102 protein-coding genes, 4 tRNA genes, 2 pseudogenes and 1 riboswitch (1 of these 109 only partly in view) are annotated in these 112,584 nt (G+C 70.5%); of the genes and pseudogenes, 35 read left to right on the top strand and 73 right to left on the bottom strand.

The window, feature by feature from the left end:
• The 10 genes from ACWC91_RS26535 to ACWC91_RS26490 all read right to left on the bottom strand — a co-directional run.
• Positions 1–3,013 carry the 5' portion of a DNA-directed RNA polymerase subunit beta' gene (locus tag ACWC91_RS26535; RefSeq protein WP_225078004.1) on the bottom strand. Its footprint begins 887 nt before the window's first position, so the window shows 3,013 of its 3,900 coding nt (coding positions 1–3,013); the start codon lies at positions 3,011–3,013; its stop codon lies off the left edge, out of view.
• Positions 3,014–3,109: 96 nt separating this feature from the next.
• Positions 3,110–6,595, bottom strand: a complete 3,486-nt coding sequence (gene rpoB / locus ACWC91_RS26530) for a DNA-directed RNA polymerase subunit beta (protein WP_225078005.1) — start codon at positions 6,593–6,595, stop codon at positions 3,110–3,112.
• A 608-nt stretch (positions 6,596–7,203) separates the two neighbouring features.
• On the bottom strand, positions 7,204–7,587 hold the full coding sequence (rplL, locus tag ACWC91_RS26525; RefSeq protein ID WP_141359391.1) for a 50S ribosomal protein L7/L12: 384 nt from the start codon (positions 7,585–7,587) through the stop codon (positions 7,204–7,206).
• A 117-nt stretch (positions 7,588–7,704) separates the two neighbouring features.
• Positions 7,705–8,235: a 50S ribosomal protein L10 gene (gene rplJ / locus ACWC91_RS26520; protein WP_100569727.1), complete on the bottom strand. Its 531-nt coding sequence runs from the start codon at positions 8,233–8,235 to the stop codon at positions 7,705–7,707.
• A 294-nt stretch (positions 8,236–8,529) separates the two neighbouring features.
• Positions 8,530–9,465 (bottom strand): LolA-like protein, encoded by a 936-nt coding sequence (locus tag ACWC91_RS26515; protein WP_376500850.1) that lies wholly within the window; start codon positions 9,463–9,465, stop codon positions 8,530–8,532.
• Between the two features lie 217 nt (positions 9,466–9,682).
• Positions 9,683–10,408 carry a 50S ribosomal protein L1 gene (gene rplA / locus ACWC91_RS26510; protein ID WP_141359393.1) on the bottom strand — a complete coding sequence of 242 codons (726 nt, stop codon included), beginning with the start codon at positions 10,406–10,408 and terminating at the stop codon, positions 9,683–9,685.
• A 95-nt stretch (positions 10,409–10,503) separates the two neighbouring features.
• Positions 10,504–10,938 carry a 50S ribosomal protein L11 gene (gene rplK / locus ACWC91_RS26505; RefSeq protein ID WP_009190100.1) on the bottom strand — a complete coding sequence of 145 codons (435 nt, stop codon included), beginning with the start codon at positions 10,936–10,938 and terminating at the stop codon, positions 10,504–10,506.
• A gap of 179 nt (positions 10,939–11,117) precedes the next feature.
• A complete protein-coding gene (gene nusG, locus ACWC91_RS26500; protein ID WP_225078007.1) occupies positions 11,118–11,936 on the bottom strand; it encodes a transcription termination/antitermination protein NusG in 819 nt (272 codons plus the stop codon).
• A gap of 81 nt (positions 11,937–12,017) precedes the next feature.
• Positions 12,018–12,302 (bottom strand): preprotein translocase subunit SecE, encoded by a 285-nt coding sequence (gene secE, locus ACWC91_RS26495; RefSeq protein WP_141359395.1) that lies wholly within the window; start codon positions 12,300–12,302, stop codon positions 12,018–12,020.
• 107 nt (positions 12,303–12,409) lie between these two features.
• A tRNA-Trp gene (locus ACWC91_RS26490) sits at positions 12,410–12,482 on the bottom strand.
• A 261-nt stretch (positions 12,483–12,743) separates the two neighbouring features.
• Here ACWC91_RS26490 and ACWC91_RS26485 point away from each other — a divergent pair.
• Together ACWC91_RS26485 and ACWC91_RS26480 are read left to right on the top strand one after the other, a co-directional pair.
• Complete coding sequence (locus ACWC91_RS26485; protein ID WP_225078008.1) at positions 12,744–13,970, top strand: pyridoxal phosphate-dependent aminotransferase; 1,227 nt, start codon at positions 12,744–12,746, stop codon at positions 13,968–13,970.
• Positions 13,971–14,104: 134 nt separating this feature from the next.
• Positions 14,105–15,136 (top strand): adenosine deaminase, encoded by a 1,032-nt coding sequence (locus ACWC91_RS26480; protein ID WP_281157541.1) that lies wholly within the window; start codon positions 14,105–14,107, stop codon positions 15,134–15,136.
• 25 nt (positions 15,137–15,161) lie between these two features.
• On the opposite strand, the gene ACWC91_RS26475 is transcribed toward ACWC91_RS26480, so the two are convergent.
• The 7 genes from ACWC91_RS26475 to ACWC91_RS26445 all read right to left on the bottom strand — a co-directional run bounded on the left by ACWC91_RS26475 (position 15,162) and on the right by ACWC91_RS26445 (position 18,582).
• Entirely contained in the window at positions 15,162–15,884 is a 723-nt protein-coding gene (locus ACWC91_RS26475) for a DsbA family protein (protein WP_225078010.1), read from the bottom strand.
• A gap of 86 nt (positions 15,885–15,970) precedes the next feature.
• On the bottom strand, positions 15,971–17,026 hold the full coding sequence (locus tag ACWC91_RS26470) for a UDP-N-acetylmuramate dehydrogenase (protein WP_376500854.1): 1,056 nt from the start codon (positions 17,024–17,026) through the stop codon (positions 15,971–15,973).
• A gap of 66 nt (positions 17,027–17,092) precedes the next feature.
• The gene (locus tag ACWC91_RS26465; protein WP_225078012.1) at positions 17,093–17,521 is read right to left on the bottom strand and encodes a MaoC family dehydratase; all 429 of its coding nucleotides are present in this window, start codon (positions 17,519–17,521) and stop codon (positions 17,093–17,095) included.
• Between the two features lie 8 nt (positions 17,522–17,529).
• On the bottom strand, positions 17,530–17,982 hold the full coding sequence (locus ACWC91_RS26460; protein ID WP_225078013.1) for a MaoC family dehydratase N-terminal domain-containing protein: 453 nt from the start codon (positions 17,980–17,982) through the stop codon (positions 17,530–17,532).
• Positions 17,983–18,136: 154 nt separating this feature from the next.
• Entirely contained in the window at positions 18,137–18,301 is a 165-nt protein-coding gene (gene rpmG / locus ACWC91_RS26455; RefSeq protein ID WP_003948671.1) for a 50S ribosomal protein L33, read from the bottom strand.
• 89 nt (positions 18,302–18,390) lie between these two features.
• A tRNA-Met gene (locus tag ACWC91_RS26450) sits at positions 18,391–18,463 on the bottom strand.
• Between the two features lie 46 nt (positions 18,464–18,509).
• Positions 18,510–18,582: transfer RNA gene (locus ACWC91_RS26445), tRNA-Thr, on the bottom strand.
• A 230-nt stretch (positions 18,583–18,812) separates the two neighbouring features.
• On the opposite strand from ACWC91_RS26445, the gene ACWC91_RS26440 reads away from it, so the two are divergent.
• Both ACWC91_RS26440 and ACWC91_RS26435 read left to right on the top strand, forming a co-directional pair.
• Positions 18,813–20,075, top strand: coding sequence for an amidohydrolase family protein (locus ACWC91_RS26440; protein WP_450726069.1), 1,263 nt, complete (start codon positions 18,813–18,815; stop codon positions 20,073–20,075).
• A gap of 121 nt (positions 20,076–20,196) precedes the next feature.
• Positions 20,197–20,853, top strand: coding sequence for an SDR family oxidoreductase (locus ACWC91_RS26435; RefSeq protein WP_281157422.1), 657 nt, complete (start codon positions 20,197–20,199; stop codon positions 20,851–20,853).
• A gap of 34 nt (positions 20,854–20,887) precedes the next feature.
• Here the strand turns inward: ACWC91_RS26435 and ACWC91_RS26430 are convergent, their stop codons facing one another.
• Entirely contained in the window at positions 20,888–21,100 is a 213-nt protein-coding gene (locus tag ACWC91_RS26430; RefSeq protein WP_225078016.1) for a hypothetical protein, read from the bottom strand.
• A 625-nt stretch (positions 21,101–21,725) separates the two neighbouring features.
• Between ACWC91_RS26430 and ACWC91_RS26425 the strand changes: the two genes are divergently transcribed.
• The 4 genes from ACWC91_RS26425 (at position 21,726) to ACWC91_RS26410 (ending at position 25,928) form a co-directional block, all read left to right on the top strand.
• The gene (locus ACWC91_RS26425; protein WP_450641741.1) at positions 21,726–22,925 is read left to right on the top strand and encodes a PP2C family protein-serine/threonine phosphatase; all 1,200 of its coding nucleotides are present in this window, start codon (positions 21,726–21,728) and stop codon (positions 22,923–22,925) included.
• A 193-nt stretch (positions 22,926–23,118) separates the two neighbouring features.
• On the top strand, positions 23,119–24,297 hold the full coding sequence (locus ACWC91_RS26420) for a PP2C family protein-serine/threonine phosphatase (RefSeq protein WP_225078018.1): 1,179 nt from the start codon (positions 23,119–23,121) through the stop codon (positions 24,295–24,297).
• 653 nt (positions 24,298–24,950) lie between these two features.
• Positions 24,951–25,256 carry an SCO4225 family membrane protein gene (locus ACWC91_RS26415; protein ID WP_450641743.1) on the top strand — a complete coding sequence of 102 codons (306 nt, stop codon included), beginning with the start codon at positions 24,951–24,953 and terminating at the stop codon, positions 25,254–25,256.
• Positions 25,257–25,352: 96 nt separating this feature from the next.
• Positions 25,353–25,928, top strand: coding sequence for a DUF1990 family protein (locus ACWC91_RS26410; protein WP_450641740.1), 576 nt, complete (start codon positions 25,353–25,355; stop codon positions 25,926–25,928).
• A 246-nt stretch (positions 25,929–26,174) separates the two neighbouring features.
• Here ACWC91_RS26410 and ACWC91_RS26405 read toward each other — a convergent pair whose 3' ends face one another.
• A complete protein-coding gene (locus ACWC91_RS26405; RefSeq protein ID WP_225078021.1) occupies positions 26,175–27,065 on the bottom strand; it encodes a hypothetical protein in 891 nt (296 codons plus the stop codon).
• A 211-nt stretch (positions 27,066–27,276) separates the two neighbouring features.
• Here ACWC91_RS26405 and ACWC91_RS26400 point away from each other — a divergent pair.
• Positions 27,277–27,516 (top strand): annotated as a pseudogene (locus tag ACWC91_RS26400) (site-specific integrase); the annotation flags it as partial.
• 173 nt (positions 27,517–27,689) lie between these two features.
• Here the strand turns inward: ACWC91_RS26400 and ACWC91_RS26395 are convergent.
• Positions 27,690–27,771 (bottom strand) — tRNA-Tyr (locus ACWC91_RS26395).
• Between the two features lie 229 nt (positions 27,772–28,000).
• Between ACWC91_RS26395 and ACWC91_RS26390 the strand changes: the two genes are divergently transcribed.
• Positions 28,001–28,489 (top strand): YajQ family cyclic di-GMP-binding protein, encoded by a 489-nt coding sequence (locus ACWC91_RS26390; RefSeq protein WP_225078022.1) that lies wholly within the window; start codon positions 28,001–28,003, stop codon positions 28,487–28,489.
• A 106-nt stretch (positions 28,490–28,595) separates the two neighbouring features.
• Here the strand turns inward: ACWC91_RS26390 and ACWC91_RS26385 are convergent, their stop codons facing one another.
• The gene (locus ACWC91_RS26385) at positions 28,596–28,862 is read right to left on the bottom strand and encodes a GlsB/YeaQ/YmgE family stress response membrane protein (RefSeq protein ID WP_141359418.1); all 267 of its coding nucleotides are present in this window, start codon (positions 28,860–28,862) and stop codon (positions 28,596–28,598) included.
• A gap of 234 nt (positions 28,863–29,096) precedes the next feature.
• Here ACWC91_RS26385 and ACWC91_RS26380 point away from each other — a divergent pair, with 234 nt between their 5' ends.
• Together ACWC91_RS26380 and ACWC91_RS26375 are read left to right on the top strand one after the other, a co-directional pair.
• Complete coding sequence (locus tag ACWC91_RS26380; RefSeq protein ID WP_450641738.1) at positions 29,097–30,356, top strand: APC family permease; 1,260 nt, start codon at positions 29,097–29,099, stop codon at positions 30,354–30,356.
• A gap of 153 nt (positions 30,357–30,509) precedes the next feature.
• Entirely contained in the window at positions 30,510–30,911 is a 402-nt protein-coding gene (locus ACWC91_RS26375) for a YccF domain-containing protein (protein ID WP_225078024.1), read from the top strand.
• A gap of 84 nt (positions 30,912–30,995) precedes the next feature.
• On the opposite strand, the gene htpX is transcribed toward ACWC91_RS26375, so the two are convergent.
• The 11 genes from htpX to ACWC91_RS26320 all read right to left on the bottom strand — a co-directional run bounded on the left by htpX (position 30,996) and on the right by ACWC91_RS26320 (position 42,730).
• Positions 30,996–31,859, bottom strand: a complete 864-nt coding sequence (gene htpX, locus ACWC91_RS26370; protein WP_141359421.1) for a zinc metalloprotease HtpX — start codon at positions 31,857–31,859, stop codon at positions 30,996–30,998.
• Between the two features lie 232 nt (positions 31,860–32,091).
• The gene (locus ACWC91_RS26365; protein ID WP_281157221.1) at positions 32,092–33,615 is read right to left on the bottom strand and encodes an NADH-quinone oxidoreductase subunit N; all 1,524 of its coding nucleotides are present in this window, start codon (positions 33,613–33,615) and stop codon (positions 32,092–32,094) included.
• A complete protein-coding gene (locus ACWC91_RS26360; protein WP_225078026.1) occupies positions 33,612–35,186 on the bottom strand; it encodes a complex I subunit 4 family protein in 1,575 nt (524 codons plus the stop codon). The genes ACWC91_RS26365 and ACWC91_RS26360 overlap by 4 nt, the downstream gene beginning before the upstream one ends.
• Positions 35,187–35,192: 6 nt before the next feature.
• Positions 35,193–37,187 (bottom strand): NADH-quinone oxidoreductase subunit 5 family protein, encoded by a 1,995-nt coding sequence (locus tag ACWC91_RS26355; protein ID WP_225078027.1) that lies wholly within the window; start codon positions 37,185–37,187, stop codon positions 35,193–35,195.
• The gene (gene nuoK, locus ACWC91_RS26350; RefSeq protein WP_141359425.1) at positions 37,184–37,579 is read right to left on the bottom strand and encodes an NADH-quinone oxidoreductase subunit NuoK; all 396 of its coding nucleotides are present in this window, start codon (positions 37,577–37,579) and stop codon (positions 37,184–37,186) included. Before nuoK (ACWC91_RS26350) ends, ACWC91_RS26355 begins: the two co-directional genes overlap by 4 nt.
• The gene (locus ACWC91_RS26345) at positions 37,579–38,199 is read right to left on the bottom strand and encodes an NADH-quinone oxidoreductase subunit J family protein (protein WP_225078028.1); all 621 of its coding nucleotides are present in this window, start codon (positions 38,197–38,199) and stop codon (positions 37,579–37,581) included. The genes nuoK (ACWC91_RS26350) and ACWC91_RS26345 overlap by 1 nt, the downstream gene beginning before the upstream one ends.
• Entirely contained in the window at positions 38,196–38,747 is a 552-nt protein-coding gene (locus tag ACWC91_RS26340) for a NuoI/complex I 23 kDa subunit family protein (RefSeq protein ID WP_225078029.1), read from the bottom strand. The genes ACWC91_RS26345 and ACWC91_RS26340 overlap by 4 nt, the downstream gene beginning before the upstream one ends.
• A gap of 2 nt (positions 38,748–38,749) precedes the next feature.
• Positions 38,750–39,718 carry a complex I subunit 1/NuoH family protein gene (locus ACWC91_RS26335; RefSeq protein WP_450641736.1) on the bottom strand — a complete coding sequence of 323 codons (969 nt, stop codon included), beginning with the start codon at positions 39,716–39,718 and terminating at the stop codon, positions 38,750–38,752.
• Positions 39,715–41,718, bottom strand: coding sequence for an NADH-quinone oxidoreductase subunit C (locus ACWC91_RS26330; protein WP_450726067.1), 2,004 nt, complete (start codon positions 41,716–41,718; stop codon positions 39,715–39,717). Before ACWC91_RS26330 ends, ACWC91_RS26335 begins: the two co-directional genes overlap by 4 nt.
• Positions 41,715–42,332, bottom strand: a complete 618-nt coding sequence (locus ACWC91_RS26325; RefSeq protein ID WP_225078032.1) for an NADH-quinone oxidoreductase subunit B — start codon at positions 42,330–42,332, stop codon at positions 41,715–41,717. Before ACWC91_RS26325 ends, ACWC91_RS26330 begins: the two co-directional genes overlap by 4 nt.
• A complete protein-coding gene (locus ACWC91_RS26320; RefSeq protein WP_141359431.1) occupies positions 42,323–42,730 on the bottom strand; it encodes an NADH-quinone oxidoreductase subunit A in 408 nt (135 codons plus the stop codon). The genes ACWC91_RS26325 and ACWC91_RS26320 overlap by 10 nt, the downstream gene beginning before the upstream one ends.
• Before the next feature lie 215 nt (positions 42,731–42,945).
• Between ACWC91_RS26320 and ACWC91_RS26315 the strand changes: the two genes are divergently transcribed.
• The 5 genes from ACWC91_RS26315 to ACWC91_RS26295 all read left to right on the top strand — a co-directional run bounded on the left by ACWC91_RS26315 (position 42,946) and on the right by ACWC91_RS26295 (position 49,701).
• Positions 42,946–44,199, top strand: a complete 1,254-nt coding sequence (locus tag ACWC91_RS26315) for a sensor histidine kinase (protein WP_450641732.1) — start codon at positions 42,946–42,948, stop codon at positions 44,197–44,199.
• Between the two features lie 120 nt (positions 44,200–44,319).
• Positions 44,320–45,687: a sensor histidine kinase gene (locus ACWC91_RS26310; protein WP_225078034.1), complete on the top strand. Its 1,368-nt coding sequence runs from the start codon at positions 44,320–44,322 to the stop codon at positions 45,685–45,687.
• Between the two features lie 196 nt (positions 45,688–45,883).
• Entirely contained in the window at positions 45,884–46,543 is a 660-nt protein-coding gene (locus ACWC91_RS26305) for a response regulator transcription factor (RefSeq protein ID WP_301184424.1), read from the top strand.
• Positions 46,544–46,700: 157 nt separating this feature from the next.
• Positions 46,701–48,629, top strand: a complete 1,929-nt coding sequence (locus ACWC91_RS26300; protein WP_281157476.1) for a 2-oxoacid:acceptor oxidoreductase subunit alpha — start codon at positions 46,701–46,703, stop codon at positions 48,627–48,629.
• Positions 48,622–49,701 (top strand): 2-oxoacid:ferredoxin oxidoreductase subunit beta, encoded by a 1,080-nt coding sequence (locus tag ACWC91_RS26295; protein WP_225078036.1) that lies wholly within the window; start codon positions 48,622–48,624, stop codon positions 49,699–49,701. The genes ACWC91_RS26300 and ACWC91_RS26295 overlap by 8 nt, the downstream gene beginning before the upstream one ends.
• Positions 49,702–49,716: 15 nt before the next feature.
• On the opposite strand, the gene ACWC91_RS26290 is transcribed toward ACWC91_RS26295, so the two are convergent.
• Positions 49,717–50,178: a winged helix-turn-helix transcriptional regulator gene (locus ACWC91_RS26290; protein ID WP_225078037.1), complete on the bottom strand. Its 462-nt coding sequence runs from the start codon at positions 50,176–50,178 to the stop codon at positions 49,717–49,719.
• Between the two features lie 90 nt (positions 50,179–50,268).
• On the opposite strand from ACWC91_RS26290, the gene ACWC91_RS26285 reads away from it, so the two are divergent.
• Complete coding sequence (locus ACWC91_RS26285) at positions 50,269–51,123, top strand: SDR family oxidoreductase (RefSeq protein WP_225078038.1); 855 nt, start codon at positions 50,269–50,271, stop codon at positions 51,121–51,123.
• Between the two features lie 88 nt (positions 51,124–51,211).
• On the top strand, positions 51,212–52,216 hold the full coding sequence (gene rarD / locus ACWC91_RS26280) for an EamA family transporter RarD (protein WP_263638231.1): 1,005 nt from the start codon (positions 51,212–51,214) through the stop codon (positions 52,214–52,216).
• A 35-nt stretch (positions 52,217–52,251) separates the two neighbouring features.
• Here the strand turns inward: rarD and ACWC91_RS26275 are convergent, their stop codons facing one another.
• Complete coding sequence (locus tag ACWC91_RS26275) at positions 52,252–52,890, bottom strand: CGNR zinc finger domain-containing protein (protein WP_450641729.1); 639 nt, start codon at positions 52,888–52,890, stop codon at positions 52,252–52,254.
• 21 nt (positions 52,891–52,911) lie between these two features.
• Between ACWC91_RS26275 and ACWC91_RS26270 the strand changes: the two genes are divergently transcribed.
• A complete protein-coding gene (locus tag ACWC91_RS26270; RefSeq protein WP_225078041.1) occupies positions 52,912–53,391 on the top strand; it encodes a VOC family protein in 480 nt (159 codons plus the stop codon).
• Between the two features lie 9 nt (positions 53,392–53,400).
• Here the strand turns inward: ACWC91_RS26270 and ACWC91_RS26265 are convergent, their stop codons facing one another.
• Complete coding sequence (locus tag ACWC91_RS26265) at positions 53,401–54,936, bottom strand: tetratricopeptide repeat protein (protein WP_450641727.1); 1,536 nt, start codon at positions 54,934–54,936, stop codon at positions 53,401–53,403.
• A 178-nt stretch (positions 54,937–55,114) separates the two neighbouring features.
• Here ACWC91_RS26265 and ACWC91_RS26260 point away from each other — a divergent pair, with 178 nt between their 5' ends.
• Positions 55,115–55,663 carry a DUF6668 family protein gene (locus ACWC91_RS26260; RefSeq protein WP_225078043.1) on the top strand — a complete coding sequence of 183 codons (549 nt, stop codon included), beginning with the start codon at positions 55,115–55,117 and terminating at the stop codon, positions 55,661–55,663.
• Here ACWC91_RS26260 and ACWC91_RS26255 read toward each other — a convergent pair.
• From ACWC91_RS26255 to ACWC91_RS26240, 4 genes are all read right to left on the bottom strand, one after another.
• Complete coding sequence (locus tag ACWC91_RS26255; RefSeq protein ID WP_225078044.1) at positions 55,653–56,549, bottom strand: ABC transporter permease; 897 nt, start codon at positions 56,547–56,549, stop codon at positions 55,653–55,655. The genes ACWC91_RS26260 and ACWC91_RS26255 overlap by 11 nt on opposite strands.
• Complete coding sequence (locus tag ACWC91_RS26250) at positions 56,536–57,480, bottom strand: ABC transporter ATP-binding protein (RefSeq protein WP_281156877.1); 945 nt, start codon at positions 57,478–57,480, stop codon at positions 56,536–56,538. The genes ACWC91_RS26255 and ACWC91_RS26250 overlap by 14 nt, the downstream gene beginning before the upstream one ends.
• Positions 57,481–57,513: 33 nt before the next feature.
• A complete protein-coding gene (locus ACWC91_RS26245) occupies positions 57,514–58,728 on the bottom strand; it encodes a LolA family protein (RefSeq protein WP_225078046.1) in 1,215 nt (404 codons plus the stop codon).
• A 285-nt stretch (positions 58,729–59,013) separates the two neighbouring features.
• The gene (locus ACWC91_RS26240) at positions 59,014–60,024 is read right to left on the bottom strand and encodes a polyprenyl synthetase family protein (RefSeq protein ID WP_225078047.1); all 1,011 of its coding nucleotides are present in this window, start codon (positions 60,022–60,024) and stop codon (positions 59,014–59,016) included.
• Positions 60,025–60,508: 484 nt separating this feature from the next.
• A riboswitch (cyclic di-AMP (ydaO/yuaA leader) is annotated at positions 60,509–60,694 on the top strand.
• A 5-nt stretch (positions 60,695–60,699) separates the two neighbouring features.
• On the opposite strand from ACWC91_RS26240, the gene ACWC91_RS26235 reads away from it, so the two are divergent.
• Complete coding sequence (locus ACWC91_RS26235; RefSeq protein WP_225078048.1) at positions 60,700–61,185, top strand: transglycosylase SLT domain-containing protein; 486 nt, start codon at positions 60,700–60,702, stop codon at positions 61,183–61,185.
• Between the two features lie 27 nt (positions 61,186–61,212).
• Here the strand turns inward: ACWC91_RS26235 and ACWC91_RS26230 are convergent, their stop codons facing one another.
• The 3 genes from ACWC91_RS26230 to ACWC91_RS26220 form a co-directional block, all read right to left on the bottom strand.
• The gene (locus ACWC91_RS26230) at positions 61,213–62,016 is read right to left on the bottom strand and encodes an HAD family hydrolase (protein WP_263638232.1); all 804 of its coding nucleotides are present in this window, start codon (positions 62,014–62,016) and stop codon (positions 61,213–61,215) included.
• A gap of 135 nt (positions 62,017–62,151) precedes the next feature.
• On the bottom strand, positions 62,152–63,354 hold the full coding sequence (locus ACWC91_RS26225) for an FAD-dependent oxidoreductase (protein WP_281156878.1): 1,203 nt from the start codon (positions 63,352–63,354) through the stop codon (positions 62,152–62,154).
• Positions 63,355–63,441: 87 nt separating this feature from the next.
• Complete coding sequence (locus ACWC91_RS26220; protein WP_225078050.1) at positions 63,442–64,680, bottom strand: carboxylate--amine ligase; 1,239 nt, start codon at positions 64,678–64,680, stop codon at positions 63,442–63,444.
• A 214-nt stretch (positions 64,681–64,894) separates the two neighbouring features.
• On the opposite strand from ACWC91_RS26220, the gene fahA reads away from it, so the two are divergent.
• Positions 64,895–66,106 carry a fumarylacetoacetase gene (gene fahA / locus ACWC91_RS26215; protein WP_450641724.1) on the top strand — a complete coding sequence of 404 codons (1,212 nt, stop codon included), beginning with the start codon at positions 64,895–64,897 and terminating at the stop codon, positions 66,104–66,106.
• Positions 66,107–66,291: 185 nt separating this feature from the next.
• Entirely contained in the window at positions 66,292–67,230 is a 939-nt protein-coding gene (locus ACWC91_RS26210; RefSeq protein ID WP_225078052.1) for a M56 family metallopeptidase, read from the top strand.
• 40 nt (positions 67,231–67,270) lie between these two features.
• On the opposite strand, the gene recQ is transcribed toward ACWC91_RS26210, so the two are convergent.
• Complete coding sequence (recQ, locus tag ACWC91_RS26205) at positions 67,271–69,256, bottom strand: DNA helicase RecQ (protein WP_450641742.1); 1,986 nt, start codon at positions 69,254–69,256, stop codon at positions 67,271–67,273.
• Positions 69,257–69,456: 200 nt separating this feature from the next.
• On the opposite strand from recQ, the gene ACWC91_RS26200 reads away from it, so the two are divergent.
• Positions 69,457–70,062, top strand: a complete 606-nt coding sequence (locus ACWC91_RS26200) for a Uma2 family endonuclease (protein WP_225078053.1) — start codon at positions 69,457–69,459, stop codon at positions 70,060–70,062.
• Positions 70,063–70,131: 69 nt separating this feature from the next.
• Here the strand turns inward: ACWC91_RS26200 and nuoN are convergent, their stop codons facing one another.
• Genes nuoN through ACWC91_RS26130 form a run of 14 tightly spaced genes read right to left on the bottom strand, consistent with a single transcriptional unit; the run spans position 70,132 to position 86,154 of the window.
• Positions 70,132–71,781 carry an NADH-quinone oxidoreductase subunit NuoN gene (gene nuoN, locus ACWC91_RS26195; RefSeq protein ID WP_376505322.1) on the bottom strand — a complete coding sequence of 550 codons (1,650 nt, stop codon included), beginning with the start codon at positions 71,779–71,781 and terminating at the stop codon, positions 70,132–70,134.
• Positions 71,778–73,349, bottom strand: coding sequence for an NADH-quinone oxidoreductase subunit M (locus tag ACWC91_RS26190; RefSeq protein WP_450644548.1), 1,572 nt, complete (start codon positions 73,347–73,349; stop codon positions 71,778–71,780). Before ACWC91_RS26190 ends, nuoN begins: the two co-directional genes overlap by 4 nt.
• 5 nt (positions 73,350–73,354) lie before the next feature.
• Positions 73,355–75,268: an NADH-quinone oxidoreductase subunit L gene (nuoL, locus tag ACWC91_RS26185; RefSeq protein WP_281156881.1), complete on the bottom strand. Its 1,914-nt coding sequence runs from the start codon at positions 75,266–75,268 to the stop codon at positions 73,355–73,357.
• A 15-nt stretch (positions 75,269–75,283) separates the two neighbouring features.
• Positions 75,284–75,583 carry an NADH-quinone oxidoreductase subunit NuoK gene (nuoK, locus tag ACWC91_RS26180; RefSeq protein ID WP_100569676.1) on the bottom strand — a complete coding sequence of 100 codons (300 nt, stop codon included), beginning with the start codon at positions 75,581–75,583 and terminating at the stop codon, positions 75,284–75,286.
• Positions 75,580–76,422 (bottom strand): NADH-quinone oxidoreductase subunit J, encoded by an 843-nt coding sequence (locus ACWC91_RS26175; protein ID WP_225078057.1) that lies wholly within the window; start codon positions 76,420–76,422, stop codon positions 75,580–75,582. The genes nuoK (ACWC91_RS26180) and ACWC91_RS26175 overlap by 4 nt, the downstream gene beginning before the upstream one ends.
• On the bottom strand, positions 76,419–77,048 hold the full coding sequence (gene nuoI, locus ACWC91_RS26170; protein WP_225078058.1) for an NADH-quinone oxidoreductase subunit NuoI: 630 nt from the start codon (positions 77,046–77,048) through the stop codon (positions 76,419–76,421). The genes ACWC91_RS26175 and nuoI overlap by 4 nt, the downstream gene beginning before the upstream one ends.
• Positions 77,041–78,405 (bottom strand): NADH-quinone oxidoreductase subunit NuoH, encoded by a 1,365-nt coding sequence (gene nuoH, locus ACWC91_RS26165; RefSeq protein WP_225078059.1) that lies wholly within the window; start codon positions 78,403–78,405, stop codon positions 77,041–77,043. Before nuoH ends, nuoI begins: the two co-directional genes overlap by 8 nt.
• A complete protein-coding gene (locus tag ACWC91_RS26160) occupies positions 78,402–80,906 on the bottom strand; it encodes an NADH-quinone oxidoreductase subunit G (protein ID WP_225078060.1) in 2,505 nt (834 codons plus the stop codon). Before ACWC91_RS26160 ends, nuoH begins: the two co-directional genes overlap by 4 nt.
• Complete coding sequence (gene nuoF, locus ACWC91_RS26155) at positions 80,903–82,249, bottom strand: NADH-quinone oxidoreductase subunit NuoF (RefSeq protein WP_225078061.1); 1,347 nt, start codon at positions 82,247–82,249, stop codon at positions 80,903–80,905. Before nuoF ends, ACWC91_RS26160 begins: the two co-directional genes overlap by 4 nt.
• Positions 82,246–83,133, bottom strand: coding sequence for an NADH-quinone oxidoreductase subunit NuoE (nuoE, locus tag ACWC91_RS26150; RefSeq protein WP_281157365.1), 888 nt, complete (start codon positions 83,131–83,133; stop codon positions 82,246–82,248). Before nuoE ends, nuoF begins: the two co-directional genes overlap by 4 nt.
• The gene (locus ACWC91_RS26145; protein WP_225078063.1) at positions 83,130–84,461 is read right to left on the bottom strand and encodes an NADH-quinone oxidoreductase subunit D; all 1,332 of its coding nucleotides are present in this window, start codon (positions 84,459–84,461) and stop codon (positions 83,130–83,132) included. The genes nuoE and ACWC91_RS26145 overlap by 4 nt, the downstream gene beginning before the upstream one ends.
• Positions 84,458–85,228, bottom strand: a complete 771-nt coding sequence (locus ACWC91_RS26140) for an NADH-quinone oxidoreductase subunit C (protein WP_225078064.1) — start codon at positions 85,226–85,228, stop codon at positions 84,458–84,460. Before ACWC91_RS26140 ends, ACWC91_RS26145 begins: the two co-directional genes overlap by 4 nt.
• Complete coding sequence (locus ACWC91_RS26135; RefSeq protein ID WP_009190037.1) at positions 85,225–85,779, bottom strand: NuoB/complex I 20 kDa subunit family protein; 555 nt, start codon at positions 85,777–85,779, stop codon at positions 85,225–85,227. Before ACWC91_RS26135 ends, ACWC91_RS26140 begins: the two co-directional genes overlap by 4 nt.
• A 15-nt stretch (positions 85,780–85,794) precedes the next feature.
• Positions 85,795–86,154, bottom strand: a complete 360-nt coding sequence (locus ACWC91_RS26130) for an NADH-quinone oxidoreductase subunit A (protein WP_100569667.1) — start codon at positions 86,152–86,154, stop codon at positions 85,795–85,797.
• Between the two features lie 802 nt (positions 86,155–86,956).
• Here ACWC91_RS26130 and ACWC91_RS26125 point away from each other — a divergent pair.
• Complete coding sequence (locus ACWC91_RS26125) at positions 86,957–87,781, top strand: C40 family peptidase (protein ID WP_450644112.1); 825 nt, start codon at positions 86,957–86,959, stop codon at positions 87,779–87,781.
• 153 nt (positions 87,782–87,934) lie between these two features.
• Here the strand turns inward: ACWC91_RS26125 and ACWC91_RS26120 are convergent, their stop codons facing one another.
• Positions 87,935–89,275: a geranylgeranyl reductase family protein gene (locus ACWC91_RS26120; protein WP_225078066.1), complete on the bottom strand. Its 1,341-nt coding sequence runs from the start codon at positions 89,273–89,275 to the stop codon at positions 87,935–87,937.
• A gap of 47 nt (positions 89,276–89,322) precedes the next feature.
• Between ACWC91_RS26120 and ACWC91_RS26115 the strand changes: the two genes are divergently transcribed.
• Both ACWC91_RS26115 and ACWC91_RS26110 read left to right on the top strand, forming a co-directional pair.
• Entirely contained in the window at positions 89,323–89,829 is a 507-nt protein-coding gene (locus ACWC91_RS26115) for a GNAT family N-acetyltransferase (RefSeq protein ID WP_225078067.1), read from the top strand.
• Between the two features lie 112 nt (positions 89,830–89,941).
• The gene (locus tag ACWC91_RS26110; RefSeq protein ID WP_225078068.1) at positions 89,942–90,271 is read left to right on the top strand and encodes a PASTA domain-containing protein; all 330 of its coding nucleotides are present in this window, start codon (positions 89,942–89,944) and stop codon (positions 90,269–90,271) included.
• 15 nt (positions 90,272–90,286) lie between these two features.
• Here ACWC91_RS26110 and ACWC91_RS26105 read toward each other — a convergent pair whose 3' ends face one another.
• Complete coding sequence (locus ACWC91_RS26105) at positions 90,287–90,979, bottom strand: demethylmenaquinone methyltransferase (RefSeq protein ID WP_281157361.1); 693 nt, start codon at positions 90,977–90,979, stop codon at positions 90,287–90,289.
• A gap of 170 nt (positions 90,980–91,149) precedes the next feature.
• Here ACWC91_RS26105 and ACWC91_RS26100 point away from each other — a divergent pair, with 170 nt between their 5' ends.
• Positions 91,150–92,145 (top strand): chitinase, encoded by a 996-nt coding sequence (locus ACWC91_RS26100; RefSeq protein ID WP_450644115.1) that lies wholly within the window; start codon positions 91,150–91,152, stop codon positions 92,143–92,145.
• A gap of 535 nt (positions 92,146–92,680) precedes the next feature.
• Here ACWC91_RS26100 and ACWC91_RS26095 read toward each other — a convergent pair.
• The 4 genes from ACWC91_RS26095 to ACWC91_RS26080 all read right to left on the bottom strand — a co-directional run bounded on the left by ACWC91_RS26095 (position 92,681) and on the right by ACWC91_RS26080 (position 98,374).
• Complete coding sequence (locus tag ACWC91_RS26095) at positions 92,681–93,127, bottom strand: imidazolonepropionase-like domain-containing protein (RefSeq protein WP_450726064.1); 447 nt, start codon at positions 93,125–93,127, stop codon at positions 92,681–92,683.
• A 7-nt stretch (positions 93,128–93,134) separates the two neighbouring features.
• Positions 93,135–94,349, bottom strand: a complete 1,215-nt coding sequence (mqnC, locus tag ACWC91_RS26090; RefSeq protein ID WP_225078072.1) for a cyclic dehypoxanthinyl futalosine synthase — start codon at positions 94,347–94,349, stop codon at positions 93,135–93,137.
• A 78-nt stretch (positions 94,350–94,427) separates the two neighbouring features.
• Positions 94,428–95,393 (bottom strand): prepilin peptidase, encoded by a 966-nt coding sequence (locus ACWC91_RS26085; protein ID WP_450726062.1) that lies wholly within the window; start codon positions 95,391–95,393, stop codon positions 94,428–94,430.
• Positions 95,390–98,374 (bottom strand): BTAD domain-containing putative transcriptional regulator, encoded by a 2,985-nt coding sequence (locus ACWC91_RS26080; RefSeq protein ID WP_450643847.1) that lies wholly within the window; start codon positions 98,372–98,374, stop codon positions 95,390–95,392. Before ACWC91_RS26080 ends, ACWC91_RS26085 begins: the two co-directional genes overlap by 4 nt.
• Before the next feature lie 729 nt (positions 98,375–99,103).
• Between ACWC91_RS26080 and ACWC91_RS26075 the strand changes: the two genes are divergently transcribed.
• The 3 genes and pseudogenes from ACWC91_RS26075 to ACWC91_RS26065 form a co-directional block, all read left to right on the top strand.
• Positions 99,104–99,277: a hypothetical protein gene (locus ACWC91_RS26075; protein WP_450643846.1), complete on the top strand. Its 174-nt coding sequence runs from the start codon at positions 99,104–99,106 to the stop codon at positions 99,275–99,277.
• A gap of 1 nt (position 99,278) precedes the next feature.
• Positions 99,279–100,337, top strand: coding sequence for a hypothetical protein (locus ACWC91_RS26070; RefSeq protein WP_450643845.1), 1,059 nt, complete (start codon positions 99,279–99,281; stop codon positions 100,335–100,337).
• A 95-nt stretch (positions 100,338–100,432) separates the two neighbouring features.
• Positions 100,433–100,573: pseudogene (locus ACWC91_RS26065) on the top strand (DUF397 domain-containing protein); the annotation flags it as partial.
• Positions 100,574–100,599: 26 nt separating this feature from the next.
• Here the strand turns inward: ACWC91_RS26065 and ACWC91_RS26060 are convergent.
• From ACWC91_RS26060 to ACWC91_RS26015, 10 genes are all read right to left on the bottom strand, one after another.
• Entirely contained in the window at positions 100,600–101,190 is a 591-nt protein-coding gene (locus ACWC91_RS26060; RefSeq protein WP_281156993.1) for a hypothetical protein, read from the bottom strand.
• Positions 101,191–101,256: 66 nt separating this feature from the next.
• Positions 101,257–101,730 (bottom strand): pilus assembly protein TadG-related protein, encoded by a 474-nt coding sequence (locus ACWC91_RS26055; protein WP_225078171.1) that lies wholly within the window; start codon positions 101,728–101,730, stop codon positions 101,257–101,259.
• Positions 101,731–101,735: 5 nt separating this feature from the next.
• Entirely contained in the window at positions 101,736–102,164 is a 429-nt protein-coding gene (locus ACWC91_RS26050) for a TadE/TadG family type IV pilus assembly protein (RefSeq protein WP_225078077.1), read from the bottom strand.
• Positions 102,165–102,614, bottom strand: coding sequence for a TadE family protein (locus ACWC91_RS26045; RefSeq protein WP_225078078.1), 450 nt, complete (start codon positions 102,612–102,614; stop codon positions 102,165–102,167).
• A 45-nt stretch (positions 102,615–102,659) separates the two neighbouring features.
• Positions 102,660–102,911 (bottom strand): hypothetical protein, encoded by a 252-nt coding sequence (locus ACWC91_RS26040; RefSeq protein WP_225078079.1) that lies wholly within the window; start codon positions 102,909–102,911, stop codon positions 102,660–102,662.
• Positions 102,912–102,967: 56 nt separating this feature from the next.
• Positions 102,968–103,891, bottom strand: a complete 924-nt coding sequence (locus tag ACWC91_RS26035; RefSeq protein WP_172632887.1) for a type II secretion system F family protein — start codon at positions 103,889–103,891, stop codon at positions 102,968–102,970.
• Entirely contained in the window at positions 103,888–104,817 is a 930-nt protein-coding gene (locus ACWC91_RS26030) for a type II secretion system F family protein (RefSeq protein ID WP_450643848.1), read from the bottom strand. Before ACWC91_RS26030 ends, ACWC91_RS26035 begins: the two co-directional genes overlap by 4 nt.
• Before the next feature lie 35 nt (positions 104,818–104,852).
• On the bottom strand, positions 104,853–106,160 hold the full coding sequence (locus ACWC91_RS26025; RefSeq protein WP_141359479.1) for a CpaF family protein: 1,308 nt from the start codon (positions 106,158–106,160) through the stop codon (positions 104,853–104,855).
• Positions 106,157–107,167 (bottom strand): hypothetical protein, encoded by a 1,011-nt coding sequence (locus ACWC91_RS26020; protein WP_376505345.1) that lies wholly within the window; start codon positions 107,165–107,167, stop codon positions 106,157–106,159. The genes ACWC91_RS26025 and ACWC91_RS26020 overlap by 4 nt, the downstream gene beginning before the upstream one ends.
• A 16-nt stretch (positions 107,168–107,183) precedes the next feature.
• Positions 107,184–107,900: an SAF domain-containing protein gene (locus tag ACWC91_RS26015; RefSeq protein WP_281156991.1), complete on the bottom strand. Its 717-nt coding sequence runs from the start codon at positions 107,898–107,900 to the stop codon at positions 107,184–107,186.
• A gap of 680 nt (positions 107,901–108,580) precedes the next feature.
• On the opposite strand from ACWC91_RS26015, the gene ACWC91_RS26010 reads away from it, so the two are divergent.
• The 3 genes from ACWC91_RS26010 to ACWC91_RS26000 form a co-directional block, all read left to right on the top strand.
• Positions 108,581–109,237 carry a hypothetical protein gene (locus ACWC91_RS26010; RefSeq protein ID WP_225078082.1) on the top strand — a complete coding sequence of 219 codons (657 nt, stop codon included), beginning with the start codon at positions 108,581–108,583 and terminating at the stop codon, positions 109,235–109,237.
• Entirely contained in the window at positions 109,225–110,268 is a 1,044-nt protein-coding gene (locus ACWC91_RS26005; protein ID WP_450643844.1) for a hypothetical protein, read from the top strand. The genes ACWC91_RS26010 and ACWC91_RS26005 overlap by 13 nt, the downstream gene beginning before the upstream one ends.
• A 1,048-nt stretch (positions 110,269–111,316) precedes the next feature.
• The coding region (locus ACWC91_RS26000; RefSeq protein ID WP_450643843.1) for a PE-PGRS family protein at positions 111,317–112,584 on the top strand (1,268 nt) is incomplete at its 3' end.

Raw genomic sequence — 112,584 nt, 5'->3', positions numbered from 1 at the left:
TCAGCTGGGTGCCGGGCTCACCGATGGACTGGGCGGCGATGATGCCGACCGCCTCACCGATGTCGACCAGCTTGCCGGTGGCGAGCGAGCGGCCGTAGCACATGGCGCAGGTGCCCACCGCGGACTCGCAGGTCAGGACCGAGCGGGTCTTGACCTCGGAGACACCGCGGGAGACGAGCTCCTCGATGAGCACGTCGCCCAGGTCGGTGCCGGCCGGGGCCAGCACCTGGCCGTCGACCACGATGTCCTCGGCGAGGCAGCGCGCGTACACGGACGTCTCGACGTTGTCCGCCTTGCGCAGCACGCCGTCCGCACCGCGCTCCGCGATGTGCAGCTTGAGGCCGCGCTCGGTGCCGCAGTCCTCCTCGCGGATGATGACGTCCTGGGAGACGTCGACCAGACGACGGGTGAGGTAACCCGAGTCGGCGGTACGCAGGGCGGTGTCGGCCAGACCCTTACGGGCACCGTGCGTGGAGATGAAGTACTCCAGCACGGACAGACCCTCACGGAACGACGCCTTGATGGGCCGCGGGATGGTCTCGTTCTTGGCGTTCGACACCAGACCGCGCATACCGGCGATCTGACGCATCTGCATCATGTTTCCTCGGGCGCCCGAGGAAACCATCATGAAGATCGGGTTGGTCTTCGGGAAGTTGTCGTTCATCGCCTCGGCGACCTCGTTGGTCGCCTTGGTCCAGATCGCGATGAGCTCCTGGGTGCGCTCGTCCTTGGTGATCAGACCGCGCTCGTACTGCTTCTGGACCTTCTCGTCCTGCGCCTCGTAGCCCTTGACGATCTCCTTCTTCGCCTCGGGAACGACGACGTCGGAGATGGCGACGGTGACACCGGAACGGGTGGCCCAGTAGAAGCCGGACGACTTCAGGTTGTCGAGCGTGGCCGCCACGATGACCTTCGGGTAGCGCTCGGCGAGGTCGTTGACGATCTCGGAGAGCTGCTTCTTGCCCACCTCGAAGTCGACGAACGGGTAGTCCTCGGGCAGCAGCTCGTTGAAGAGCGCGCGGCCCAGGGTCGTCTTCAGACGGAAGGAGTCACCCTGCTGCCACTCCGGCTCACCCTCCTCGCGGGCCGGCGGGGTCCAGCCGCGCGGCGGGATGGTGCCCACCGGGAAGCGGACGTCCACCCGCGACTGGAGCGAGAGCTCGCCGGCGTCGAACGCCATGATCGCCTCGGCGACCGACGCGAAGGAGCGGTCCTCGCCCTTGGCCTCGCGGCCCTCGGCGTCGGTGGTGAGGAAGTACAGACCGAGGACCATGTCCTGGGTCGGCATCGTCACCGGACGACCGTCGGCCGGCTTGAGGATGTTGTTCGAGGACAGCATCAGGATGCGGGCCTCGGCCTGCGCCTCCGCGGACAGCGGCAGGTGCACGGCCATCTGGTCACCGTCGAAGTCCGCGTTGAACGCGGTGCAGACGAGCGGGTGGATCTGAATGGCCTTGCCCTCGACCAGCTGCGGCTCGAAGGCCTGGATGCCGAGGCGGTGCAGCGTGGGCGCACGGTTCAGCAGAACCGGGTGCTCCGCGATGACCTCTTCCAGCACGTCGTACACGACCGTGCGGCCGCGCTCGACCATGCGCTTGGCCGACTTGATGTTCTGCGCGTGGTTCAGGTCGACCAGGCGCTTCATCACGAACGGCTTGAACAGCTCCAGCGCCATCGCCTTCGGCAGACCGCACTGGTGCAGCTTCAGCTGCGGACCGACGACGATCACGGAACGGGCCGAGTAGTCGACGCGCTTGCCGAGCAGGTTCTGACGGAAGCGGCCCTGCTTGCCCTTGAGCATGTCGGACAGCGACTTCAGCGGACGGTTGCCGGGGCCCGTGACCGGGCGGCCGCGGCGGCCGTTGTCGAAGAGCGCGTCGACGGCCTCCTGGAGCATGCGCTTCTCGTTGTTCACGATGATCTCGGGCGCACCGAGGTCGAGAAGCCGCTTCAGGCGGTTGTTGCGGTTGATGACACGGCGGTACAGGTCGTTCAGGTCGGAGGTCGCGAAGCGGCCACCGTCCAGCTGCACCATCGGACGCAGGTCCGGCGGGATGACCGGCACGCAGTCCAGGACCATGCCCTTGGGGCTGTTGGACGTCTGCAGGAACGCGGAGACGACCTTCAGCCGCTTGAGGGCGCGGGTCTTCTTCTGGCCCTTGCCGGTGCGGATGATCTCGCGGAGCTTCTCGGCCTCCTCCTCGAGGTCGAAGGACTCCAGGCGCTTCTGCAGCGCCGCGGCACCCATCGAGCCGTCGAAGTACGTGCCGAACCGGTCGCGCAGCTCGCGGTAGAGCAGCTCGTCGCCCTCGAGGTCCTGGACCTTGAGGTTCTTGAACCGGGTCCACACCTCGTCGAGGCGGTCGATCTCGCGCTGCGCGCGGTCGCGCAGCTGCTTCATCTCACGTTCGGCACCCTCGCGCACCTTGCGGCGCACGTCGGCCTTGGCACCCTCGGCCTCCAGCTCGGCGAGGTCCGCCTCGAGCTTCTTGGCGCGGGCCTCCAGGTCGGCGTCGCGGCGCTGCTCGATCTGCTGGCGCTCGACGGAGACGTGGGCCTCCAGCGACGGCAGGTCGCGGGTGCGACGCTCGTCGTCGACGTACGTGATCATGTACGCCGCGAAGTAGATGACCTTCTCCAGGTCCTTCGGGGCCAGGTCGAGCAGGTAGCCCAGACGCGACGGGACGCCCTTGAAGTACCAGATGTGGGTGACGGGCGCGGCCAGTTCGATGTGGCCCATCCGCTCACGGCGCACCTTGGCACGGGTGACCTCGACGCCGCAGCGCTCGCAGATGATGCCCTTGAAGCGGACACGCTTGTACTTGCCGCAGTAGCACTCCCAGTCCCGGGTGGGGCCGAAGATCTTCTCGCAGAAGAGCCCGTCCTTTTCCGGCTTGAGGGTGCGGTAGTTGATGGTCTCGGGCTTCTTGACCTCGCCGTGGCTCCACTGACGGATGTCGTCAGCGGTGGCCAGGCCGATCCGGAGCTCGTCGAAGAAGTTGACGTCGAGCACTATGCGTCAATCCCTCTCAGGGTCGTAAGTCTGTGGTCTGAAACGGGGGCCTGGGGGTCGGCGGGCTTCCTGGTCAGGAGGCCCGCCGGACTCCCGTCAGACCTCTTCGACGCTGCTCGGCTCGCGCCGGGACAGGTCGATGCCGAGCTCCTCCGCAGCGCGGAAGACATCCTCGTCGGTGTCGCGCATCTCGATGGACATACCGTCGCTGGACAGCACCTCCACGTTCAGGCACAGGGACTGCATCTCCTTGATGAGCACCTTGAAGGACTCGGGGATGCCGGGCTCGGGGATGTTCTCGCCCTTGACGATGGCCTCGTAGACCTTCACGCGGCCGGTGACGTCGTCGGACTTGATGGTCAGCAGCTCCTGGAGGGCGTAGGCGGCGCCGTAGGCCTCGAGGGCCCACACCTCCATCTCGCCGAAGCGCTGGCCACCGAACTGGGCCTTACCACCCAGCGGCTGCTGGGTGATCATCGAGTACGGACCGGTCGAGCGGGCGTGCAGCTTGTCGTCGACCAGGTGGTGCAGCTTCAGGATGTACATGTAGCCGACCGAGATCGGGTCCGGGAACGGCTCACCGCTACGGCCGTCGAACAGCTGCGCCTTGCCGGACGGGAGGACCATGCGGTCGCCGTCACGGTTCGGGATGGTGTGCTGGAGCAGACCCGCCAGCTCGTCCTCACGGGCACCGTCGAAGACCGGGGTGGCCACGTTGGTGCCGGGGGCGACCTGGTCGGCGCCGATGGCCTGGAGGCGCTCCGCCCACTCGTCCGCGAGGCCGGAGACGTCCCAGCCGCGGCTGGCGAGCCAGCCGAGGTGGATCTCCAGGACCTGTCCCGGGTTCATTCGGGACGGCACACCCAGCGGGTTGAGGATGATGTCGACCGGGGTGCCGTCCTCCAGGAACGGCATGTCCTCGATCGGCAGGATCTTGGAGATGACGCCCTTGTTGCCGTGGCGGCCGGCGAGCTTGTCACCGTCGGTGATCTTGCGCTTCTGCGCGACGTAGACGCGGACCAGCTGGTTCACGCCCGGCGGCAGCTCGTCGCCCTCCTCGCGGTCGAAGACGCGCACGCCGATGACCTTGCCGGTCTCGCCGTGCGGCACCTTCAGCGAGGTGTCACGGACCTCACGCGCCTTCTCACCGAAGATCGCGCGCAGCAGGCGCTCCTCGGGGGTCAGCTCGGTCTCGCCCTTCGGGGTCACCTTGCCGACGAGGATGTCGCCGGCGATGACCTCGGCGCCGATGCGGATGATGCCGCGCTCGTCGAGGTCGGCGAGGACCTCCTCGGAGACGTTCGGGATGTCCCGGGTGATCTCCTCGGGGCCGAGCTTGGTGTCACGGGCGTCGACCTCGTGCTCCTCGATGTGGATCGAGGAGAGGACGTCGTCCTGGACGAGGCGCTGCGACAGGATGATCGCGTCCTCGTAGTTGTGACCCTCCCACGGCATGAACGCGACCAGCAGGTTCTTGCCGAGCGCCATCTCGCCGTTCTGGGTGGCCGGGCCGTCGGCGAGGACCTGGCCCTCGACGACGCGGTCGCCCTCGTTGACGATGACCTTCTGGTTGACCGAGGTGCCCTGGTTGGAGCGGGCGAACTTGGCCAGGCGGTACGTGATGTACGTGCCGTCGTCGTTGGTCGTGGTGATGTAGTCGGCGGAGATCTCCTGGACCACACCGGCCTTCTCGGCCTTGACGACGTCGCCGGCGTCGACGGCGGAGCGGTACTCCATGCCGGTGCCGACGAGCGGGGACTCCGACTTGATGAGCGGAACGGCCTGGCGCATCATGTTCGCGCCCATGAGGGCACGGTTGGCGTCGTCGTGCTCGAGGAACGGGATCATGGCGGTCGCGACCGACACCATCTGGCGCGGCGAGACGTCCATGTAGTCGACGTCCTCGGGGCTGACGTAGTCGACCTCGCCGCCACGGCGGCGGACCAGCACGCGGGCCTCGGCGAAGCGCAGGTCGTCCGCCAGGGTGGCGTTGGCCTGGGCGATGACGAAGCGGTCCTCCTCGTCGGCGGTCAGGTAGTCGACCTCGTCGGTGACCTGGCCGTCGATGACCTTGCGGTACGGGGTCTCGACGAACCCGAACGCGTTGACCCGGCCGTAGGAGGCGAGCGAGCCGATCAGACCGATGTTCGGGCCTTCCGGCGTCTCGATCGGGCACATGCGGCCGTAGTGCGAGGGGTGCACGTCACGGACCTCGAAGCCGGCCCGCTCACGGGAGAGACCACCCGGGCCAAGGGCCGACAGGCGGCGCTTGTGGGTGAGACCCGACAGCGGGTTGTTCTGGTCCATGAACTGCGACAGCTGGCTGGTGCCGAAGAACTCCTTGATGGAGGCGACGACCGGCCGGATGTTGATCAGGGTCTGCGGCGTGATCGCCTCGACGTCCTGCGTGGTCATGCGCTCGCGGACGACGCGCTCCATACGGGCCAGACCGGTGCGGACCTGGTTCTGGATGAGCTCGCCCACGCTGCGCAGACGGCGGTTGCCGAAGTGGTCGATGTCGTCGGTCTCGACGACGATCGTCTGACCGCTGTCGCCGACCGTCTCGATCTCGCCCGCGTGCAGCTTCACCAGGTACTTGATCGTCGAGATGACGTCCTCGACGGTCAGGACGCCGGCGTCCAGCGGAGCGTCCGCACCCAGCTTCTTGTTGACCTTGTAGCGGCCGACCTTGGCGAGGTCGTAGCGCTTGGGGTTGAAGTACAGGTTCTCGAGCAGCGTCTGCGCGGCCTCACGCGTGGGGGGCTCGCCCGGGCGCAGCTTGCGGTAGATGTCCAGCAGCGCGTCGTCCTGGCCCTGGGTGTGGTCCTTCTCCAGGGTGGCGCGCATCGACTCGTAGTCGCCGAACTCCTCGAGGATCTGCTCGTTGGTCCAGCCGAGCGCCTTCAGCAGGACGGTGACCGACTGCTTGCGCTTGCGGTCGATGCGGACACCGACCATGTCGCGCTTGTCGATCTCCATCTCCAGCCAGGCACCCCGGGAGGGGATGATCTTGGCGGAGAAGATGTCCTTGTCGGACGTCTTGTCGATGGAGGAGTCGAAGTAGACACCGGGGGAACGGACCAGCTGGGACACCACGACACGCTCGGTGCCGTTGATGACGAAAGTGCCCTTGTTCGTCATGAGCGGGAAGTCGCCCATGAAGACGGTCTGGGACTTGATCTCGCCGGTCTCGTTGTTGGTGAACTCGGCCGTGACGAAGAGCGGGGCCGCGTACGTGAAGTCGCGCTCCTTGCACTCGTCGATCGAGTTCTTGGGCGGCTCGAAGCGGTGGTCGCGGAACGTCAGCGACATCGACCCGGAGAAGTCCTCGATCGGGGAGATCTCCTCGAAGATCTCCTCGAGGCCGGACTTGGTGGGGACGTCCTGACCGGACTCCAGAGCGTCCTCGACGCGAGCCTTCCACGCGTCGTTGCCGAGCAGCCAGTCGAAGCTCTCGGTTTGCAGCGCGAGAAGGTTCGGAACCTCGAGGGGCTCCTTGATCTTTGCAAAGGAGATGCGCAGCGGGGCGGTGCTGGCGCCGTTGTTCGTATTCGCGGTCGAGGCGTTGCGCGAGGCGGCCAAGAGGGGGTCCTTCCGAGGGCTCGGACTCACTACGCGCGTACCGGCCCCCCGCCGCCGCTTGAGGACAGGTCGTCCTGATCGGGCCGAAAGGCCAGGTCAAGGATGATCTGGTCGTCGTTGCTGAGGCGAGGGCATGCCCCTGGTGACGGGCAGGGGACAGCTAACAGGCAGCGCAAAGGGTCAGTGTAGCCACATGGCACACTGATGTCCAGTGCGGGTTTTTTGAGACCCTCGTAGTTGTCAACGTCTGCGGCCTACCTGCCCTCAACGCACCCTGATACTGCCCTCTTCGTCGCCGATCCATGCCTCGGATTCGGATCCTTGTTGGCGACGCGTCCTGAGAATTGCGTGCTGCGTGCGGTTCGTCAAGGCCTCCCATGGCCAAACCGGATGCTGCCATCGTCACTTGCAGCCCGCCGCCGGAGCTCTGGAGGCACGACGAAGATCACCATACCCCTCCCTGCCGCGGGCGCAAGGCAGCCGGCACCGGCCCCCTCGAACGCCGAAGAGCGACCACCCGGATGGATGATCGCTCCTCGGTGCGTTCGCGTTACAGCCCCAGGGGGCCGTGTTCAGCGCGCGGGAGTCCTTGGCGGACCCGCGAGGTCTTACTTGACCTCGACGGAGGCGCCGGCGCCCTTGAGGGCCTCGGCGGCCTTGTCCGCGGCCTCCTTGTTGACCTTCTCGAGGACGGGCTTCGGGGCACCGTCGACCAGGTCCTTGGCCTCCTTCAGGCCCAGGGAGGTCAGCTCGCGCACGACCTTGATGACCTGGATCTTCTTGTCGCCGGCGCCGGCGAGGATGACGTCGAACTCGTCCTTCTCCTCAGCGGCCTCGGCAACCGGGGCGCCCGGGCCGGCCATCATGACCGGGGCGGCCGCGGCGGCGGTGACGTCGAACTTCTCCTCGAACGCCTTCACGAACTCGGAGAGCTCGATGAGGGTCATCTCCTCGAACTGCGCGAGCAGGTCTTCCTGGCTGAGCTTCGCCATGATGGCGGTCCTTCCACTCAAATCGGCGGGTGCCGGATGTACTGGGTAAGGCGGGCGTACGTCGGCCCGCTGCGACCCTTGCCGCGTCAAACGGCTCGGATCAGAAAGCGAGCCGAGTTACTCGGCACCGCCCTGCTCGTCCTGCTTGGCGCGCAGCGCGTCCACGGTGCGGACGAGCTTCGACGGCAGCGCCTGGAAGACGGAGGCAGCCTGGGACTGCTTCCCCTTGAAGGCACCGGCCAGCTTGGAGAGCAGAACCTCGCGGGACTCGAGGTCCGCAAGCTTCTTGATCTCGTCGGCGGACAGCGCCTTGCCGTCAAGGACACCGCCCTTGATGACGAGATTCGGGTTGTCCTTGGCGAAGTCACGGAGACCCTTCGCCGACTCCACCGGGTCACCGGTGACGAAGGCGACGGCCGTCGGACCAGCGAAGAGCTGGTCGTCCAGCGTGATCCCGGCCTCGTTGGCCGCAATCTTGGTCAGCGTGTTCTTCACCACGGCGTACTGGGCGTTCTCACCGAGCGACCGGCGCAGCGTCTTGAGCTGCGCCACGGTGAGACCGCGGTACTCGGTCAGCACGGCGGCGTTGGAACTGCGGAACTTGTCCGTCAGCTCCGCAACCGCGGCAGCCTTGTCGGGCCTCGCCATAGAGCCTCGGCCTCCTTCCGGGTGATTCGGACCGCGCGGACCCGAAGGAGGACTGGGGAAAACGAAACGCCCCGGCGCAGGCGCACGGGGCGGACTCGACCGGGTGCACACACGGGGATCGACGCGTGCTCCGGGAGTTCTTCCACAGTCACCTGCGCGGGTCGTCCGCAGTTCAGCGGATCCTTCGGCCACCGCACCCTCGTACGAGTGCACGGCAACGACCAGCGGTCTTTGGCTTCTGTGGGAGCGTACGGGAAGCGGTCACCGCAAAGCAAATCGCCTCGGGAGCGCGGCTCAGGAGCCGATGCCGGTGCCGCCCGCGGTGGCGCCCTGGGACTTCATCAGGTCCTTGAAGTCCCTGGTGTCGCCGGCCGGGGGCGCCTGGACGGAGGTCTTCACGCCGTAGTCGCTGTAGTAGGCGGTGTTGGTCATGGTGCCGGTCGCCATGTCCGCCTTCTCGACCTTCTTGACCAGGAGGTTCCGGTCGTTGACCCAGATGTCGATCGACTCCGTGGTGACGCCCGCCTCGCTGAGCTGCTTCTTCAGCTCGTCCATCTGGCGCTTGGGCAGGTTCGAGCTCTTCTCGGCGAAGTCGGCGACGTTCACCGTGCCCGCGTAGTGCGTGGTGTGCTCGCCGCGCACCGTCGCCTCGCCGGCCTTCCGGACGTCGCCGGAGGCCAGCAGCAGCTTCACCGACTGGTTCGGCGTGGCGTTCTTCAGCTGCTCCCGCATGTACTCGCCGGAGCCGCCGACGAGGTCCCCGAGGTCCTCGTAGCGGTAGGCGATCCAGTGCTTGCCGCCCGTCTGCCGCGCGTAGGCATCGCCCATGTGGGCGTAGTAGGCGTCGGGCAGGTACCGCGCCTCCATCGTCGTGGCCCCGATGCGGCGCATCGTCTCGGCGACCGTGCCGCCGGTGTAGGTGAGCTTGAGCGTGCCGGTCAGGCCGTCACCCCAGTCGAGGGTGCCGTCGCCCTTCATCGACATCAGCGTGCCGATGCTGGTCGTCATCGACACCCTGGCGGAGTCGGCCTCGGCGGTGGAGGTGTCGGCGGAACGCAGGGCCGCGACGGGACTCACGTGCGCGAGCCCCCGGCCGGCCGCGCCGTCGCCCTTGCCCGAGCCGCCGGAGGAACCGGAGGAGCCGCCGGAGGAGCCGCAGGCGGCCACTGCCGTCAGTGAGGTCAGCGCCACGACGGAGAGCGTGATACGGCGCGCGGTCGTGCTCTTCATTCGTCCCACCCCTATGCGGTTGCTGTGATCTTCACGCTAACGCAGGCCTGTGACAGGCGTACGGGAGTCGTGCAGACGTCGCGCACGGACGTACGGAAGACGTCGTACAGGAGTCCCACAGAAAAGGGACGAGCCCCGCACCCGAAAAGGTTGCGGGACTCGTCCCTCAGCTGTGCGAGCCGTGAGGCTCGGACCGGCCGGACCGGACCGGAGCGGCTCAGACCGCGGCCGGGTCCTCCTCGACGAGGAGGTTGCGGGTGCGGTTCGGGTCGACCGGGATGCCGGGGCCCATCGTGGTGGTGATGGCGGCCTTCTTGATGTAGCGACCCTTGGCGGCGGACGGCTTCAGACGGAGGATCTCGTCCAGCGCCGCGGCGTAGTTCTCCACCAGCTTGCTGTCGTCGAACGACGTCTTGCCGATGATGAAGTGCAGGTTCGAGTGCTTGTCGACGCGGAACTCGATCTTGCCGCCCTTGATGTCCGTGACGGCCTTGGTCACGTCGGGGGTGACGGTGCCGGTCTTCGGGTTCGGCATCAGACCACGCGGGCCGAGGACGCGGCCGAGGCGGCCGACCTTGCCCATGAGGTCCGGGGTGGCGACGACGGCGTCGAAGTCCAGACGGCCCTTCGACACCTCGTCGATCAGCTCGTCCGCGCCGACGATGTCGGCGCCGGCGGCACGTGCGGCCTCGGCACGGTCACCGGTCGCGAAGACCAGGACCCGGGCGGTCTTACCGGTGCCGTGCGGAAGGTTCACGGTGCCACGGACCATCTGGTCGGCCTTGCGCGGGTCGACACCCAGACGGAAGGCGACCTCGACGGTGCCGTCGAACTTGGTCGTGGAGGTCTCCTTGGCGAGACGGACGGCCTCGAGCGGGGCGTACTGCTTCTCCCGGTCGATCTTGGCGTCCGCAGCGCGGAGAGCCTTGCTGCGCTTGCTCACAACTGCTCCTGTGTGTTCTGAAAGGAGTCGTGGTACGGGCCGAGCGGGCCCTGCCACGTGCGGCCATCGGCCGCATGGTGCTACGAAGGTGGGGTTCAGCCCTCGACCGTGACGCCCATGGAACGCGCGGTGCCGGCGATGATCTTCGCGGCGGCGTCCAGGTCGTTGGCGTTGAGGTCGGGCATCTTGGTCTGGGCGATCTCGCGGACCTGCGCCTGGGTGATCTTGGCGACCTTGGTCTTGTGCGGCTCGCCGGAGCCCTTCTCCACGCCCGCGGCCTTGAGGATCATCTTCGCGGCCGGCGGGGTCTTGGTGATGAAGGTGAAGGAACGGTCCTCGTAGACCGTGATCTCCACCGGGATGACCCAACCGCGCTGCGACTCGGTCGCGGCGTTGTAGGCCTTGCAGAACTCCATGATGTTGACGCCGTGCTGACCCAGCGCCGGGCCGACCGGCGGAGCCGGGTTGGCGGCGCCGGCCTGGATCTGGAGCTTGATGAGCCCCGTGACCTTCTTCTTCTTGGGAGGCATTGCTCTCCGGGTCCTTTCGATTCGGGTCCTGCCGGCGCTCGGGTACCACCCGGACGCAGGCATACCGCACAACGATAACGGGTATGGCTGCGCGGCTGAAAACCGGGCAGGTCAGGCGACCGCTGGAGCGATTGCCTGACCTGCGCGGAAGCGGTACGTCCAGAAAGAACCGCGGTGAGCTAGTTCTTCTGGATCTGGTCGAAGCTCAGCTCGACCGGGGTCTCGCGGCCGAAGATCTCGACGAGGCCCTTGACCTTCTTGGAGTCCGGGTTGATCTCGTTGATCGTGGCCTGGAGCGTGGCGAACGGGCCGTCGGTGACGGTGACCGAGTCGCCGACCTCGAAGTCCAGCACCTGGACCTCGACCTTGCGCTGCGGAGCCGGCTTGCCCTCGGCCTCGGCGGCCTCGCGGGCGGCCTTCTCCTCCGCCTCGGGGGCGAGCATCTTCACGATCTCGTCCAGGGACAGCGGGTACGGGTCGTAGGCGTTGCCCACGAACCCGGTGACGCCCGGGGTGTTGCGGACGACGCCCCAGGACTCGTTCGTCAGGTCCATGCGGACGAGGACGTAGCCGGGCAGCTTGTTCTGCCGGACGGTCTTGCGCTCGCCGTTCTTGATCTGGACGATCTCTTCCTCGGGCACCTCGGCCTGGTAGATGAAGTCCTCGACGTTCAGCGAGACGGCACGCTGCTCCAGGTTCGCCTTCACGCGCTTCTCGTAGCCGGCGTAGGTGTGGATGACGTACCACTCGCCGGGCAGCGTGCGCAGTTCCTCGCGGAGCTTGGTGACCGGGTCGACCTCGGCCTCCGGCTCCTCCTCCTCGGCCTCACCCCCGGGCGCCTCGTCCACGACGTGGACGGCGGCCTCCTCGGCCGGCTCGCCCGCGGCGGCCTCGGCAGCCTCGGCCTCGTCGACCTCGTCCGCACCCTCGACGATGTCGAGCTCGTCATCCACGGACTCGGTCGGCTCGATGGCGTCGTTCAGGTTCGGGTCAGACACGGTGGCTGCTTCTTCCTGGATACATAGGGGTGGAACATGCGAAAAGGGGCGCCGGTAACCGCGGCGCCCTTCGCTCTTGGCTCAGCCGAAAACGTACTTGGCCGCGTGGTTGAGCCCATAGTCAATCACGGTCACCAGGCCGATCATGATGACGACGAAGACAATCACCACGGTGGTGTACGTCGTCAGCTGATTGCGGGTCGGCCAGACGACCTTGCGGAGTTCCGCGATGATCTGACGGTAGAAGAGAGCAAGGCGCTTGAGCGGGCCCTTCTTGCCACGCTTGCCACCCTTGCGGGCCTTCTTGGATTCCGTCACCTCGTCCTGGGCATCAGGCGTGTCGAGGGAGCCCACGGCGTCCGTCATTCGTCCTCACCTGATTCCGGGTCGTGGCCGTGCCGCGCCCGGTCGAGCCGCACGGCGGTGCATTGCTGTACGTACATGCGCACACATCCTGGCGAAGGTGTGTGTAGCAGGGCCGGAGGGACTCGAACCCCCAACCGCTGGTTTTGGAGACCAGTGCTCTACCAATTGAGCTACGACCCTTTGTGTGCCCCCCAACGTACCGCATACGACCGGGTGCTCGGTGTGCACCAGGTGCGACAGCGGCTGCTGAAGGCCAACGAGGTGAGAGTGTACGTGTTCCGGCGCCGGTCGTCGAACAGAAAGTGTCCAACCGGCTCCGGTCGATGGAAGATCGCCTGGCAGAAGACGGGATCCGGACGGGTGTCCAGAGGGTCCACCGGCCTTGTTCACCCTGTGAAACCCGCGTGCCCCGGGCGTTTCCGGTCTGAAACGATGGACGGTATGAGCGCTGCAACCCCTCCCACCGAGCGCCGGGTCTCCGCCCGCATCGGCGCGATCTCCGAGTCCGCCACCCTCGCCGTGGACGCCAAGGCCAAGGCCCTCAAGGCCGCCGGGCGTCCCGTGATCGGCTTCGGCGCCGGCGAGCCGGACTTCCCGACCCCGGACTACATCGTCGAGGCCGCCGTCGAGGCCTGCCGGAACCCCAAGTACCACCGCTACACGCCGGCCGGCGGCCTGCCCGAGCTGAAGGCCGCGATCGCCGCGAAGACGCTGCGCGACTCCGGCTGGGAGCCGGACGTCTCGCAGATCCTGGTCACCAACGGCGGCAAGCAGGCCATCTACGAGGCGTTCGCCGCGATGCTCGACCCGGGCGACGAGGTCATCGTGCCGGCGCCGTACTGGACGACGTACCCGGAGTCGATCCGTCTGGCCGGCGGCGTCCCGGTCGAGGTCGTCGCGGACGAGACCACCGGCTACCGCGTGTCGGTCGAGCAACTGGAGGCCGCCCGCACGGAGAGGACCAAGGTCGTCCTCTTCGTCTCCCCGTCCAACCCGACCGGCGCGGTCTACTCCGAGGCCGAGACCGAGGCGATCGGCCGCTGGGCCCTCGAACACGGCCTGTGGGTGCTGACCGACGAGATCTACGAGCACCTGGTCTACGGCGACGCCGTCTCGGTGTCGCTGCCGGCGCTCCTGCCCGAGCTGCGCGACAAGTGCGTCGTCGTCAACGGCGTGGCGAAGACGTACGCCATGACCGGCTGGCGCGTGGGCTGGGTCATCGGCCCGAAGGACGTGGTCAAGGCCGCGACCAACCTCCAGTCGCACGCCACGTCGAACGTGTCGAACGTCTCCCAGGCCGCGGCCCTCGCCGCCGTCTCCGGCGACCTGGAGGCGGTCGCGAAGATGCGCGAGGCCTTCGACCGGCGGCGGAAGACCATCGTGCGGATGCTCAACGAGATCGACGGTGTGCTCTGCCCGGAGCCGGAGGGCGCGTTCTACGCCTATCCGTCGGTGAAGGCGCTGATCGGCAAGGAGATCCGCGGCAAGCGCCCGCAGACCTCGGTGGAGCTGGCCGCGCTGATCCTGGAGGAGGCCGAGGTCGCGGTCGTCCCGGGCGAGGCCTTCGGCACGCCGGGCTACCTGCGCCTGTCCTACGCCCTCGGTGACGAGGACCTGGTGGAGGGCGTGAGCCGGATCCAGAAGCTGCTGGCGGAGGCGCGGGACTGAGGTCCGCTTCCGTTTGCGGGCGCTCGCAGGCCACTCACGTGAGTGGCCTGCGAGCGCCCCTTCGTTTGTGCGAGCAAGACCACGAATGGGGAAACGACTACCGGGGCACGGGGAACGTGCGGCACGATCCAGGGATGGAGCGTGTACGTGATCTCTCTGAGCTGCCGAAAGCCCATCTGCACCTGCACTTCACCGGGTCGATGCGGCCCACCACCCTGCTGGAACTGGCCGACAAGCACGGCGTACGGCTGCCGGACGCGCTGACGGGGGCCCTGGTCAGCGGGGAGCCGCCGCGGCTGCGGGCGACGGACGAGCGGGGCTGGTTCCGCTTCCAGCGGCTGTACGACGCGGCGCGCTCCTGTCTGCGGGAGCCGGAGGACATCCGGCGGCTGGTGCGGGAGGCCGCCGAGGAGGATGTCAGGGACGGCTCGGGGTGGCTGGAGATCCAGGTCGACCCGACCTCGTACGCGCCGCGCCTGGGCGGGCTGATTCCGGCGCTGGAGATCATCCTGGACGCGGTGGAGACGGCGTCGCGCGAGACGGGTCTCGGGATGCGGGTCGTGGTCGCCGCGAACCGTATGAAGCACCCCCTGGACGCCCGCACGCTGGCCCGCCTCGCGGTGCGCTACCGGGACCGCGGCGTGGTCGGCTTCGGCCTGTCGAACGACGAACGCCGGGGCATGGCACGGGACTTCGACCGGGCCTTCGCGATCGCCCGGGACGGCGGCCTGTTCGCGGCCCCGCACGGCGGCGAGCTGACCGGCCCCGCCTCGGTCCGCGACTGCCTGGACGACCTCCGGGCCCACCGGGTGGGCCACGGGGTACGCGCGGCCGAGGACCCGCGGCTGCTGAGCCGCCTGGCCGACCGGGGCGTGACCTGCGAGGTGTGCCCGGCCTCGAACGTGGCCCTCGGCGTGTACGACAAGCCCGAGGACGTCCCCCTGCGCCGGCTATACGAGGCGGGTGTCCCGATGGCCCTGGGCGCCGACGACCCGCTGCTCTTCGGCTCCCGGCTGGCGGCGCAGTACGAGATCGCCCGCCGCCACCACTCCTTCACGGACGCCGAACTGGCGGAACTGGCCCGCCAGTCGATCCGCGCGTCGGCGGCCCCCGAGGACGTGCGCGCCAAGCTGCTGTCCGGGGTGGACGACTGGCTGGCGAACTGACGGACGGCCGCGGAGGGTGTGCCGGTCAGGAGCGGGCCATGGCGCCGATCACCATGGGCAGCGTCTCCTTGTCGAAGATGCCGCCGGCCAGGGACCCGCCGACGGTCCTGCCGTCCACCTTCATGGTGGGCGTGCCGGTCACGCCGGACGCGTCGAAGGCCTTCTCGGAGGCGGTCACGAAGTCGCGGTGCTTCATGCCCTTCACCGCCGCGTCGAACTCCGCGCCGCGCAGGCCCGGGACCTCGGAGGCCATGTCCAGCAGGAAGGCGTCGGTGTAGCCGTCGACCTCCTCCTCGGGCTGGTGCGCGAAGAGCATCTCGTGGTACTCGGCGAACTTGCCCGCGTCCAGGGCGGCCCGCAGGGCGTTGGCGGCCTTCTTCGAGCCCTCGCCGCCGAGCCTGTCGTCGAGGAACGAGGCCAGCGTGTACTCGGCCCGGACCTCGCCGGACAGGACCAGCTCGCGCAGGCCCTCGCCGCCGCCCCGGGTCTCGAACTCCGCGCAGACCGGGCAGCGCAGGTCCTCGTACAGGTGGACGACGGTCTGTGCGCGAGGGGATCCCACACGGACGGTGGTGCCGTCCGGTGCGAGCGTCTCGTCGATCTCCCCCACGCTCGTGTATGACGCCGCCGCGTCCTGCTCCCCGCCTCCGGTCGGCGCGGCGCCCTTGCCGCATCCCGTGGCGAGCACACCCGCCAGGACGGCGGCGGCGACGGCCGCCACGGCACGTCGGCCGCGTCGTTCCCACATGGTCTTCCCCTCCCCTTGTGCCCCGTGAAGGACGAGGAACGACCCTATGTGATCTTCGTACGGCGCCCCAGCCGGTTTCCGGGTGGCTACAGGCTCACGCCGACCGTCACCGGCTCGTTGACCAGCGTGATGCCGAAGGCCTCGCGGACCCCGGCCACCACCTCGCGGGCCAGCGCGAGCAGGTCCTCCGTGGTCGCGGCGCCGCGGTTGGTGAGGGCGAGGGTGTGCTTGGTGGAGATGCGGGCCGGTCCGGTGCCGTAGCCCTTGGTGAAGCCCGCCTTGTCGATCAGCCAGGCCGCGGAGGTCTTGGTGTGCCCCTGCCCCGCCGGATAGGCGGGCGGCTCGGCGCCGTCGCCGAGCCGCTTCCGCACGCGCGTACGGAACACGGCGAAGTCGGCGTCCGTGAGGATCGGGTTGGTGAAGAAGGAGCCGGCGGACCAGGTGTCGTGGTCCTCGGGGTCCAGCACCATGCCCTTCCCGGCCCGCAGCTTCAGCACGGTCTCGCGGGCGGTGGCGAGCGGTACCCGGTCGCCCGCCTCCACGCCGAGGACGCGGGCGGTCTCGGCGTACTTGACCGGCGCCGACAGCCCGTCCGCGTCCTCCAGCCCGAAGCGGACGCGCAGGACGACGTACCGCTCGGGGTCGGCCTTGAAGCGGCTGTGCCGGTAGGAGAACGCGCACTCCTCGTTGGCCAGCGTCACCGTGCGGCCCGCCCGGCGGTCGTAGGCGACGACCTCGGTGATCGTCGAGGACACCTCCTGGCCGTACGCCCCGACGTTCTGGATCGGGGTGGCGCCCGCGGAGCCGGGGATGCCGGACAGGCACTCGATGCCGGCGAGCCCGGCCTCGACGGTGCGCGCGACCGCGTCCGTCCACACCTCTCCGGCGGCCAGCTCCAGCGTCGTACCGCCGAGTTCGAAGCCGCGGGTGGCGATGCGCAGCGCGGTGCCGTCGAAGCCCTTGTCGCCGATGACCAGGTTGGAGCCGCCGCCGATGACCAGCAGCGGTGTGCCGTGGGCGTCGGCGTCGCGGACGGCGTCGATCACCTCGGCGTCGGTGGTCGCGGTGATCAGCCGGGTCGCGGGGCCGCCCAGCCGGAAGGTGGTCAGCGGGGCGAGGGGCGCGTCGTGGAGTTCCTGCACGCGCCCAAGACTACGAGACCCCGCTGACGGTCCCGCACCTCGGCGAGTGCGGGACCGCGGTGGCCGTCAGGCCAGGCGTACGACGGCCCGGGACATCCCGAGGACCTTCTGCCCGTTGCTCATGGCGGTCAGGTCGACCCGCACGGTGTTGTCGTCGAGCTTGGCCGCGACCTTGCCGGAGACCTCGATCACGGCCCCCTCGTCGTCGTTCGGGACGACGACGGGCTTGGTGAAGCGGACGCCGTACTCGACGACGGCGCCGGGGTCGCCCGTCCAGTCGGTGACCACGCGGATCGCCTCGGCCATGGTGAACATGCCGTGCGCGATCACGTCCGGGAGCCCGACCTCCTTGGCGAACTTCTCGTTCCAGTGGATGGGGTTGAAGTCCCCGGAGGCGCCCGCGTACTGGACGAGGGTGGCCCGGGTCACGGGGAAGGTCTGCGCCGTCAGCTCGGTGCCGACCTCGACGTCGTCGTAGGCGATCTTCGCCGTCATCGGTTTCCTCACGCCTCCTCGGCCGCGCGGGCCACGAGCTTGGTCCAGGCGGTCACGACGTGCTCGCCCATCTCGTCGTGCACCTCGCCGCGGATGTCCAGGACGTCGTTGCCGGCCAGGGACTTGATCGACTCGATGGTGGAGGTGACGGTGAGCCGGTCGCCGGCGCGCACGGGCCGGGTGTAGGCGAACTTCTGGTCGCCGTGCACCACGCGGCTGTAGTCCAGGCCTAGCTGCGGGTCCTGGACGACCTGTCCGGCGGCCTTGAAGGTGATCGCGAAGACGAAGGTCGGCGGGGCGATCACATCGGGGTGGCCGAGTTCCTTGGCGGCTTCCGGGTCCGTGTACGCCGGGTTGGCGTCGCCCACCGCCTCCGCGAACTCACGGATCTTCTCCCGGCCCACCTCGTAGGGGTCGGTGGGCGGGTAGGACCGCCCCACGAAGGACTGGTCGAGCGCCATGGCTCGGCACCTCCTGGTGTCGCTGGGGTTTCACGCAGCCCGGCGGGCGGTCCGGCTCTCACCGGGCTCCCGCTGGACTTTCGCTGGGCTTTCGCACATGAAACAACATGAGGCCGCCCCCGTGGTGCGGGGGCGGCCTCATGTCTGAATCTGATCAGCGCGTCTCGCGGTGCGCGGTGTGCGCGTTGCAACGCGGGCAGTGCTTCTTCATCTCGAGCCGGTCGGGGTTGTTCCGCCGGTTCTTCTTGGTGATGTAGTTCCGCTCCTTGCACTCCACGCAGGCCAGCGTGATCTTCGGGCGGACGTCGGTGGCAGCCACGTGAGTGCTCCTTGACGAACGGGTAGGCTAGTTCAACGCAAGAAAGAGTAGCCGATCGAAGGACCGACCCCGCAATCGGCTACTGTGAGTAGCGGTGACCGGACTTGAACCGGTGACACAGCGATTATGAGCCGCTTGCTCTACCGACTGAGCTACACCGCTGCGATGCGATCGGACCCCGCCTTGCGGCGGGAACCTCTCACACCAGAGCCCCAAAACGGAATCGAACCGTTGACCTTCTCCTTACCATGGAGACGCTCTGCCGACTGAGCTATTGGGGCGAGCGAGGAAGACATTACACGCTCTGCGGCCGTTCACCCAAATCCGTTTCCCGGCACCGCCCCAGGTCCCGCGGCCACACCGGTACGACTATTGCGCTCCTCCCTCGCCAGGCCCGGTGGCCGCCCTAGGCTCGACTCACTCTGCGTGATCTTGCGTGGCCCGCGCGGCCTCGCGGTCCGCGCCCCGAACGTGTCCCGAACCCCCTGTCGCCCTGCGTACCTGGAGTGCGATGCCCCCCGGACAGCCGCCACCCCCCTCGTCCTCCTCGCCGGGTCCGTCCGGACGGACGGACCCGGACGGGCTGCTGCTGTGCGGAGCCCGGCTGACCGACGGGCGGACCGTGGACGTACGGCTGGCCGGTGAGCGCATCGAGGCGGTCGGCACCGCCGGCAGCCTCGGCGCGGGCGGCCCGCGGGGCGGCGCGCCCCGGGTCGACCTCAGCGGCTACCTGCTCCTGCCGGCCCCGGCCGAGCCCCACGCCCACGCCGACACGGCCCTGACCGCCGACAGCGGCGGACCGGTGTCGTACGAACCGGAGGACGTCCAGCGCCGCACCACCGAGGCCGCGCTGCTGCAACTGGGGCACGGCGCGACGACCGTACGCGCACACGTACGCGTGGGCGACGTCCAGGGGCTCGGCGGCCTGACGGCGGTCCTGCGGGCCCGGCGGTCGCTGCGCGGGCTCACCGAACTGACGACGGTGGCGGTGCCGCGCGTGCTGACCGGGGCGGCCGGCGCGGACGGCCTGGCGATACTGCGGGACTCGCTCAAGATGGGCGCCTGCGTCGTGGGCGGCTGCCCCGACGTGGACCCCGACCCGACGGGCTACGTCGAGGCGGTCCTCGAAGTCGCCTCCGAACACGGCTGCCCCGTCGACCTGCACACCGACGGCGACGACCCGGCCCGCCTGGCGCGCATCGCGGCGATGGCGGGCGGGCTGCGCCCGGGAGTGACGCTGGGCCCGTGCGGCGGCCTCGCCCGGCTGCCCGCCGGGGCGGCCGAGCGGGCCGCGGACCGGCTGGCCGCGGCCGGGGTGAGGGTGGTGTGCCTGCCGCAGGGCTGCTGCGGCGGCGCCGAGGGACACGGGACGGCGCCGGTGCGGCTGCTGCGGGCGGCCGGGGTCCGGGTGGCCGCGGGCAGCGGCGCCCTGCGGGACGTGTCCAACCCGGTGGGGCGCGGCGACCCGCTGGAGGCCGCCTACCTGCTGGCCTCACGGCACGGGCTGCGCCCCGAGGAGGCCTACGACGCGGTGAGCGCGTCCGCCCGCGCGGTGCTCGGTCTGCCCGAGGTGCGGGTGGAGGCGGGTTTCCCCGCCGAGCTGCTCGCGGTGCGCGGCGACCGGCTCGCGGGGGCGCTGTCGCTCGCGTACAGCCGGATCGTGGTGCACCGAGGGCGCGTGGTGGCACGCACCAGCGCGGTGCGGGAGTTCTGCGACTCCGCCGCCACGGTGGAGCTGGGGCTGCCGCGGCAGGGGCGGGGGGAGTTGTCCTGACGGCCCGTGCGGCAGGGCCGCGGCAGTGCCGCCGGGGGCGTGCGGGACACGGTGGAGCGCGCCCCGGGGCCTGGCCGAAGTCGTGCGGCGGATACGGCCGTCCGGGCGTACGGTCGGAAGCATGCGCATTGTCATCGCTGGTGGTCATGGTCAGATCGCGCTGCGGCTGGAGCGGCTGCTCGCCGCGCGCGGGGACGAGGTGGCGGGCATCATCCGCCGTGCCGAGCAGAGCGAGGACCTGCGGGAGGCCGGCGCCGAACCGGTCGTGCTCGACCTGGAGTCGGCGTCGGTCGAGGAGGTCGCGCGGCTGCTGCGGGGCGCCGACGCGGCGGTGTTCGCGGCGGGCGCGGGCCCGGGCAGCGGCGCGGCGCGCAAGGACACGGTGGACAAGGGCGCGGCGGTGCTGTTCGCGGACGCGGCGGTACGCGCGGGCGTGCGCCGCCATCTGGTCGTGTCGTCGATGGGCGCGGACGCCGCGCACAAGGGCGACGAGGTCTTCGACGTCTATCTGCGCGCCAAGGGCGAGGCGGACGACCACGTCCGCCGTCAGGAGGCTCTGGACTGGACGATCCTGCGCCCCGGTTCGCTGACCGACGACGCCGGCACCGGCCAGGTGCGCCTGGAGGCCCACACCGGCCGCGGCATGATCCCGCGCGACGACGTGGCCGCCGTACTGGCCGAACTGGTGGAGACCCCGGCCACGGCCGGCCTGACCCTGGAACTCGTCAGCGGCTCGGCACCGGTGTCGGTGGCGGTGAAGTCGGTGGCGGGCAACTGAGTACGTCCGCGCCCCTTCCGGCACCGACAACCGCTCAGAACAAGGGCATCTGCCCGGGACACTCCGGAACGGCATAGCCGTCCAACGACGGCTGCACTGCGCCGAGTTGCGCCATCCGGCGCGATCCGGCACAGGAGGTCAGCCCGCCGCTGGCCCGCGTCCCGGGTGGATCGTGCCGCGCGAACCGCCCGGCGACCACGGCGATCTCCCGACGGCACACGGGACAGAGTCTGCGACGCGAGGACATGGCCCCAGTGTGCACGGCACCACCGACACCGGCCCCGCGCCCACCCACGAAACCCCCTCCGGCCTGCCGCACAGGCCGATCAGAGGGGGCCTTTCCCGGAGTGGCGGCGCCAGGATTCGAACCTGGGAAGGCTGAGCCGGCGGATTCACCGGCCGCGCTGCCCGGATTCAGGACGTCGTCATCGCCCTGTGGTGTCACTCCGAGTGTGTGCCGGCGCGCTCGCGTGCCGGCCCCGGCCCCGGTTCGGCGTGTCGAGGCGTCGGGTCGCCACGAGCAGCACTCCGACAAGGACCGCCCACAGGACGATCACTCCGACAGGGCCGGTCCACATACCGAACAGCCCGGCGGGAACGGCGCAGAACACGGCACCGATTATCTGCACCCCGTGCTTTCCGAGGCGTGTCGGCAGCCCCGTCGCGGCGTAGCGGGGCGCGCACGCGACCGCGTGTCCCCCCAGGCGGCGAAGAGGCCGGTGGCGAGCAGGGCCAGGGCGATGGCCGTGGACCACAGAGATTGAGCCACACCCGTCCCTCCGTCGCCATACCCGCCCCCCGGGGGCGATCGTGCCTGACGCGAGAGAGGTCGGGATTGGTGTGAAACTGAGCGCGGAGGGTGGTGATCCCCCGTGTCGGACCCACCGCACGCGTCCGCCGGTCCTGACGCCGCGGTCGACGAGAGTCGGCTGGAAGAGCTGATCATCGAGGCGCAGACGGCCCTGCCGTACGAGCTGTCCGCCCTGGCGAACCGGTGCGCCTCGGCCCTCGGCCTGGGCACCGCGCTGATCTGCCTCGTCGACCTGCAACAGCGGCTGCTCATCCCACTCGACGAGACGTTGGAGCCGCTGCCGGTGGCGGACTCGTTGGCCGGCTGGGCGTACCGCACCGTCTCCCCACAGGTGGCCGACGCCGACGACGGCGTGATCGTGTGGATGCCTCTGGTCGACGGTGCGGAGCGGCTGGGCGTGCTGGCGGTGCGGCCCGCCGCGCTCGACGGGGTGCGTATGCGCCGCAGCCGGATGCTGGCCCATCTGTTCGCCATGTTGATCACCTCCAAGCGCGCCTACAGCGACTGGCTCGTCGCCCGCACCCGCACCGCGACCATGCGGTTGCCCACCGAGATGCTGCGGGCCTTCCTGCCACCCCGCACCATCGGCAGCAACAGGTGCGTCTCCACCGCGGTCCTGGAACCGGCGTACGACGTCGCCGGCGACGCCTTCGACCACTCGGTGGTCAAGGACGTGCTGCACACCCTGATCCTCGACTCCATGGGGCACGATCTGACCTCCGGCCTGACCGCGTCGGTCGCCATGGCCGCGGCGCGGAACGCCCGCCGCGGCGGTGGCGACCTGGCCGACGTCGTCGGCGCCGTCGACCAGGCGCTCGCCCAGTGGCTGCCCGACCAGTTCTGCACCGGCGTGCTGTGCCGGCTCGACGCGCAGACCGGGGTGCTGCGCTGGGTCAACTGCGGTCACCCGCCGCCGCTGCTGATACGTGCCGACCGGGTGGTGGACGGGGCCCTGGACAGCCCCCCGCAGCCCCCGCTCGGCCTGGCCGGCGAACTCGCCCCGACAGCCCGGCAGGTCCACCAGACGACACTGGAACCGGGCGACCACGTCCTGCTCTACACCGACGGCGTCGTGGAGGCACGCGAAACGGATGGAGTGGAGTTCGGCCTCGACCGGTTCACCGACTTCATCATCCGCTCCTCCGCCGCCGGCCAGCGCCCGGCCGAGGTACTTCGGCTGCTCATCCACGCCATCCTCGACCACCAGCGCAACCAACTGCGGGACGACGCGACCATCCTGCTGTTCGAATGGCGCCCGTAGCACCGGTAACGGATCTCCGTCCGGAACTCGGCTGAGCGCTCGACCTCGGCCGACTGTTCCTCTCTCCCGCCACGCTGGTCCACAGAAGGCCGGCCACTCCGACGGTCCACCCCTGAGGCCACGCCCGCGTGCTCACTGCTGTCATCGTCTCCTGCAGTCGCGGGGCGATCCGTGGCGGAGCAGTCTGGAAGGCATGGGCTCCAGGCAGGGACATGTGGGTCTCGGGCAGCCGTGGCAGCCGAGCCACCTGCTGCTGCTGATCCCTGTCGCGCTCATCGTCGTGATCACTGCCGCGGACATCGCGACTGGGCCGAACATCATTCTCAGCCCCCTGCTGGTGGTCGCGCCCACGCTCACCGCGTGGTTCGCGGGCCCCTGGACGACGGCCGGCATCGGGGCCCTGGCCATGGCGGGCGAGGCGATCAGCAGCTGGCGCACCGGAATGCAGTCTTCACGGAACGCGATAGTGGAGGTGATCGCCATCGCGGTGATCACCTCGTTGATCGTGTTCCTGTGTGCGGTGCGCGACCGGCACGCACGCCAGATGGCCCGGGTCCGGTCGGTCGCCGAGGCCGCCCAGCAGGTGCTGATGTGGCCGCTGCCGAGCCGGCTCGGCCCGCTGCGGCTCGCCTGTGTCTATCTGGCTTCCGAGGAGGAGGCCGAGATCGGCGGCGACCTCTATGCCGCCGCCCGCACCGGCAGCGCGGTCCGCGTGATGATCGGCGACGTGCGGGGCAAGGGCCTGCCCGCCCTGGGCGAGGCCGCCCTCCTGCTCGGCGCCTTCCGCGAGGCCGCCCACCAGCAGGCCTCCCTGCCCGACCTGGCCGCTTCCCTGGAACGGAGCATGACCCGCTACCTCGCCGACTTCGAACCGGAGGGCGAGGCGGGAGAACGCTTCGTGACCGCTCTTCTGGTCGAGATCGCCGACGCCGAGCCCCTGGTCCGCATGACCAGCTGCGGTCACCCGGCACCCCTGCTGCTCGGCCCGGACAGCACCGTCCACGTGCCCCGCCTCCACCCCGGGCCCCCACTTGGCGTCGGCGTCACGGATCCCGACAACCACGTCGTCGATGTCCTGCCCTTCGGCCCTGAGGACACGCTGGTCCTGTACACCGACGGTGTCATCGAAGCCCGTGACCACAACGGCGTCTTCTACCCGTTCGCGGAACGCGCGGCCCAGTGGACCACCCACCCTCCCGAGGCGCTGCTCCACCACATCGAACGCGACCTGCTCACGCACACCGGCGGACGCCTCGGCGACGACGTCGCCCTCCTCGCCATCCGCCGGGCCCACATCCCGCACCCGGACCACCAACTCCAGCGCGTACAGCGCTACACCCCGGCGCCGGCGACGGGCAGCTGCGGGACATAGCCGCCGAGCGCCTGGGCGAGGTCTCCTGGTCCCCACTGGGAAGGCCGCCGGAGCAGGCTCGGCAGGCCTTCGGCGGCGCTGATGACCGCTCAGTGGGCCAGGCCCGACTTCGGGTTGGCGCTGTACTCGTCAGCCCTCGATTGCCCTCGATGGCGTAGAAGACAACGATCACCGCAGACCTGCGTGTCTGTGCCACGCGTGTTCCCGTCCGAGCGGGCAACCACGGTGAGTGGCTGAAAGTCTGCGAAACAAACGCAAGTGGCCCCTGATCTACGTTCCCGCAGATCAGAGGCCACTCGTTCCCGCATGGCGGCGCCAGGATTCGAACCTGGGAAGGCTGAGCCGGCAGATTTACAGACCGCGCGATCACTCCGCGCTGAGCTGACCGTTCCCGCAGTGCGCCGCTCCGTGCCCCACACGTGCCCACGATGCCCCCGGAAGCGTCGCCCTCGCGTTCGGGCGGAACCTTGTTGCTGCGTGGACTCCCTCGACCTGCCACGCGTCAACCGGCCTCAGACCGAGGCCGGGATCGGGTGGCGTCCAGGGCGTGTCCGACGGGTCGGCACAGTCCCTGCGACTCTCCCGGCTACGCTCGCGCGGGAGCGCCCCGCGGCGCGTGGCTGCGGGACGGCTTGTGAGGTTCAGTCGACCGACTGCCCGTCGTACCTACCGCCCACGCAGGGGTTGCCCGGCAAGTCGATCCGGGGCGTTCCGCCGCCGTCCTCGCACTGGTGAGGGCCGACGACGGGGGCACAGGGATCTGGCCGCTCATGACCACGGCACCGCTCAGCATCGTCGCCCTCCTGGTGGCGGCACCCGCCGAGTGGGCCTCCTCGCTCGACTGGCTGAGCCCGCTGATCTTCACCGCCGGTGCGACCCTGTCCGGGCTGTTCAACGCTGCGCTGCTCGGCCTGCTGACACGCAGGCTGCGGGCGCAGGATGCGCACCCGACCGCTTGAAGGTGGCGCGGACGACCTTCCGGCCGACCGTCGACCGTGCGGAGGAGCACCGCCGCGTTACGATCACGGCCCGCCCGCACGCCCCACAGGAGCGTCATGCCCCACAGCCGTAAGAGACGCGGCCCGTCAGCCGGCGCACTCACCTACGGCCCGGCCGGGGCGACCCGACCCGCCGACGAGCCATGGCCGTCGGGGAACACAGATCTGCGCCCCGATGCCCGTACCGTCGTCATCGGCCGCGGGGAGGCGGACTGGCAAGCCGCGGCGGACGCGGTGCTGCGATGGGGCGTCAAGCGGCGCAGCGGCTTCACAGTCAGTGGCCGCGACGGTGCAGGGGAGCGGGTCGTCGAGGGGGCGGAGTACCAGGTCACCGCTGCATTCGGTCCATGCGTGGTGCGGGAGCCGGTCCGGGTCGTCGCCGTCGTCGACACCCCGGACCGCTGCGGATTCGCCTACGGCACCCTGCCCGGTCATCCCGTCAGCGGTGAGGAGGCCTTCATCGTCCACCGGTCCCCCGACGGCACGGTCGCGCTGACGATCCGCTCCCTGACCGGTGCCGCCCCACACGGGTGGTGGCGCCCGGTGTTCCCGGTGCTGCTGGTCGCGCAGCAGGTCTTCCGGCGACGTTATCTGCGCGCCCTGCTGCCCGGTGGGGGAGCGGACGTGGAGTGACCCGCCGTCCTGCACCCGGCGCGGGACGGCGGGCCGAGGCCGCCCCGGTCAGCGGATGGGCCGGCCGTCCAGGTGGCGGTGGAGGGTGACGGTGGGCCGCTCGTCACCCTTGGGGACGTCGGCGACGGTGCCAGTGCGTCCAGGAGGTGTGTCATCTGGGCTTTCACCGTAGCGCTGGCCGTTGCCCTTGAGGCCGCAGGCCGCATGTGCGGTCCGATGGGTTGCCGCATCGATCGATGAGTCCCCCTACGACCGCTCGTACGGCACCGGCCGGCCGGTGAACGCGTCCAGGAGGACACGGTCGCCGAGTGGCCGGTTCAGCTTCACCGTCACCATCTCCAGCAGCAGGTCCGCGGTGCAGGGACCCTCCTTCGTCCCGACGACGGAAGCCGACAGCACCACGCTCCCGCCCGTCTCCAGCACGTCCACGACAGGACCGTCGTCGCAGGCCCCGTGGCCGGAGAGCACCGTGACGGACCGGCCGTCCCTCCCGGTCCTGACCAGCTGCAACGCGTCGCCGGACCCCTCCGCGACCGGCTTGACCGGCGACGTGAGAGGCTTCGAGGGACGGACGGCGGCCAGCTTGAGCGGAGTGTCGTAGCCGTCCAGAGTGAAAAGCCAGGCCGGGACGGTCGCCGGGCCGCGGCTGGTGGCCAGGGCCATCTCACCCAGCTTCGCCCCGGTCACGGTCAAGTGTGGTCCGTCGTTGCCGCCGCGGGCCACTGCCCCATACGCCTGCCGCGCCTCCACCAGCGGCAACGTGAGCGAGCCCCCGCTCTCCCACTTCACCCGGCCGTTCTTCCCCGGCGCGACGGGGAGTTGGCCGCGCAGGACGAAGTTCTGGGCCTCGTAGGCCTGCTTGTCGGATATGTCGTGGAAGGCGTCCTCGGGCAGGTCGACAGCCTCTCCGGTCGGGTGGTAGCCCTTCCGCCAAGCCCGGGCGGCCTCGGAGCCGTCCCAGGCATCGGCGACCTGACGAGCGCGGGCGTCGGCGACCTGACGAGCGCGGACCTCCGCCACCCGGCCGCAGCCAGTGAGGGTCCCGCCCGCTGCGGCGAACAGGGCGAGGACGACGAGCAGTTGGGCGGTGCGGGCCAGGGCGCCGGAGACGGCGGCCACAGTGGCTCGTATACGCATGCGTTCCCCAGGTGGAGAAAGGGGCCGGGCGCCGGTCGTTCCTCGCAGCCCGTCTCGGCGCAAAGCCCAATGATCGTGGAGTCTGTTTGACTCACGTGATCAGATCCCTCACCGGTGGGGGCGGTTGTACGGGAATTTGAAGTTCTGGAAGCGGCCTGTCAGTCGCCGTGGCGGCGGCCACCTTGGCTTCCTGTCGACCAACCCGAAAGCGCAAAACGTGCTGACCGAGTCGGAGGCCGCTTCCCTGCTGGCCCGACGCCCCTATGATCTTCGTCATGCCGGGGTGTCCTTCTGGCTCAGTTCGGAAGTGGACGCGATGGAGTGCGCCCGCAGCGCCGGCCACATCATCGCGGTACTGCGCAGGGTGTACGCCAAGGTCCTGGACCAGACCCGCGAACGGGCCAACAGCCGGATTGAAGCGGCGCTGCGCGAGTGGAACGAGCCCGAGTGATCGCGTGTCCCCCGGGGGACACCTGGGGGACACGCCCTGATCAGAGGTGGGATTCGGGCGGCACAGGCTGAGACACGCCGTCCGCATCCGATGTTGAATCGAACAGAGGCAGGGAACGAAGAAACCCCCTCCGACCTGCCATAAAGGCTGATCAGAGGGGGTCTTTCCCAGAGTGGCGGCGCCAGGATTCGAACCTGGGAAGGCTGAGCCGGCAGATTTACAGTCTGCTCCCTTTGGCCGCTCGGGCACACCGCCTTGGGATGCCGCCGGTCCGACCGCTTTTCGGCGGTGCTCTCCGGCAACGACGTAAACAATACCCGATGCTGAGGGGTGCTCCGCCACCCCTTTGATCGGCGGCCGGCACGCCCTGGGATGGCTAGGCTGGTGCGGATGCGACCCGCGACCCGCAGGCCGGGATCGGCGGCCTCCCCCACGCCCGCCGGCACGCATCCGATACGCACCCCGATACAAGGAGCCACAGGACATGGCCGACTCCAGTTTCGACATCGTCTCGAAGGTCGAGCGGCAGGAGGTCGACAACGCCCTCAACCAGACCGCCAAGGAGATCTCGCAGCGCTACGACTTCAAGGGCGTCGGTGCCTCGATCTCGTGGTCCGGTGAAAAGATCCTCCTGGAGGCGAACTCCGAGGACCGGGTGAAGGCAGTCCTCGACGTCTTCCAGTCCAAGCTGATCAAGCGCGGCATCTCGCTGAAGGCCCTGGACGCGGGCGAGCCGCAGCTGTCCGGCAAGGAGTACAAGCTCTTCGCGTCGATCAAGGAGGGCATCTCCCAGGAGAACGCGAAGAAGGTCGCGAAGCTCATCCGCGACGAGGGGCCCAAGGGCGTGAAGGCCCAGGTCCAGGGCGAGGAACTGCGCGTCAGCTCCAAGAGCCGCGACGACCTCCAGACCGTGATCGCGCTGCTGAAGGGCCAGGACTTCGACTTCGCGCTCCAGTTCGTGAACTACCGGTAGGACAGAACAGGGTGGGCACCCGGTCGGCGCCCACCCCTTTCCCGCCTGCCGGCCCCGGCCCGGCGCGGCCCCTCCCGGCCCTCCCGGCCCGGCCCGGCCCGCGGGCTCAGTCGCGCGAGTTGCCGAAGAAGATGCGGTAGGCGATCAGCAGCACCAGCGAGCCGCCGATCGCGGCGGCCCAGGTGGCGCCGTCGTAGAGTTGCCGGCTGATCGGGTGGTGCAGCCAGCGGGCGGAGATCCAGCCGCCGAGGAACGCTCCGGCGACGCCGATGAGAGTCGTGACGATGAAGCCGCCCGGGTCACGCCCGGGCAGCAGGAGCTTCGCGATGGCGCCGGCCAGGAGCCCCAGGATGATCCAGCTGATGATGCCCATGCTCTGAACCTGCCCTTCCACGCCGTGCCTGCACTGTCCCGGTGCTTCGACTTCGGTTCGGACAGGCTGTGCTGCTGCGCCCGCAGGCCGCGTCGTGCTTGTCGTACTTGTCGTGCTTCTCACGTGCTGTGATCGTGCTTACCACAGGCGTGTTCGTCCCGCGCCGGGAGCACGTCGTGGAGAGGGACGCCCTGGCCGCGTCCCGCGGTTGCAGCGGTCAGTAGGGTTCGGACCATGAGTCGGTCCGCTGCCCCGTCCTCGGCGTCCGAGCTGCGGCGCACCCTCGGGGTCACGGACGCCGTGGTCATCGGGCTCGGCTCGATGGTCGGGGCCGGCATCTTCGCCGCCCTGGGGCCTGCGGCGCGCGCGGCGGGCTCCGGGCTGCTCCTCGGGCTCGCGGTCGCCGCCGTGGTGGCCTACTGCAACGCCACTTCCTCGGCACGGCTGGCCGCCCGGTATCCCGCCTCCGGCGGCACGTACGTGTACGGGCGTGAACGGCTCGGCATGTTCTGGGGCCATCTGGCGGGCTGGGCGTTCGTCGTCGGCAAGACGGCCTCCTGTGCGGCGATGGCGCTCACCGTGGGCGCGTACGTCTGGCCGGGTCAGGCGCACGCGGTGGCGGTCGCGGCCGTGGTGGCGCTGACCGCGGTGAACTACGGCGGCGTCCAGAAGTCCGCCTGGCTGACGCGGGTGATCGTGGCGGTCGTGCTGGCCGTCCTCGCCGCCGTGGTCGTGGTGTGTCTGGGGTCCGGCGCCTCCGCCGCCGACCGGGCGGCCGTCGGCGGCTCGGCCGGCGCTGCCGGTGTCCTTCAGGCGGCCGGGCTGCTGTTCTTCGCCTTCGCCGGGTACGCGCGGATCGCGACCCTCGGCGAGGAGGTAAGGGATCCCGCGCGCACCATTCCGCGCGCGATCCCGATCGCCCTGGGCATCACGCTGGCCGTGTACGTGTGCGTGGCGGTGGCCGCGCTCTCCGTGCTGGGGCCGGACGGGCTGGGCCGCGCGACGGCACCGCTGGCCGACGCGGTGCGGGCGGCCAGCGTGCCCGGGCTGGTCCCGGTGGTGCGCGCCGGGGCCGCCGTGGCCGCGCTGGGGTCGCTGCTCGCCCTGGTCCTGGGCGTCTCGCGGACCACGCTGGCCATGGCCCGGGACCGGCATCTGCCCGCTGTGCTGGCCGCCGTGCACCCCCGTTTCCAGGTGCCGCACCGGGCGGAGCTGGCCGTGGGCGCGGTGGTCGCGGTGCTGGCCGCGACGGTCGACGTCCGGGGCGCGATCGGCTTCTCCTCCTTCGGCGTCCTGGCGTACTACGCGGTCGCCAACGCCGCAGCCTGGACCCTCGATCCCGCCCCCGCCCGGCGCGCGGTCCCGGCGCTGGGCCTCGTCGGATGCGTGACGCTGGCGTTCGCCCTGCCGTGGATCTCGGTGGCCGTGGGCAGCGGGGTGCTGGCGGCGGGCATGGCCTCGTACGGCGTACGGCGGTGGTGGGCGGCGCGGTAGGGCCCGGCGTACGGCGGCGGCGCACCGCGGGATCGTCTCCGAACGTTCCCGATCACGCTACAAGGGAGCCGCGGCTGCCCTCACATCCCCTGATCGCGCCGATACTTGAGTCAGCGGGCAGTGCCGACGGAACGATCTTGGAGGATGCCGATCATGAAGGTGATCAACCTGCTGCTCAACCTCGTGTGGCTGGTCTGCTGCGGCATCTGGATGGCGATCGGCTACCTGATCGCCGCGCTCATCTGCTTCGTCCTGATCATCACCATCCCGTTCGGCATCGCGTCGCTGCGCCTCGCGGGATTCGTCCTGTGGCCGTTCGGCCGCAATGCCGTGGAGCGTCCGGGGGCCGGGGCGGGGTCGTTCATCGGCAACGTGATCTGGCTGGTCTTCGCGGGCTGGTGGCTGGCGCTGGGGCACCTGATCACCAGCATCCCGCTGTTCCTGTCGATCATCGGCATCCCGTTCGGGTGGGCCAACCTGAAGCTCATCCCGGCCTCGCTGATGCCCCTGGGGCGTGAAGTGGTGCGGACGGACGACGGATTCGCCGGGCGCTGAGCGCCCCGCCCGGACGGGTGGGGCCGGGCGCCGTCGCCGCCGGCCCGGACGGCTCTCCCCGGCCGGGCCCCGTCCCCGGCCGTCTCAGAGCCGGCGGCCGGCCATCTGCTCGAGCCGGGCGATGCGCTCCGCCATCGGCGGGTGCGTGGAGAACATCTTCGACAGTCCCTGACCGGGGCGGAACGGGTTGGCGATCATCATGTGACTCGCCGTCTCGATACGCGGCTCGGGGGGCAGCGGGAGTTGCTGGGTGCCCATCTCCAGCTTGCGCAGGGCGCTGGCGAGCGCGAGCGGGTCGCCGGTGAGCCGGGCGCCGGACGCGTCCGCCTCGTACTCCCTGGAACGGCTGATGGCCAGTTGGATGAGGGAGGCGGCGAGCGGGCCGAGGAGCATGATCAGGAGCATGCCGATCAGGCCGGGGCCCTCGTCGTCGTCGGAGCGGCCGATCGGGATCAGCCAGGCGAAGTTGACCAGGAACATGATCACGGAGGCCAGGGCGCCGGCGACGGAGGAGATGAGGATGTCGCGGTTGTAGACGTGGCTGAGCTCGTGGCCGATGACGCCGCGCAGTTCACGCTCGTCCAGGATGCGAAGGATGCCTTCCGTGCAGCACACCGCGGCGTTGCGCGGGTTGCGGCCGGTCGCGAAGGCGTTGGGTGCCTCGGTCGGGGAGATGTAGAGGCGGGGCATGGGCTGGCGGGCCTGGGTGGAGAGGTCGCGGACCATGCGGTACAGGGCCGGGGCCTCGAACTCGCTGACCGGGCGGGCCCGCATGGCGCGCAGCGCCAGCTTGTCGCTGTTCCAGTACGCGTACGCGTTGGTGCCGAGGGCGACGAGGACCGCGACGATCAGGCCCGTGCGGCCGAACAGACTGCCGATGAGGATGATGAGTGCGGACAGTCCCCCGAGGAGGACTGCGGTCCTGAGCCCGTTGTGCCGGCGGTGCACGGTACGCCCTCCAAGTGGTGCGGCAGGGGAACCCTTCGCTTGCTGCGCTTCGACTCCACCGGTGCCGTGTGGTGTCACGTCCAGTGGACCCTTCCGAACTGGTCAACGCCAGGCGAGGGCCACGGGTTCCCTGGTGCGCGCGACGGCGCGCGAGCCGTCCGGGTGAGCGGGGCGCCGGGCGGCACGCGCGCGTGAGGGCCGGTGCCCCACGCGCGCGTGGCGGGCCCAGGGCTCAGAACAGGCCGGTGCCGGCGAAGCGGAGCACCAGCTGGGGGGCGCCGGAGAGGGCTGCGCCGAGGACGCCCGTCAGGGCGAGGGCGGCGGTGAGGGGGGCCGGGACGCGGTGCCGGACGGGTTCGCCCTCGGGGGCGCGGAACAGCAGGGTCGTCCACTGGAGGTAGTAGAACAACGCGATGACGACGTTGACGGCCATGACGACGGCGAGCCAGCCGAGTCCGGCGTCGACGGCCGCGGAGAACACGGTGACCTTGGCGAACAGCCCGATGACACCCGGCGGGAGGCCGGCCAGGCAGAGCAGGAAGAAGGCCAGCAGCAGCGCGGTCAGCGGGTTCGTGGCGTACAGGCCGCGGTAGTCGCTGACGCGGTTGCGTTCCTTCGTACGGCCCACGAGCGCGGCCACGGCGAAGGCGCCGATGTTCACGGCGGCGTACATCAGGGCGTAGGCGACCGTGGAGCCGATCGACTTCTGCGGGTCCTTGGAGTAGCCGGCGGCGGCGATCGGCACCAGGAGGTAGCCGGCCTGGCCGACGGAGGACCAGGCGAGCAGCCGTACCGCGCTGTACGCGCGCGTGGCCTGCTGGCGCAGGGCGCCGACGTTGCCGACGGTCATGGTGAGCGCGGCGAGCACGGCCAGCGCGGGACCCCAGGCGCCGGAGTACGACGGGAAGGCGACGACGGTGACGAGGATCAGTCCGGTGAAGCCGACGGCCTTGCCGACGACCGACAGGTAGGCGGCGACCGGCAGGGGGGCGCCCACGTAGGTGTCGGGCACCCAGAAGTGGAAGGGGACGGCCGCCGTCTTGAAGGCGAAGCCGACCAGGGTGAGGACGACGCCGGTCTGGGCGAGCGGGTGGAGCTGACCGTCGACGTGCTGGATGCGTTCGGCGATCCGGGTGAGGTACAGGGTGCCGGTGGTGGCGTAGACGAAGCTGACGCCGAGCAGGCTGACGGCGGTGGCGGTGACCGACGACAGGAAGAACTTCAGGGCCGCGTCGGAGGACCTGCGGTCGCCGTGCCGGAGGCCGACGAGGGCGAAGGCGGGCAGGGAGGCGACCTCCAGGGCGACGACGAGGGTCGCCAGGTCGCGTGCGGCGGGCAGGAGCGCGGCGCCGGCGGCGGAGGCCAGCAGCAGGAACCAGAACTCCCCTTCGGGCAGTGCCCTGCGCGCGTCCTTCAGCGCGGTGACCGACAGCAGGGCGGTCAGGAGGGCGCCGCCGAGGACGAGGAACTGGATGACGAGGGTGAAGCGGTCGGCGGTGTAGCTGCAGACGCCGGGCTGGCCGGTCTGGCAGAACGTGGCGCGGTCGCCGTCGAGGAGGGGCAGGAGCAGCAGCGCGGCTGCGGCGAGTCCGGCGACGGAGAACCAGCCGAGGAGGGGCTTGCGCGCGTCCGGCACGAAGAGGTCGGCGACGAGGACCACGAGGGCGATCACCGCCGTGAGGGTGGGCGGCGCGACGGCGAGCCAGTCGACGGACTGGACCACCGACGGGGCCGCCGTCTGGGCCAGGGCGCTCATCGGGTGCCTCCTGCGAGGAGCTGCTGCACGGCCGGGTCGGTGAGCCCGAGCAGGGCCTTCGGCCAGAGTCCGGCGAGGACGGTGAGGGCGACGAGCGGGGTCCAGGCCGCGAACTCGTAGCCCCGGACGTCGGCGAGCTGTGGCGCCTGCCGCGGTACGGCGCCCATGCAGACGCGGCGGACCACGACGAGCATGTACGCGGCGGTCAGCAGGGTGCCGAAGGCGCCGATCGCCATGAAGGTGAGGAAGGCGGGCCGGCTGAGGTCGGCGGCGGGCCGGAACGAGCCGAACAGGGCGAGCATCTCGCCCCAGAACCCGGCCAGGCCCGGCAGGCCGAGCGAGGCGACGGCGCCGAAGGCGAGCAGTGCGCCGAGGCGCGGGGCCTTTCCGTACAGCGCGGCGCCGGACTTCTCGGCGAGGGCGTCGAGGTCGGTGGTGCCGGTGCGGTCCTTGAGCGCGCCGACGAGGAAGAACAGCAGTCCGGTGATGAGGCCGTGGGCGATGTTGGCGAACAGGGCGCCGTTCACGCCGGTGGGGGTCATGGTGGCGATGCCGAGCAGGACGAAGCCCATGTGGCCGACCGAGGAGTAGGCGATGAGCCGCTTGAGGTCGCCCTTCGCGCCCTGCCTGGCGAGGGCGAGGCAGGCCAGGGACCCGTAGATGATCCCGACCACGGCCAGGGCGGCGAGGTAGGGCGCGAAGGTGCGGAAGCCGTCGGGTGCGATCGGCAGCAGGATGCGGACGAAGCCGTACGTTCCCATCTTCAGCAGGACACCGGCCAGCAGCACCGAGCCGACGGTCGGGGCGGCGGTGTGCGCGTCCGGCAGCCAGCTGTGCAGCGGCCACATCGGCGTTTTGACGGCGAGCCCGAGACCGATCGCCAGCACGGCGATGACCTGCACGGACGCGGTCAGTGACCGGCCGTTGTCAGTGGCGAGTGCCACCATGTCGAAGGTGCCGGCCTTGAGCCCGATGAGGAGCAGGCCGAGCAGCATGACGACCGAGCCGAGCAGGGTGTAGAGGATGAACCGCCAGGCGGCGGCCTGACGGCCCTCGCCGCCCCAGCGGGCGATGAGGAAGTACATCGGGATGAGGACCATCTCGAACGCGAGGAAGAACAGCAGCAGATCGAGGACGGCGAAGGTCGCGAGGGTGCCGGACTCGAGGAGGAGCAGCAGCGCGACGAAGGCCTTCGGAGTGGGACCCGTGGGCGGCTTGAAGTACGAGTACAGCGCACAGAGGAAGGTCAGCAGCGCGGTCAGTACGACGAGGGGGAGGGAAATGCCGTCGACGCCGAGGTGGATGCGCACGTGGAGTGCGGGGATCCAGCTGATGTCGGTCGTGGCCTGCATCTTCGACGGGTGGCCGTGGTCGAAGCCGAGCGCGAGGACGATCGCGGCGGCGAGGATCGCGCCGGTGACGGTCACGCCGTGCCGGAGCACGGCCTGCTCGGGTGACTTCCCCTTCAGTCCGGGCGGTGCGGGCAGGAGGGCGGCGAGCGCGCCGAGGAGCGGGCCGGCGACGAGGAACGCCAGAAGGAACTGCATCACGGACTCGTTGATATCGATCACGCCTGCTCACGCTCCCGTGGCCAGAAGGACGGCGGCGACCGCCAGGACGACGGTGCCGGCGAGCAGCGCGCTCACATAGGTCTGCACATTGCCGGTCTGGGCCCGCCGAACGGCGGCCCCGAGCAGTCGGGGTACGGCTCCGGCGCCGCGTACGTAGGTCTCGACGACCTCCCGGTCGAGGAACCGGACGAGGCTCGCTCCGGCCAGCACCGGGCGGACGAAGAGGGCCGCGTAGACGGCGTCGAGGTGGAAGCCGACGGCCGCGTGCCGGTGCAGCGGTCCGAGCAGCAGCCGTCCGGGGTCGGCGAGGTCGGGCGCGTGGGCGATGTCTCCGTACGCGGGCCGGTGGGTGGCGATGGCCTCGGCCTCGACGAGTCCGGCGCCGCCCTCGGGGTGGGCGGCGACGGCGCCGAGGGGGGCCCGGGCGGCGAGCACGGTGGTGTGCTGCCAGGCGCCGTAGATGACGATGCCGCCGACCAGGGCCACGCCGGTGCCGAGGACGGAGGTGATGAGCGTGGGGGTCAGGTCCCGGCCGTCGAACCATCCGGGCAGGACGCGGAAGGCGAGGCCGCCGAAGGCGAGGGACGGGAGGGCGAGCACCCAGAGCACGGCGTTCATGACGAGGGGCTGCCTGCCGTGGTCGGGGGCCTCGGCGCCCCGGCCGCGGAAGGCCAGGAGCCACAGGCGCATGGCGTAGGCGCCGGTGAGCAGGGCCGTGAGGAGTCCGGCCACGAGGACCGTCCAGCCCGCCGCCGCGGGGACGTGGCCGGTGTGGCCGGTGGCCGCGTGCTCGGCGGCGCCGAGGACGGACTCCTTGGAGAAGAAGCCGCTGAAGGGAGGGATCGCGGCGAGTGCGAGGAGCGCCACGGTCATCGTCCAGTAGGCGTCCGGGACGCGGTCCCGCAGGTTGCTCATGCGGGACATGGCGGCCAGCGAGTTGGTGCCGGCGGCGTGGATGATCACGCCGGCCGCGAGGAACAGCAGCGCCTTGAAGGCGCCGTGCGACAGGAGGTGGAAGACGGCCGCGCCGCGGTCGCCGACGGCGAGCGCGCCGGTCATGTAGCCGAGCTGGCCGATCGTCGAGTAGGCGAGGACGCGTTTGATGTCGTCCTGGGCGAGCGCGGCGAGCGCCGAGCCGGCCATCGTCACGGCGGCCATGACGGCGAGGACGACCATCGCGGCCGAGGAGGCCTGGAAGACGGGGAGGAGCCGGGCGACGAAGTAGACACCGGCGGCGACCATCGTCGCGGCGTGGATCAGCGCGGAGACGGGCGTCGGGCCCGCCATGGCGTCGGGGAGCCAGGTGTGCAGCGGGAACTGCGCCGACTTGCCCGCCACGCCGGCGAGGAGCAGCAGGGCGATCAGGGTCGGGTGGTGCAGTCCGCCGCTCGCGACGGTGCCGAGGACCTGGGTGATCCGGAAGGACCCCGCGTCGGTGCCGAGCGCGAACAGGCCGATCAGGAAGGGCACGTCGCCGAGCTTGGTGACCAGGAAGGCCTTGATGGAGGCGGCGCGGGCCTCGGGGGTCTCCCAGTAGTGGCCGACCAGGAAGTAGGAGCAGATGCCCATGACCTCCCAGCCGACCAGCAGCACGATCAGATCGCCGGAGTAGACGACGAGCAGCATCGCGGAGGTGAACAGGGAGACGAGGGCGGCGTACGAGGGGTAGCGCGGGTCGTCGCGCAGGTAGCCCATGGAGTAGATCTGCACGCAGGTGGCGACGACGCCGACCAGGACGGCGACGAGCGCGGCGAAGCCGTCGATGTGCAGGGCGAGTTCGATGGGCACCGAGCCGGTGGGGGTGAGCTCGGTGGCGGCGTCGACGGCCCGTCCGCCGCCCTGGTCCGCGGCGACCAGCGCGGCCAGGACCAGGGAGGCGAGGGTCGGCAGGACGGCGAGCGGGCGGACGAAGCCGGGCGCGGTGCGGCCGAGCAGCAGGCCGGCCACGGCGCCGAGGAACGGAAGGAGCGGAACGAGGACGGCGAGGGTGGTCGTGGTCACGCGGTGGCCTCAGCCTTCTCGGCGGCCTGCGCGGTCGCGGCGGCGCCGTGGGGGCCGTCGTCGGAGTCGTCGGGGCCCTCGGCGGAGTCGCGGAGCCGGTCGATGTCCGAGGTGCCGCGGTTGCGGTGGACGGCGAGGACGATCGCCAGGCCGATGCCGATCTCGGCGGCGGCGATGGCGATGGTGAACAGGGTCAGGGCCTGCCCGGAGTGCAGGGTCTCGATCGCGGCCCTGCTGAGCCAGACGTCGAAGGCGACCAGGTTGAGGTTGACGGCGTTGAGCATGAGCTCGACGGACATCAGGACCAGGATCGCGTTGCGGCGGGCGAGGACGCCGTACAGGCCGGTGCAGAACAGGAGGGCGGAGAGCACGGCGGGATAGGCGAGGTGCATCAGCGGACACCTTCCTTCGCGCCCGGGTCGCCGTGGGCCCCCGGGGCCTGGGTGGCGGCAGGGGCCTGGGGGGCGGCCGCGGTCGCCTTCGCCTTGCGGGACAGGACGATCGCGCCGACCAGCGCGGCCAGGAGCAGGACGGAGAGGGCCTCGAAGGGCAGGACCCAGTTCTGGAACAGGCTCTCACCGGTGACCCTCGTCGATCCGGCGGCGGCGCCGTCCAGGTCGATCCAGGTGGTGCGGAAGGCGTCGACGACCACCCAGACCAGGGCGGCCGCGGCGGCGACGGCGACGGTCAGGGCGGCCCAGCGGTTGCCGGAGTCGGCGTCCGGGGAGCGACCGATGGGCGCCTTGGTGAGCATCAGGCCGAACAGGAGGAGGACGACGACGGAACCCACGTAGATGAGGACCTGCACCCAGGCGATGAACTCGGCGGTCAGCAGCAGGTACTCCACGGCGAGGCCGCCGAGGGTCACCACCAGCCACAGTGCGGCGTGCACGAGCTGCCGGGTGGTGACGGTGACGAGGGCGGCGCCGAAGGTGACCAGGCCGACGAGGAGGAAGGCGATCTCGACACCGGTCGGAGAGAGGAAGCCGTGGCTTGCGGCGGCGATGCTCACGTGTCCCCCTCCCCCGGTTCGGCCTGCGCGGCCGCCAGCTTCTCGGCGGTCTTGCGGGCGGCGGCGATCTCCTTGGGTTCCTCCGCGCCGGGGTCGAGGGCGGGTGGCGCGGGCACTGTCCACATCCACTCGCGCAGCTTGTCGCGCTCGTGGGTGAGGTCGCGGATGTCGGTCTCGGCGTACTCGAACTCCGGGGACCAGAACAGGGCGTCGAAGGGGCAGACCTCGATGCAGATACCGCAGTACATGCACAGGGAGAAGTCGATGGCGAAGCGGTCGAGGACGTTGCGGCTGCGTTCGCGGCCGCCGGGGGTCGCCGCGGGGACCGTCTCCTTGTGGGAGTCGATGTAGATGCACCAGTCCGGGCACTCTCGGGCGCACAGCATGCAGACGGTGCAGTTCTCCTCGAACAGGCCGATCACGCCGCGGGTGCGCGGCGGGAGGTCGGGCTGGACGTCGGGGTACTGCGCGGTGACGGTCTTCTTCGTCATCGTGCGGAGGGTGACGGCCAGGCCCTTGGCCAGGCCGCTGCCGGGGATGGGTGCCATGGCTACTGGATCACCACCTTGACGACGCCGGTGAGGGCGATCTGGGCGAGGGAAAGGGGGACGAGGAGGGTCCAGGAGAACTTCTGGAGCTGGTCCTCGCGCAGCCGCGGGTAGGTGACGCGGAGCCAGATGACCACGAAGGCGAGGACCGCCGTCTTCAGCAGGGTCCAGACCCAGCCGAGGCCGGCGGCGCCCCACGGGCCGTGCCAGCCGCCCAGGAAGAGGACGGTGGTCAGGCCGCACAGGACGACGATCCCGGCGTACTCGGCGAGGAGGAACAGGGCGAAGCGCAGACCGGTGTACTCGGTGTACGCGCCGAAGATGATCTCCGAGTCGGCGACGGGCATGTCGAACGGCGGACGTTGCAGTTCGGCGAGGCCGGCGACGAAGAAGACGATCGCGCCGACGATCTGCCAGGGCAGCCACCACCACTGGAAGGCGTGGACGATGCCGGGCAGGGAGACCGTGCCGGCCGCCATCGCCACGGAGGCGGCGGCGAGCAGCATCGGCAGTTCGTAGGCGAGGAGCTGGGCGGCGGTGCGCAGGCCGCCGAGGAGGGAGAACTTGTTGGCGGAGGCCCAGCCGGCCATGAGCGAGCCGAGGACGCCGATGGCCATGATCGCGAGCACGAAGAAGATGCCCGCGTCGAGGACCTGGCCGACGGCACCCTCACCGGGGCCGATCGGGATGGCGAGCAGCACGAGGAGGTAGGGCAGCAGTGCCACGGCCGGGGCGAGCTGGAAGACACGGCGGTCGGCGCCGGCCGGGACCACGTCCTCCTTCTGCGCGAACTTCACGCCGTCCGCGACGAGTTGGGCCCAGCCGTGGAAGCCGCCGGCGTACATGGGGCCGAGGCGGCCCTGCATGTGCGCCATCACCTTGTGCTCGGTCTGACCCACGATCAGGGGGAAGGTCAGGAACACCGCGAAGACGATCACGAGTCGCAGGGCGACGTCGACGGTGTCGTTCACCGCGTGCCTCCTTCCGGGTCGTCGGGGGTGGTGGTGGGGGTCGTGGCGTCGGGGTCGTCGTCCTCGGGGGCCGGCCCCGGTTCCGGTTCGGGTTCGTCGAACGCGGGGCGGGCGTGGTGCCAGGGGGCGTCCGAGCTGCGCGGTGCCGTGGGCGGCTTCGGGGCCGCCGTCTGCCCGCGCTGTGACGCCGAGCCCTCGCTCGCACTCCGCGCACGGCGAGGCCCCGCGGCCCCCGCCCGCCGCGACGCCGACCCCTCGGCCGCACTCCGCACCCCTTCGGCCCCCGGGGCCTGCGTGGCCGTGCCTTCGGCCCCGGCCCCGGTGTCCTCAGCGGCACTCTCGCCGTCTACGGCACCGTCCCGCCCAGGCACGCCCTCGGCATCGCCCGGAACCTCCGCCTCGGCACCCCCGTCGCCGCGTGCCACCCGGCTCGCGCCCCGAGTCCGCCCAGCCTGCTCCCGCGCCACCGCGCCCTCGGCGTCGGCGTCTTCAGGCGCACCCTCGACCCCGGCCCCAGGGTCCTCAGCGGCACTCTCGCCGTCTACGGCACCGTCCCGCCCGGACGCGCCCTCGGCATCGCCCGGAACCTCCGCCTCGGCACCCCCGTCGCCGCGTGCCACCCGGCTCGCGCCCCGAGTCCGCCCAGCCTGCTCCCGCGCCACCGCGCCCTCGGCGCCGGTGTCTTCAGGCGCACCCTCGACCCCGGCCCCAGGGTCCTCAGCGGCACTCTCGCCGACTACGGCACCGTCCCGCCCAGGCACGCCCTCGGCGCCGGCCGAGACGTCGGCCGCCGCACCCTCGGGCGCGGCCCCGGACTCGGCCGACGGACCTTCCGTGCGCTCTGCCGTCTCGCTTACGCGCCGCATCGCCGTGCCTTCGGCCACCGACCCCGGCCCGCCGACTCCAGGCGTGCCCTCGGCGGTCGTCGCAACCTTCGGCTCCGCAGCCCGCGGCGCGGTCGCGGCGCTCTCGGGTGTCACCCCGGGCTTCGCGGCCGCACCCTCAACCGCAGACCCCGACGCCGCGCCCTGGGTCCGTCCCGCAGCCCGGCTCTCACCCCGCGCCAGCGAGCCTTCGGCCCCCGCACGCCGCCCGCCGGCGTTTCCAGCCGCGTCCTCGGCGCGAACCCCGGACCCCGCAGCCGCACCCTCAAGCGCAGCCGCAGACCCCGACGCCGCCTTCTCGGACGCAGCCGCAACCGCGGGTCCCGGCGTCGTGCCCTCGTCGTGGTGAGCCGTCTGGCTTGCCGAGCCCTCGCTCGCGCTGCGCATCCGGCGGGGCCGGGCGGCGGGGGCCGCGGGCTGCTCGGTCCCGGGAGCGGTCGTCTCCGTCTGGCCGGACGAGCCCTCCGCCGCCGTGCGCGTGCGGCGTACCGGGCGGTCGCCCGCCGCCCGGGCCGCGCCTCGCGCCGGGCGGGACGGGGCGGGCGGGAGCTGGCCCTTCTGGGGGCCCCACTCGTTGGGGTCGGGCACGCCCGGCGGCAGCATCTGGCGGCGTTTGGGCCCGCCGTGGTCCGAGTCGCCCGGCTCCTTGGCCCCCGGCCAGGCCTTGGCGACGCGGGCCGCGAGGACGAAGTCCTTGCGGAGGGGGTGGCCCTCGAAGGTCTCCGGCAGAAGGAGGTGGTCCAGGCCCGGGTGGTCCTGGAAGGAGACGCCGAACATCTCGTGCGTCTCCCGTTCGTGCCAGGCCGCGCCCGCGTAGACGTCCACCGCGGTGGGCAGGACGGGCGCCTCGTGCGGAACCGTCGTACGCACCAGCAGGCGCCGTACCGGGGCGAGGGCGACGACGTGGGCCGAGACGCGGAAGCCCGTGCCCGGCTCGTCGACGGCGCTCAGCCAGTCGAAGTACGTGCAGCCCAGCTCGTCGCGGGCGGTCAGCAGCGCGGAGATCCACGTGTCCGGCGGCACGTCCACCGTCAGGACCTCGTAGGACTCCTGCGCCGTGGCCCCCGTCCCGAAGAGTTCGTCGACGGGCGCGGGCAGCCAGCCGGCCCCACTCATCGCGGGTCCCCCTCGCCGGTGGTCGCGGTGGCCGGCGGCCGTACGAGCCCGCTCTGCAGCGCCGCCGTCGAAGGACGGGCCGGCCCGGTCGCGTACCGCTCCCCCAGCGACTCGCGCGCGATCTTCTCCTGGAGTTTCAGGATCCCCTGGAGCAGCGCCTCGGGACGCGGCGGGCAGCCGGGAACGTAGACGTCCACCGGGATGATCTGGTCGACGCCCTTGGTGACGGAGTACGAGTCCCAGTACGGGCCGCCGCAGTTGGAGCAGGCGCCGAAGGAGATGACGTACTTGGGCTCGGGCATCTGCTCGTACAGCCGCTTGACCGCCGGGGCCATCTTGTCCGTGACCGTGCCGGACACCACCATCAGGTCGGCCTGGCGGGGCCCGGGCGCGAACGGGATCACGCCGAGGCGGATGAAGTCGTGCCGGGCCATCGACGCGGCGATGAACTCGATCGCGCAGCAGGCGAGGCCGAAGTTGAAGACCCAGAGCGAGTAGCGCCGGCCCCAGTTCAGGACGACCTTCATCGGCTCCGGGGCGAGCCGGGCGAGCGCGCCCAGCCGCTTCGGCTCCGGCAGCGGTACCGGTTCGGGGGTGATGGGGGTCACGTCCATGCCAGGACGCCCTTCTTGTATGCGTACAGCAGGCCCACGGCCAGGAAGCCGAGGAAGATGAACATCTCCACGAGCGTCGTCGCGCCGTAGCCGGGGGCGGCGAAGACCGTCGCCCAGGGGAACAGGAAGATCGAGTCGACCGCGAAGATCACGTACAGGAACGCGTAGACGTAGTAGCGGACCTGGGTGTGCGCCCAGCCCTCGCCGACGGGGTCGACGCCGCACTCGTACGTCAGCAGTTTCTCCGGGGTGGGGACCACCGGACGCAGCAGGCGTCCCGCACCGAAGGCGACGGCGACGAACAGCACGCCGACGAGGGCGAGCAGTCCGACGACCGAATAGGACTGGAAGTAGTCCGCCGCGACGACGGCGGTCGACCCCCGCAACGTCTCCCGCACCGTCCGTTCCTCACTCCCTGGCCCTGTCGGACCTGTTTTCCCCGGCCCCGTGCTGTTCGGCTGTTCGACGATCTGTACGCACGGGAGTCTAGGCCCTGATAAAGGGCGGGTAAGCAGCCCGTCACACCCTGGGGCGCGAAGGTGGGGTTTTCCCCAGTGGGTGAGGGCGGCCCACCTCATGGCGCCGTCGGCCGCCGCACGGCACGCTGACCCCTATGACCGCTCGCATCTCCACCGCCGATCCCGCGGCAGCAGGCACCGAGGACCGGCTGCCCCCGGCCCGTTTCGCCTACGACCTGCCCACCTGGAAGGAGATCACGCATCTACTGGTGAACCTCCCAGTATCGCTGTTCGGCTTCGTCTACGTGGTGACGGTGCTGCTGACCAGCAGCGCGCTGACGCTCAACGTGATCGGCTTCCCGCTGCTGGCGGTCGGGCTGACGGGCTCGCGGCTGCTGGGCCGGCTGGAGCGGGCGCGGGCACGGGCGCTGCTCGGGGTGCGGATCGACGAGCCGAGCCCGCTGTCGCTGCACGGCTCGAAGGGGCTGCCCGGGCGGCTCTGGACGGCGCTGAAGGACCCGGTGGGCTGGCGTTCGGCGCTGTACCACTTCATACGGCTCCCCTGGGGCGTGCTCACCTTCACGGTGACGCTGACCTCGCTGTTCGTGCTCTGGCCGGTGCTGCCCTTCCTCGCCCGGGGCCTGGCGAACGTGGACCGGGCGATGGTGCGCGGCCTGCTGTCGCCGTCCGACGAGCTGGAGCGGCGGATCGCGGAGCTGGAGTCGGACCGGGGGGTCGTGGTCGACACGGCGGCCGCGGATCTTCGGCGCATCGAGCGGGACCTGCACGACGGGGCACAGGCCCGGCTGGTCAATCTGGCCATGGGTCTGGGCCTGGCCAAGGAGAAGCTGCTGGAGGGCCGGTCCGACGAGCATGTCGCCGCGATGGTCGAGGAGGCGCACGGCGAGGTGAAACTCGCGCTCCAGGAGCTGCGCGACCTGGCCCGCGGCATCCATCCCGCCGTGCTGACCGACCGCGGTCTGGACGCGGCCCTGTCGGCGGTGGCCTCGCGCTGCACGGTGCCGGTGCGGGTGACGGTCGACCTGGAGTCGCGTCCGGCCGCGGCCATCGAGGGCATCGCCTATTTCACGGTCTCCGAGCTGCTCCAGAACGTCAGCAAGCACAGCGGGGCGCGGTCCGCCTCCGTCGAGGTCTGGCGGACCGACGGCCGGCTGCTGATCCAGGTGGGGGACGACGGCCACGGCGGCGCCCGGCTGGACGGCGGAACGGGCATGCGCGGTCTGGCCGAGCGGCTGGACGCGGTCGACGGCCTGTTCGTCGTCGAGTCGCCGCCGGGCGGCCCAACAACCATCACGGCGGAGCTGCCGTGGCGGGACCGTACGGACGGCGCCGGTCCGGCCGGGTCCGGCGTGGCCGCCTCCGGCCGGGGCGCCCCCGGCACGAGGTAGGGAAAACCCCCCGCCCAAGACGCCGACGTGCTCCATGGTCCCGCCGTCCGCGGCCGAGCACGCTGGGAGTACGGCGGGACAGCCGCAGGAGACACGGAACGAGGGGACGGGACGACGCCGATGGCCACCCAGTACCGATCGCAGGACGCACCGGGGTACGGGCCCTACAGCGCGGGCGGGTTCCACGACGGTGGCACCGGCCGGGAACGGCACCTGCTGCCGGCCGGGCTGCGGGCGCCGTTCGAGGCCCGCAGCTGGCGCGAGTTCGGGTACGTGCTGCTGAACCTGCCGATCGGCATCATGCTGTTCACGTACGCGGTGACGATGGTGTCGCTGGGCGCGGGCCTGCTGGTGACGTTCTTCGGTGTCCCCGTGCTGGCGGCGGCGCTGGCCGGCTGCCGGCTGTTCGGCGTGCTGGAGCGGGCGCGGGCACGCCGTCTGCTCGGCCTGGAGGTCGCCGAGCCGCAGCCGCTGCGGATGAAGGAGCCGGGCCTCCTGGCCTGGACGGGGGCCCTGCTGAAGAGCGGCACCTCCTGGCGGGCCCTGGTCTACGCGATCCTGCACTTCCCGTGGGCGGTGTTCTCCTTCTCGGTCTCGCTGGTCTTCTGGACGCTGGGCTGGAGCCTGCTGACGTATCCGCTGTGGTTCTGGGTGTTTCCGATGTGGGCCGGTCAGGGCGGGATCCAGCTGTACGGCGACGGCCGGCACGGCATCTATCTGGACAACCCGTTCGAGATCACGGTGACCGCGCTGGTGGGGCTGCTGTTCACGCTGGCCACGCCGTGGATCGTGCGGGCGCTGACGATGGTGGACCGGGTGCTGGTGTACGGGCTGCTGGGGCCGTCGCGGCTGTCGGCGCGGGTGGTGGAACTGGAGTCGGACCGGGGGGTCGTGGTCGACACGGCCGCCGCGGATCTGCGGCGCATCGAGCGGGACCTGCACGACGGGGCACAGGCCCGGCTGGTGGCGCTGGCGATGGATCTGGGGCTGGCGAAGGAGAAGCTGACGGAGGATCCGCAGGCGGCGGCGCGGATGGTGGACGAGGCGCACGGCGAGGTGAAGACCGCGTTGCAGGAGCTGCGGGACCTGGCGCGGGGAATCCACCCGGCGGTGCTGACGGACCGCGGCCTGGACGCGGCCCTGTCGGCGGTGGCCTCGCGCTGCACGGTGCCGGTGCGGGTGGAGGTCGATCTGGCCGAGCGGCCGGCGGCGGCCATCGAGGGGATCGCGTACTTCACGGTCTCCGAGCTGCTCCAGAACGTCAGCAAGCACAGCGGGGCGCGGTCCGCCTCCGTCGACGTCTGGCGGGTGGAGGACCGGCTGATGCTCCAGGTCGAGGACGACGGGGTCGGCGACGCGGACGTGTCCAAGGGGTCGGGCCTCGCCGGGCTGGCCGAGCGGCTGGACGCGGTGGACGGGATCCTGATCGTGGACTCGCCGTCCGGGGGACCCACCCGGGTGACGGCGGAGCTGCCCTGGCGGCGCTGAGCGCGCCCGGAATCCACTGATGACGGCCTGCCGGCCGCGGCCACACGGGTCGCGGCGGCAGGCCGAAACATGTGGTCACCTCCCTACACTTCCCCTGGCCCGGGCGCGGCGCGGTCCGAATACTGGAATGCTGGACCATGTCGCACGGAAGGCCGTGGGGCGAGGCTGTGGGGGGCCGAGGATCGTGGAGGACAGGGTGCGGGTGGTCATCGCCGAGGATTCAGTGCTGCTCAGGGAGGGCCTGACCCGGCTGCTGACCGACCGCGGACACGAGGTCGTGGCGGGTGTCGGGGACGCCCAGGCGCTGATCAAGACCATCACGGAGCTGCACGACCAGCAGGCGCTGCCGGACGTCGTCGTGGCGGACGTGCGGATGCCGCCGACGCACACCGACGAGGGGGTCCGGGCCGCGGTGCAGCTGCGCAAGGCGCACCCGGCGCTGGGCGTGCTCGTGCTCTCGCAGTACGTGGAGGAGCGGTACGCCACCGAGCTGCTGGCAGGTTCCAGCCGCGGGGTCGGCTATCTGCTCAAGGACCGCGTGGCCGAGGTGCGCGAGTTCGTGGACGCGGTGGTGCGGGTGGCCGAGGGCGGTACGGCCCTGGATCCGGAGGTCGTCGCGCAGCTGCTCGGCCGCAGCCGCAAGCAGGACGTGCTGGCCGGGCTCACCCCGCGGGAGCGGGAGGTATTGGGGCTGATGGCCGAGGGGCGGACGAACTCGGCAATCGCCCGGCAGCTGGTGGTGAGCGACGGCGCGGTCGAGAAGCACGTCAGCAACATCTTCCTCAAGCTCGGACTGTCCCAAAGTGATGGGGATCACCGGCGTGTTCTGGCCGTGCTCACGTATCTGAACTCGTGATCGTCCGACACTGAGTCGGACCGTGCGAACCGTCTCATCGGTGCGTCCAGCATGCGAACGATGCAGGGAAGGCGACCCTCACGGTCGTAGGGTTGAAGCCGGGAAGGTCTTCGGGAAGGCCGCTCCCACACAGCAGCCTCGAAGGAGGTCCAGTTCAGTGACCAGCCAGGTCAGCAGTCCAGCGGAGCAGGCCGACGGAGCCGTCGTAGGAGAGCAGCGCAGGGCGGCCGGGACGAAGGACGTCCGCCGTTTGGACCGGGTGATCATCCGGTTCGCGGGTGACTCGGGTGACGGTATGCAACTCACCGGTGACCGCTTCACCTCGGAGACGGCGTCTTTCGGAAACGATCTGTCGACGCTGCCGAACTTCCCGGCCGAGATCCGGGCCCCCGCGGGAACCCTGCCGGGTGTGTCCTCCTTCCAGCTGCACTTCGCCGACCACGACATCCTCACCCCCGGGGACGCGCCGAACGTGCTGGTCGCGATGAACCCGGCCGCGCTGAAGGCGAACGTCGGCGACCTGCCGCGCGGCGCGGAGATCATCGTCAACACCGACGAGTTCACCAAGCGCGCGATGCAGAAGGTCGGCTACGACGCCTCCCCGCTGGAGGACGGCTCGCTCGACGGCTACCACCTGCACCCGGTGCCGCTGACCACCCTGACGGTCGAGGCCCTCAAAGAGTTCGACCTGTCCCGCAAGGAGGCCGAGCGCAGCAAGAACATGTTCGCGCTGGGCCTGCTGAGCTGGATGTACCACCGGCCCACGGAGGGCACGGAGAAGTTCCTGCGGACGAAGTTCGCCCGGAAGCCGGACATCGCGGCGGCGAACATCGCCGCGTTCCGGGCGGGCTGGAACTTCGGTGAGACGACGGAGGACTTCGCGGTCTCCTACGAGGTCGCCCCGGCCTCCAAGGCCTTCCCGGTCGGCACGTACCGCAACATCTCCGGGAACCTGGCCCTGGCCTACGGCCTGGTGGCGGCCTCCCGCCAGGCGGACCTGCCGCTGTTCCTGGGCTCGTACCCGATCACCCCGGCCTCGGACATCCTGCACGAGCTGTCCAAGCACAAGAACTTCGGTGTGCGGACCTTCCAGGCCGAGGACGAGATCGCCGGCATCGGAGCCGCTCTCGGGGCCGCCTTCGGCGGGTCGCTCGCGGTGACGACGACGTCCGGACCGGGTGTGGCTCTGAAGTCGGAGACGATCGGTCTGGCGGTGTCGCTGGAGCTGCCGCTGGTGGTGGTGGACATCCAGCGCGGCGGGCCGTCCACCGGCCTGCCGACCAAGACCGAGCAGGCGGACCTGTTGCAGGCGATGTACGGCCGCAACGGCGAGGCGCCGGTCCCGGTCGTCGCCCCGTGCACCCCGGCGGACTGCTTCGACGCCGCCCTGGAGGCGACGCGGATCGCGCTGACCTACCGCACCCCGGTGTTCCTGCTCTCCGACGGCTACCTCGCCAACGGCTCCGAGCCCTGGCGCATCCCCGATCTGGACGAACTGCCCGACCTGAGCGTGCAGTTCGCGCAGGGGCCCAACCACACGACGGCCGACGGCACCGAGGTGTTCTGGCCCTACAAGCGCGACCCCAGGACCCTGGCCCGCCCATGGGCGATCCCGGGCACGCCCGGCCTGGAGCACCGCGTCGGCGGCATCGAGAAGCAGGACGGCACCGGCAACATCTCCTACGACCCGGCCAACCACGAATTCATGGTCCGCACCCGGCAGGCCAAGGTCGACGGCATCGAGGTCCCCGACGTCGAGGTCGACGACCCGAGCGGGGCACGCACCCTCGTCCTGGGCTGGGGCTCCACCTACGGACCCATCACGGCGGCCGTGCGCCGGCTGCGCGCGGCCGGTGAGTCCATCGCGCAGGCCCACCTGCGCCACCTCAACCCCTTCCCGAAGAACCTCGGGGCCGTCCTGAAGCGTTACGACAAGGTGGTGATCCCCGAGATGAACCTCGGCCAGCTCGCCACCCTCGTCCGGGCGAAGTACCTGGTGGACGCGCACTCGTACAACCAGGTCAACGGCATGCCGTTCAAGGCGCAACAGCTCGCCGCGGCTCTCAAGGAGGCCATCGATGGCTGAGACGTCCACGGAAGGCACGGGCACGGCCGAGGCGCTCTCCCTGGTGCCGAAGGCCCAGGCCCGGCAGTCCATGAAGGAATTCAAGTCCGACCAGGAAGTGCGCTGGTGCCCCGGCTGCGGCGACTACGCAATCCTCGCGGCCGTCCAGGGCTTCATGCCGGAGCTGGGGCTGGCCAGGGAGAACATCGTCTTCGTCTCCGGCATCGGCTGCTCCTCCCGCTTCCCGTACTACATGAACACCTACGGGATGCACTCCATCCACGGCCGCGCCCCCGCCATCGCCACCGGCCTGGCCACCTCCCGGCGCGACCTGAGCGTGTGGGTGGTCACCGGTGACGGCGACGCGCTGTCCATCGGCGGCAACCACCTCATCCACGCCCTGCGCCGCAACGTCAACCTCAAGATCCTGCTGTTCAACAACCGGATCTACGGCCTGACCAAGGGTCAGTACAGCCCGACCTCCGAGATCGGCAAGATCACCAAGTCGACGCCGATGGGCTCCCTCGACGCCCCCTTCAACCCGGTCTCCCTCGCCATCGGAGCCGAGGCGTCCTTCGTGGCCCGCACCATCGACTCCGACCGCAAGCACCTCACCGAGGTGCTGCGCCAGGCCGCCGCCCACCCCGGCACGGCACTGATCGAGATCTACCAGAACTGCAACATCTTCAACGACGGCGCCTTCGACGCCCTGAAGGACCGCACCCAGGCCCAGGAGGCGCTGATCCGCCTGGAGCACGGGCAGCCGATCCGCTTCGGCGCCGACGGCGAGCGCGGTGTCGTCCGGGACGCGCGCACCGGCGACCTGTCCGTCGTGGACGTCACCCCGGACAACGAGTCCGAGATCCTCGTCCACGACGCCCACGCGGCCTCCCCGACCACGGCGTTCGCGCTGTCCCGGCTGGCCGACCCCGACACCCTCCACCACACCCCGATCGGCGTCTTCCGGTCCGTCGACCGCCCGGTCTACGACACCGCGATGGCCGACCAGCTCGAAGCGGCGATCGAGCAGCGGGGCAAGGGCGACCTGGCCGCGCTGCTGGCCGGCGGGGACACCTGGACGGTCGTCGGCTGAGCGGACTGCTCCGTCTCACGAGGCCCGGGTCCGTGCGGCCCGGGCCTCGTCCTGTGTCCGGCCTGCCTCGTCCTGCGTCCGCCGGGCCTCGTCGTACGTCCGCCGGGCCTGCTCCACGTCCGCCATGCGCTCCTGAGTCCACAGAGCGAGCGCCCGTACCTGTTCGGCGGCCTCCCGGCCGAGGCCGGTGAGGGAGTAGTCGACCCGGGGCGGGATCACGGGCTTCGCGTCGCGGTGGACCAGCCCGTCGCGCTCCAGGGTCTGCAGCGTCTGGGCGAGCATCTTCTCGCTGACGCCTCGTTCGCTGACCCGGCCGACGGCGCGACGCAGTTCGCTGAAACGGTAGGGCCGCTCCAGCAGCTCGATCAGGACGAGGACGCCCCACCGGCTGGTGACGTGCTCCAGGACCAGGCGGTACGGACACATCGCCGCGTCGGCGACGACGTCCCTTGCCGCTCTTCCAGCGCTTACTGCCATGCCAGTACCTTACTTCAAAGTGGGTACTTTCGAAGAGTTAGCGCATCTCCTAGCGTTAGTGCACAGGCACCCCACAAGGAGACTTCCGTCATGAGCATCGTCGTCACCGGAGCCACCGGACACCTCGGCCGCCACGTCGTGGAACAGCTGCTGGAGAAGGTTCCGGCCGACCAGGTCACCGCCGTCGTACGCACCCCGGAGAAGGCCGCCGGCCTCGCCGAGCGCGGGGTGCGGATCGCGGTCGCCGACTACAACGCGCCCGAGACCTTCGACGGCCTGTTCTCGGCCGGCGACAAGGTCCTGCTGATCTCCGGCAACGAGTTCGACAAGGGCCGGGTCCAGCAGCACCGGGTCGTCATCGACGCGGCCCGTGCCGCCGGTGTCGCGCTGCTCGCCTACACCAGCGCCCCCGGCACCCTGAAGGCCGCCCTCGCCGACGACCACCACGGCACCGAGGAGGCCCTGCTGGCCTCCGGGGTGCCCTACGTGCTGCTGCGCAACGGCTGGTACCACGAGAACTACACCGAGCAGCTCGCCCCCGTCCTGGAGCACGGCGCCGTCGTCCACGCCGCCGGCGAGGGCCGCATCTCCTCCGCCCCGCGCGCCGAGTACGCGGCCGCCGCCGTCGCCGTCCTGACCGGCGAGGGCCACGGGAACAAGACCTACGAGCTGGGCGGGGACGAGGCGTGGAGCCTCGCCGAGTACGCCGCCGAGCTGAGCAGGCAGACCGGCAGGCGGATCACGTCCAACCCGGTCACCGTCGAGGAGTACGCGGGCATCCTGACCGGCGCCGGGCTCCCCGGGCCGCTCGCCGCGATCCTGGCGGGCGTGGACGCCTCCATCGAGAAGGGCGAGCTGGTCATCACCTCCGGCGATCTGTCCCGCCTGATCGGGCGCCCCACCAGCCCGGTCTCGGAGGCGATCACCGCCGCGCTCGGGGCCTGAGCGACACCGGGGAAACCGTCACCCGCCCGTCATGACCGTTTGACCATACGGACATGACAGGCGGGGGCGCGTGGCGCTACCTTCTTTGATGCCCGCCGCACGTCACGCGGCCGGCACGAAGGAGGAACCAGTGAGCGAGCAGCCGAGGGGTGAGCGGCGCACAGGACTGCTGAACGGTATCGCCGCCTACGGGATGTGGGGCCTCGTCCCCATCTTCTGGCCGCTGCTCAAACCCGCCGGGGCGGTCGAGATCCTCGCCCACCGCATGGTGTGGTCCCTCGCCTTCGTCGCCGTCGCCCTGCTCGTCGTACGCCGCTGGGCCTGGGCCGCCGAACTGCTGCGCCAGCCGCGCAGGCTGGCCCTCGTCGTGATCGCCGCCGCGTTGATCACCGTCAACTGGGGCGTCTACATCTGGTCCGTCAACAGCGGGCACGTGGTGGAGGCCTCCCTCGGCTACTTCATCAACCCGCTGGTCACCATCGCGATGGGCGTGCTGCTCCTCAAGGAGCGGCTGCGGCCCGTGCAGTGGGCGGCGGTCGGCACGGGCGCCGCCGCCGTCGTCGTGCTCACCATCGGCTACGGCCGCCCGCCGTGGATCTCGCTCTGCCTCGCCTTCTCCTTCGCCACCTACGGCCTGGTGAAGAAGAAGGTCAACCTGGGCGGCATCGAGTCGCTGACCGCCGAGACCGCGGTCCAGTTCCTGCCCGCTCTGGGCTATCTGCTGTGGCTGGGCGCCCACGGCACCTCGACGTTCGCCGCCGAGGGCGCCGGGCACGCCGCCCTGCTCGCCTCCACCGGCATCGTCACCGCGCTGCCGATGGTCTGCTTCGGGGCGGCCGCGATACGCGTGCCGCTGTCCACCCTGGGCCTGCTCCAGTACATGGCCCCGGTCTTCCAGTTCCTGCTCGGCGTCGCCTACTTCCACGAGTCCATGCCGGCCGAGCGCTGGGCCGGCTTCGCCCTGGTCTGGCTGGCCCTGGCCCTGCTGACCTGGGACGGGCTGCGCACGGCCCGGCGGGCGGCACGGCTCAGGGCCCGGCTCGCCGCGCCCAGGACCGCGACGGCGGCGAAGACCGACCCGGTGGACGCGTAGCCGCTGCCGCCGATGGCACGCCGGACCCGGGCCCGCTACGCGGAATGGCCCGCGCCGGGCCTGCGGGGGGTGCGGGCCCGGTGGGCTCGCACCTTCTCCCTGTTGCCGCAGTGCTCCATCGCGCACCAGCGGCGCCGGCCCGGACGTGAGGTGTCGACGAACAGCAGATAGCAGTCGTGGGCGCCGCATTCGCGGACGCGGTCGGCGTACGGACCGGTGAAGAGGTCGATCGCGTCCCGGGCCACCGTCGACAGCAGCCGCGTACCGGTGGCGCCGGGCGCCCAGATCCGGGTGCCGGCCGGGGTGAGCCGGGAGACGAGGGGCGGTCCGGCCGCCGTCTCGTTGACCGCGGCCACCTGGCCCGGCTGGAGCGGGCGGCCGTGCGCGCGGTCGGCGGTGAGCAGGAACAGGGCGTCGCGGAAGGCGCGGGCGCGCTCCACCTCGTCCTCACCGACCGTCAGTTCCAGCCCCGCGGCCAGCCTGCTGCGGCCGGCCCACGCGACCAGGTCGGCGGGGCCGTGCAGCATCTCGTAGCGGGCGAAGGCACCCGGGCCGCCCGTCGTCAGCAACTCCAGGCACAGCGCCCCCGAATCGAACCGGTAGGGCTTTCCGTCGTACGAGACGAGCGTCAGACCGGTGGCGGATCCCCGCGTTTCCCCGGCATGCTCACCCATGTAACCACTATAACTGGTTACATGACTCGGACACCCGCGGGCTCCGCGCCCGCCCCGCTGCACTGGAAGCTCGTCATCGACGCCGCCGACCCGCACGCGCAGGCCGACTTCTGGGCCGCCGCGCTGCACTACGAGGTGGAGGACAACAGCGCGTTGGTCGAACGGCTGCTGGAACTCGGGGCGCTGCCGGGCGAGGCCACCATCGAGTTCCACGGCCGCCCGGCCTTCCGGGATCTGATCGGCGTACGGCACCCCGACGACCCGTACGACGAGGAACGCGGCACCGGTCTGGGGCGGCGGCTGCTGTTCCAGCGGGTGCCCGAGGCCAAGTCCGGCAAGAACCGGCTCCACCTCGACCTGCATCCCGGCGAGGGCCGGCGCGCGGACGAGACGGAGCGGTTGAAGGGGCTCGGGGCGCGCGTGCTGCGGCATGTGCGGGAGCCCGCCGGGGAGTGGGTGGTGATGGAGGATCCGGAGGGCAACGTGTTCTGCGTGGCGTAGGACTGCGGGTCAGCTCGGGGGCGGCGGGGTCGCGTCGCGGGCCCGTTCGGCCAGGCGGCCCATGCGGGCGCGGGCGGACTCCAGTTGCTCGATGTCGTCGGCGGCTGGGCCGTCCTCGGCGATGAGTTCGGCCCACAGGTCGATCAGGTCGCGGCCGAGCCGCAGGCCCTGTTCGGGGTCGCGGACCGCTCGCCAGGCGGTGGCCGCGCTCTGCACGTCGCCGTAGGCCGCCGCCGCGTCGCCGGCGCGGCGGCGGATGCGGGCGAGGCCGAGGGAGACACCGAAGGAACGGAGCGGATCGCCCGCCAGGTAGGCGATGTACGCGGTGAGTTCGCGCGCCCGCAGCACCTCGGGGTGCTCCGGGCCGAGCACGCCGGACGCATCCGCGACGGTGCGTTCGGCCAGGGCGGCCGCCTCCTCGATCCGGCCCTCCTTCACGGCCTCGTTGACCCGCGCCAGGGGTTCTGCGAGCAGGACGGCGCCCGCTTCACCGGCCGCGGTCCTGGGATCCTCCCCGAGCACCGCCTCGGCCACGGCGTCGAACCCGCGGGCGGGGGTGGGGGTGGGCTTGGGCTCGGATTCGTCCAGGCCGGGGGCGGCCGGGTCGGGGTCGGGGTCCGGGTGCTGGTGCTGGTGCTGATGCGCAGTCGTGGCGGACGCGGGGGCGTGGTCGCCGGGCGTCAGGGAACGCTCGGCGGGCGCGGCCGGTTCCGGCCACGCGTTCACGTCGGCCGGGCTCGCGTCCATCACCGGTGGCGGGCCGAACACCCCCGTGGGGGCGACGGCCGTACCGAAGGGCGTGTCACCCGCCGCTTCCGGCAGCGCCCGCAGCACGAACGTAGGCACCGCCTCGGCGGGCGGCGCCTGCGACTCGGGAACCGCCTGCATCGGGAAAGTGGGCGCACTCTCGCCGTACGGCGTACCGCCACCGACCCGGGGCTCGCCCTCCGGCCCGGACCCCGGCAACTCCCGCGCAGGAAACACAGGAACCCCGTCGGCGGACGGCGCCAACGACTCGGGAACCGCCTGCATCGGGAAAGTGGGCGCACTCTCGCCGTACGGCGTACCGCCACCGACCCGGGGCTCGCCGTGCGGCGCGGGCGGCGGGGAGGGCGGCTCCGTGTCGGGCTCGGGGGCCGGGTCCGGGGCCGGCCCCAGTACGTGCGTCACCCTGTCGTCCTCCGGTCGCGGGGCCGGGCCCGGCCGGGGTGCGTCGGCCGGTGGGTCCGGCGGTGCCGTGCGCAGGGGCTCCGCGGCGAACGTGCTGGAACCGTCGGTGTGGACCTGGAGGGGGACGACGTAGCCGATGCGCTCGTCGGTGACCGTGGCGAGGACGGGGTGGCCGGAGGCGAGGGCGATGCGGTGGAGGTGGCCCAGGACGGCCTGCTGGATCTCCTCGCCGGGAGTCGGCCGGACCGGCACGCCGCCGACCGAGGCCCCGGAGCCGTCCGCCGGCACATGGACGGCGACCGGCGTCGCCACGGGTGCAGCCGGCCGCGCGGCACGCTCGTGTTCCCGCTTCTTCCCGCGGCTCAGTCGAGACATCGGCTCCCTCACTCGGATGAGTGCCATCCGGTCGTTCGCGTACATTCGAGTCTCTCCGCCCGCCTGCCCTCCCCGCGTCACCACGACGTCACAGACTCGCATCAGGAACCGCACTCCTGTGACGCGGGTAACGTTTCGCGGGCAAGGATCGTCGAGATGACGCGGGAGGGGGCCAGCCATGCGGACAGATGTACGACAGGGACCGGAGATCTGGGTCCGCGGGCCGGTGACCGACGCCCGCGCCGAGGCCGACGGATGGGAGGGCAGGCCAGAACGGCCCGCCGGCCGGCCCGTCACACCCCGCCGGTTCTCCTGGCTGGCCACCCACGGCGGCGCGGGCACGACCACGCTCGCGGCCGTCTACGGCGGTCACGACTGCGGACGCGCCTGGCCGGGGCCCGGCGCTCCGGAGTCGGTGCTGCTGGTCGCCAGGACCCACGCGGCCGGTCTTGACGCCGTCACCCGCGCCCTCGAGGTGTTCCGCGGGGGCGAGGCGCCCGCCGGACTCGACCTGGACGCCGTGGTGCTCGTCGCGGACGCGCCGGGCCGGCTGCCGCGGCGGCTCGCCCAGCGGGTGAAGCCGATCGAGTCCGTGATCGACGTCTACCGTGTCCCATGGGTGGAGGCCTGGCGGCTGGGCGACCTGAGCGGAGCGCCGCCGCGGGAGAGCGAACCGCTGGCCCGTCTCACCGGGGCGGGGAACGCGCGGCCGGTCCCTACGCCGTGATGTCCTTCGCCGTGAACCGTGCCCAGGCCGCCGAGCCGAACACCGCCGCGTACAGGGCCTGCAACTCCAGGTTCTTCACCAGGCCGTCCCAGTAGACCGGCTCGCGCATGAGGTCGGCGAAGGACAGCCAGTAGTGGGGGAAGAGGTACGGCTGGATCGCGTGCAGCTGGGGTATCTGGTCGACGATCTGAACGGTGATCAGCAGGCCCACGGTCGTGGCCATCGCGGCGATCCCGCTGTTGGTCAGCGTCGACACGAACAGGCCGAGGGCGGCGAGCCCGATCAGCGACGCGGCGACGACGAGGGCGATCAGCAGCGCCCGGCCCAGTCCGTCGGCGAAGCCGATCCGGGTGCCCGAGATGGTCGTCAGATCACCGAGCGGGAACAGCAGGGCGCCCACGACGAGTGCCGAGACGGCGACCACGAGGGTGGCGACCAGGCAGAAGGCCATCGTCGTGGCGTACTTGGCGAGCAGCAGGCGAGTGCGGCCGGCGGGGGCGACCAGCAGATAGCGCAGGGTGCCCGCGTTCGCCTCCCCGGCGACGGCGTCGCCCGCGATCACGCCCACGGCCATCGGCAGGAAGAACGGCAGGGTGGCGGCGAGCGCGGTGAAGACCAGGAACAGCCCGTTGTTGGTGACCTGCGCGATGAACGCCGGACCCTCGCCGCCCCCGCCGCCGACGGACGAGCCGTCCCTCGTCTCGATCCTGACGGCCACCCCGACCAGGACCGGCACACCGGCCAGCACGCCCAGCAGCGCGAGGGTGCGCCAGCGCCGGAAGGTGGTCACCAGCTCACTGCGCAGCAGCCCGAAGGTCCACAGCCGGCGCGGGGCGCGCACGGCCACGTCCGCGGCCTGCCCCGGCGACAGCTCAGCCCGCGACATCGAAGCCCTCCCCCGTGAGTGCCACGAACGCGTCCTCCAGCGAGGCCCGTTCGACCCCGAAGCCGCGTACGCGGACGCCCGCCGTCACCAGCGCGGCGTTCACGTCGGCGAGGTCGCGCTCCGGTGGGTCGCCGGACACCCGGTCCTCGCCCGCGGCGACGTCGCCGACGCCCTGTTCCTTCAGCACCCGGGCCGCCTCCCCCGTGTCGGGTGTGATCACCACCAGCCGGCCGCGCGCTCCCGCGGCCAGCTCCGCCACGACTCCCTGTGTGATCAGCCGCCCCTGCGCCATGACCGCCGCGTGGGTGCACACCTGCTCGATCTCGTCCAGCAGATGGGAGGAGAGGAAGACAGTCGTGCCGTCGGAGGCCAACTCCCGGACCAGGGAGCGGATCTCGCGCATGCCCTGCGGGTCGAGACCGTTGGTCGGCTCGTCCAGGACGAGCAGTCTGCGCGGCTGGAGCAGCGCGGCGGCCAGACCCAGGCGCTGTTTCATGCCCAGGGAGTAGGCCTTGGCCTTCTTGCCCGCCGCGGCCGTCAGGCCCACCCGGTCCAGGGCGGCGGCGACCCGGGCGCGCCGGGTGCGGGGGTCGGCGGTCGGGTCGGCGGCGTCGTGGCGCAGCAGGTTGTCCCGGCCGGACAGGAAGCCGTACAGGGCCGGGCCCTCGATGAGCGCGCCGACCTGCGGGAGCACGGTGCGCGAGGACCGGGGCATGGGGCGCCCCAGCACTCGCGCCGTGCCGGAGGTGGGCTCGATGAGCCCCATCAGCATGCGGATGGTGGTGGTCTTGCCCGAGCCGTTCGGGCCGAGGAAGCCGAAGACGCTGCCCGCCGGGACGGTCAGGTCGAGACCGTCGACGGCGAGCTGTCCGCCGCGGTAGCGCTTGGTGAGCCCGCGCGTGTGGATGACGCTGTCATCCCCCTCGTCCATCGGCTCCCTCGATTCCTCGTGCCCGTCGCGTCCTTACTGCCCGGTGTTCGCCGCCTTCACCAGCGTGTCCTTGGTGACGGCGCCGACGTACACCTTGCCGTTGTCCGTGATCAGCGCGTTGACCAGGCGGGTGGAGAAGACCGTGCCCTTGCCGAACTTGCCGCTGACCTGGTCGCCGAGCGAGCCGAGGAATCCGCTCAGGTCGCCCTTGCCGGAGGACGACGGGATGCCGCCCTTGTTACCGGTGTCGATCACGGCGATGGAGTTCCAGCCCTTGCCGAGGACCTTCGGGCCGCTCCCGGCCGGGTCCTTGTGCGACGTGCCGGGCTCGTGGGACTGCCGGTCCGGGCCGGCCTTCCGCTCGGCGTCCTTCGTGGCCTCCTTCGCGGCGTCCTTCTCCTCGGTGACCTTCGCGCCCTTGGGCGGGGTGAAGTCGAAGGTCGAGGCGGCCGGCTTGGCGAAGCTGACCTGGGTGAAGCCCGCGTCCACCACGGCGGCGCCGCCGCTCGCCGGGGTGAGCGTGAACTTCAGCGGCAGCCCGGTCCTGGCGTCCACCGCGATGCTGATCGCACCCACCGTGGTGCCGGAGGCGTGCTTCGGCTCGATGACCAGCTTGTAGGCGTCGCGGCCGGCGACCTGGGCGGTGCCGTCGACCTTCACCGAGGTGGTGTCGTCGACCGCCTTCAGGGCCTCGTCGGCGAAGTCCTTGGGCGTGGCGGGGACCTCGTCCCGGTGCTTCTCGCCGCCGTCGGCCGCGGTGCCGTGGAAGACCTCGTTCGACTTGCTGTCGTAGCCCCAGACGTCCTTGCCGTTGTGGATGAGGCTGTACTCGGCGGCGCTCTCGATCAGCGAGACCTTCTGCCGGTCCTCGCCGTCGGCGGCGACGCGCAGGGTGTGCGTCCCGGAGGCCAGTTCGGGCAGCTTTGACATCGGGTCGGCCGACGAACCGTCACCACCCCCGGCCGCGCCGGAGGTCAGGCCGCTCTCCAGGCCGCCGAGGTTCGGCAGACCCAGGTCGGTGCTGACCTTGACCGTGCCGGACAGCTGCTGGACGTCCGACTTGGCGATTTTCTCTATGAGTTGCTGTGCGGTGATCTTCGGCAGGTCGGGGTCGCCGGACGCGGCGAGTGCGGGGACGAGCCCGATGGTCGCCGCCGCCACCCCCACCACCGTGACCGGGACGACGTAGCGCGCGGCCTTGCGGCGCCCCGTGCGCAGGTCGTCGGCTTCGGATTCGTTCGGTGCCATGTGTGCCCTACCTCCGTCTTCGGCGGCGGCTGTCCTTCTGCACTGGGGTGTCACCCTCAGCCGCCATTCTCACCCAGATCGGTGAGCAGTGGTGTGGTCCGTGGTTTCCATCTGACCAAATCGGCGGGGCGGAAGCGTCAGACCCCGGAGCCAACTCCGTGTACGCCTGCGGTATGACACACAAAGGGCGACGCCTCCCCACCCCGTAGGGGTAGATGTGGAGAGCGCCGCTCGAAGGGGCTGCCCGGCGGGGGCGGCCGGTGAGGCCGCGGAACCGGACGGGCGTCAGCCGGCCCGGTGCACCACCGCGTCGCACAGCTGGAGCAGGGCGGCCTTCGCGTCGCACTCCCGCAGCGGCGCCAGCGCGGCCCGCGCCTCCTCGGCGTAGCGCACGGTGTCACGGCGGGCGTGCTCCAGCGCCGGGTGCGCCCGCAGCGCCGCCAGCGCCTCCGCGTGCCGCGCGTCGTCGCTCAGGTCGGAGTCCAGCAGCTCGCACAGGGCGATGTCCTCGGCCAGCCCCAGCCGGGCCGTGCGCTCGCGCAGCCGCAGCACCGGCAGGGTGGCGATGCCCTCGCGCAGATCGGTGCCGGGGGTCTTGCCCGACTCGTGCGAGTCGGAGGCGATGTCCAGGACGTCGTCCGCCAGCTGGAAGGCGACGCCCAGCCGCTCGCCGTACTGCGTCAGCACGTCCACGACCGTCTCGTCGGCGCCGGACATCATCGCGCCGAACCGGCACGACACCGCCACCAGCGACCCGGTCTTGCCGCCCAGCACGTCCAGGTAGTGGTCGACCGGGTCCCGGCCGTCCTGCGGACCCGCCGTCTCCAGGATCTGCCCGGTGACCAGCCGCTCGAACGCCACGGCCTGCACCCGCACGGCCTCCGGGCCGAGGTCGGCGAGGATCTGCGAGGCGCGGGCGAAGAGGAAGTCACCGGTCAGGACCGCGACCGAGTTGCCCCAGCGGGTGTTGGCGCTGTCCACCCCGCGGCGCACGGCGGCCTCGTCCATCACGTCGTCGTGGTACAGCGTCGCCAGATGGGTCAGCTCCACCACCACGGCCGAGGGCACGATCCCCGGCGCGTACGGATCCCCGAACTGGGACGCGAGCATCACGAGCAGTGGCCGGAACCGCTTCCCGCCCGCCCTGACGAGATGCTGCGCGGCGCCCGTGATGAACGGGACCTCGCTCTTGGTGGCTTCGAGCAGCCCTTCCTCGACAGCCGCCAATCCGGCCTGGACATCGGCTTCGAGAGCCTGGTCCCGCACGCTCAGCCCGAATGGCCCGACGACGGTCACGAGGGGTCTCCTGTCTGCTGGTGTCTGCTGGGGATTACACGGTTTGTCGATAGGTCGCTGCCCTCACTCAAGTCAGCGTATCCGGTCACGTTTCGATCACCGATATCGCCCACCTATACGGGCCAGGCCACTTCACCCGACGTGACCACCATCACGTGTCAGCCACACGGCCCATCCACACTCACACATGAAGTCCGATTCACCCCTATTGGGGTTTCAATTCTCTTTAGTGGTATTTGCTCTTCGGCTGCCCGAGCCGTGACTTGGGACACACCCCCTTCCATCCACGCCGCCTCTCGCATTCCTTCACATCCCCTTTACACCAGTCGAGTTGACCCTTGGCAGATGCAAAGGATCAAGCACCACATACCCCCCAGACCAAGGTCAAATAGGGCGATGTGTGATTCCGGCACTTGTTCGGGACATGTGCTCTCGCATACGTTCCCGGCACCGACGGGCGGACGCCGAATCCTGCCGCCGCCCGTAATCCCAACGACCGAATGAACCACGGCAGGAGCGGGGGACCCAGGTAAGCCGCCGGGCCGGGCGTCGTACGTACCGCGTACACCGCACCGGAACGGCTTGGGGTGAAGCCGCGCCCTTCAAGGCGCGGCCGGGCACCTCCCAGCCCGAACCCGACAGCTCACCTCGCAGGCGACGGAGAGGAATTCCCCCATGCCTGCAAACGGTCAGCGCAGCTCTTCCCGCACCGCCCGCCTCGTCCGCGCCCTCGCCGTCACCGGCACGGGCGCAGCCGTCCTCGCCGTGCCGCTGCTCGGCGCCACGACCGCGTCCGCGGCGACCCCGGCCACCGTCCGGACGGCCGCCAGCTTCGGCTACTCGAACAACCTCGACGGCTGGATCCGGGCCTCCCTGGCGGTCATGGCGGAGAAGGGCATCCCGGGCTCCTACAACGGGATCCACCGCAACATCATCCGCGAGTCCTCCGGCAACCCGCGCGCCATCAACCTCTGGGACTCCAACGCCAAGAAGGGCATCCCGTCCAAGGGTCTGCTCCAGGTCATCGACCCGACCTTCCGGGCCTACCACGTGAACGGCACGTCCTGGGACATCTACGACCCGGTCGCCAACATCACCGCCGCCTGCAACTACGCGGCCAAGCGGTACGGCTCCATCGACAACGTCTTCGGCGCGTACTGACCGGACCGCGGCCGGCGCACGCACCGACTAGACAAACAGTCGTTCGAGGACGACGGCGATGCCGTCGTCCTCGTTCGACGTCGTGACCTCGTCGGCCACCGCCTTGAGCTCGGGGTGGGCGTTGGCCATGGCGACGCCCCGGGCGGCCCACTGGAACATCGGGATGTCGTTCGGCATGTCGCCGAAGGCGAGGGCGCTCTCGCGGCCCAGTCCCAGGTGTTCGGCGGCCAGCGCCAGTCCGGTCGCCTTGGTGATGCCGCACGGCTGGAGTTCGACGGTCCCGGGGCCCGACATGGTGACCGTGGCGAGGGAACCCACCGCGCCGCGGGCCGCCTCCGCCAGCTCGTCGTCGGACAGCGCCGGGTGACGCAGCAGCACCTTGCTGATGGGCGCGCGCCACAGGTCGTCGCGCCGTTCGACCCGTACGGCGGGCAGCGCCGGGTGCGGCATGAGATACCCCGGCTCGATGAGCGTGAGCCCCTCGACCCCGTCCTGGTCGACCGCGGCGTACACCTCCCCCACCTCGGCCTCGATCTTGCCGAGGGCGGTCTCGGCCTGCTCCCGGTCCAGGGTGACCGACCACAGCAGGCGGTCGCTGCCGGCGTCGTAGAGCTGTGCGCCCTGACCGCACACCGCGAGCCCCGTGGTGCCGAGGACGTCGAGCAGTTCCCGCACTCTCGGTGCCGGCCGTCCGGTCACCACGAGGTGCCGGGCACCTGCGGCCGCCGCCCTCGCGAGCGCGGCGAGGGACCGTTCGGACACGGTGTGGTCGCCGCGCAGCAGCGTTCCGTCCAGGTCGGTGGCGATGAGGGCATGTGCGAGGGCGGCCATGATCAGAGAATACGGATGCCCCGGCCCGCCGGCTCGACCGGAGCCGGACGACCGCGACGGCCACCGTGCTCCCGGCTCCCTCTCTTCAACTCCCTTGCCTGTGAGGGCGCTTCGGCCCAGCGGACGAGGTTCCCCTCAACCGTGCCTGGCCGCGAGGTGTGCGGCCAGCCGCGGAGAGGCGAACTCCGTGCCGCACACGAACCGCATCACCGGCCCGTACGAGGCCGCCGCCGGCAGCCCCGTGAAGTAGAGGCCGGGTACCGAGGAGACGTAGCCCGCGCCGAGCCTCGGGGCGCCGCGGCTGACCGCGAGTCCGGTGCGCAGCTCGTGGCCGAGGAAGCCCATCGCGGCGATGTCGACGCGGTAGCCGGTGGCCGCCATGACGTGGTCCGCCTCCAGTTCCCGGCTCTCGCCCGCGAGGGTGCGCACCGTCAGTACCGGACGCCCGCCCCTGACCTCGGCGCGCACGATGCCGCTCACCTCGTGGACCGGCACCGCCGGCTCGAAGCGCTCGCGCAGCCACCAGGCGCCGAGCGGGCCGAGGACCCGGCGGACCAGATGGTGGCGGACCCCGGCCGGGAGGTACCGGAAGGGCTGCGGGTGGTAGCTCAGCGCCCACAGCGACCAGGCCCGGCCGAACGGCGACTCGGGCCGGAACCTCGGCTGCTCCCAGGGCGGGGCGCCGAAGGCGACCGCGCCTCGGCCCCGCGCCACCACCCGCACCCGCGCCCCGGCCTCCGCCGCGAGCACCGCCGTCTCCAGCGCGGACTGGCCGGCGCCGACGACGATCAGCTCCTTCCCGGCGAACCGGCCGAGGTCGTGGTGCTGGGAGCTGTGCGAGAGCGGCCCGGTGGGCGTGGGTCCGTCCGGCACCGCCGCGGCCAGCTCCGGCGGCAGATGGGACAGGCCCGACAAGCCCGTCGCCACCACGACCGCGCGGGCGGTGAACTGCTCCCCGGAATCCGGCTTCAGCTCGAAGCCGCCGCCCGGCCGCCGGTCGACCGACACCACCCGCACCCGCTCCAGCTCGGGCACCAGCCTGCGCTGGAACCACTCGCCGTAGGCGATGAAGGTCTCCACCGGGATGATGTCCTCGTCGGTCACCAGCGGTCCGATGCCGGCCGCGGCGCAGTAGTCGGCGAGGGTGTGGCCACGCTGCGGGCAGTCGATGCCGGAGGCGGCCGGGGTCGACTTCAGCAGCATTCCGGCGGGCATGTGGTCGCGCCAGGCGACCATGGGCTCGCCGAAGACGCGGACCGGGATGCCCCGGGCGCGCAGATGGGCGGCGGTGGACAGGCCGAACGGCCCGGCACCGATGACTGCCACCGGTTGGTTCACGAAGTCCCTCCCCAGGACGTGCTCACGTCACTTCGTGGGCCGGCTCGGGCGGCGGGACGGGCCGCCCGCACACGCTCGTGCTCCGCCCTAACCGGTCGTGCCGCCGCGGCGGTTGGTCCGCCACAGCTGATAGAGGTGCCGGGCGCCCGGCCGCACGAAGCGGGCGAGCATCGTGAGGAACGGCAGCGGGTCGTCGCCCGCGAGCCAGGCCAGCTCGGTGCCGCTCGGCCTCGCCGGCGCGTGCGGCGTGGTGTAGCCGCTGCGGCGGTAGGCGAGCAGGGCGGGCAGGTCGATGTTCTCCACGACGTACCGGTGGCCGGCGCGCTGCTCGCCCTCCGGGACGGGCCGCCCGGTGAGGTCGAGGTGCATGGCACGCACGACGTCCACGCCCGACTCGCTCTCGAAGAGCCGGAACTGCGCGCCCATGCGCGGATTGAAGTCGAGGAGCTTGTACTGCCCGTCGCGCCGGTCGAAACGCAGGTCGAGGTCGACGATGCCGGTGAAGCCGATCTGCTTGATGAACCGCGCGGCGAGGTCGGCGAGTTCCGGGTTGTCGACGACGTACGCGTTCGCCGTCATGCCCGCGTGCGGCGGCCAGGAGCGGACCTTGACGCCGGTGAACATCGCGAGCGGGACCGAGTTCTGGTCGAAGTAGGCGTGCACGATCCAGTCCTCGGCCTCCTCCCGCGGCAGGTACTCCTGGAGGATCACGCCCGGCCGCTCGCCCCAGTCCCGGGCCAGGGCCAGCAGCCCCTCGCGGCTGTTGATCCTCGTGGTGCCGTTCACCGCGGGGCTGCTGCGCCGGACGAACGCCTCGCGGTTCTTGGCCACCACCGGGAAGCAGGCCTTCTCGGCGAACGCCACGATGTCGTCGTACGACTGCGGGAAGGCGGCCGTGGGGCTCGGGATGCCGTGCTCCACGCACAGTTCGTGCAGACCCTGCTTGCTGGCCACACGGCGCGGCAGGCCGGGGGCGACGGGCGGGAAGAGGAAGTGGCCTTCGAGTTCGTCCTGGTGCTCGGCGATCAGGACGGCGGCCTCCTCGTCGGTGGGCACCAGGACGGTGGGCCGGCCGATGCGGCGGCCGATCCGCAGCAGGCCCTCCACCAGACGGTCCGCGCCCTCCGTGCCCCTGGTCGGCCAGACGAACGCGCGTTTGAGATAACGGGATGAGGCCGCCGGTGTGTAGGCGTCCTCGGTGATCGCGTACATCGGCACGCCCAGACGGCCGAGGCTGCGGATCGCGCCCACCCCGCCGTGGTGCAGCGGGTAGTCGCCGAACTTCACGATCAGGCCCGGGACCTCACGGTCGGCCCGGAAAGGCACACTGACGGCATTCCTGGCCACGGGTCCCCCCACGTGTCCCCCCTAAGGAGCGGATCCACCCCGTCCGCGTCCCCAGAGGACGCTAAGCCGGAATTGCCCCCTCCCACAAGACCAATTCGGACATTGCAAACTCTTTAGACACTGCCCAAGACATGCGACGCCCCCGTAACGTGTGGCCCGATCACATGGAATTCCGGAAAGGAAGGCAGTACCCATGCCCCCCTTCGAGGTCCCCGAGGGCGACCCCTTCGGTCCGCACAACCTTCCCTACGGCGTCTTCTCCCCCGCCGGGTCATCGGAGAGGACCGTGGGCGTCCGGCTCGGCGACCACGTGCTCGACGCGGGAGCGGCGGCGCGGGCACTCGGTTCGCCGTACGCCGGACTGCTCGCGCGGCCGACCCTGAACCCACTGCTGGCCGCGGGCCGCACCGCGTGGTCCGACGTGCGGCGCGCGCTGACGTCGTGGGTGACGGTGCCGGCCCACCAGGAGACCGTCGCGCCCTTCCTGCACCCGCTGTCCTCGGTGACCCTGCACCTCCCCTTCGAGGTCGCGGACTACGTCGACTTCTACGCCTCGGAGAACCACGCCCGGAACGTGGGGCAGATCTTCCGCCCGGACGCCGAGGACTCGCTGACGCCCAACTGGAAGCACCTGCCGATCGGTTACCACGGCCGCTCCGGCACGGTGGTGGTCTCCGGCACGGACGTGACGCGCCCGTCGGGCCAGCGGAAGGCCCCCACGGACCCCGCGCCGGTGTTCGGCCCCTCGGTCCGGCTGGACATCGAGGCGGAGGTCGGCTTCGTGGTGGGCGCGCCCTCGCGGATGGGGCAGCCGGTCGCGCTCGGCGACTTCCGCGAGCACGTCTTCGGGCTGTGCCTGCTGAACGACTGGTCGGCGCGCGACATCCAGGCCTGGGAGTACGTCCCGCTCGGGCCCTTCCTCGGCAAGTCCTTCGCCACGTCGGTGTCGGCGTGGATCACTCCGCTGGACGCGCTGGACGAGGCGCGGGTGGCCCCGCCGCGGCGGACCCACCCGCTGCTGCCCTACCTGGACGACTCCGCGGACGAGCCCGGCGGTTACGACCTGCGGATCTCCGTCGCGATCAACGGCCACGTGGTCTCCGAGCCGCCCTTCTCCACCATGTACTGGACGGCCGCTCAGCAGCTCGCCCACATGACGGTCAACGGCGCGTCCCTGCGCACGGGCGACCTGTACGGCTCGGGCACGGTGAGCGGACCCGCCGAGCACGAGCGCGGCTCGCTGCTGGAGCTGACCTGGAACGGCCGGCAGCCGCTGGAACTCCCCGACGGCAAGCGGGCGTTCCTGGAGGACGGCGACGTGGTGACGCTCTCGGCCTGGGCACCGGGCGCGAACGGCGCGCGGGTGGGGCTCGGGGAGGTGACCGGGCGGATCGTCTCGGGCTGAGCGGAGCCCTGCGGCCCTTCCCACGCCGGGGATTTGGTGGTGGCGGACCCCTGACTCCCGGTGCCCGTGGCCGTCATACTGGCGGCAGGCCGTGCGCGTCCGGCGCGCCGGCCGGCCGCACAGCACCGCTCCACCGCACGACCCCGACACCCGCCCACCTCCGACGAGGATCCGGAGTCCGAGGCATGACCGCCTGCCTGCTCCTGCTGAGCGCCGTGGCGCTGACGCTCGCCGTGCCGGTCCCCCGCACACTGGCCCGGGCGGGGTGGCCCGAACGGGAGCCCGTCGTCGCGCTGTGGGTGTGGCAGTGCCTGGTCGCCACCGTCCTGCTGTGCTGCCTCGCGGGGCTCGTGCTGGGCACCGCCGCCGTCTTCGGCACCGTTCACGACCGGGTCTTCGCCCCCGCGCCGCCGGCCGTGACGGCCGCCTACGACCTTTCGGTGGCGCCGGTCTGGGCCGCCGGCCTCACCCTGCTGCTGGCCGGCGGCGCCGCCTGGACCACCGCGATGCTCGCCCGCGAGCTCGTCGAGGCCCGCCGCCGGCGCGGCCTGGCCCTCGCGCACCTGCGCGAACGCGCCCCCGATCTGCCCGCGGGCCTTCCGTCGGCCCGCGGACCGCTGCTGGTGCTGGAGGACGAGTACCCCGACGCCTGGTGGATGCCCGGCCATCCGCCCCAGCTCGTCGTCACCACCGGCGCCCTGCACCGGCTCACCGGCCACCAGCTCGACGCCGTCCTCGCGCACGAGCGCGGCCACGCACGCGCCCACCACGACTGGCTGCTGCACCTGTCGACCGCGCTGGCCACCGGCTTCCCGCGCATCCCGCTGTTCACCCAGTTCTGCGAGCAGACCCACCGCCTGGTGGAACTGGCCGCCGACGACACGGCCTCCCGCCGCCACGGCCACCTCACCACGGCCCTCGCCCTGATCGAGCTCAACCAGCACCGCGGGGTACTGTCCTGCGCCTCCAGCAACCGCCTGCTGAGCGAGCGGGTGGACCGCCTGCTGGAGCCCCCGCCGCGGCTGGACCGCAGGCGCCGGGCGCTGACCACGGCGGTCGCGGCCCTGGTGCCGCTGCTCCCGCTCGTGATCACGTTCGCCCCCGGCCTGACGGCACTGGGCTGAGCAGCGGCCCCGTCGCCGCGCCCGGCGCGGCGCGGCGCGGCTATGTCCAGTCGTCCGGTTCCGGCTCGGGCAGGTCCTCCACCGGTTCCGGCTCTCCCACGTCGGCCGTACCTGTCCCAGTCGTTCCTGATCCGGCCGTGGCGTCGCCGGGCGGACCGGCCGGCGACTCCAGCACCGCGAGCACGCCTTCCCCGTACGTCGCCAGCTTCTTCTCGCCGACGCCGCCGACCGTGCCGAGCTGTGCCACGGACGTCGGCCAGACCGAGACGATCTCCCGGAGGGTGGCGTCGTGGAAGATGACGTACGCCGGGACGCCCTGCTCGCGGGCCTGTTCTGCGCGCCAGGCGCGCAGGGCCTCGAAGGCGGGAAGCAGTTCCTCGGGCAGTTCGGCCGCCGCCGCCCTGGGCTTGCGGTCGTCCCGGGCGGCCGAAGCCCGCGACGCGGCCGGCTTCTTCGGCTCCTTGCGCAGCGGCACCTCCCGCTCCCTCCGCAGCACCGACCCGCTGCTGTCGGTCAGCACCAGCGTGCCGTACTCGCCCTCGACGGCGAGCAGCCCCTGCGCCAGCAACTGCCGTACGACACCCCGCCATTCGCCCTCGGTCAGCTCGTCGCCGATGCCGAACACGGACAGCTGGTCGTGGTCGAACTGGATCACCTTGCCGGTGCGCTTGCCGAGCAGGATGTCGATGATCTGGCCCGCGCCGAACTTCTGCCCCCGCTCCCGCTTCAGCCGCACCACCGTCGACAGCACCTTCTGGGCCGCGATCGTGCCGTCCCAGGTCTCGGGCGGGGTCAGGCAGGTGTCGCAGTTGCCGCAGCCGGCCGCGCCCGGTTCCTGGCCGAAGTAGGCGAGGAGCTGGCCGCGGCGGCACCGGGCCGTCTCGCACAGGGCGAGCATCGCGTCCAGATGGGCCTGGGCCCGGCGACGGAACGCCTCGTCGCCCTCACCGGACTGGATGAGCTTGCGCTGCTGCACGACGTCGTTCAGGCCGTAGGCCATCCAGGCCGTCGACGGCAGGCCGTCCCGGCCCGCGCGGCCCGTCTCCTGGTAGTAGCCCTCCACGGACTTGGGGAGGTCCAGGTGGGCGACGAACCGGACGTCGGGCTTGTCGATGCCCATGCCGAAGGCGATGGTGGCGACCACGACCAGGCCGTCCTCGCGCAGGAAGCGGGACTGGTGCGCCGCGCGGGTGCCCGCGTCCAGGCCCGCGTGGTACGGCACCGCCTCGACGCCGTTGCGGGTGAGGAACTCGGCCGTCTTCTCCACCGAGTTGCGCGACAGGCAGTACACGATGCCCGCGTCGCCCGGGTACTCCTGGCGCAGGAAGGTCAGCAGCTGCTTCTTGGCGTCGGCCTTGGGCACGATCCGGTACTGGATGTTGGGCCGGTCGAAGCTGGCCACGAAGTGCCGGGCCCGCGGCATGTTCAGCCGCTGGGTGATCTCCTGGTGCGTGGCGTGGGTGGCCGTCGCGGTGAGCGCGATCCGCGGCACGTCCGGCCAGCGCTCGCCCAGCAGAGACAGCGCCAGGTAGTCGGGGCGGAAGTCGTGGCCCCACTGGGACACGCAGTGCGCCTCGTCGATGGCGAAGACGGAGATCTTGCCGCGGGAGAGCAGGTCGAGTGTGGTGTCCAGGCGCAGCCGCTCCGGTGCGAGGTAGAGCAGGTCGAGCTCGCCGGCCAGGAACTCCGCCTCGACCACCCGGCGCTCGTCGAAGTCCTGCGTGGAGTTCACGAACCCGGCGCGCACGCCCAGCGCCCGCAGCGCGTCCACCTGGTCCTGCATCAGCGCGATGAGCGGCGACACCACGACGCCCGTACCGGGCCTGACCAGGGACGGAAGCTGGTAGCACAACGACTTGCCGCCGCCGGTGGGCATGAGCACGACGGCGTCGCCGCCCGCCACCACATGCTCGACGACGGCTTCCTGCTCGCCCCGGAATTCCTCGTACCCGAAGACCCGGCGCAGCGTCGCCAGCGCCTCGCTCTCCGTCACTGACATGTCGGTGACACCATCCGTCCCGCCCATCGCCTCGTCTCCCACACCTCGCTCCTCGACCACTGCCTCCACGATAGGGGCCCCCGCGGACACCCCCGGACTTGTCCACAGGCCGGCCCTGTAACCCCCGGTCAACGACACGACAGTCGTTCACACGTACGCAGGAGACTCGTCCCTTTCGGGCCGATAGTCTGAACAGACCGGCGAGACTCCGTCCCATGGGAGTACTGATGAGCGTCGCACCGAAGGCGTCCGAGCCCACCTGGCCGACCCCGCCGGAAGGCGGCTGGACCGCCGACGACCTGGACCGGCTTCCGAACCTGCCTCCGCACACGGAATTGATCGACGGGAGCCTGGTCTTCGTGAGTCCGCAAACCGCCTTCCATGAGCGCGCCGTCGACTTCTTCAAGTGGCACTTGCAGTCGCTGGCCCCAGAGGACTACGAGGTCTTTCGCGAGTTCACCATCGACATCGACCGTCAGAACAGGCCCGAGCCCGACGCCGTCGTCGTACGAGGAGACGTGGTGGACGAGGGCCCGAGGCAGACGAGGTTCCCGGCGGAGGCCGTGATCCTGGCCGTGGAGGTCGTCTCCGAGGACTCTGTCTCCCGGGACCGCGAGACCAAGCCGCTGAAGTACGCGCGGGCGAGGATCCCCCACTACTGGCGGGTCGAAAACGAGAACGGCCGCGCCGCGGTGCATGTCTTCGAGCTGGAACCCACGACCGGCTCCTACACCAGCGTCGGCATCTTCAGGGGGCGGATGAAGGTCGACGCCCCGTTCTCCGTGGACCTGGACCTCACCGAGATCAGGACGCGCCACGGCAAGGGCAAATAGGTCCGAGCACATCGGAACGCGGTGGCCCGGCCCCACCAGGGGGCCGGGCCACCGCGTTCCGGCGCTGCCTCAGCGCACGAACACTCCCGCCTGGTTGGCCAGGTCCAGGAAGTACTGCGGGGCCACGCCGAGTACCAACGTGACCGCCACGCCCACGCCGATCGCGGTCATCGTCAGCGGGGAGGGCACCGCCACCGTCGGGCCCTCGGGGTGGGGATCGCTGAAGAACATGAGCACGATGACGCGGATGTAGAAGAAGGCCGCGATCGCCGACGAGATCACACCGATCACGACCAGCGGCACCGCGCCGCCCTCGGCCGCCGCCTTGAACACCGCGAACTTCCCGGCGAAGCCGGAGGTCAGCGGAATGCCCGCGAAGGCCAGCAGGAACACCGCGAACACGGCCGCCACCAGGGGGGACCGCCGGCCCAGCCCGGCCCACTTGGACAGGTGCGTCGCCTCGCCGCCCGCGTCGCGCACCAGCGTGACCACCGCGAACGCGCCGATCGTCACGAAGGAGTACGCGGCCAGGTAGAACAGGACGGACGAGACGCCGTCCTTCGAGGTCGCGATGACACCGGCGAGAATGAAGCCCGCGTGCGCGATCGACGAGTAGGCGAGCAGTCGCTTGATGTCGGTCTGCGTGATCGCGACGATCGCGCCGCCCAGCATGGTGACGATCGCGACCCCCCACATGACCGGCCGCCAGTCCCACCGCATGCCCGGCAGCACGACGTACAGCAGCCGCAGCAGCGCCCCGAAGGCCGCCACCTTGGTGGCCGCCGCCATGAACCCGGTGACCGGGGTCGGAGCGCCCTGGTAGACGTCCGGCGTCCACATGTGGAACGGGACCGCGCCCACCTTGAACAGCAGGCCCATGACGACCATCGCGGCGCCGATGAGCAGCAGCGCGTCGTTGCCCATGGTGTTGGCGAGTGCCGGGTCGACGTTCGGCACGTTGCCGTCGACGACCTGCGCGATGCGGGCGTACGACACCGAGCCCGCGTACCCGTACAGCAGAGCGATGCCGAACAGGGTGAACGCGGAGGCGAAGGCGCCCAGCAGGAAGTACTTGACCGCGGCCTCCTGCGACATGAGCCGCTTGCGGCGGGCCAGCGCGCACAGGAGGTACAGCGGCAGGGAGAAGACCTCCAGGGCCACGAACAGGGTCAGCAGGTCGTTGGCCGAGGGGAACACCAGCATGCCGGCGACCGCGAAGAGCAGGAGCGGGAAGACCTCGGTGGTGGTGAAACCGGCCTTGACCGCGGCCTTCTCGCTCTCGCCGCCCGGTACCGCCGCCGCCTGCGCGGCGAAGGAGTCGACGCGGTTGCCGTGCGCCGCCGGATCCAGTCGCCGCTCGGCGAAGGTGAACAGGGCGACCAGGCTCGCCAGCAGGATCGTGCCCTGGAGGAAGAGCGAGGGTCCGTCGACGGCGATGGCCCCCATGGCCGCGATGTGCGCCTTGGTGGTGCCGTATCCGTCCGTCGCGAGCGCGACGACCGCGGCGAACGCGGCGGCGAGCGCGACGACGGACACGAACACCTGCGCGTAGTAGCGCGACTTGCGCGGGACGAACGCCTCGATGAGCATTCCGACGATCGCCGCGCCCACGACGATCAGGGTGGGCGACAACTGCCCGTATTCGATCTTCGGCGCCTCGATCTTCGAGATCGGGTCGGCCGCGGTTGTCCACAGGCTGTGGACGGCTGCTCCGCTCACTTGGCCGCCTCCACTGCGGGCTTCGGGTCGGTCTTGTGTACGTCGGACATGGTGTGCTGGACCGCCGGGTTGACGATGTCCGTGACGGGCTTCGGATAGACGCCCAGGAAGATCAGCAGCACCACCAGCGGTGCCACGACCACCAGTTCCCGCACCCGCAGGTCCGGCATCGCCGAGACCTCCGGCTTCACGGGGCCGGTCATCGTCCGCTGGTACAGGACGAGCGTGTACAGCGCGGCGAGCACGATGCCGAAGGTGGCGACGATGCCGATCGCCGGGTAGCGCGTGAACGTGCCGACCAGCACCAGGAACTCACTGACGAAGGGCGCCAGTCCCGGCAGGGACAGGGTGGCGAGGCCACCGATCAGGAACGTGCCGGCGAGCACCGGAGCGACCTTCTGCACACCGCCGTAGTCGGAGATGAGCCGGGAGCCGCGCCGGGAGATCAGGAAGCCGGCGATCAGCATGAGCACGGCCGTCGACAGGCCGTGGTTGACCATGTAGAGCGTCGCTCCGGACTGGCCCTGGCTGGTCATCGCGAAGATGCCCATGATGATGAAGCCGAAGTGCGAGATCGACGCGTACGCGATCAGGCGCTTGATGTCCCGCTGGCCCACCGCGAGCAGCGCCCCGTAGATGATGCTGATCAGGGCGAGGACGAGGATGGCTGGCGTCGCCCACTTGCTCGCCTCCGGGAACAGCTGGAGGCAGAAGCGGAGCATCGCGAAGGTGCCCACCTTGTCGACGACCGCGGTGATGAGGACGGCGACCGGCGCGGTCGACTCCTGCATCGCGTTGGGCAGCCAGGTGTGCAGCGGCCACAGCGGCGCCTTCACCGCGAAGGCGAAGAAGAAGCCGAGGAACAGCCAGCGTTCGACGTCGGTCGCCATGTGCAGCGAGCCGTTGGCGCGGGCCTGCGCGATCTCGGTGAGCGAGAAGCTCCCGGCGACCACGTACAGCCCGATCACCGCGGCCAGCATGATCAGACCGCCGGTCAGGTTGTAGAGCAGGAACTTCACCGCCGCGTACGACCGCTGGGTCGACGCCGTCTCCTCGCCGTGCTCGTGGGCACGGTCCCCGAAGCCGCCGATGAGGAAGTACATCGGGATCAGCATGGCTTCGAAGAAGATGTAGAAGAGGAAGACGTCGGTGGCCTCGAAGGAGATGATCACCATCGCCTCGACGGCCAGGATCAGGGCGAAGAAGCCCTGCGTCGGCCGCCATCGGTGGCTTCCGGTCTCCAGCGGGTCGGCGTCGTGCCAGCCGGCCAGGATCACGAACGGGATCAGCAGGGCGGTCAGCCCGATCAGCGCCACCCCGATGCCGTCCACGCCCAGCTCGTACCTGACGCCGAAGGACGCGATCCAGGAGTGGGACTCGGTGAGCTGGTAACGGGCGCCGCCCGGGTCGAAGCGGACCAGGACGGTGACGGCCAGCGCGAGCGTGGCCAGCGAGGCGACCAGCGCGAGCCACTTCGCGGCGGTGCGCCGGGCGGCCGGCACGGCTGCCGTGGCGATGGCCCCGAGAGCCGGGAGCACCGCCGTCGCTGTCAGCAGAGGAAAGGACATCGGTATCAGACCGCCCTCATCAGCAGGGTCGCGGCGACCAGCAGTGCCGCACCGCCGAACATCGAGACCGCGTAGGAGCGCGCGAAGCCGTTCTGCAGCCGGCGCATCCGCCCGGACAGGCCGCCGACCGAGGCCGCCGTGCCGTTGACGACTCCGTCGACCAGGGTGTGGTCGAGGTAGACCAGGGACCGTGTGAGGTGCTCGCCGCCGCGGACCAGGACGATGTGGTTGAAGTCGTCCTGGAGCAGGTCCCGCCGGGCGGCCCGGGTGAGCAGCGAGCCGCGCGGGGCGACGGCCGGGACCGGCTTGCGGCCGTACTGGGCCCAGGCGATGGCCACGCCGACGACCAGGCACACCATCGTCGCGCCGGTGACCGTCCACGCGCTGAGCGGCGAGTTGCCCTCGCTGTGCCCGGTGACCGGCTCCAGCCAGTGCAGGAAGCGGTCGCCGATGCTGAAGAACGCGCCGCCCAGGACCGAGCCGACGGCCAGCACGATCATCGGGATCGTCATGGCCTTGGGCGACTCGTGCGGGTGCGGCTCGTTGCCGTTCTCGTCGGGCTGCCAGCGCTTCTCGCCGAAGAACGTCATCAGCATCACGCGCGTCATGTAGAACGCCGTGATGGCCGCGCCCAGCAGGGCCGCGCCGCCGAGGATCCAGCCCTCGGTGCCGCCCTTGGCGAAGGCCGCCTCGATGATCTTGTCCTTGGAGAAGAAGCCGGACAGGCCCGGGAATCCGATGATGGCGAGGTAGCCGAGGCCGAAGGTGATGAAGGTGACCGGCATGTACGCGCGCAGCCCGCCGTACTTGCGCATGTCCACCTCGTCGTTCATGCCGTGCATGACCGAACCGGCGCCGAGGAACAGCCCGGCCTTGAAGAAGCCGTGCGTCACCAGGTGCATGATCGCGAAGACGTAGCCGATGGGGCCGAGGCCCGCGGCCAGCACCATGTAGCCGATCTGCGACATGGTCGAGCCGGCCAGCGCCTTCTTGATGTCGTCCTTCGCGCAACCGACGATCGCACCGAACAGCAGCGTGACCGCGCCGACGACGGTGACCACCAGCTGCGCGTCGGGCGCCGCGTTGAAGATCGCCGCGGAGCGGACGATGAGGTAGACGCCCGCCGTCACCATGGTCGCGGCGTGGATGAGGGCCGAGACCGGGGTCGGGCCCTCCATCGCGTCCCCGAGCCAGGACTGCAGCGGCACCTGGGCGGACTTGCCGCACGCGGCGAGCAGCAGCATCAGCGCGACGGCGGTGAGCTTGCCCTCGCCGGCGCCGCCCACGAGACCGGGTTCGGCGTGGGTGCCGAGCAGCGGACCGAAGGCGAAGGTGCCGAACGTCGCGAACATCAGCATGATCGCGATGGACAGGCCCATGTCGCCGACCCGGTTGACCAGGAAGGCCTTCTTCGCCGCGGTCGCCGCGCTGGGCTTGTGCTGCCAGAAGCCGATCAGCAGGTAGGAGGCGAGACCGACGCCCTCCCAGCCGACGTACAGCAGCAGGTAGTTGTCGGCGAGGACGAGCACCAGCATCGCCGCGAGGAACAGGTTGAGGTAGCCGAAGAAGCGGCGGCGCCGCTCGTCGTGCTCCATGTACGCGACCGAGTACAGGTGGATCAGCGAGCCGACACCGGTGATCAGCAGGACGAACGTCATCGACAGCTGGTCGAGACGGAACGTGACGTCCGCCTGGAAGCCGGCCACCGGGATCCAGCTGAACAGGTGCTGGGTAAGAGTCCGCTGGTCGGCGCTTCTGCCGAGCAGGTCGGCGAAGAGGACCAGGCCGATCACGAAGGAGACGGCCGCGAGCAGGGTGCCGAGCCAGTGGCCGACGGCGTCGAGTCGCCGGCCGCCGACCAGGAGGACGGCCGCTCCGAGCAGGGGCGCCGCGATCAGCAGCGCAATCAGGTTCTCCACGATTCTTCCGACCCCTTACAGCTTCATCAGGCTGGCGTCGTCGACCGAGGCCGAGTGACGGGAACGGAACACCGACACGATGATCGCGAGCCCGACCACGACCTCCGCCGCGGCGACGACCATCGTGAAGAACGCGATGATCTGGCCGTCGAGGTTGCCGTGCATCCGCGAGAAGGTGACGAGCGCGAGGTTGCAGGCGTTCAGCATCAACTCGATGCACATGAAGACCACGATGGCGTTGCGCCGGATCAGCACGCCGGTGGCGCCGATCGTGAACAACAGGGCGGCGAGATAGAGGTAGTTCACAGGGTTCACTTCGACGCCTCCTCGGGCCGCTTGAAGGCCGTCGGCTCGATCGCGGTGCGCTCCAGGCGTTCCGCGGCGCGCTGCTCCAGGGCCTTGAGGTCGTTGAGGGCCTCGGCCGAGACGTCACGGATCTGCCCGCGCTCGCGCAGCGTCTTGCTGACGGTGAGCTCGGACGGGGTGCCGTCGGGCAGCAGTCCGGCGATGTCCACGGCGTTGTGCCGGGCGTAGACGCCGGGCGCCGGCAGCGGCGGTACGTGCCGTCCCTCACGCACGCGCTGCTCGGCCAGCTCGCGCTGGGTCCTGGCCCGCTCGGTGCGCTCCCGGTGGGTGAGCACCATGGCGCCGACGGTGGCCGTGATCAGCAGCGCGCCGGTGAGTTCGAAGGCGAAGACGTACCGGGTGAAGAGGAGGGAGGCCAGGCCCTCCACGTTGCCGCCCGCGTTGGCCCCGCCGGTGCCGTTGAACTCCTTCAGGGAGGCGTTGGCGATGCCCGCGACGAGCAGGACGCCGAAGCCGAGCCCGCACAGCAGGGCCAGCCAGCGCTGGCCCTTGATGGTCTCCTTCAGGGAGTCCGCCGCGGTCACGCCGACGAGCATCACCACGAACAGGAACAGCATCATGATCGCGCCGGTGTAGACGACGATCTGCACGATGCCCAGGAAGTAGGCGCCGTTGGTGAGGTAGAACACCGCCAGGACGATCATGGTGGCGGCCAGGCACAGCGCGCTGTGCACGGCCCTCTTCATGAAGACGGTGCACAGGGCGCCGATCACCGCGACGGTGCCGAGCACCCAGAACTGGAAGGCCTCTCCGGTGGAGGTGGAGTAGGCGGCGAGCTGCGCGCTCATGCGTCAGCCCCCTGTTCCTCGGCCGCGCCCGAAGCGCCCGCCGTGTGCCCCTGTTCTCCCTTGGAGACGGCGACCTGGCGCACCGTGCCGGGCGCGGCCTCCGTCACCAGGCCGCGGTAGTAGTCCTGCTCGTCCGTCCCCGGGTAGATGGCGTGCGGTGTGTCGACCATGCCCTCTTCGAGACCGGCGAGCAGCTGCTCCTTGGTGTAGATGAGGTTGGCGCGGCTGGAGTCGGCCAGTTCGAACTCGTTGGTCATCGTCAGCGCGCGCGTGGGGCACGCCTCGATGCACAGGCCGCACAGGATGCAGCGGGCGTAGTTGATCTGGTAGACGCGGCCGTACCGCTCGCCCGGCGAGTAGCGCTCCTCGTCGGTGTTGTCGGCGCCCTCCACGTAGATGGCGTCGGCGGGGCAGGCCCAGGCGCACAGCTCGCAGCCGACGCACTTCTCCAGGCCGTCCGGATGGCGGTTGAGCTGGTGCCGTCCGTGGAAGCGCGGAGCCGTGGTCTTCTGCTGCTCCGGGTACTGCTCGGTCAGCCGCTTCTTGAACATGGCCTTGAAGGTCACGCCGAAGCCGGCCACGGGGTTCTGGAAACCGGGTTTGGTCTCCTTGGGCTCCTCAGCCATCGGACGCCTCCTTTCCATCCAGAGGTCCGTCACTGGCAGTGTCCGACCCGCCACTGACAATCAACTCCCGCTCGCGGCGCGAGCGGCGCCGCGGCACCGGCGGCAGCTCCTGCCCCGGCAGCGGCGGTACGGGGAATCCGCCGGCCATCGCGTCGAAGGCGGCCGGCTGGGCTTCGGGCTGCTCGGCGCTCTTCGTACGCTCGCGGAACATGTCGGCGACGAAGGACAGGACCAGCACGGCCAGCACGGCACCGGCGACGTAGAGGGCGATGTCGGCGAAGCCGTAGTTCTCGTTGCGCAGGACCCGGACGGTCGCGACGAGCATCAGCCAGGCCACGGAGACCGGGATGAGGACCTTCCAGCCGAGCTTCATCAGCTGGTCGTAGCGGACCCGCGGGAGCGTGCCGCGCAGCCAGATGAAGAAGAACAGCAGCAGCTGGACCTTGATCACGAACCAGAGCAGCGGCCACCAGCCGTGGTTGGCGCCCTCCCAGAAGGTGCTGATCGGCCAGGGGGCCCTCCAGCCGCCCAGGAAGAGCGTGGTCGACACCGCGGAGACCGTCACCATGTTCACGTACTCGGCGAGCATGAACATCGCGAACTTGATCGACGAGTATTCGGTGTTGAAGCCGCCGACCAGGTCGCCCTCGGACTCCGGCATGTCGAACGGCGCGCGGTTGGTCTCCCCGACCATCGTCACGATGTAGAGGAGGAAGGAGACCGGCAGCAGCAGGATGTACCAGCGGTCGTGCTGCTGCTCGACGATCGCCGACGTCGACATCGAGCCCGAGTACAGGAAGACCGAGGCGAACGCGGCGCCCATGGCGATCTCGTAGGAGATCATCTGCGCGCAGGACCGCAGGCCGCCCAGGAGCGGATAGGTCGATCCGGAGCTCCAGCCCGCCAGCACGATGCCGTAGATGCCGACGGAGGCGACCGCGAGGATGTAGAGCATCGCGATCGGCAGGTCGGTCAGCTGCATCGCGGTGCGGTGGCCGAAGATCGAGATCTCGTTGTTCGCCGGTCCGAAGGGGATCACCGCGATCGCCATGAAGGCCGGGATGGCCGCGACGATCGGCGCGAGGACGTAGACCACCTTGTCCGCGCGCTTGACGACGACGTCCTCCTTGAGCATCAGCTTCACACCGTCGGCGAGCGACTGGAGCATGCCCCAGGGCCCGTTCCGGTTGGGGCCGATGCGCAGCTGCATCCAGGCGACGACCTTGCGCTCCCAGACGATGGAGAACAGCACCGTCACCATCAGGAAGGCGAAGCAGAACACCGCCTTGACGACGACCAGCCACCAGGGATCGGTGCCGAACATCGACAGGTTCTCAGCGGCGAGGTACGGGCTCATGCCTCCACCTCCTTGGGGGCCTCGGTCGAGGACGTCGCCGGGCCGATACGGACCAGGGAGCCGGGCAGCGCCCCGGTGTCGGAGGCGACGCCCCCGCCGACGGAGTTCAGCGGGAGCCACACCACCCGGTCGGGCATCTCGGTGATCTCCAGCGGGAGTTCGACCGTGCCGGCGGGACCGGTCACGGCGAGCGCGGCGGAGTCCGCGACACCCGCCTCGGCGGCCGTGGCGGCCGACACGCGTGCGCGTGCGGCGTGCCGGGTCCCGGCGAGCGCCTCGTCGCCCTCCTGGAGGACACCCTGGTCGAGCAGCAGCCGGTGTCCGGCGAGCAGGGCCTCCCCGGCGGCCGGGCGCGGCGCCGCGCCCGCGCTGTGCACCGGGTCGTCGGCGCGCGGTCCGGTCCAGGCACCCAGCCGGTCCAGCTCCGCGCGCACGGTCCGCAGGTCCGGCAGGCCCAGGTGCACGTCCATGGCGTCGGCCAGCATCTGCAGCACGCGCGCGTCGGTGGGCGACAGGGTGCGGGTCATCTGCTCCGGCTTGAGCGCGGCTTCGAAGAAGCGGACCCTGCCCTCCCAGTTGAGGAAGGTGCCGGCCTTCTCGGCGACGGCGGCGACGGGCAGGACCACGTCCGCGTGTTCCGTGACCTCGCTGGGCCGCAGCTCCAGCGACACCACGAAGCCCGCTTCGGTCAGGGCCGCACGCGCGCGTGCCGGATCGGGCAGGTCGGCGATCTCCACGCCCGCGACCAGCAGGGCCTGGAGCTGGCCTCCCGTCACGGCCTCGATGATCTGCCCGGTGTCGCGGCCGTAGCGGTGCGGGAGTTCGGCGACGCCCCAGAACGCGGCGACCTCCTCCCGCGCACGTGGGTCGGTGGCCGGGCGCCCGCCCGGCAGCAGCGACGGCAGCGCGCCGGCCTCGACGGCGCCGCGCTCGCCGGCCCGGCGCGGGATCCACACCAGCTGTGCGCCGGTCGCGGCGGCGGCCCGTACGGCGGCGGTCGGGCCGCCGGCCACTCCGGCGAGCCGCTCGCCGACGACGATGACCGAGCCCTCGGCCCGCAGGGCCTCGGCGGCCCGGGTGCCGTCGTCCTCCAGTCCGACGCCGCCCGCCAGCGCGTCCAGCCACTCGTTCTCGGTGCCCGGCGCGGCCGGCAGCAGGGTGCCGCCCGCCTTCTCCAGGCCCCGCGTGGCGTGCGTGGCCAGCGCGAACACCTTCTGCCCGTGCCCCCGCCAGGCCTTGCGCAGCCGAAGGAAGACGCCGGGCGCCTCCTCCTCGGACTCGAACCCGACGAGCAGCACGGCGGGCGCCTTCTCCAGCGCGGTGTACGTGACACCGCTGCCGTCGAGGTCCCGGCCGCGGCCCGCGATCCGGGAGGCGAGGAAGTCGGCCTCCTCGCCGCTGTGCACGCGCGCGCGGAAGTCGATGTCGTTGGTGTCGAGCGCCACGCGCGCGAACTTGCTGTACGCGTAGGCGTCCTCGACGGTGAGCCGGCCGCCGGTGAGGACACCGGTCCGCCCGCGCGAGGCGAGCAGGCCCTGGGCGGCGATCTCCAGCGCCTCCGGCCAGGACGCCGGCACCAGCTCGCCCTCGGGGTTGCGCACCAGGGGCGTGGTCAGCCGGTCCTTCATCTGCGCGTACCGGAACGCGAAGCGCCCCTTGTCGCAGATCCACTCCTCGTTGACCTCGGGGTCGTTGGCGGCGAGCCGCCGCATGACCTTGCCGCGCCGGTGGTCGGTGCGGGTGGCGCAGCCGCCCGAGCAGTGCTCGCACACCGACGGCGAGGAGACCAGGTCGAAGGGGCGGGAGCGGAAGCGGTACGCCGCCGAGGTGAGCGCCCCGACGGGGCAGATCTGGATGGTGTTGCCGGAGAAGTACGACTCGAAGGGGTCGCCCTCGCCGGTGCCGACCTGCTGGAGCGCGCCCCGCTCGATCAGCTCGATCATGGGGTCGCCGGCGATCTGGTTGGAGAACCGGGTGCAGCGGGCGCACAGCACGCACCGCTCCCGGTCGAGCAGCACCTGCGTGGAGATCGGCACGGGCTTCTCGTAGGTCCGCTTCCTCCCCTCGAAGCGGGACTCGGCGTTGCCGTGCGACATGGCCTGGTTCTGCAGCGGGCACTCGCCGCCCTTGTCGCAGACCGGGCAGTCCAGCGGGTGGTTGATGAGCAGCAGCTCCATCACACCGTGCTGGGCCTTCTCGGCGACCGGGGAGGTGAGCTGGGTCTTGACGACCATCCCGTCGGTGCAGGTGATCGTGCAGGAGGCCATCGGCTTGCGCTGGCCCTCGACCTCGACGATGCACTGGCGGCAGGCGCCGGCCGGGTCGAGGAGGGGGTGGTCGCAGAACCGGGGGATCTCGATGCCGAGCTGTTCGGCGGCCCGGATGACCAGGGTGCCCTTGGGCACGCTGATCTCGACCCCGTCGATCGTCAGCGTCACGAGATCTTCCGGCGGGACCGCCGCCTCTCCCCCGCCCGCGGGAGCGTTGGTGGTCACGGTCATGCTTTCACCTCCGTGCGATCGGCCCAGGCCGTGGACTTGGCCGGGTCGAAGGGGCAGCCCCGGCCCGTGATGTGCTGCTCGTACTCCTCGCGGAAGAACTTCAGGGAGGAGAAGATCGGGGAGGCGGCGCCGTCACCGAGAGCGCAGAAGGACTTGCCGTTGATGTTGTCGGCGATGTCGTTCAGCTTGTCGAGGTCGGACATGACGCCCTTGCCGGCCTCGATGTCCCGCAGCAGCTGCACCAGCCAGTACGTTCCTTCACGACACGGGGTGCACTTGCCGCAGGACTCGTGGGCGTAGAACTCGGTCCACCGGGTCACCGCCCGCACCACGCAGGTCGTCTCGTCGAAGCACTGGAGGGCCTTGGTGCCGAGCATCGAGCCCGCGGCGCCCACGCCCTCGTAGTCGAGCGGCACGTCGAGGTGCTCGTCGGTGAACATCGGCGTCGAGGAGCCGCCCGGCGTCCAGAACTTCAGCCGGTGCCCGGGGCGCATGCCGCCGCTCATGTCGAGCAGCTGACGCAGCGTGATGCCGAGCGGGGCCTCGTACTGGCCGGGGTTGGCGACATGGCCGCTGAGCGAGTAGAGCGTGAAGCCGGGGGACTTCTCGCTGCCCATCGACCGGAACCATTCCTTGCCGTTGTGCAGGATCGCGGGAACCGACGCGATGGACTCGACGTTGTTCACCACGGTCGGGCACGCGTAGAGGCCCGCGACGGCGGGGAAGGGAGGGCGCAGCCGCGGTTGACCACGGCGGCCTTCGAGCGAGTCCAGCAGCGCGGTCTCCTCACCGCAGATGTACGCGCCGGCGCCGGCGTGCACGGTGAGGTCGAGGTCGAGGCCGCTGCCCAGGATGTTCTCGCCGAGGTAGCCGGCCGCGTGGGCCTCGCGCACGGCCTCGTGCAACCGCCGCAGTACGGGGACGACTTCACCCCGCAGATAGATGAAGGCATGCGACGACCTGATGGCGTAGCACGCGATGACGATGCCCTCGATGAGGCTGTGCGGGTTCGCGAAGAGGAGGGGGATGTCCTTGCAGGTCCCGGGCTCCGACTCGTCGGCGTTGACAACGAGATAGTGCGGCTTGCCATCACCCTGCGGAATGAACTGCCACTTCATTCCCGTGGGGAACCCCGCGCCGCCGCGGCCACGCAGACCGGAGTCCTTGACGTACGAGATCACGTCGTCCGGCGACATGGCGAGGGCCTTGCGGAGTCCCTCGTACCCCTCGTGCCTCCGGTACACGTCCAGCGTCCAGGACCTGTCCTCGTCCCAGAAGGCCGACAGCACGGGTACGAGCAGCTTCTCGGGGCTGCTCTCGTCGATTTCCGGTGCCAAGGTCATCCCTCCCCCTCCTCTCCGACGTCTCCGACGGGTCCCTGCGGATGGGACGGATCGGAGGCCGATGTGGCCTGCGGCGCGTCGTGCGAGCTCAGGTGCTCGGACGGCGACGGCTGGTGCACGGCTGCGTCGTGCGGTCCGCCGTCCTGCGGTCCTCCGTCGCGCGGGTGGACCACACGCACGGGTGCGGCCTCCCCCTTGGCCAGGCGGAGGCCCACCAGCGAGGCGGGTCCCGCGCTGCCGCCGGCCTCCGTCGCCCCTTCGCGCTCGTCGGGGAAGCCCGCCAGGATCCGGGCGGTCTCCTTGAACGTGCACAGGGGCGCGCCGCGCGTGGGCGTCACCGGCCGTCCCGCGCGCAGGTCGTCGACCAGTCGCTTGACGCTCGCCGGGTTCTGGTTGTCGAAGAACTCCCAGTTGACCATCACGACCGGCGCGTAGTCGCAGGCCGCGTTGCACTCGATGTGCTCCAGGGTGACCTTGCCGTCATCGGTGGTCCCGCCGTTGCCGACGCCGAGGTGCTCCTGGAGGGCCTCGAAGATGGCGTCGCCGCCCATCACGGCGCACAGGGTGTTGGTGCAGACGCCCACCTGGTAGTCACCGGACGGCTTGCGCCGGTACATGGTGTAGAAGGTGGCGACCGCGGTGACCTCGGCCGTGGTCAGGCCGAGCACGTCCGCGCAGAACCGCATTCCGGTGCGCGTGACGTGGCCCTCCTCCGACTGCACCAGGTGCAGCAGCGGAAGGAGGGCGGACCGGGAGTCCGGGTAGCGGGCGATGATCTCGCGCGCGTCCCGCTCGAGCCGGGTGCGGACGTCGTCCGGGTAGTCGGGCGCGGGCAGTTCGGGCATGCCCAGGCTGACGCCCTGCTCCGAAGAACTGGTGGTCACCGGTCGACGCCTCCCATCACGGGGTCGATGGACGCGACGGCGACGATGACGTCGGCGACCTGGCCGCCCTCGCACATCGCCGCCATCGCCTGAAGGTTGGTGAAGGACGGGTCCCGGAAGTGGACCCGGTAGGGGCGGGTGCCGCCGTCGGAGACGACGTGCACCCCGAGTTCGCCCTTGGGCGACTCGACCGCCGCGTACGCCTGTCCCGGCGGGACGCGGAAGCCCTCGGTGACCAGCTTGAAGTGGTGGATCAGGGCCTCCATGGAGGTGCCCATGATCTTCTTGATGTGGTCGAGGGAGTTGCCGAGTCCGTCCGGTCCCAGGGCGAGCTGCGCGGGCCAGGCGATCTTCTTGTCGGCGACCATCACCGGGCCCGGCTCCAGCCGGTCCAGGCACTGCTCGACGATCCTGAGCGACTGGCGCATCTCCTCCAGGCGGATCAGGAAGCGGCCGTAGGAGTCGCAGGTGTCGGCGGTCGGGATGTCGAAGTCGTACGTCTCGTAGCCGCAGTAGGGCTGCGTCTTGCGCAGGTCGTGCGGCAGGCCGGTGGAGCGCAGGATCGGGCCGGTGGCGCCGAGGGCCATGCAGCCGGCCAGATCGAGGTAGCCGACGTCCTGCATACGGGCCTTGAAGATGGGGTTCCCGGTGGCGAGCTTGTCGTACTCCGGGAGGTTCTTCGTCATCTTCTTCACGAACTCGCGGATCTGGTCCACCGCGCCGGGCGGCAGGTCCTGGGCGAGTCCGCCGGGCCGGATGTACGCGTGGTTCATCCGCAGGCCCGTGATGAGCTCGTAGAGGTCGAGAATCATTTCACGATCGCGGAATCCGTAGATCATGATCGTGGTGGCGCCCAGCTCCATGCCGCCGGTGGCGATGCACACCAGGTGGGAGGAGAGCCGGTTCAGCTCCATCAGGAGCACCCGGATGATCTTGGCACGCTCGGTGATCTCGTCCTCGATGCCGAGGAGTTTCTCGACGGCGAGGCAGTAGGCGGTCTCGTTGAAGAAGGACGTCAGGTAGTCCATGCGCGTGACGAAGGTGGTGCCCTGCGTCCACGTGCGGAACTCGAGGTTCTTCTCGATGCCGGTGTGCAGGTAGCCGATGCCGCAGCGGGCCTCGGTGACCGTCTCGCCGTCGATCTCCAGGATCAGCCGGAGCACGCCGTGGGTGGACGGGTGCTGGGGGCCCATGTTGACGACGATGCGCTCGTCGTCGGCGCGGGCCGCGGACCGGGCGACCTCGTCCCAGTCGCCACCGGTGACCGTGTAGACCGTGCCCTCGGTGGTCTCGCGCGCGGAGGCCGAAGAGGGGGTGTGCGTGCTCATGAGTACGACCTCCGCTGGTCCGGAGCCGGGATCTGGGCGCCCTTGTACTCGACGGGGATGCCGCCGAGGGGGTAGTCCTTGCGCTGCGGATGGCCCTGCCAGTCGTCCGGCATCATGATCCGCGTCAGGGCCGGGTGGCCGTCGAAGACGATCCCGAAGAAGTCGTACGTCTCGCGCTCGTGCCAGTCGTTGGTCGGGTAGACGGGGACCAGCGACGGGATGTGCGGGTCGGCGTCGGGGGCGCTGACCTCCAGCCGGACCAGCCGGTTGTGGGTGATCGAGCGCAGGTGGTACACGGCGTGCAGCTCGCGGCCCTTGTCCTGCGGGTAGTGGACACCGCTGACGCCGGTGCACAGCTCGAAACGCAGGGCGGGGTCGTCGCGCAGGGTGCGGGCGACGCGCACCAGGTGCTCGCGCTCGATGTGGAAGGTCAGTTCGCCGCGGTCGACGACCGTCTTCTCGATCGCGTTCTCCGGGAGGAGGCCCTGCTCCTCCAGCGCGCCCTCGAGTTCGTCGGCGATCTCGTCGAAGCATCCACCCGGGCCGCCGTAGGGACGGCTCGCCGGTCCCGGGAGCCGGACCGAGCGGACCAGGCCGCCGTATCCGGAGGTGTCGCCGCCGTTGTCGGCGCCGAACATGCCGCGCTGGACGCGGATCTCCTCGCCGCCCTGGCCGCGCTGGCCGGGGAGGTTGTCGGCGGACAGGTCCTTCTCGGGGTTCACCCCGTTCGCGGACCCGTTCACGTCCTTGCCGTGTCCGTCGCTCATCGCAGCAGCCCCTTCATCTCGATCGTGGGCAGGGCCTTGAGCGCGGCCTCCTCCGCCTCGCGGGCGGCCTCCTCGGCGTTCACGCCGAGCTTGGTGGACTGGATCTTCTGGTGCAGCTTGAGGATCGCGTCCATCAGCATCTCGGGCCGCGGCGGACAGCCCGGCAGGTAGATGTCGACCGGGACGATGTGGTCGACGCCCTGGACGATCGCGTAGTTGTTGAACATGCCGCCCGAGGAGGCGCACACGCCCATCGAGATCACCCACTTGGGGTTGGGCATCTGGTCGTAGACCTGCCGGAGGACCGGCGCCATCTTCTGGCTGACCCGGCCTGCCACGATCATCAGGTCCGCCTGACGGGGCGAACCGCGGAAGACCTCCATGCCGAAGCGCGCCAGGTCGTAGCGGCCGGCGCCGGTGGTCATCATCTCGATCGCGCAGCACGCGAGGCCGAAGGTGGCCGGGAAGACGGACGCCTTGCGCACCCAGCCCGCGGCCTGCTCGACGGTGGTCAGCAGGAAGCCGCTCGGCAGCTTTTCTTCGAGTCCCATGTCGTTAAAGGCCCCTCAGTCCCATTCCAGGCCGCCGCGCCGCCATACGTACGCGTACGCGACGAAGACGGTGAGCACGAAGAGCAGCATCTCCACGAGCCCGAAAACACCCAGGGCGTCGAAGCTGACGGCCCACGGGTAGAGGAAGACGATCTCGATGTCGAAGACGATGAAGAGCATCGCCGTCAGGTAGTACTTGATGGGGAAGCGCCCGCCGCCGGCCGGCGTTGGGGTCGGCTCGATACCGCACTCGTAAGCCTCGAGTTTGGCGCGGTTGTACCGCTTCGGTCCGATCAGCGTGGCCATGACCACGGAGAAGATCGCAAAGCCTGCCCCGAGGGCTCCCAGTACGAGGATGGGCGCATAAGCGTTCACCGCTCCTCGCTCCTCTCAGTCGGCACTGACTGCTGGCGGTCGCCGGGCCCACGGTTGCCTCACCCGTCCCCTGTTCCCGGCTCGTCCGGCCAAGATCGAGAACATGTGAAGCAGGTCACAAGCCCAACTGCCTCGCATCTTATGCCCGACGCTCTGTGATCTGCGACACGGGGTATTGCATGAGCTTTGTGATCTCCACCACCTGACGAACGATCATCAAGTCGGATGAGCGGTGATCTTCGCACGCGAAGCACCTGTGTGATCACTACTGGTCACATTTTACCTCGTATTTGCAGGTCGGAGGGGGTGTGCACTATCAGATGCCCGGCGTCCGGCGCAAAGTGGCGAACGGTGTCAAGACCTTGATATGGGCCTGCTTTTCACACATCAGAGGGACGGCGACGCGAGATGTGGACACGTTCACCCGTTCACAAGTCGGACGTGCGACTCGGGAGGCCGCTCGGGCGCAGTTTCACCAATGGGACTCAAGTGACAAATGGGACCAGTGAGTCCACCGCGCGGACGCGCCGCGGGGCGGTGACCGTTCCGTGACCTCCGTCACGTTCATGAGAGGAGTCTGAGAGTCGGGCTTGGCCAACGATCCGCACGGATGGTAGGCCGAGAGCAATTCGGGCGTAACAGCGAAAGACCATGATCAAAGGCATGATCACGCACGCCCGCAATGTCCGTTACGGCGTCAATAAGGAAACTCGGCCCCGGGATTTGGCCGCCCCATTGAGCAAATGTGGCGCAGCACACGTTTCTTGAAGATATGAAGGAGCCCCTGGTACCGGTTGTTCCCATGTCCCACACCGCTCACATACGCAGCCACCGGAAGCCTCGCCGTAGCGCGTCGAGAGTCGCGATGCGGGCCGGTGTTGCCGGCGGCGTCCTCGGCACCCTGGCAGTGGCCGGCACGTCGGCCTCGTCGGCGAACGCCGCCGAGCCGGTGACCCAGACGCTCGAACTGCCCACACTGACCTCCGACCTGGCCGTCCAGGTGGCCCAGTCGGCGGAGGCCACGGAGCAGGCCGCCGCCAACTACCGCCTGGGCGCCGAGCGCGACGCGGCCGCCGCAAACGCCGCGAAGCAGGCCAAGGCGGACCTGGACGAGGCCAAGAAGAAGGCGGCGGCCCGCAAGAAGGCCGCCGAGACCGCCCGGAAGAAGGCCGCCGAGGCCGCCGCCCTGCGTGCCTCGCGCACGGCCGAACGGCCGACGCTCAGCGCCTCGGCGAGCATCGGCAGCACCTCCGCGAGCGTGTCCACGGCGACCGGTTCCGCCGCGGCCGTGGTCTCGTTCGTCAAGTCCCAGGTCGGCAAGGCCTACGTCTCCGGCGCCACCGGTCCGTCCGCCTACGACTGCTCCGGCCTGGTCCAGACCGCCTTCAAGCAGGTGGGCATCAGCCTGCCGCGTGTCTCCCAGGACCAGTCGACCGCCGGCACCCAGGTGTCGCTGTCCAACCTCCAGGTGGGCGACATCCTCTACTGGGGCGGCGCGGGCAGCGCGTACCACGTGGGTGTCTACGTCGGGAACGGTATGTTCGTCGGTGCGCAGAACCCGTCCACGGGCGTCGTCGAGCGCCCGCTGTCCTACGACCCGCCGTCCGGCGCGGTCCGGGTGCTCTGAGGGCACCCGCGGACAGCTGTAACGGACTGAAGGGCCGCAGCCGCTCGGGGGCAGCGGCCCTTCCGGCTTTCCCGATTCGCCCGCTTCACCCTCGTACGACACGGCGGGGCCGGCTCGACAACGAGCCGGCCCCGCCGTCGTCCCCGCGCGCGCTCACGCCTTCGGGGCCACCTTGCTCAGGCCGTTGATGATGCGGTCCATCGCGTCGCCGCCCGTCGGGTCGGTGAGGTTGGCCAGGAGCTTGAGGGTGAACTTCATCAGCAGCGGGTGGGTCAGGCCGCGCTGGGCGGCGATCTGCATGACCTTCGGGTTGCCGATGAGCTTCACGAAGGCCCGGCCCAGCGTGTAGTAGCCGCCGTAGGTGTCCTTCAGGACGCGCGGGTAGCGCCGCAGGGCGAGTTCGCGCTGGGCCGGGGTGGCCCGGGAGTGGGCCTGGACGATGACGTCGGCGGCGAGCTGGCCGGACTCCATCGCATAGGCGATGCCCTCGCCGTTGAAGGGGTTGACCAGACCGCCCGCGTCGCCGACGAGCAGCAGGCCCCGCGTGTAGTGGGGCTGGCGGTTGAAGGCCATGGGCAGGGCGGCGCCGCGGATCGGGCCGGTCATGTTGTCCGGGGTGTAGCCCCAGTCCTCGGGCATCGACGCGCACCAGGCCTTGAGCACCTCGCGCCAGTCCAGTTCCTTGAAGGACTCGGAGGTGTTGAGCACGCCCAGGCCGACGTTGGAGGTGCCGTCGCCCATGCCGAAGATCCAGCCGTAACCGGGCAGCAGCCGGTCCTGGGGGCCGCGCCGGTCCCACAGCTCCAGCCAGGACTCCAGGTAGTCGTCGTCGTGGCGAGGGCTGGTGAAGTAGGTCCGCACCGCGACGCCCATCGGGCGGTCCTCGCGGCGGTGCAGGCCCATCGCCAGGGACAGCCGGGTGGAGTTGCCGTCGGCGGCGACGACGAGCGGCGCGTGGAAGGTGACCTCGCGCTTCTCCTCACCCAGTTTGGCCTTGACCCCGGTGATGCGGCCGGTGCGGTCGTCGACGAGGGGCGCGGACACGTTGCAGCGCTCGAACAGCCGCGCGCCCGCCTTCTGCGCCTGCCGGGCGAGCTGCTCGTCGAAGTCGTCGCGCTTGCGCACGAGTCCGTAGTCGGGGAAGGAGGCGAGGTCGGGCCAGTCCAGCTGGAGGCGGACGCCGCCGCCGATGATCCTCAGGCCCTTGTTGCGCAGCCAGCCGGCCTCCTCGGAGATGTCGATGCCCATCGCGACGAGCTGCTTGACGGCACGCGGTGTGAGGCCGTCGCCGCAGACCTTCTCCCGCGGGAACTCGGTCTTCTCCAGCAGGAGTACGTCGAGTCCGGCCCGGGCGAGGTGGTAGGCGGTCGTGGACCCGGCCGGCCCCGCGCCCACGACGATCACATCGGCGGTGTTCTCGGAGAGGGGCTCAGTCACGGTCACGGCGGGATCTCCCCAAGGTTCGGAATCTGCGTGCCGACCGGCACTGGACATGGGCAGTCTATGCAGCAGAATTGATCACCCGGCTGAAGGGCTGCCCCGTGAACCGAGCTCTCCCCGTCGTACGTCTGCGTGTGCCCACCGATGAGGACGCCGTCGCCTGGCACCGGATCTTCGCCGACCCGGACGTCATGGAGTTCCAGGGCGGCAGTCCCGCGGAGCTTTCCGTCTACGAGGAACTCACCGCCCGTCAGCGACGGCACGACGCCGAACGCGGCTTCTGCCTGTGGACGATGCTCGACGAGACCGGCCGCGTCATCGGCTTCACCGGCGCCCAGCCGTGGGAGCGGGACTGGGGTCCCACGGGCGAGATCGAGATCGGCTGGCGGCTCGGCCGTGAACACTGGGGCCGCGGATACGTCACGGCGGCGGCCCACATGACCCTGGAGCGGCTGCGCTCGACCGGCCTGACGAGCGTGGTGGCCATGGTCGACTCCCGCAACAAGCGGTCCATCGCGGTCACCGAGCGCCTCGGCATGCGGCTGGAGCAGACCTTCGTGACGCCGGTGTCGCAGCGGCAGGGGCACTGCTACCGGCTGGACCTGTGACCGCGACCGCTTACCTTGCGTAATCGAGTGTCACAGAAAGACACTTGACGCTTCCGGGTGGCACCCCTGGCCGGTTACTCTGCCAGTACCGCTGGGGGTGACGTCTGTGTACATGACACCCAAGACGCCCGAAGTACGCGTGCCGCGCCTGGTCGGGCTGATGGCCGTGGACGCGCAGGAGACCGCCCGTGCCCAGGGCCTGTTCCTCAACGCGCCGGACCGCCCGGACTTCCAGCTCGCGGTCGTCGACCACGTCGTCCGCCAGTACCCGCAGCCCGGTGCCGAGGTGCCGCGGGACTCCATGGTGTACGTGTGGTTCGACTTCGGCACGGGCGAGGGCGGCGGAGGCGTCCGCGAGCCGCGCGTCCCGCGGCCGCCCACGGGCGGCCTCCAGCGCGAAGCCGACGAACCGGGCGACCCGTACGCGGTCAGTCCCGTGTGACGGCCCGCGCGGCCGTCAGCCCTTGAAACCCCGGTGCAGGGAGACGATTCCGCCGCTGAGGTTGCGCCAGGCCACCTTCGACCAGCCGGCCGTCCGCAGCAGCCCGGCCAGCGCGGGCTGGTCGGGCCAGGCCCGGATGGACTCGGCGAGGTAGACGTACGCGTCCGGGTTGGAGGACACCGCGCGCGCCACGGGCGGCAGGGCCCGCATCAGGTACTCGGTGTAGACGGTGCGGAACGGCGCCCAGGTGGGGTGCGAGAACTCGCAGATGACCACCCGGCCGCCGGGCCGGGTCACCCGGTACATCTCGCGCAGGGCCGTCTCCGTGTCCTGCACGTTGCGCAGCCCGAAGGAGATGGTGACGGCGTCGAAGGCGTCGTCCTTGAACGGCAGCCGCGTCGCGTCGCCCGCCGTGAACGGCAGCCAGGCGTGCCGGCGCTTCCCGACCTGGAGCATCCCGAGCGAGAAGTCGCAGGGGACGACGTAGGCGCCGGCGCGGGTGAAGGGCAGCGAGGAGGTGGCCGTGCCGGCGGCGAGATCGAGGATCTTCTGCGCCGGCCGGGCGTCGACCGCCCTGGCGACCTCCTTCCGCCACCGCCGGTCCTGCCCCAGGGACAGCACGTCGTTGGTCAGGTCGTACCGTTCCGCCACGTCGTCGAACATCGAGGCGACGTCGTGCGGCTGCTTCTCCAGGGATGCGCGGGTCACCGGCCCATTGTGGCAGGCGGGGGTGGCGGTTGACGGAAGTGCCCCGGCGGCACGGCTTTCGATGGCAGGCTCGGAACGCGGTTCCCGGTCCGGCGGCAGGCTCTCTCCGGTCCGGGATCCCGCCGTGTTTGGATTCCCGTACGGACACAACAAGGGCTGGTGCATGCGCAATGAGGAGTTTCCTGACGCCGGTGGCTGGGCTCACCTGCCTGTTCGCCCTGGCCGCCACGGGCTGCTCCTCGATGTCCGACGGCACCTCGGACGCGGCCCCCAAGGCCCCTGAGTCCAGCACCTCGTACGCCCCGTACGTGAGCGCGACGACGGCCTCGGTCACCGACTCCGCGGGCTCGCCCGCGACGTACAACCTCGCCTTCGTCATCTCCGGCGGCAGCGGCTGCGCACCCGAGTGGGACGGCATGATGGGGCTGGACGACGCCGAGGTGAAGTCCCGGATCGGGAAGCTGAGGAGTTCGGGCGCCACGGTGCGCGTCTCCTTCGGCGGGGCCTCCGGCAAGGAACTGGCGACGACCTGTGAGAACGCCTCCGCGCTGGCGGACGCGTACGGGAAGGCCCTGGACGCGGCGCGCTCGACCCGGGCCGACTTCGACATCGAGGGCCGTACGCTGACCGACTCCGCCTCCGTCGACCTGCGCTCGCGGGCGATCGCCCTGCTGCAGAAGCGGCGCCCCGGCCTGGAGGTGTCCTTCACGCTGCCCGTCATGCCGTCCGGGCTGGACTCCCACGGCCTGGCCCTGCTGGAGTCCGCGAACGTGCACGACGTACAGGTCTCGACCGTCAACCTCATGACGATGAACTACGCCGAGTCCTACACCGGCGACATGGGCGACTACGCCCTCACCGCCGCGAAGGCCGCCCACACCCAGCTGAAGAAGGTCTTCGGGTTGTCGAACGCCGCCGCCTGGGAGGGAATGGCGCTCACCTCGATGATCGGCGCCAACGACATCGCCGGCGAGACCTTCACGCTCGAGGACGCGGCTCAGGTGCGCTCCTTCGCCGAGGAGAAGCGGATCGCCTGGGTCTCGATGTGGTCCACCTTCCGCGACCGGCAGTGCGAGAAGGGCGTCCCGTCCCGGGAGGAAGCGGCGACGGATTGCAGCGGGGTGAAGCAGAAGCCGGGGGCGTTTGCTCGGGCGTTGGGCGGATGAGGCGGGGGCGGGCGCGCGGGGGTGCGGGCGGCTGGAGGCTGGGACGGGCGCCCGGAGGCTGAGGCGAGCCTCACGGCTTCAACGGCCGAGACGGGCAGGCGGCGGCTGAGACGAGTGTCCGGCGGTGTGACGGGCGCCCGGAGGCATGGTGAGCGCGCGACGGCTGGGACGGGCGCGCGGCGGCATGGCAGGCACCAGAGGCTGGGACGGGCGCGCGGCGGCATGGCAGGCACCAGAGGCTGGGACGGGCTTCACGACTTCAACGGCCGAGACGGGCAGGCGGCGGCTGAGACGAGTGCCCGGCGGTGTGACGGGCGCCCGAAGGCATGGTGAGCGCGCGACGGCTGGGACGGGCGCGCGGCGGCGTGGCAGGCACCAGAGGCTGGGGCGGGCTTCACGGCTTCGCCAGCCGAGGAGGGCAGCGGCTGAGGCGGGCGCCCCGCTGCATGGCGGCCTTCGCCGGCCGAGGCGGGCGGCGGCTGGGACGCGCGCGGCGGCACAGCGGGCGCCCAGCGGCTGGCGGGCGGCGGGCGCCTCAGCGTCTGCGGTGCACCAGGCGCCCCGCGCACACGGTGGCGAGGCAGGCGCCGCCGTCGTCGAAGACGGCGAGGTCGGCGCGGCCGCCCTCCACCACCGCCGCCGGCCGGGGTCCGGCAAGGACGGCGACGTCGTTCCGGGCGGCGGCCTCCCGCAGTCCGGGCGCGTCCGCGTGCCCGGCGAGCACGGCCGTCGCGCCGAGCTTGAGGACCGCGTGGACACGCTCGCGCGGACTCGGCGCGTCCGGCAGCGGCCCTTCGTGGACGCGCGCGGGCCCGAGCACGCCAGGCCAGCGCCGCACGCGCGCGTGCGGAAACCGCCGCTCCAGCTCGGCGAGCGTCCCCACGGCCGCGACCCGGGCGCCCTCGACGGCGACCGCACCGCCCGCGACGGATTCCGCGTCCCAGTTGGCGCGGAACCCGTCCGCCGCGTGAATCGTCAGCACCCGTACCTCAGTTGGAGGCGAGCAGCTTCAGCTCGGGATGGGCCGTCCCACCCGCGATCGCCGTCGACGAGATGTGCGACATCACGCGGTCGTCGACCGGGTCGTTCGCCGGGTCGTCGTGGACGACGAGGTGCTCGTACGTCGTCGCCCGCTGCGCCGGAACCCGCCCCGCCTTCCGGATGAGCTCGATGATCTCCATCCGGTTGGAGCGGTGCTTGGCGCCGGCCGACGACACGACGTTCTCCTCGAGCATGATCGAGCCCAGGTCGTCGGCGCCGTAGTGCAGGGTCAGCTGGCCGACCTCCTTGCCCGTGGTCAGCCAGGAGCCCTGGATGTGCATCACGTTGTCGAGGAAGAGGCGCGCGATCGCGATCATCCGCAGGTACTCGAAGAGAGTGGCCTGCGTACGGCCCTTCAGGTGGTTGTTCTCCGGCTGGTAGGTGTACGGGATGAACGCCCGGAAGCCGCCCGTGCGGTCCTGCACGTCACGGATCATGCGCAGGTGCTCGATCCGCTCGGCGTTCGTCTCACCGGTGCCCATGAGCATCGTGGAGGTGGACTCCACGCCCAGCCGGTGCGCGGTCTCCATGATCTCCAGCCAGCGCTCCCCGGACTCCTTCAGCGGGGCGATGGCCTTGCGCGGCCGCTCCGGCAGCAGCTCGGCACCGGCGCCGGCGAAGGAGTCCAGGCCGGCCTCGTGGATGCGCGTGATGGCCTCCTCCACCGACACACCCGAGATCCGCGCCATGTGCTCCACCTCGGAGGCACCCAGCGAATGGATCACCAGCTGCGGGAAGGCCTCCTTGATGGCGCTGAAGTGCTTCTCGTAGTACTCGACGCCGTAGTCCGGGTGGTGGCCGCCCTGGAACATGATCTGCGTGCCGCCGAGTTCGACCGTCTCGGCGCAGCGCCGCAGGATGTCGTCGAGGTCGCGGGTCCACCCCTTCGCCGTGTCCTTGGGGGCGGCGTAGAAGGCACAGAACTTGCACGCGGTGACGCACACGTTCGTGTAGTTGATGTTGCGTTCGATGATGTACGTCGCGATGTGCTCGGTACCCGCGTACTTCCGGCGGCGCACGGCGTCGGCGGCGGCACCCAGCGCGTGCAGCGGTGCGTGGCGGTAGAGATCGAGCGCTTCCTCGGGGGTGATCCGTCCGCCCGCGGCGGCACGGTCGAGGACGGCTGTGACATCAGGAGATGTGAGGTCGGCCTTCTCGGTCACCGGCGTCCCTTTCGCAGGATTCGTAAGGGTTGTGGACAGACCGAACCAGCCTACGTCAGCCGTTTCGCGGTGCTGACCTCAGGTTGCGTACGCGCCGATCAGAACTCCCGTGAACGCCCCCGCGATCAGAAACGGCCCGAACGCGATGGCCGTCTTGCGGCCGGCCCGCCGTACGACGACGAGCGCGCCGCCGTACAGCGCGCCGAACAGGAAACCGGCGAAGGTGCCCAGCATCACGACGGGCCAGCCGTACCAGCCGAGGACGGCGCCCGCCCCGAGGGCCAGCTTCACGTCGCCGAACCCCATCCCGGCGGGGTTGACGAGGAACAGCACGAAGTAGCCGCCGCCGAGCGCGAGGGCGCCGTACAGCGCGGTCGGCCAGTGACCGGCGTGCCCGGGAACCAGGGCGGCCACGCCGAGGAGCGCGAGGGCGGCACCCGCGAGGGGCAGGGTCAGCGCGTCGGGCAGCCGCCGCACCCGGAAGTCGACCACCGCGAGCAGCACGCCGACCGGCGCGAGCAGCAGCCAGACGGCGAGTTCGGGCCGGCCACCGGTGGCAGCGGCGAACGCGCCACAGACGAGAGCGGTGGCGGCGGCAACCGGCAGGGCCCGGGGGCCGTAGGAGGCGCGGTCGCGGGCGGGGGTGGTGGCCGGGTCGTCGGCGGGGGGCGTGGCCGGGGTGCCGGCGGAGGCGGCGGCAGGGACGGCAGCGGGGGGCGCGGCCGGATTGCCGGCACGGGTGGCGGCCGGATCGCCAACGGGGGTGGCGGCCGGATCGTCGGCGGAGGTGGCGGCCGGATCGTCGGCGGAGGTGGCGGCCGGATCGTCGGCGGAGGTGGCGGCCGGATCGTCGGCGCACTGCCCGCAGCGCCCGCGCCCGATCCAGCCCCGTACCGGATGTCCGCCCGGGCAGCGCTCCCGCCACGGCTCCCCCGACGGCACGGAGAACCGGTACGCGGCCCGCGGCAGCGACGCGCCCGCCGCCGCGCCCCACAGCGCGGCGGCGGCGACCAGCGGCAGACCGGTCGACGGCACGGTGCTCATCCCGCCGCGGCGACGGCGCTGCGCCAGGCCGGCAGCAGTTCGTCGAGCAGGGCCTCGGTGCGCGGCGGCAGGCCGCGGGCGCCGCCCCGGCCGACGAGGTCGGCGGCGAGCGCCTGGAGGCGGGCGGTGTCGCCGGTGGCATGCGTGGCGCGCAGCAGCTCGTTCCACAGGCGCTCGTCGGCCGGGGCGGTGCGCAGCGCGGCGTCCAGCGCCTCGATCGCCTTCTCCGCGCGGTCCTTCTCCAGGTGGAAGGAGGACAGGGCGAGCCCGATGTCCGCGACGATGAGCGGCAGTTGGGCGTCGACGATCTCGTGGGTGAGCCACCGGTAGCGGCCCTCGGGCCGGTCGGCGAGCAGCGGTCCGCGCACCACCACCAGCGCGTCGGTGAGCAGCCGGCCGCGTACGGCCCGGCTGTCCGCGCCCTTGCCCTGTGTGGCCTCGTGGTACAGCGAGCGCAGCACGTCCAGGTCGGAGACGACGGACTTGGCGAGGGTGAGCCGCCCGGTGTCGTCCGTACCGAGCCGGGGGGTGCCGTCGGGGCCGGTGCCGAGCCAGGAGCGCAGCCGCTCGACGAGCGCGTCCCGCACGTCGTCGGTGACCCCGCGCGGCCACAGCGCGGAGGACAGCACCCGCGGATGCACGCCCTCCCGGTGCAGCAGCAGCAGCGCCAGCGCCTCGTGCAGCAGCGCACTGCGTTCGTCGTCCGGGGTGTCGAGGCCGATGATCTCGTACGGGCCCACGAGCCGCGCGTACACAGCCGGCCGCCCCTGTTCGCTGATGTCGACGAGGAACGGCGGGGTGGGCGCCGGTCCGTCGGGCCCGCTCTCCGGGTCGGCCTCGACGAACAGCTCGACCACCGCCTGCTGTTCGGCCGACGGCAGCATCTGGGCGTCGAGTTCGAGCCCGAGCAGCGGGGCGAGCAGCCTGCCCTCGCTGGTGATCTCCATCTCCCAGGCTGCGCCCGGCAGTTCGTCGGACTCGGTGCCGACGAGGTAGCCGATGCCCAACCGGCTGGCGTCGGCGGCGAGTTCGGCGAGCCTGCGGGCGTCCTCGGCCGCAGGCTGAGCGGCCAGCAGCACCAGGTGCGGGGCCCAACGGGTGTGCTGCGCGGGCCCGGTGCGGCCGGTGAGCACGGAGTCGTGCCCGGCGGCGCCCAGCGCGCCGCGCCGCTGCCGCGTCTCGGCCTCCATGGTCTCGAGGAGCGCCTCGATGCCGTCGAGGTGGCGCAGGCGGCTGGGAGCGAGCGGGGTCAGGTCCTGACCGAAGCCGACGAGGGTGACGGTCATGCGGTCCGACCAGCCGTTGGTGGCGAGTTCAGCGGCGACCGAGGCGAAAACGGCGGCCCGGTCGGAGGCGCGGCCGCTCAGCGAGACGATGCCGGGCACGGCCTCCAGGTTGAGCAGCAGGCGGGAGTCGTCCATGGTGCCGAGGCTGACGAGCCCCGGGTACGGGGCGGCGGTTTCGGCCTCCTCGTACTGCTCGGCGTCGGCGCGCGCCAGCATCCAGAACGTCTCGTCCTGCCCGGTCCGCCAGGGCGCGGGCGGCTTGCCGGCCGGCTGTGCGAGCTGGAGGTGCAGGTCGCCTCCGGTGAGCCAGGCGGCGTAGACGACGGGCAGCGGCCGGGACTCGGCGGCGAGGGCGGCGGCGAGGGCGCGCAGGGACCGGTCGAGCCGCCGTACGCCCTCGGGGTCGGCGCCCACCAGCAGCGCGTCCTGCACGTCCAGCGCGTCCCCGGTCGGCGTCGGCGGCTCCATGCCGCGCCGCCCGCCGACGGCACCGAGCGCCGACTGCCACAGTGCCTGCCGGCGCCGGTGGCCGAGTGCGCCGAGGAGACCGGCGGCGAGGAGCGGGGCGCCGAGGAGGGCTTCGGGCAGCCCGAAGGAACGCCCGGAGGAGGCGGGGGTGGCGGCGGTGGCGCTGTCGCCGGCATGCCGCTGCCGGTCCTGTCCGGCGTCGGGGGCGGGCCGCTGGGCGGGTACGGAGGCGTGGGAGCCGCCCTGCTGATGGCCGCCGCCCTGCGCGTGGTCGCCCCCGCCCTGGGCATGGTCGCCGGTCTTGGCGTAGTCGTGGATCTGCTGCCGCACCTGCTCGGAGACGTTCGGCGCTCCGTCGGGCATCTCGACGAGCTCGCCGCCGTGCGCGTCCGCGGGCATCTCCATGATCCAGCCGGGCCGGATGAGGCTGGCCTCGGACAGCCGGGAGCCGTCGGGCTGGACCCGGTCCTTGTTGAGTTGGTAGATCTCCTTGTACCGGCGCCCGTCGCCGAGGTGCCGCTGGGCGATCTCCCAGAGCGAGTCGTGGTGGCGTCCCTCGGGCGGCTGGATCCGGTAGTACTTCGTGTCGCCCTGCTTGGCCTCCGCCTGCGCGGCGGCGCTCGCGGCCTGCTCGGCGACGGCCGCCGCGGTGTTCGCGGCCTGCTCCCGCTGCTGCCCGAACAGCCCGCCCGGCGTCTGCTGCGCGGCGGCGACGGTGCCCTTCTGGTTCCCCTCCAGGCCGTGCCCGAGCTGCGACAGCCCCGGCGTGAGGCTGGCGGCCGTGGCCCCGACGAGCAGCAGCGCGGCGACGAGTTGCCGCGCGAGCAGCTGGCTGGGGCCGGCGCCGGGCACCCGCCCCGGCACCCCGACGCCGGAGAGCGCGGCCTTCATCTCCACGAGCACACAGGCGGTGAACTGCGCCCAGGCGAGCCAGACGACGACCGTCAGGATGCTCAGGAAGGTCTGGACGGTGATCTCCTGCTGGAGCCAGTCCAGGCTCGGCACGCCGTGCGGCAGCGGCCATCCGATCTGGGTGGCCAGCGCCAGCGGTACGCCGATGAGCAGGACGAGCAGGGCCAGGAAGGCGAGGAACGCCTTCACGAAGTCCCCAACCGTGCGCCGCCGCACCCGCACCGGCTGCGGCGTCCGGTTCCTCGGGGCCGTCGAGCCTCCCGCCGGGTTTCCCGTCGGGCTTCCCGTCGAGCTTGAACTACGGCGTCGCGGCATGGCGGGTGTCCTGATGGTGTGTGAAGTGGGTGCGGTAAATGGGGCGTACTGAGCCTACAGAGATCCTATTGACGGGGGCGACACAGCTTCCGCCCCTCAACCCCGGACGCCCCCACGCCGTTCACAACAGTCACGCCGTACCTCTCGACTTCCCCCACAATCCCCCGCCCAGCACCCAAACCCCCCTCTGCCGCCCCTGATAGCTTCGTTGTCCGCTGCACACGTCGTCGTCCTCCGGGGGAGATCCACCGCGGCCCGCCGCGCCCAACCCGCCACCGCACTCACCGCCTTCACCGCCATCGCGACCCTCACACTCACCGCGTGCGGCGGGGGTGGGGACGCCACGTCCGATGACATCAAGGGTGCGGAGACGGCAGGTGGCAGTCCGTCGGCCTCCGCCTCGGCATCTCAGACGTCCGGGGTCCAGCGCCCCGACATCAAGCTCCCGGCGGAGTCCAGCTGACGTTCGGCAGTTGGACGAGCGGTGACGGCGTCGAGCGGGCCATCCTCGACGACGCCAAGGAACAACTCCGGGCGGGTTACGCCGCGATCATCGCCAACGAACCGGACGGCGGTGACGCCCTCGCCTTCTACGACACCAAGCCGGGTCTGTCACAGGACCGACAGTGGATCAAGACCTACACGAGCAAGGACCTCACCGTCTTCGGCGAACTGCCGGCGTACGACGCGAAGACCGTCCTCCTCGGTGACAAGAAGACGCGTGCCGTGGTGACGTACTGCACGGACGAGAGCAAGGCCTACACCCGGAACCGCAAGACGAAGGAGGTTCAGGGGAATCCCGCGGGTACGGACCCGAAGGTCTTCTACAGCGTCACACTGGCCAAGAACGACGACGGGGTCTGGCAGAACGTCTCCACCCGTGCGAAGCGGGGCGGCTGCTGAGATGAGGCCCGGGCACGCCATTGCGACGACGATCGTGTCTGTGGCCGGGATTCTCCTGGCCTCCACGCCCGCCGACGCCATCGGCGGCGGAGGCACCAACGACGGAACACACGGCGGCACCGACCACAAGGACATCTACGCCTCCGCCACTTACTCCCGGATCAAGGTCCGCCAGGTGAGCGGCCCCACCGGAGGAACGCACGGCGCCCTTTCCTCGGTGGATGTGAACTGGGAGCCGCCCGCCTGCTGGTACGAGCCCGTGTTCACCGGCGAAGAGCTCAAGTCGTTCGTCGACAAGACAGGCGGCGACGGCGACGTGGGCATCCACGAATCCTGGTTCGGCAAGAGGCTCTGGACCGACCACTACCAGGACGGCAAGCCCGAAACGAACTTCGACGACGAGCACAGCACGGCCAAGGGCTACAAGGACTACAACGTCGGCGAGAACGGCTACTTCTGGCGCAGCGTCGCCCCGGACGCCTCGGACCCCAAGTCCTGGGACTGCGGCAGGATCATGTTCTGGCAGGATGCCGGCCAGCTCCCGAAGATCCCGCACGCCCCGACACCGGAGATGCTGGCCGACTACGCGTACAACAGGATCAAGGTCCCCGACACCGGGATCGAATTGAAGCCGACCGCCAAGTCGACGGTGAACCTCCCGACTTGGGTCTGGTTGGACACGGGCACCTTCAGGGAGATCAAGGTCCGCGCGGAACTCCCCCGCACGAACTTGTGGCCCGAGACGACAGCCAAGCCGGTCGCCCTACACCTGACCCCCGGCACGGACGACGCCGAGACCTACCCGTCCTCCGGCAACTGCACGATCAACGACGACGGCTCGATCGGCACCCCGTACGCGAAGGGCGACGCGGACAAGACCCCGCCGTGCGGCATCAGATACCTCCGCGCCACGAACGGACAGCCGTACCGCCTCAAGGCATCGATCACCTGGCAGATCACCTGGCAAGGCACCGGCGGAAGCGGCGGCGACCTCCCCGACGGCACCTTCGAGACAACCCAGGACATGAACGTCCAGGAAATCCAGTCGATCAACCGCTGACGGGCTCCACGTCGTCGACGACCTGATCAGGTCCCGTCGTCGGCGTTCGCCAGAGAGGGCTTCGCCGGAGCCGGGATCGAAATGGTGTACAGGTCATACGTTGGCGGAAGTCGTCGTTCACCGGCGGAGGCGATGGCAACACCTCCGTCGAGATGGCGAACCTGCACAACCGCATAGCCGTCCGCGACTCAAAAGCCCCGGCCCGAGCCACGCTCTCCTTCACGGCCGCAGCCTTCGCCACCTCCTCGACTCCCTCAAATCGTCAGAGTGAGAGCGTCTTCGCGATGTTGTCGGCCATCTGCTCGGCCGGCTCGTCCAGGATCGGTTCCGTCCAGGAGACCAGCATCGTGAGGGCCGTCTCCAAGCCGTGCGGGCGGACGCCGTAGAACACCGTGTGGACCACCGGGCGGGGGCCGAAGAAGCCCTTCTTCTCGCCGATGAGGTTCTGGCGGATGCGTACGGCGTCGCCGAGGGGTAGCCGTACCTCGCGTACGTCCGGTTCGCCGAAGTCGTGGCTGGTCATGTGCTCGGCCAGCAGGGAGAGGGAGACCTCGGGGAACGTCTCGTCAGGGTGGATGGCGTCGAGTTCCATGATGGCCGCCACCGTCTCATGACCGCTCACGTACCAGCCGAAGGCTGCCAGCGGATCGCGGGTGTAGCAGTCGGCGACTGTGCGCTTGAGGCTCCGGGCCAGGCGGCGGGCATCGCACGGCGCACCGTCCTGCGCGTATCGCTCGGCGAGCTCCTGGCCTTGTTGCTTGGCCCAGGAGTCCAGGTCCACGCTCCCGGCGGTGGGGAAGGGCACCCAGTCCTCCGAGAACTCCAGGCCGAGGTTCGAGAGGTCGTCGGTCATCTGTCGGTCACTCCGTCAAGATAAGCGAGTCGGTGATCGCGTCGAAGGGGCACGCTCATGGACGCGTCACCCCACCTCGTTCTTGGCCACGGCCCGACCGTGGACGACCACGTTGCCGCCGTAGAACATGCCGGTGAAGACGGGCGAGTACGTCAGCTGGATCTCGACCTGTACCTGGTCGGCGTCGGCTGCCACGCAGTGGCTCGCGGCGATGTCGGCGCCCGTCATGCTCATCTCCCGGGCGAAGGCCTTCACTCGGGCGTCGCAGTTCCCGTAGTTGATCGGCGCCGGGCCGCCCTCGTCGTTGTAGAGGGCCTCGCGGTCGATGTCCTGGGCGGCGTAGCGGGCCGCCTGTTCCGCTATGTCCGCGGCACGTTCGCGCTTGGAGATGGACAGGCCGCCGTCGATGACGAAGGCGGACAGGGCGAGGAAGACCAGCGCGAAGATGATGACCGCGCCGGCGCCCGAGCCGCGGTCGTCCAGTGCCGTGCCACGGGTGGACCACCAGGCGCGCACACGGTCCGCCGCGGCGGCGCTCACGTTCCTCACGCCGACCTCCGGAAGGGATCCAGCGGCGAGCTGAAGCTCGCGGACAGCCTCGTCGGGATGTTCAGGCCCAGCGACGCCAGGCCACGCACCTCGCAGCTCACCTCGACCGTGAACAGGGTGTCGGGGGCGAAGCCCGCGCTCGTCTGCACCACCGAGACCGGGCCCGAGCAGACGTCCGCCAGGTCCGCCTCCGCCGCCTTGCGCGCCTCGGACATGGCCGTCGGGTGGTCCTTCTGGATCGAGCCCGCGCGAGCCGCGTCCCGTGCCGCGCCGTCCACCGCGCCGCGGCCCTGGACGAGCTGGCCGAAGGCCACCAGCACCAGGATGAACAGGATCATCACCGGGGCGAGGATCACGACCTCCACGGTGGAGAGGCCGCCGTCGTCACGGGCGGACGAAAAAGACGGCCGGGAAGAGCGGTTCATCTAGTTCCCGTCCTCCCGCACGAACCTCTCCACCGGACCCGACGACTGCGCGTGCACCGTCAGGTTCAGGCCCGGGAACACCGTCGGGATCCGCGCCGAGATCTCCACACCCACGGTGTTCTGGTCCGGCTGGAGCATCTTCACGTCCGGTGACAGGACCAGCTGGGGACCCAGTTGGCGGATGTAGGCGTCGACGACGTTCCGTGCCTCGCCCCGCCAGGCGCCGGGCTGCTCGTCGGCCGTGGCGCGGGCCTTGCGGGCGCCGGCCTGGGCCGCCGCCTGGGCCACGTGGTCGGCGAAGAAGTACAGCGCGAACTGGACCGTCGCGAAGATCATGAAGAACAGTACGGGGGTGAGCAGCACGAACTCGATCGCGGTCATCCCGGAGTCGCCGCGGCCGGAAGCTGACTCCCGTACGGCCTCCGCCCGGCGGCGTGTCCACGTCCGCATGCGCTGCACCAGGTCCCCGATTCCCCGTTCGCCGTCAGTTCGCGGTCAGCAGGTACCGCTCTGATTGGCACCCTTGATGCAGTCGCCGACCTTGTTGGCACCCTCGCTCAGCGCGGAGTTGATGATGGCGGCCACCACGCCGACGATCGCCACGACGACCGCGGAGATGATGACCCACTCGACCGCGGAGGCACCGCGGTCCAGCTCGCCTGAGCGGGCGCGCTGCACACGGCCGCCCAGGAAGGTGACCAGGAAGTCCACGGCCGGGATCCCGGTGTGGAAGTCTCGTCCGTTCATGACAGTCGTTTCCTCTCGAATTCAGGGCAGTTGGCAGGGATTGGCAGGGGCGGCGCTCACACCTGGAACACCCGCATCGCCGCCGGGAAGATCAGGAACACCAGGAAACCCGCGCACAGCAACAGCTGGGCCACGAGCATCGACTGGGACTTCTCGCCCGCGCTGCCCTCGATCTCGGCCAGTTCGCGGTGGCGCATGGTCTCGGCGCGCGAGGCGAGCGACTCGCGCACCTTCGCGCCGTCGTCCGCGACCAGGGCCAGGGAGGCCGAAAGGTCCTTCAGCTCCTCCACGCCCAGCTCCTCGCCGAGCTGCCCGAGCGCCTGCCACTGGCTGATGCCGGTGATCCGGGCGTCCGCGAGGGCGTTGCGGATCCGCTGGTTCGCCCAGCCGTCGGACACCTCGGCCGCCGCCATCAGCGCCTCCGGCAGACCACGGCCGCCGGCCAGGCTCATGGACACCAGGTCCAGATACGCGCCGATGACCCGGCGCAGGTCACGGCGCTTGTCGGCCGCGTCCCGCCGGATCTCCAGATCGGGCAGGAAGAAGAACAGCGCCGCGCACAGCAGCGCCAGCCAGACCGGGATGACCGGGCTGCGGCCGAAGCCCAGCGAGTAGACCACGGCGAACAGCAGCGGACCGAAGAACAGCCCCGCGACCGACAGCAGCACCTTCGTCGCCAGGAACCTCTCCCAGCTGCGCTCCAGCACCGCGAGATCGGCGCGCAACGAACGCTGTTCCCAGCCCTGCTGAAGGTAGAACTCGGCGACGCGCGCGCCGACCTGGGCACGGAACGTACCGAAGCGGCCTGTCTCCTCCCGGGTCTGGTGCCGCGTCTCGTACGCCGCGCCCCGCGCCCGCATCGCGTCGATCCGCGCGACCTGCGCGACCGCGCTCCGCCTGGACGGCATCAGGGCGCGTACGAGGGCGTAGACGCCGAGGCCGAGGACCGCTCCGACCACGACCGGCATCGTCAGGTTCACCGGCGTGCCCCTTCCTCCTGCTGGGCGGGTGTGCGCGGCCGTACGAACTGCACCGCCGCCTCGTCCCGCACCAGGAAGCGTTCGGGCGTCTCGATCGTGGACAGCTTGCGCAGCCACCAGAAGCCGAGCGCGAACAGACCGCAGACGACCGCGAGAACCAACTGGCCGACCGGGGTGCCGTACGGCGACACGAAGTCGCGGTTGAAGACGGACAGTCCGAGCACGAAGGCGACGGAGACGGCGACGACGATCTGCACCGAGCGCCGGGTCGAGGCCCGCTGGGCCATGACGCGCTGACGCATGTCGACCTCCTCGCGCGACGACTTGGCCAGGGCGCCGAGGACCTGGCGCAGACCGGGGCCGCGCAGCCGGGCGTTGAGGATGAGCGCGGCGACGATGATGTCGGCGGAGGCGTCGTCGATCTCGTCGGCGAGCAGTTGCAGCGCGTCGGGCAGCGGAGCGCGGGCGCGCAACCGGTCGACCAGGGCGTCCAGATGGGGACGCAGGACCGGGGCGGCGGCGCGCGCCGAGGCCGGGATGGCCTGCTCCAGGCCGACCGCGCCGGCGATCGTGTCGCGCAGCGACTCCGTCCAGGAGGCCAGTGCCTCCACACGGCGCATCGCGGCCCGTTCCTCCGCCGCACCGCCGAAGAGGCGGTCCCAGAAGAAGACGAGGACACCGGCCGCGATGCCGGCGACCGCCCACCGGGTGAGCAGCAGGACGGCCAGGCCGACGAGAGCGGCGACGGAGCCGCGCTGCCCGGCGAAACGCAGCAGTTCGCTCGCCCGCCGGCTCGCCCGCTGCTTCTCGTGCTCGGGCTTGGCGGGCAGTCCGCGTACGGCGACGGCCAGCAGGGCGAGACCGCCGCCGACGGCGACGCCGGAACCGATCGAGTACAGGACGGTGGTGGAGAACAGGCCCCCCATGGAGCCGAGCGGGGCCAGTGCGGCAGACGTCATGGTCACCCCCAGGTTCCGTGGGGCTGGTAACCGTGCGCCATGAGGTCCTCCAGGCAGGCTATGGGCGCGTGCGGAACGACCCGGCCGTCGGGCGTCTCGGCGAACACCTCGCTGGACAGCACGCGGCCGTCGACGCCGTTGACCTCCCGGACCGAGGTCACCATGCGCTGAAGCCGGCCGCCGGTCTGGAAGTTGTTGCGCCGCTGGATGAAGACGACGAAGTTCACCGCGCCCGCGATCAGCATCTGGCTGGCCTCGATGGGCAGCCGTTCCGTCGCCTGCAACGCGTAGGTGGAGATGCGGTTGAAGACCTCGCTGGAGCTGTTGGCGTGGATCGTGGACAGCGAGCCGTCGTTGCCCTGCGACATCGCGTTCAGCATGGTCACGATCTCGTCGCCGAGCACCTCGCCGACGATGACGCGTGAGGGGTTCATACGGAGGGACCGGCGCACCAGCTCTGCCATGGAAATGGTGCCCTGGCCCTCGGAGTTGGGCAGCCGCTCCTCGAACGCCACTGCGTTGGGGTGCAGTTCGGGGAAGGTGTCCAACCCGAGTTCCAGCGCCCGCTCGACCGTGATGAGCCGCTCGTGCGGCGGGATCTCGTTGGCGAGGGCGCGCAGCAGCGTCGTCTTTCCGGCGTTCGTGGCGCCCGCGATCATGATGTTCTTGCGGGCCCGGACCGCGCAGGCCAGGAAGTGCCCCAGCTCCGGCGCGAGCGTGCCGTTGCCGACCAGGTCGGAGATGAACACCTTGCCCATCCGGGCCCGGCGGATGGACAACGCGGGCCGGCGGGTCACGTCCATGACGGCCGACAGACGCGAACCGTCCGGCAGCCGCAGGTCGAGCTGCGGGTTGGCGGAGTCGAAGGGGCGGGACGACAGGCCCGAGTAGGCGCCGAGCACCTGGATGAGCTCGATCAGCTCCTCGTCGGTCTCGGCGACCGGCTCGCCCTTGACCTCGCGCCCGTCGGCGTACCCGACGAACACCTGGTCGCAGCCGTTGATGTCGATGTTCTCGACCTGCGGGTCGTCGAGCAGCGGCTGGAGCCGGCCGACGCCGAACAGCGCCGCGTGCACGGCGGCCGCGTACTGCTCCTCGGTCTCGGCGTCCAGCGGCGTACGGCCCGCGTTGATCTCGGCGCGGGCGTACTCCTCCAGTATCTGCGCTATGACCGCGCGGGCGTACTGCCGCTCGTCCTCGCCGGACATCGGCGTGACGCCGTTGACCTGGTCGAGTCGGCGCTGCTCGGCGATGCGGTCACCGGCGTCCTGCCGGAACCGCTTGACCAGTTGGTGGTCGACAGCGGTCATCGCCCGGCTCCTGGCTGACCGTTCGTGTGGGGCTGGTACGGCTGCTGGGCCTGGGGCACCTGCTGCCCCTGGGCCGCTTGCTGGGCTTGGGCCGTTTGCGGGGATTGGGGCGCCTGCTGCCCATGCTGGGCCTGCTGAACCTGGTGGGCCTGCTGCGTCTGGTGGGCTTGTTGCGCCTGGTGGGCTTGTTGCGCGTGTGCGGATACGGCCCAGGCGGCGCCGTACTGCTGGTACAGGTCGGCGGTTACCTTGCGGGCCGAGCGGATCAGCAAGGACTTGTCCAGGCGGCCACGCCTGCGCCCGGCCAACTGCTCGGCGCCCGCAGGGTCGTCGGCGATGGTGCCGACGACGCGGGCACCGGTCTGGGCGTGCACCAGCATGTCGTTGACCTGACCGGAGACCTTGCCCGCGGTGTTCGGGTCGGCGACCAGGACGACGCCGACCACCGGGGTCGCCAGGCTCGCGGCACCGCGCGGGCCGCCGTGCAGCTTCGCGGACAGCGCGGCGGCGCGGTCGCGGACGCGGGCGATGGCCTCCGGCTCGGTGCGCGAGATCAGCAGGACGAGGGAGGCGTGCGGGAACAGTTCCACGGCGGGGGTGTCCCCGCTGATCCGGCCGCAGTCGGCGATGACGTCGGCGGGCGCGTTCGGGGAGTCGGCGAGCGAGGCGAAGGCGTGCCCCAGGGTGGGCCACAGGCCGGCGAGACCGGCGGCCTGCTCGGCGATGCCGAGTCCGACGAGGACCTCCAGGCCGCCGCTCAACGGCTGTACGTGATCCCAGAGTTGGTCGGGTACGAGTCCCCGGCGCGCGGTAGCGGCGATGGACAGCATGCCGACGTTCGGGTTGAGCGGCCCGCCGTGGGCCGCGGCGCTGCGGTAGACGAGGTCGCCGCCGGCCGGGTCCGTCTCGGCGAGCAGCACGCGTCGCGGCCAGACGGCGGCCAGCGCGACGGCGGCAGTGGTGACGCCGGGCGAACCCTTGTCGGCGGCCAGTGCGATGAGGGCCATGGGTGCGCTGCCGCCCTCAGTTGCCGGGGACGACGACGACGGCGACGGAACCCACGGACGCGGCCTGGGTGACGGCGGCGGCGTCGGACTGGTCGACGAGGAGGGTGAGCGACAGGTTGCCGGTGCTCACGGCGGCGTCGCCGTTGTCGCTCTTGGAGCTGACGCGCGCCTTGTCGACGATGAGGTTGCCGCCGGCGGACGAGCCCGTGGAACCGCTGCCGGAGTTGGAGCTCGACGCGTTGTCGCCGACACGGTAGACGGCGACGATGTCACCGTTCTTGATGTCCGCCGGGTACTGGCCCTCCTTGAGGGCGACGCCGACGAAGGCCTTGCCGTCCGGCAGGCTGCTCTTCGCGCCGAACATCTGCCCCATCACGACCGTGTCCGCGTAGATGGTGGACCTGGCCTTGAGGGTCTTGAGGGTGCCCAGTTTGACCCACGGGATGTAGTTGATGGAGTCGTCCGCGGCCACCATCACCGAGGTCACGTCATCGGAGGTGACGGACTCTCCGGCCTGGATGTCCTTCGTCACCTTGACGACCTCGATCCGGTCCCCGGCCTGGAGCACGAGCATCGTGGCGCCCAGCGCGCCCACCAGGATGAGCAGCACCGCCAGGGCCGCGAGCGCCGGTTTGCGCTCGCGAGGCGACGTGGGAAGCCGGTCACCGACCGTCGGCTGAGCCGGAGCCGCGGCGCGTCCCGCGCCCGCCCCCGTACGCTCCTGGATCTTCACGCAACCGCTCCCCGTACACCCAAGATGTCGTCTGCCAAGCTCTTTGCCTGGGCTGCAAACCCGGACACTTCACCAGCGATCCGGGCGATGTCGCGGCTATCCGGCGCGGGGTCGAGTGTCAAGCCATCGCACGGTATCAGCCGCACATAAGCCCCTCAAGGCGAGTCAGGCCCCTTGAGTCACGGTCGACTTGACGTTATCCGTCAGCAACTCGGGCACGGTCGCGACCCCATGGGGCACGACCGATTGCACCCGAGCCGGTGTGCGACCGCGAACCCGTCATCACAGTGACCCTGCGGAGTCCCGGCTCACACCTGGCCCGCGACCACTGGCCACGCACCATGCCTGCACGAATTACTCACAGGGGAGCGGATCAGTCATGCCGTGATCTTCCCCATGAAGCATGCACGGCTGACCCTGAACGTCTCTGAGCTGGTCGCCGCCGCGCTATCAGCCTGCTTGAACGATGCAGAGGACATTGCCGCCGCCGACAAGGCGACTGCCCCGCCGGGACCCACTGGCACCGCCGCCACTGGGCCGATCAGGCTGCGTTGCATCACACCTTGACAGCAAGAAGTCCGAAATTGACCTACCCGGAGAGGGGCCCAGCTTGGCGGAAGCAACCGCAGCACCGATACCGTCGAGCTCCCTGACTAACTCAGTGCTCACGGGGAGTCACAGTGAAGCGACGCTCTTTGCCCGTTGCTGCCGCGCTCGTCGCAGCCGCAGCCTTGTTGACGACGGCTTGCAGTGGCGGAGGCGGCAACTCCAAGGCCAACGACGCGATCCCGGGCGCTGACACCCGCGATACGCAAGCGTCGCCATCGCCCAGCGCTGACACTTCGGACGAGCCTCATCGGCCAGACATCACGCTGCCCAGCGACGTCAAGGACGTCTTTGAGAGCTGGCATACGGGCGATCCGACCAATGACGCCATCCTCGCCGATGCCGGCCGTGCGCAGACTGCCACCAACTACGCGATCATCAAGGGGAACCCCGACGAACCGGCTCTCGCGTTCTACCGGCAGGGGAACGCCCTCGTCGGCGGCGCCAAGTGGGTCAAGTCCTTTGTAGATGCCGGGATCACCTACACGGGCACTGTGCGGTACTTCAACCCCAACGTGATCACCTACAGCAAGACCTCGGCAGGGGTGACGTTCTGCACGGATGAAACGAAGGCGTTCAACAAGGACACCAAGACGCAGAAGGTCGACAGGACACCCCCGGACAGCGACTCGTACGTCTACTACAACACGCACCTGAAGCGGAACAGGGACGGCGTGTGGCAGACCACGGAGCTCGTTTCCGACAGGGGGAACGCGAAGTGCACGCCGTGAGGTTGCACCGCGCGGGGGCTGTTATCGGCACCCTTGCCGCTGCATGCCTGCTGGTCTCGAGCCCCGCCTACGCGAAGCGCGGTCCGGGCGGTTCCGACGGCGGCGCGAAGACGTCGGGGGCCAGATCGGGGAACACGCTCGAGTCACGCATCACCTATTCCGGCCACATGGGTGGGGTCAACGGCGCCTCGACGGGCAACGTAGCCCCCGTCGGCAATTGGAACCCGCCCGCGTGCTGGTACGAACCCGTGTCGGCCAAGGATTTCCAGAACCAGGTCGAGAGCCAGTACGACGAGGTCGTCAACGACCCCCGGCAGCCCAACTATGCCAAGGCGGCGACGGGCCAGTTCCGGAACATCTACAAGGATGACAAGTACAAGAACTACAATCTCGACAAGGCCGATGAAGGCAACTGGTGGGTGGCAGTCCAGGACCCCAACCGCCGCGACGACCCGGGCGCCTTCACCTGTGACAAGCTGCCTTTCTGGGTCCAAAACGGCGACACACCAGCCGTACAGAACGCCATCACGCCACAGGTGCTCGCAGAACTCGCCTACAGCAGAATCCTGCTCCCCGACACCAAGGTCACCCTGGCACCCCAGAACGTGACCAAGGTCAACCTCCCGACCTGGGCGTGGCTTGACCCGTCCGCGTTCAAGCCGGTCCAAGTGACCGCTTCCCTCAACGTGGCCGGCCTCAACATCCAGGCGACGACCACCGCCCAACCGGTCTCCCTCAAGCTCCAGCCCGGAACCGCTGACGCAGAGACCTACCCCGCCTCGGGTGAGTGCGCGATCAATAACGATGGTTCGATCGGCGAGTCATTCACCAGGGGCAAGTCCGACCAGGCACCACCTTGCGGAATCAAGTACCTCCGGTCCTCCGGCAACGGAACGTACAACCTCAAAGCGACCATCACCTGGAGGATCAGCTGGATCGGCACCGGTGGCGCCGGCGGAGATCTTCCCGACGGCACCTTCGGGGCGACACAGGCCGTCACCGTCCAGGAGATTCAGGCCGTCAACCGTTGAGCAACTGATGCCATGTCGAAAACGAGGCAGAAGCGATGACAGGCCGTTCTCGAAGAGACGACTCAGCCCACGAGCGTCGAACAGGGACAGGGCGGGGTCTGCTCACACAGAGCCCAGACCCCCTTGCCATCAGGCACGCGCTCCCGGCTTGGCCAGCATTTGACATAGGTAGGGTCGAGCGGGCACTTCATCCCGATGATCTTGGAGGCGCGAGTGGCATTCGGCGGGCGTAAGAGGGCGAAGGCAGCGGAGGAACCACCGGTGGAGCCCACGCCGTGGGCAAACGTGCGCGAGTTCGTCATCAGCTCCGTCGAGCGCCCCAGGTCGCCAAAACGGATGCGTTCGGTGTGGGGTAAGCCAGCCGTGCGCGTGCCAACCGGCAGTAGCGACTACCCTGCCCTCGCCCCGTGTGCGTTCCTCGGTTCATCGTCCGTGCCGAATCCTCCGTCTCTCCCTGAACTTACACTTTACGAGGACATCGAGACCCAGCGTCTACTGTGTTACGTCGAGGAACCTCAGGAAGTAAACAGGGAACAGCACTATGTCGTGCGTGACTCACGGCAACAGGCCATCGGGGCCCTCCGCCGCATACCACCGAAGCGCCCTTTCAAACACACCTGGCGAATCGACCAGCCCGGACATCCCACAATCATCGGCCGTAACGAATGGGCCAGTGGAACTGCCGGTCAGGCAGTTGCGCGCGTTGCCATCCGTGCCGCTTTCGAGGCAGTGGACAGCGCGTTCTATGCGGGCACGGACCAAAAGCCAACCTCCAAGGCCCGGACTTTGGAATGGCTGGCCGGGGACGAGGTCGTCATGACATCGGAGGGTAGCTCCAAAGTAGAGATCCAGGCGGACTGGGTCGATCGGCGACTGGCGTTCGCCTTCGCTCTGGTTGGAGACAAGTAGCCTGCCGCCGAACTTACTTGCGTCCGACCGCACCGGCGGACCCGCCGCATGTGAGGCGATCTTTCCGCCCTGATTGAAGAGCAGCTGCCAAGTCTCGACGCTTGCAAGGTACGCGCTTTTTTGGGGGGAAAGTGAGAACATGAGGACCGTCAATCCAGACAATCTGGATCAACTTGCCAAACTGCTCGACGGGCGCGGTGGCGTACGGGACAAGCTGGACGAAGCCTTTACAAGGGCCTCCCGACTCGCGGTCACCAGTCACCTCGCGGCACTGAAGCCATTGCGAAGCTGGGTCGGTGATACTGCACCCGACCTGCGTAAGCGAGCCTCGATCGCTCGTCTGGAAAGCGGCGATCCAGAAGCCGGCCTCAGGTGGGCGGGGTTCGAACCCAAGGACATCGAGAAGTACCTCAAGAAGCACGACGGCGATGGGCTGAGCCCAGACGAGATTCTCCTTGCCAATTCGATAGCTGCCAGCGACGACGCGCACGCGAGCGCCTTCAAGCGCCAGCTACATGAATCGCTCGACGACTGGGTCAAGAGAATCAACACACATGCTTTGGAGCAGATCCCCGGGCTCAAACCTCACGCAGAGACCATCATGACCGTGATCGATCTGTATGGGGAGTGGAAGGACGTCACCAAGGCCACAGCTGTCGTTACGATTCAGGGGACATCCCTCACCAAAGTCCTTGTCGGCAACGCGTTCAAGGCGAATGTCGTGGGACCTTGGAAAGATCGGATCGGCATGGCGCTGCGCGGGTCCAACAATGGGCTGCTGCGATGGTCCGGGGGAAAGCTCCTTGCAGCGAATCCGACCATCCGCTCCTTGAGCGCACCAGGCAGTTGGTTGCCCGGCAAGCTCAGTCAGTGGGCTCAGAACATCCCCGGCACAAGGGGAACGATCGGCGACTGGACGGGCGGTGTACTCGACAGATTCCGTCGCACAAGCATCATGCGCGCCCCCATCGTTAATGGGATCTCCGTCAACAGAGCCATTGATTTCCTAGTCGGTTCTGACACCGTGGCTGCTCGATACGGAGGAATTACCCACTCGGGACAAGCAGTGAGACGGGCTGGGAACGCCAGCCTCATCAAAGTCACGAACAATATCTACTCAAGGGCTCGAGGCCTCGGGTTCAGCCGCACGGCCTCCCTCACCAAGGGCTTGGCCGGGGCCGGCAAAGTCTCAGGTTTCCTGCGAGGGGCGGGCATCGCCGGGAGCGCGGCCTCGACGGTCTGGAGTACCGCCAACGTCATTTCGCAGGGCAACCCGGTCGATGCCTTCAAACGCAAGGGAGCCGGCTATGTCGCCGACGTAGCAGAGGTCGGCTTCAACGCATCCATGACCGCGGCCATGATCGCCCCCAACCCGATCACCATCGGCCTCGCCGTGGGAACCGGCGC

This window comes from Streptomyces sp. NPDC001204 (assembly GCF_053598035.1).
This window is presented reverse-complemented; position numbering and strand designations above follow the sequence as displayed.

What these genes read in the sequence shown, in the direction of transcription:
- rplL (WP_141359391.1), bottom strand. Translation starts at nt 7,587, where the DNA reads ATGGCGAAGCTCAGCCAGGAAGACCTGCTCGCGCAGTTCGAGGAGATG.
- rplJ (WP_100569727.1), bottom strand. Translation starts at nt 8,235, where the DNA reads ATGGCGAGGCCCGACAAGGCTGCCGCGGTTGCGGAGCTGACGGACAAG.
- ACWC91_RS26515 (WP_376500850.1), bottom strand. Translation starts at nt 9,465, where the DNA reads ATGAAGAGCACGACCGCGCGCCGTATCACGCTCTCCGTCGTGGCGCTG.
- rplK (WP_009190100.1), bottom strand. Translation starts at nt 10,938, where the DNA reads ATGCCTCCCAAGAAGAAGAAGGTCACGGGGCTCATCAAGCTCCAGATC.
- secE (WP_141359395.1), bottom strand. Translation starts at nt 12,302, where the DNA reads ATGACGGACGCCGTGGGCTCCCTCGACACGCCTGATGCCCAGGACGAG.
- ACWC91_RS26485 (WP_225078008.1), top strand. Translation starts at nt 12,744, where the DNA reads ATGAGCGCTGCAACCCCTCCCACCGAGCGCCGGGTCTCCGCCCGCATC.
- ACWC91_RS26480 (WP_281157541.1), top strand. Translation starts at nt 14,105, where the DNA reads ATGGAGCGTGTACGTGATCTCTCTGAGCTGCCGAAAGCCCATCTGCAC.
- ACWC91_RS26475 (WP_225078010.1), bottom strand. Translation starts at nt 15,884, where the DNA reads ATGTGGGAACGACGCGGCCGACGTGCCGTGGCGGCCGTCGCCGCCGCC.
- ACWC91_RS26465 (WP_225078012.1), bottom strand. Translation starts at nt 17,521, where the DNA reads ATGACGGCGAAGATCGCCTACGACGACGTCGAGGTCGGCACCGAGCTG.
- ACWC91_RS26460 (WP_225078013.1), bottom strand. Translation starts at nt 17,982, where the DNA reads ATGGCGCTCGACCAGTCCTTCGTGGGGCGGTCCTACCCGCCCACCGAC.
- ACWC91_RS26440 (WP_450726069.1), top strand. Translation starts at nt 18,813, where the DNA reads ATGCCCCCCGGACAGCCGCCACCCCCCTCGTCCTCCTCGCCGGGTCCG.
- ACWC91_RS26435 (WP_281157422.1), top strand. Translation starts at nt 20,197, where the DNA reads ATGCGCATTGTCATCGCTGGTGGTCATGGTCAGATCGCGCTGCGGCTG.
- ACWC91_RS26430 (WP_225078016.1), bottom strand. Translation starts at nt 21,100, where the DNA reads ATGTCCTCGCGTCGCAGACTCTGTCCCGTGTGCCGTCGGGAGATCGCC.
- ACWC91_RS26420 (WP_225078018.1), top strand. Translation starts at nt 23,119, where the DNA reads ATGGGCTCCAGGCAGGGACATGTGGGTCTCGGGCAGCCGTGGCAGCCG.
- ACWC91_RS26410 (WP_450641740.1), top strand. Translation starts at nt 25,353, where the DNA reads ATGCCCCACAGCCGTAAGAGACGCGGCCCGTCAGCCGGCGCACTCACC.
- ACWC91_RS26405 (WP_225078021.1), bottom strand. Translation starts at nt 27,065, where the DNA reads ATGCGTATACGAGCCACTGTGGCCGCCGTCTCCGGCGCCCTGGCCCGC.
- ACWC91_RS26390 (WP_225078022.1), top strand. Translation starts at nt 28,001, where the DNA reads ATGGCCGACTCCAGTTTCGACATCGTCTCGAAGGTCGAGCGGCAGGAG.
- ACWC91_RS26385 (WP_141359418.1), bottom strand. Translation starts at nt 28,862, where the DNA reads ATGGGCATCATCAGCTGGATCATCCTGGGGCTCCTGGCCGGCGCCATC.
- ACWC91_RS26380 (WP_450641738.1), top strand. Translation starts at nt 29,097, where the DNA reads ATGAGTCGGTCCGCTGCCCCGTCCTCGGCGTCCGAGCTGCGGCGCACC.
- ACWC91_RS26375 (WP_225078024.1), top strand. Translation starts at nt 30,510, where the DNA reads ATGAAGGTGATCAACCTGCTGCTCAACCTCGTGTGGCTGGTCTGCTGC.
- ACWC91_RS26365 (WP_281157221.1), bottom strand. Translation starts at nt 33,615, where the DNA reads ATGAGCGCCCTGGCCCAGACGGCGGCCCCGTCGGTGGTCCAGTCCGTC.
- nuoK (WP_141359425.1), bottom strand. Translation starts at nt 37,579, where the DNA reads ATGCACCTCGCCTATCCCGCCGTGCTCTCCGCCCTCCTGTTCTGCACC.
- ACWC91_RS26340 (WP_225078029.1), bottom strand. Translation starts at nt 38,747, where the DNA reads ATGGCACCCATCCCCGGCAGCGGCCTGGCCAAGGGCCTGGCCGTCACC.
- ACWC91_RS26330 (WP_450726067.1), bottom strand. Translation starts at nt 41,718, where the DNA reads ATGAGTGGGGCCGGCTGGCTGCCCGCGCCCGTCGACGAACTCTTCGGG.
- ACWC91_RS26325 (WP_225078032.1), bottom strand. Translation starts at nt 42,332, where the DNA reads ATGGACGTGACCCCCATCACCCCCGAACCGGTACCGCTGCCGGAGCCG.
- ACWC91_RS26315 (WP_450641732.1), top strand. Translation starts at nt 42,946, where the DNA reads ATGACCGCTCGCATCTCCACCGCCGATCCCGCGGCAGCAGGCACCGAG.
- ACWC91_RS26310 (WP_225078034.1), top strand. Translation starts at nt 44,320, where the DNA reads ATGGCCACCCAGTACCGATCGCAGGACGCACCGGGGTACGGGCCCTAC.
- ACWC91_RS26295 (WP_225078036.1), top strand. Translation starts at nt 48,622, where the DNA reads ATGGCTGAGACGTCCACGGAAGGCACGGGCACGGCCGAGGCGCTCTCC.
- ACWC91_RS26290 (WP_225078037.1), bottom strand. Translation starts at nt 50,178, where the DNA reads ATGGCAGTAAGCGCTGGAAGAGCGGCAAGGGACGTCGTCGCCGACGCG.
- ACWC91_RS26285 (WP_225078038.1), top strand. Translation starts at nt 50,269, where the DNA reads ATGAGCATCGTCGTCACCGGAGCCACCGGACACCTCGGCCGCCACGTC.
- rarD (WP_263638231.1), top strand. Translation starts at nt 51,212, where the DNA reads ATGCCCGCCGCACGTCACGCGGCCGGCACGAAGGAGGAACCAGTGAGC.
- ACWC91_RS26275 (WP_450641729.1), bottom strand. Translation starts at nt 52,890, where the DNA reads ATGGGTGAGCATGCCGGGGAAACGCGGGGATCCGCCACCGGTCTGACG.
- ACWC91_RS26270 (WP_225078041.1), top strand. Translation starts at nt 52,912, where the DNA reads ATGACTCGGACACCCGCGGGCTCCGCGCCCGCCCCGCTGCACTGGAAG.
- ACWC91_RS26265 (WP_450641727.1), bottom strand. Translation starts at nt 54,936, where the DNA reads ATGTCTCGACTGAGCCGCGGGAAGAAGCGGGAACACGAGCGTGCCGCG.
- ACWC91_RS26260 (WP_225078043.1), top strand. Translation starts at nt 55,115, where the DNA reads ATGCGGACAGATGTACGACAGGGACCGGAGATCTGGGTCCGCGGGCCG.
- ACWC91_RS26255 (WP_225078044.1), bottom strand. Translation starts at nt 56,549, where the DNA reads ATGTCGCGGGCTGAGCTGTCGCCGGGGCAGGCCGCGGACGTGGCCGTG.
- ACWC91_RS26250 (WP_281156877.1), bottom strand. Translation starts at nt 57,480, where the DNA reads ATGGACGAGGGGGATGACAGCGTCATCCACACGCGCGGGCTCACCAAG.
- ACWC91_RS26245 (WP_225078046.1), bottom strand. Translation starts at nt 58,728, where the DNA reads ATGGCACCGAACGAATCCGAAGCCGACGACCTGCGCACGGGGCGCCGC.
- ACWC91_RS26235 (WP_225078048.1), top strand. Translation starts at nt 60,700, where the DNA reads ATGCCTGCAAACGGTCAGCGCAGCTCTTCCCGCACCGCCCGCCTCGTC.
- ACWC91_RS26230 (WP_263638232.1), bottom strand. Translation starts at nt 62,016, where the DNA reads ATGGCCGCCCTCGCACATGCCCTCATCGCCACCGACCTGGACGGAACG.
- fahA (WP_450641724.1), top strand. Translation starts at nt 64,895, where the DNA reads ATGCCCCCCTTCGAGGTCCCCGAGGGCGACCCCTTCGGTCCGCACAAC.
- ACWC91_RS26210 (WP_225078052.1), top strand. Translation starts at nt 66,292, where the DNA reads ATGACCGCCTGCCTGCTCCTGCTGAGCGCCGTGGCGCTGACGCTCGCC.
- recQ (WP_450641742.1), bottom strand. Translation starts at nt 69,256, where the DNA reads ATGGGCGGGACGGATGGTGTCACCGACATGTCAGTGACGGAGAGCGAG.
- ACWC91_RS26200 (WP_225078053.1), top strand. Translation starts at nt 69,457, where the DNA reads ATGAGCGTCGCACCGAAGGCGTCCGAGCCCACCTGGCCGACCCCGCCG.
- ACWC91_RS26190 (WP_450644548.1), bottom strand. Translation starts at nt 73,349, where the DNA reads ATGTCCTTTCCTCTGCTGACAGCGACGGCGGTGCTCCCGGCTCTCGGG.
- ACWC91_RS26175 (WP_225078057.1), bottom strand. Translation starts at nt 76,422, where the DNA reads ATGAGCGCGCAGCTCGCCGCCTACTCCACCTCCACCGGAGAGGCCTTC.
- nuoI (WP_225078058.1), bottom strand. Translation starts at nt 77,048, where the DNA reads ATGGCTGAGGAGCCCAAGGAGACCAAACCCGGTTTCCAGAACCCCGTG.
- nuoH (WP_225078059.1), bottom strand. Translation starts at nt 78,405, where the DNA reads ATGAGCCCGTACCTCGCCGCTGAGAACCTGTCGATGTTCGGCACCGAT.
- ACWC91_RS26160 (WP_225078060.1), bottom strand. Translation starts at nt 80,906, where the DNA reads ATGACCGTGACCACCAACGCTCCCGCGGGCGGGGGAGAGGCGGCGGTC.
- nuoF (WP_225078061.1), bottom strand. Translation starts at nt 82,249, where the DNA reads ATGACCTTGGCACCGGAAATCGACGAGAGCAGCCCCGAGAAGCTGCTC.
- ACWC91_RS26145 (WP_225078063.1), bottom strand. Translation starts at nt 84,461, where the DNA reads ATGAGCACGCACACCCCCTCTTCGGCCTCCGCGCGCGAGACCACCGAG.
- ACWC91_RS26140 (WP_225078064.1), bottom strand. Translation starts at nt 85,228, where the DNA reads ATGAGCGACGGACACGGCAAGGACGTGAACGGGTCCGCGAACGGGGTG.
- ACWC91_RS26135 (WP_009190037.1), bottom strand. Translation starts at nt 85,779, where the DNA reads ATGGGACTCGAAGAAAAGCTGCCGAGCGGCTTCCTGCTGACCACCGTC.
- ACWC91_RS26125 (WP_450644112.1), top strand. Translation starts at nt 86,957, where the DNA reads ATGTCCCACACCGCTCACATACGCAGCCACCGGAAGCCTCGCCGTAGC.
- ACWC91_RS26120 (WP_225078066.1), bottom strand. Translation starts at nt 89,275, where the DNA reads ATGTCCAGTGCCGGTCGGCACGCAGATTCCGAACCTTGGGGAGATCCC.
- ACWC91_RS26110 (WP_225078068.1), top strand. Translation starts at nt 89,942, where the DNA reads ATGACACCCAAGACGCCCGAAGTACGCGTGCCGCGCCTGGTCGGGCTG.
- ACWC91_RS26100 (WP_450644115.1), top strand. Translation starts at nt 91,150, where the DNA reads ATGAGGAGTTTCCTGACGCCGGTGGCTGGGCTCACCTGCCTGTTCGCC.
- ACWC91_RS26085 (WP_450726062.1), bottom strand. Translation starts at nt 95,393, where the DNA reads ATGAGCACCGTGCCGTCGACCGGTCTGCCGCTGGTCGCCGCCGCCGCG.
- ACWC91_RS26080 (WP_450643847.1), bottom strand. Translation starts at nt 98,374, where the DNA reads ATGCCGCGACGCCGTAGTTCAAGCTCGACGGGAAGCCCGACGGGAAAC.
- ACWC91_RS26070 (WP_450643845.1), top strand. Translation starts at nt 99,279, where the DNA reads ATGAGGCCCGGGCACGCCATTGCGACGACGATCGTGTCTGTGGCCGGG.
- ACWC91_RS26060 (WP_281156993.1), bottom strand. Translation starts at nt 101,190, where the DNA reads ATGACCGACGACCTCTCGAACCTCGGCCTGGAGTTCTCGGAGGACTGG.
- ACWC91_RS26050 (WP_225078077.1), bottom strand. Translation starts at nt 102,164, where the DNA reads ATGAACCGCTCTTCCCGGCCGTCTTTTTCGTCCGCCCGTGACGACGGC.
- ACWC91_RS26045 (WP_225078078.1), bottom strand. Translation starts at nt 102,614, where the DNA reads ATGCGGACGTGGACACGCCGCCGGGCGGAGGCCGTACGGGAGTCAGCT.
- ACWC91_RS26040 (WP_225078079.1), bottom strand. Translation starts at nt 102,911, where the DNA reads ATGAACGGACGAGACTTCCACACCGGGATCCCGGCCGTGGACTTCCTG.
- ACWC91_RS26030 (WP_450643848.1), bottom strand. Translation starts at nt 104,817, where the DNA reads ATGGGGGGCCTGTTCTCCACCACCGTCCTGTACTCGATCGGTTCCGGC.
- ACWC91_RS26025 (WP_141359479.1), bottom strand. Translation starts at nt 106,160, where the DNA reads ATGACCGCTGTCGACCACCAACTGGTCAAGCGGTTCCGGCAGGACGCC.
- ACWC91_RS26020 (WP_376505345.1), bottom strand. Translation starts at nt 107,167, where the DNA reads ATGGCCCTCATCGCACTGGCCGCCGACAAGGGTTCGCCCGGCGTCACC.